The organism is Flavobacterium psychroterrae (genome assembly GCF_018380615.1).
GTDB lineage: Bacteria > Bacteroidota > Bacteroidia > Flavobacteriales > Flavobacteriaceae > Flavobacterium > Flavobacterium psychroterrae.
In genome coordinates, this window is record NZ_JAGYVZ010000002.1 from 57,672 (window position 1) to 173,014 (window position 115,343).

Annotated in this window: 100 protein-coding genes, 1 tRNA gene, 1 pseudogene and 1 riboswitch (2 of these 103 cut by a window edge); of the genes and pseudogenes, 51 read left to right on the forward strand and 51 right to left on the reverse strand. The window is 32.2% G+C overall.

From position 1 onward, the window contains the following. Positions 1–175, forward strand: partial view of an alpha-amylase family glycosyl hydrolase gene (locus KHA90_RS02085; protein ID WP_213294543.1) — the end only. Its footprint begins 2,702 nt before the window's first position; 175 of the gene's 2,877 nt are visible here — the last part of the coding sequence; its start codon lies beyond the left edge, outside the window; the stop codon is at positions 173–175. 93 nt (positions 176–268) lie between these two features. Here KHA90_RS02085 and KHA90_RS02090 read toward each other — a convergent pair whose 3' ends face one another. From KHA90_RS02090 to KHA90_RS02100, 3 genes are all read right to left on the reverse strand, one after another. Further along, the gene (locus KHA90_RS02090; RefSeq protein WP_213294546.1) at positions 269–496 is read right to left on the reverse strand and encodes a DUF6814 family protein; all 228 of its coding nucleotides are present in this window, start codon (positions 494–496) and stop codon (positions 269–271) included. 12 nt (positions 497–508) lie between these two features. Next, on the reverse strand, positions 509–2,005 hold the full coding sequence (locus KHA90_RS02095; protein WP_213295634.1) for an MFS transporter: 1,497 nt from the start codon (positions 2,003–2,005) through the stop codon (positions 509–511). A 661-nt stretch (positions 2,006–2,666) separates the two neighbouring features. Then, positions 2,667–2,742: transfer RNA gene (locus KHA90_RS02100), tRNA-Phe, on the reverse strand. 99 nt (positions 2,743–2,841) lie between these two features. Between KHA90_RS02100 and KHA90_RS02105 the strand changes: the two genes are divergently transcribed. The 7 genes from KHA90_RS02105 (at position 2,842) to KHA90_RS02135 (ending at position 9,757) form a co-directional block, all read left to right on the forward strand. Then, a complete protein-coding gene (locus KHA90_RS02105) occupies positions 2,842–3,576 on the forward strand; it encodes a type III pantothenate kinase (protein ID WP_213294549.1) in 735 nt (244 codons plus the stop codon). Further along, complete coding sequence (locus tag KHA90_RS02110) at positions 3,569–4,801, forward strand: hypothetical protein (RefSeq protein ID WP_213294552.1); 1,233 nt, start codon at positions 3,569–3,571, stop codon at positions 4,799–4,801. Before KHA90_RS02105 ends, KHA90_RS02110 begins: the two co-directional genes overlap by 8 nt. 52 nt (positions 4,802–4,853) lie before the next feature. Further along, positions 4,854–5,411 carry an LPS export ABC transporter periplasmic protein LptC gene (gene lptC / locus KHA90_RS02115; protein WP_213294555.1) on the forward strand — a complete coding sequence of 186 codons (558 nt, stop codon included), beginning with the start codon at positions 4,854–4,856 and terminating at the stop codon, positions 5,409–5,411. 2 nt (positions 5,412–5,413) lie between these two features. Next, entirely contained in the window at positions 5,414–5,608 is a 195-nt protein-coding gene (locus KHA90_RS02120) for a hypothetical protein (RefSeq protein ID WP_213294558.1), read from the forward strand. A gap of 2 nt (positions 5,609–5,610) precedes the next feature. Further along, a complete protein-coding gene (locus tag KHA90_RS02125) occupies positions 5,611–6,873 on the forward strand; it encodes a hemolysin family protein (protein ID WP_213294567.1) in 1,263 nt (420 codons plus the stop codon). 108 nt (positions 6,874–6,981) lie between these two features. Further along, complete coding sequence (locus KHA90_RS02130; protein ID WP_213294570.1) at positions 6,982–9,081, forward strand: peptidylprolyl isomerase; 2,100 nt, start codon at positions 6,982–6,984, stop codon at positions 9,079–9,081. Between the two features lie 265 nt (positions 9,082–9,346). Beyond that, complete coding sequence (locus KHA90_RS02135) at positions 9,347–9,757, forward strand: hypothetical protein (protein ID WP_213294573.1); 411 nt, start codon at positions 9,347–9,349, stop codon at positions 9,755–9,757. 66 nt (positions 9,758–9,823) lie between these two features. On the opposite strand, the gene KHA90_RS02140 is transcribed toward KHA90_RS02135, so the two are convergent. Continuing rightward, positions 9,824–10,747: a GYDIA family GHMP kinase gene (locus tag KHA90_RS02140; RefSeq protein WP_213294585.1), complete on the reverse strand. Its 924-nt coding sequence runs from the start codon at positions 10,745–10,747 to the stop codon at positions 9,824–9,826. Between the two features lie 95 nt (positions 10,748–10,842). After that, a complete protein-coding gene (locus KHA90_RS02145; protein WP_213294588.1) occupies positions 10,843–12,156 on the reverse strand; it encodes a hydroxymethylglutaryl-CoA reductase, degradative in 1,314 nt (437 codons plus the stop codon). Positions 12,157–12,339: 183 nt separating this feature from the next. Between KHA90_RS02145 and KHA90_RS02150 the strand changes: the two genes are divergently transcribed. The 7 genes from KHA90_RS02150 (at position 12,340) to KHA90_RS02180 (ending at position 20,329) form a co-directional block, all read left to right on the forward strand. Beyond that, positions 12,340–14,511 (forward strand): S9 family peptidase, encoded by a 2,172-nt coding sequence (locus tag KHA90_RS02150; protein ID WP_213294591.1) that lies wholly within the window; start codon positions 12,340–12,342, stop codon positions 14,509–14,511. A 36-nt stretch (positions 14,512–14,547) separates the two neighbouring features. Then, positions 14,548–16,224 (forward strand): peptide MFS transporter, encoded by a 1,677-nt coding sequence (locus tag KHA90_RS02155; RefSeq protein WP_213294594.1) that lies wholly within the window; start codon positions 14,548–14,550, stop codon positions 16,222–16,224. Between the two features lies 1 nt (position 16,225). Beyond that, positions 16,226–17,710: a peptide MFS transporter gene (locus tag KHA90_RS02160; protein WP_213295636.1), complete on the forward strand. Its 1,485-nt coding sequence runs from the start codon at positions 16,226–16,228 to the stop codon at positions 17,708–17,710. Positions 17,711–17,761: 51 nt separating this feature from the next. Then, positions 17,762–18,229, forward strand: a complete 468-nt coding sequence (locus KHA90_RS02165; RefSeq protein WP_213294607.1) for a thioredoxin family protein — start codon at positions 17,762–17,764, stop codon at positions 18,227–18,229. Positions 18,230–18,449: 220 nt separating this feature from the next. After that, a complete protein-coding gene (locus tag KHA90_RS02170) occupies positions 18,450–18,902 on the forward strand; it encodes a thioredoxin domain-containing protein (RefSeq protein ID WP_213294610.1) in 453 nt (150 codons plus the stop codon). A 270-nt stretch (positions 18,903–19,172) separates the two neighbouring features. Next, the gene (locus tag KHA90_RS02175) at positions 19,173–19,619 is read left to right on the forward strand and encodes a thioredoxin domain-containing protein (RefSeq protein WP_213294613.1); all 447 of its coding nucleotides are present in this window, start codon (positions 19,173–19,175) and stop codon (positions 19,617–19,619) included. A 260-nt stretch (positions 19,620–19,879) separates the two neighbouring features. Beyond that, entirely contained in the window at positions 19,880–20,329 is a 450-nt protein-coding gene (locus KHA90_RS02180) for a thioredoxin domain-containing protein (protein WP_213294616.1), read from the forward strand. Between the two features lie 15 nt (positions 20,330–20,344). On the opposite strand, the gene KHA90_RS02185 is transcribed toward KHA90_RS02180, so the two are convergent. From KHA90_RS02185 to surE, 5 genes are all read right to left on the reverse strand, one after another. Beyond that, positions 20,345–22,366 carry a ComEC/Rec2 family competence protein gene (locus KHA90_RS02185; protein ID WP_213294619.1) on the reverse strand — a complete coding sequence of 674 codons (2,022 nt, stop codon included), beginning with the start codon at positions 22,364–22,366 and terminating at the stop codon, positions 20,345–20,347. 56 nt (positions 22,367–22,422) lie between these two features. Next, on the reverse strand, positions 22,423–22,914 hold the full coding sequence (locus KHA90_RS02190) for a C40 family peptidase (protein ID WP_213294621.1): 492 nt from the start codon (positions 22,912–22,914) through the stop codon (positions 22,423–22,425). 11 nt (positions 22,915–22,925) lie between these two features. Next, a complete protein-coding gene (gene lpxB, locus KHA90_RS02195) occupies positions 22,926–24,044 on the reverse strand; it encodes a lipid-A-disaccharide synthase (protein WP_213294623.1) in 1,119 nt (372 codons plus the stop codon). A gap of 67 nt (positions 24,045–24,111) precedes the next feature. Continuing rightward, positions 24,112–24,384 (reverse strand): hypothetical protein, encoded by a 273-nt coding sequence (locus KHA90_RS02200; protein WP_213294625.1) that lies wholly within the window; start codon positions 24,382–24,384, stop codon positions 24,112–24,114. Beyond that, positions 24,377–25,156 carry a 5'/3'-nucleotidase SurE gene (gene surE, locus KHA90_RS02205; protein WP_213294626.1) on the reverse strand — a complete coding sequence of 260 codons (780 nt, stop codon included), beginning with the start codon at positions 25,154–25,156 and terminating at the stop codon, positions 24,377–24,379. The genes KHA90_RS02200 and surE overlap by 8 nt, the downstream gene beginning before the upstream one ends. 213 nt (positions 25,157–25,369) lie before the next feature. Here surE and KHA90_RS02210 point away from each other — a divergent pair, with 213 nt between their 5' ends. Beyond that, complete coding sequence (locus KHA90_RS02210; protein ID WP_213294629.1) at positions 25,370–27,556, forward strand: carboxy terminal-processing peptidase; 2,187 nt, start codon at positions 25,370–25,372, stop codon at positions 27,554–27,556. A 93-nt stretch (positions 27,557–27,649) separates the two neighbouring features. Beyond that, positions 27,650–28,432 (forward strand): DNA/RNA non-specific endonuclease, encoded by a 783-nt coding sequence (locus KHA90_RS02215; RefSeq protein ID WP_213294632.1) that lies wholly within the window; start codon positions 27,650–27,652, stop codon positions 28,430–28,432. A gap of 22 nt (positions 28,433–28,454) precedes the next feature. Here KHA90_RS02215 and KHA90_RS02220 read toward each other — a convergent pair whose 3' ends face one another. Continuing rightward, positions 28,455–29,981: an MFS transporter gene (locus KHA90_RS02220; RefSeq protein ID WP_213294635.1), complete on the reverse strand. Its 1,527-nt coding sequence runs from the start codon at positions 29,979–29,981 to the stop codon at positions 28,455–28,457. 84 nt (positions 29,982–30,065) lie between these two features. Between KHA90_RS02220 and KHA90_RS02225 the strand changes: the two genes are divergently transcribed. Beyond that, positions 30,066–30,905 carry an AraC family transcriptional regulator gene (locus KHA90_RS02225; RefSeq protein WP_213294638.1) on the forward strand — a complete coding sequence of 280 codons (840 nt, stop codon included), beginning with the start codon at positions 30,066–30,068 and terminating at the stop codon, positions 30,903–30,905. An 82-nt stretch (positions 30,906–30,987) separates the two neighbouring features. Here KHA90_RS02225 and rpe read toward each other — a convergent pair whose 3' ends face one another. The 11 genes from rpe to KHA90_RS02280 form a co-directional block, all read right to left on the reverse strand. Next, positions 30,988–31,650 carry a ribulose-phosphate 3-epimerase gene (gene rpe, locus KHA90_RS02230; RefSeq protein ID WP_213294640.1) on the reverse strand — a complete coding sequence of 221 codons (663 nt, stop codon included), beginning with the start codon at positions 31,648–31,650 and terminating at the stop codon, positions 30,988–30,990. 436 nt (positions 31,651–32,086) lie between these two features. Then, positions 32,087–32,950: a sigma-70 family RNA polymerase sigma factor gene (locus KHA90_RS02235; RefSeq protein WP_140508168.1), complete on the reverse strand. Its 864-nt coding sequence runs from the start codon at positions 32,948–32,950 to the stop codon at positions 32,087–32,089. 99 nt (positions 32,951–33,049) lie between these two features. Further along, positions 33,050–34,777: a hypothetical protein gene (locus KHA90_RS02240; protein WP_213294643.1), complete on the reverse strand. Its 1,728-nt coding sequence runs from the start codon at positions 34,775–34,777 to the stop codon at positions 33,050–33,052. Next, positions 34,765–35,997, reverse strand: a complete 1,233-nt coding sequence (locus tag KHA90_RS02245) for a DUF4249 domain-containing protein (protein WP_213294646.1) — start codon at positions 35,995–35,997, stop codon at positions 34,765–34,767. Before KHA90_RS02245 ends, KHA90_RS02240 begins: the two co-directional genes overlap by 13 nt. A gap of 5 nt (positions 35,998–36,002) precedes the next feature. After that, complete coding sequence (locus tag KHA90_RS02250) at positions 36,003–38,744, reverse strand: TonB-dependent receptor (RefSeq protein ID WP_213294649.1); 2,742 nt, start codon at positions 38,742–38,744, stop codon at positions 36,003–36,005. A gap of 20 nt (positions 38,745–38,764) precedes the next feature. Beyond that, on the reverse strand, positions 38,765–39,484 hold the full coding sequence (locus KHA90_RS02255; protein ID WP_213294651.1) for a hypothetical protein: 720 nt from the start codon (positions 39,482–39,484) through the stop codon (positions 38,765–38,767). A 204-nt stretch (positions 39,485–39,688) separates the two neighbouring features. Further along, on the reverse strand, positions 39,689–39,940 hold the full coding sequence (locus KHA90_RS02260) for a hypothetical protein (RefSeq protein WP_213294653.1): 252 nt from the start codon (positions 39,938–39,940) through the stop codon (positions 39,689–39,691). 197 nt (positions 39,941–40,137) lie between these two features. Beyond that, entirely contained in the window at positions 40,138–40,884 is a 747-nt protein-coding gene (locus tag KHA90_RS02265; protein WP_213294655.1) for a LytR/AlgR family response regulator transcription factor, read from the reverse strand. Continuing rightward, positions 40,877–42,613 (reverse strand): ATP-binding protein, encoded by a 1,737-nt coding sequence (locus tag KHA90_RS02270; protein ID WP_213294657.1) that lies wholly within the window; start codon positions 42,611–42,613, stop codon positions 40,877–40,879. The genes KHA90_RS02265 and KHA90_RS02270 overlap by 8 nt, the downstream gene beginning before the upstream one ends. Positions 42,614–42,758: 145 nt before the next feature. Continuing rightward, a complete protein-coding gene (locus KHA90_RS02275) occupies positions 42,759–43,184 on the reverse strand; it encodes a hypothetical protein (protein ID WP_213294659.1) in 426 nt (141 codons plus the stop codon). Positions 43,185–43,409: 225 nt separating this feature from the next. Beyond that, on the reverse strand, positions 43,410–44,372 hold the full coding sequence (locus KHA90_RS02280) for a helix-turn-helix domain-containing protein (protein ID WP_213294661.1): 963 nt from the start codon (positions 44,370–44,372) through the stop codon (positions 43,410–43,412). Positions 44,373–44,477: 105 nt separating this feature from the next. On the opposite strand from KHA90_RS02280, the gene KHA90_RS02285 reads away from it, so the two are divergent. Together KHA90_RS02285 and KHA90_RS02290 are read left to right on the forward strand one after the other, a co-directional pair. Continuing rightward, a complete protein-coding gene (locus KHA90_RS02285) occupies positions 44,478–45,224 on the forward strand; it encodes an LA_2272 family surface repeat-containing protein (protein ID WP_213294664.1) in 747 nt (248 codons plus the stop codon). Positions 45,225–45,228: 4 nt separating this feature from the next. Continuing rightward, positions 45,229–45,831: a CDP-alcohol phosphatidyltransferase family protein gene (locus KHA90_RS02290; RefSeq protein ID WP_213294673.1), complete on the forward strand. Its 603-nt coding sequence runs from the start codon at positions 45,229–45,231 to the stop codon at positions 45,829–45,831. A 122-nt stretch (positions 45,832–45,953) separates the two neighbouring features. Here the strand turns inward: KHA90_RS02290 and KHA90_RS02295 are convergent, their stop codons facing one another. The 3 genes from KHA90_RS02295 to KHA90_RS02305 form a co-directional block, all read right to left on the reverse strand. Next, positions 45,954–48,089, reverse strand: coding sequence for a polyribonucleotide nucleotidyltransferase (locus KHA90_RS02295; RefSeq protein ID WP_213294676.1), 2,136 nt, complete (start codon positions 48,087–48,089; stop codon positions 45,954–45,956). Between the two features lie 179 nt (positions 48,090–48,268). Then, positions 48,269–48,535, reverse strand: coding sequence for a 30S ribosomal protein S15 (gene rpsO, locus KHA90_RS02300; protein ID WP_041516556.1), 267 nt, complete (start codon positions 48,533–48,535; stop codon positions 48,269–48,271). Positions 48,536–48,700: 165 nt separating this feature from the next. Beyond that, positions 48,701–49,156 (reverse strand): GAF domain-containing protein, encoded by a 456-nt coding sequence (locus KHA90_RS02305; protein ID WP_213294679.1) that lies wholly within the window; start codon positions 49,154–49,156, stop codon positions 48,701–48,703. Between the two features lie 71 nt (positions 49,157–49,227). Between KHA90_RS02305 and xrtF the strand changes: the two genes are divergently transcribed. The 6 genes from xrtF (at position 49,228) to KHA90_RS02335 (ending at position 54,032) form a co-directional block, all read left to right on the forward strand. Beyond that, the gene (gene xrtF / locus KHA90_RS02310; protein WP_213294681.1) at positions 49,228–49,764 is read left to right on the forward strand and encodes an exosortase family protein XrtF; all 537 of its coding nucleotides are present in this window, start codon (positions 49,228–49,230) and stop codon (positions 49,762–49,764) included. Beyond that, positions 49,754–50,200 (forward strand): exosortase F system-associated membrane protein, encoded by a 447-nt coding sequence (locus KHA90_RS02315; protein ID WP_213294683.1) that lies wholly within the window; start codon positions 49,754–49,756, stop codon positions 50,198–50,200. Before xrtF ends, KHA90_RS02315 begins: the two co-directional genes overlap by 11 nt. 45 nt (positions 50,201–50,245) lie before the next feature. Then, a complete protein-coding gene (locus KHA90_RS02320; protein WP_213294685.1) occupies positions 50,246–50,644 on the forward strand; it encodes an HYC_CC_PP family protein in 399 nt (132 codons plus the stop codon). 115 nt (positions 50,645–50,759) lie between these two features. Further along, on the forward strand, positions 50,760–52,766 hold the full coding sequence (locus KHA90_RS02325; protein ID WP_213294696.1) for a TonB-dependent receptor plug domain-containing protein: 2,007 nt from the start codon (positions 50,760–50,762) through the stop codon (positions 52,764–52,766). Positions 52,767–52,831: 65 nt separating this feature from the next. Then, complete coding sequence (locus tag KHA90_RS02330) at positions 52,832–53,221, forward strand: heavy-metal-associated domain-containing protein (protein ID WP_244860232.1); 390 nt, start codon at positions 52,832–52,834, stop codon at positions 53,219–53,221. A 130-nt stretch (positions 53,222–53,351) separates the two neighbouring features. After that, positions 53,352–54,032 carry a DedA family protein gene (locus tag KHA90_RS02335; protein ID WP_213294698.1) on the forward strand — a complete coding sequence of 227 codons (681 nt, stop codon included), beginning with the start codon at positions 53,352–53,354 and terminating at the stop codon, positions 54,030–54,032. Between the two features lie 230 nt (positions 54,033–54,262). On the opposite strand, the gene rodA is transcribed toward KHA90_RS02335, so the two are convergent. From rodA to purH, 6 genes are all read right to left on the reverse strand, one after another. Beyond that, a complete protein-coding gene (gene rodA / locus KHA90_RS02340) occupies positions 54,263–55,498 on the reverse strand; it encodes a rod shape-determining protein RodA (RefSeq protein ID WP_213294701.1) in 1,236 nt (411 codons plus the stop codon). Positions 55,499–55,512: 14 nt separating this feature from the next. After that, a complete protein-coding gene (gene mrdA / locus KHA90_RS02345) occupies positions 55,513–57,462 on the reverse strand; it encodes a penicillin-binding protein 2 (RefSeq protein ID WP_213294704.1) in 1,950 nt (649 codons plus the stop codon). Further along, positions 57,459–57,965: a rod shape-determining protein MreD gene (locus tag KHA90_RS02350; protein WP_213294707.1), complete on the reverse strand. Its 507-nt coding sequence runs from the start codon at positions 57,963–57,965 to the stop codon at positions 57,459–57,461. Before KHA90_RS02350 ends, mrdA begins: the two co-directional genes overlap by 4 nt. After that, a complete protein-coding gene (gene mreC, locus KHA90_RS02355) occupies positions 57,958–58,782 on the reverse strand; it encodes a rod shape-determining protein MreC (protein WP_213294710.1) in 825 nt (274 codons plus the stop codon). The genes KHA90_RS02350 and mreC overlap by 8 nt, the downstream gene beginning before the upstream one ends. A 108-nt stretch (positions 58,783–58,890) precedes the next feature. Further along, the gene (locus KHA90_RS02360) at positions 58,891–59,919 is read right to left on the reverse strand and encodes a rod shape-determining protein (protein WP_007804822.1); all 1,029 of its coding nucleotides are present in this window, start codon (positions 59,917–59,919) and stop codon (positions 58,891–58,893) included. Between the two features lie 54 nt (positions 59,920–59,973). Then, the gene (gene purH, locus KHA90_RS02365; protein WP_213294713.1) at positions 59,974–61,500 is read right to left on the reverse strand and encodes a bifunctional phosphoribosylaminoimidazolecarboxamide formyltransferase/IMP cyclohydrolase; all 1,527 of its coding nucleotides are present in this window, start codon (positions 61,498–61,500) and stop codon (positions 59,974–59,976) included. A 165-nt stretch (positions 61,501–61,665) separates the two neighbouring features. Here purH and KHA90_RS02370 point away from each other — a divergent pair, with 165 nt between their 5' ends. Both KHA90_RS02370 and KHA90_RS02375 read left to right on the forward strand, forming a co-directional pair. Further along, a complete protein-coding gene (locus KHA90_RS02370; RefSeq protein ID WP_213294716.1) occupies positions 61,666–62,913 on the forward strand; it encodes an ABC transporter permease in 1,248 nt (415 codons plus the stop codon). A 93-nt stretch (positions 62,914–63,006) separates the two neighbouring features. Then, positions 63,007–64,053: an NAD(P)-dependent alcohol dehydrogenase gene (locus KHA90_RS02375; RefSeq protein ID WP_244860233.1), complete on the forward strand. Its 1,047-nt coding sequence runs from the start codon at positions 63,007–63,009 to the stop codon at positions 64,051–64,053. Between the two features lie 239 nt (positions 64,054–64,292). On the opposite strand, the pseudogene KHA90_RS02380 reads toward KHA90_RS02375, so the two are convergent. The 5 genes and pseudogenes from KHA90_RS02380 to tamL all read right to left on the reverse strand — a co-directional run bounded on the left by KHA90_RS02380 (position 64,293) and on the right by tamL (position 70,398). Continuing rightward, positions 64,293–64,685 (reverse strand): annotated as a pseudogene (locus KHA90_RS02380) (helix-turn-helix domain-containing protein). A gap of 373 nt (positions 64,686–65,058) precedes the next feature. Continuing rightward, positions 65,059–65,694, reverse strand: a complete 636-nt coding sequence (locus KHA90_RS02385; protein WP_213294718.1) for a hypothetical protein — start codon at positions 65,692–65,694, stop codon at positions 65,059–65,061. A gap of 84 nt (positions 65,695–65,778) precedes the next feature. Then, positions 65,779–66,633 carry an acetyl-CoA carboxylase, carboxyltransferase subunit beta gene (accD, locus tag KHA90_RS02390; RefSeq protein ID WP_213294720.1) on the reverse strand — a complete coding sequence of 285 codons (855 nt, stop codon included), beginning with the start codon at positions 66,631–66,633 and terminating at the stop codon, positions 65,779–65,781. An 83-nt stretch (positions 66,634–66,716) separates the two neighbouring features. Beyond that, positions 66,717–67,784, reverse strand: coding sequence for a class II fructose-bisphosphate aldolase (gene fbaA / locus KHA90_RS02395; protein ID WP_213294723.1), 1,068 nt, complete (start codon positions 67,782–67,784; stop codon positions 66,717–66,719). Between the two features lie 58 nt (positions 67,785–67,842). Beyond that, the gene (tamL, locus tag KHA90_RS02400; protein ID WP_213294725.1) at positions 67,843–70,398 is read right to left on the reverse strand and encodes a translocation and assembly module lipoprotein TamL; all 2,556 of its coding nucleotides are present in this window, start codon (positions 70,396–70,398) and stop codon (positions 67,843–67,845) included. A gap of 37 nt (positions 70,399–70,435) precedes the next feature. Between tamL and KHA90_RS02405 the strand changes: the two genes are divergently transcribed. Further along, positions 70,436–71,164 (forward strand): TrmH family RNA methyltransferase, encoded by a 729-nt coding sequence (locus tag KHA90_RS02405; protein ID WP_213294727.1) that lies wholly within the window; start codon positions 70,436–70,438, stop codon positions 71,162–71,164. A gap of 9 nt (positions 71,165–71,173) precedes the next feature. Here KHA90_RS02405 and porT read toward each other — a convergent pair whose 3' ends face one another. The 4 genes from porT to KHA90_RS02425 form a co-directional block, all read right to left on the reverse strand. After that, positions 71,174–71,884 carry a type IX secretion/gliding motility protein PorT/SprT gene (gene porT, locus KHA90_RS02410; protein ID WP_213294730.1) on the reverse strand — a complete coding sequence of 237 codons (711 nt, stop codon included), beginning with the start codon at positions 71,882–71,884 and terminating at the stop codon, positions 71,174–71,176. Position 71,885: 1 nt separating this feature from the next. Next, the gene (gene ubiE, locus KHA90_RS02415) at positions 71,886–72,617 is read right to left on the reverse strand and encodes a bifunctional demethylmenaquinone methyltransferase/2-methoxy-6-polyprenyl-1,4-benzoquinol methylase UbiE (protein ID WP_213294733.1); all 732 of its coding nucleotides are present in this window, start codon (positions 72,615–72,617) and stop codon (positions 71,886–71,888) included. A 576-nt stretch (positions 72,618–73,193) separates the two neighbouring features. Then, on the reverse strand, positions 73,194–73,676 hold the full coding sequence (locus tag KHA90_RS02420) for a dihydrofolate reductase (protein ID WP_213294735.1): 483 nt from the start codon (positions 73,674–73,676) through the stop codon (positions 73,194–73,196). 12 nt (positions 73,677–73,688) lie between these two features. After that, complete coding sequence (locus KHA90_RS02425; RefSeq protein WP_213294737.1) at positions 73,689–74,033, reverse strand: 2TM domain-containing protein; 345 nt, start codon at positions 74,031–74,033, stop codon at positions 73,689–73,691. Positions 74,034–74,271: 238 nt separating this feature from the next. Here KHA90_RS02425 and KHA90_RS02430 point away from each other — a divergent pair, with 238 nt between their 5' ends. After that, positions 74,272–74,568, forward strand: a complete 297-nt coding sequence (locus KHA90_RS02430) for an isoamylase early set domain-containing protein (RefSeq protein ID WP_213294748.1) — start codon at positions 74,272–74,274, stop codon at positions 74,566–74,568. A 108-nt stretch (positions 74,569–74,676) separates the two neighbouring features. On the opposite strand, the gene KHA90_RS02435 is transcribed toward KHA90_RS02430, so the two are convergent. From KHA90_RS02435 to KHA90_RS02450, 4 genes are all read right to left on the reverse strand, one after another. Then, entirely contained in the window at positions 74,677–75,528 is an 852-nt protein-coding gene (locus tag KHA90_RS02435) for a thymidylate synthase (protein WP_213294751.1), read from the reverse strand. A gap of 84 nt (positions 75,529–75,612) precedes the next feature. Beyond that, positions 75,613–76,236 carry a bifunctional nuclease family protein gene (locus KHA90_RS02440; protein WP_213294782.1) on the reverse strand — a complete coding sequence of 208 codons (624 nt, stop codon included), beginning with the start codon at positions 76,234–76,236 and terminating at the stop codon, positions 75,613–75,615. Positions 76,237–76,400: 164 nt separating this feature from the next. Next, on the reverse strand, positions 76,401–77,369 hold the full coding sequence (locus tag KHA90_RS02445; RefSeq protein WP_213294785.1) for an electron transfer flavoprotein subunit alpha/FixB family protein: 969 nt from the start codon (positions 77,367–77,369) through the stop codon (positions 76,401–76,403). Between the two features lie 74 nt (positions 77,370–77,443). After that, positions 77,444–78,190 carry an electron transfer flavoprotein subunit beta/FixA family protein gene (locus KHA90_RS02450; RefSeq protein ID WP_213294792.1) on the reverse strand — a complete coding sequence of 249 codons (747 nt, stop codon included), beginning with the start codon at positions 78,188–78,190 and terminating at the stop codon, positions 77,444–77,446. A 491-nt stretch (positions 78,191–78,681) separates the two neighbouring features. Between KHA90_RS02450 and KHA90_RS02455 the strand changes: the two genes are divergently transcribed. The 5 genes from KHA90_RS02455 (at position 78,682) to KHA90_RS02475 (ending at position 86,397) form a co-directional block, all read left to right on the forward strand. Further along, positions 78,682–79,659 (forward strand): pyruvate dehydrogenase complex E1 component subunit beta, encoded by a 978-nt coding sequence (locus KHA90_RS02455; RefSeq protein WP_213294796.1) that lies wholly within the window; start codon positions 78,682–78,684, stop codon positions 79,657–79,659. Between the two features lie 71 nt (positions 79,660–79,730). Further along, a complete protein-coding gene (locus KHA90_RS02460; protein ID WP_213294799.1) occupies positions 79,731–82,232 on the forward strand; it encodes a DUF5686 and carboxypeptidase-like regulatory domain-containing protein in 2,502 nt (833 codons plus the stop codon). 240 nt (positions 82,233–82,472) lie between these two features. After that, positions 82,473–83,072 carry a DNA-3-methyladenine glycosylase family protein gene (locus KHA90_RS02465; RefSeq protein ID WP_213294802.1) on the forward strand — a complete coding sequence of 200 codons (600 nt, stop codon included), beginning with the start codon at positions 82,473–82,475 and terminating at the stop codon, positions 83,070–83,072. A 110-nt stretch (positions 83,073–83,182) separates the two neighbouring features. Beyond that, positions 83,183–83,713, forward strand: a complete 531-nt coding sequence (locus tag KHA90_RS02470; protein ID WP_042566140.1) for an inorganic diphosphatase — start codon at positions 83,183–83,185, stop codon at positions 83,711–83,713. 113 nt (positions 83,714–83,826) lie between these two features. Further along, entirely contained in the window at positions 83,827–86,397 is a 2,571-nt protein-coding gene (locus KHA90_RS02475) for a sodium-translocating pyrophosphatase (RefSeq protein ID WP_213294805.1), read from the forward strand. Between the two features lie 97 nt (positions 86,398–86,494). On the opposite strand, the gene KHA90_RS02480 is transcribed toward KHA90_RS02475, so the two are convergent. The 4 genes from KHA90_RS02480 to KHA90_RS02495 form a co-directional block, all read right to left on the reverse strand. After that, positions 86,495–86,665 (reverse strand): hypothetical protein, encoded by a 171-nt coding sequence (locus KHA90_RS02480; RefSeq protein WP_213294806.1) that lies wholly within the window; start codon positions 86,663–86,665, stop codon positions 86,495–86,497. Between the two features lie 26 nt (positions 86,666–86,691). Further along, positions 86,692–86,991, reverse strand: coding sequence for a hypothetical protein (locus KHA90_RS02485; RefSeq protein WP_213294815.1), 300 nt, complete (start codon positions 86,989–86,991; stop codon positions 86,692–86,694). A gap of 80 nt (positions 86,992–87,071) precedes the next feature. Further along, positions 87,072–87,686: a deoxynucleoside kinase gene (locus KHA90_RS02490; RefSeq protein WP_213294823.1), complete on the reverse strand. Its 615-nt coding sequence runs from the start codon at positions 87,684–87,686 to the stop codon at positions 87,072–87,074. Beyond that, positions 87,686–88,498, reverse strand: coding sequence for a hypothetical protein (locus KHA90_RS02495; RefSeq protein ID WP_213294826.1), 813 nt, complete (start codon positions 88,496–88,498; stop codon positions 87,686–87,688). The genes KHA90_RS02490 and KHA90_RS02495 overlap by 1 nt, the downstream gene beginning before the upstream one ends. 222 nt (positions 88,499–88,720) lie before the next feature. Here KHA90_RS02495 and KHA90_RS02500 point away from each other — a divergent pair, with 222 nt between their 5' ends. From KHA90_RS02500 to KHA90_RS02510, 3 genes are all read left to right on the forward strand, one after another. Further along, the gene (locus KHA90_RS02500; RefSeq protein WP_213294829.1) at positions 88,721–89,626 is read left to right on the forward strand and encodes a GLPGLI family protein; all 906 of its coding nucleotides are present in this window, start codon (positions 88,721–88,723) and stop codon (positions 89,624–89,626) included. Between the two features lie 102 nt (positions 89,627–89,728). Further along, a complete protein-coding gene (locus tag KHA90_RS02505; RefSeq protein ID WP_213294833.1) occupies positions 89,729–92,416 on the forward strand; it encodes a carboxypeptidase-like regulatory domain-containing protein in 2,688 nt (895 codons plus the stop codon). Between the two features lie 194 nt (positions 92,417–92,610). Then, positions 92,611–94,836 (forward strand): hypothetical protein, encoded by a 2,226-nt coding sequence (locus tag KHA90_RS02510; RefSeq protein WP_213294836.1) that lies wholly within the window; start codon positions 92,611–92,613, stop codon positions 94,834–94,836. A 39-nt stretch (positions 94,837–94,875) separates the two neighbouring features. On the opposite strand, the gene KHA90_RS02515 is transcribed toward KHA90_RS02510, so the two are convergent. After that, a complete protein-coding gene (locus KHA90_RS02515) occupies positions 94,876–96,654 on the reverse strand; it encodes a DUF4153 domain-containing protein (protein ID WP_213294839.1) in 1,779 nt (592 codons plus the stop codon). A gap of 180 nt (positions 96,655–96,834) precedes the next feature. On the opposite strand from KHA90_RS02515, the gene KHA90_RS02520 reads away from it, so the two are divergent. Next, positions 96,835–98,301: a M28 family metallopeptidase gene (locus KHA90_RS02520; RefSeq protein ID WP_213294842.1), complete on the forward strand. Its 1,467-nt coding sequence runs from the start codon at positions 96,835–96,837 to the stop codon at positions 98,299–98,301. A gap of 296 nt (positions 98,302–98,597) precedes the next feature. Here KHA90_RS02520 and metK read toward each other — a convergent pair whose 3' ends face one another. Next, positions 98,598–99,848, reverse strand: a complete 1,251-nt coding sequence (gene metK, locus KHA90_RS02525; protein ID WP_213294846.1) for a methionine adenosyltransferase — start codon at positions 99,846–99,848, stop codon at positions 98,598–98,600. A gap of 529 nt (positions 99,849–100,377) precedes the next feature. Here metK and KHA90_RS02530 point away from each other — a divergent pair. From KHA90_RS02530 to KHA90_RS02585, 12 genes are all read left to right on the forward strand, one after another. Then, on the forward strand, positions 100,378–103,224 hold the full coding sequence (locus KHA90_RS02530) for a TonB-dependent receptor plug domain-containing protein (protein WP_213294849.1): 2,847 nt from the start codon (positions 100,378–100,380) through the stop codon (positions 103,222–103,224). 478 nt (positions 103,225–103,702) lie between these two features. Next, positions 103,703–103,891 carry a hypothetical protein gene (locus tag KHA90_RS02535; protein WP_213294852.1) on the forward strand — a complete coding sequence of 63 codons (189 nt, stop codon included), beginning with the start codon at positions 103,703–103,705 and terminating at the stop codon, positions 103,889–103,891. 108 nt (positions 103,892–103,999) lie between these two features. After that, positions 104,000–105,304, forward strand: coding sequence for an O-acetylhomoserine aminocarboxypropyltransferase/cysteine synthase family protein (locus KHA90_RS02540; RefSeq protein WP_213294856.1), 1,305 nt, complete (start codon positions 104,000–104,002; stop codon positions 105,302–105,304). 230 nt (positions 105,305–105,534) lie between these two features. Continuing rightward, entirely contained in the window at positions 105,535–106,623 is a 1,089-nt protein-coding gene (locus KHA90_RS02545) for a homoserine dehydrogenase family protein (RefSeq protein ID WP_213294859.1), read from the forward strand. Between the two features lie 612 nt (positions 106,624–107,235). Beyond that, positions 107,236–107,439 carry a hypothetical protein gene (locus tag KHA90_RS02550; RefSeq protein WP_213294862.1) on the forward strand — a complete coding sequence of 68 codons (204 nt, stop codon included), beginning with the start codon at positions 107,236–107,238 and terminating at the stop codon, positions 107,437–107,439. A 188-nt stretch (positions 107,440–107,627) separates the two neighbouring features. Then, positions 107,628–107,736, forward strand: a riboswitch (SAM riboswitch). A gap of 72 nt (positions 107,737–107,808) precedes the next feature. After that, positions 107,809–108,798, forward strand: a complete 990-nt coding sequence (locus KHA90_RS02555) for an alpha/beta fold hydrolase (protein WP_213294864.1) — start codon at positions 107,809–107,811, stop codon at positions 108,796–108,798. 1 nt (position 108,799) lies between these two features. Further along, positions 108,800–111,214 (forward strand): bifunctional aspartate kinase/homoserine dehydrogenase I, encoded by a 2,415-nt coding sequence (gene thrA / locus KHA90_RS02560; protein ID WP_213294866.1) that lies wholly within the window; start codon positions 108,800–108,802, stop codon positions 111,212–111,214. Between the two features lie 207 nt (positions 111,215–111,421). Continuing rightward, a complete protein-coding gene (locus KHA90_RS02565) occupies positions 111,422–112,117 on the forward strand; it encodes a hypothetical protein (RefSeq protein ID WP_213294868.1) in 696 nt (231 codons plus the stop codon). Positions 112,118–112,172: 55 nt separating this feature from the next. Continuing rightward, entirely contained in the window at positions 112,173–112,604 is a 432-nt protein-coding gene (locus KHA90_RS02570; RefSeq protein ID WP_213294874.1) for an OsmC family protein, read from the forward strand. Between the two features lie 157 nt (positions 112,605–112,761). Further along, positions 112,762–113,934 (forward strand): trans-sulfuration enzyme family protein, encoded by a 1,173-nt coding sequence (locus KHA90_RS02575; RefSeq protein WP_213294883.1) that lies wholly within the window; start codon positions 112,762–112,764, stop codon positions 113,932–113,934. 104 nt (positions 113,935–114,038) lie between these two features. Next, a complete protein-coding gene (locus tag KHA90_RS02580; RefSeq protein ID WP_213294885.1) occupies positions 114,039–114,566 on the forward strand; it encodes an alpha/beta hydrolase in 528 nt (175 codons plus the stop codon). Between the two features lie 206 nt (positions 114,567–114,772). Next, complete coding sequence (locus tag KHA90_RS02585; RefSeq protein ID WP_213294888.1) at positions 114,773–115,183, forward strand: RrF2 family transcriptional regulator; 411 nt, start codon at positions 114,773–114,775, stop codon at positions 115,181–115,183. A gap of 85 nt (positions 115,184–115,268) precedes the next feature. Here KHA90_RS02585 and KHA90_RS02590 read toward each other — a convergent pair whose 3' ends face one another. Further along, on the reverse strand, positions 115,269–115,343 hold the 3' portion of the coding sequence (locus tag KHA90_RS02590; RefSeq protein WP_213294891.1) for a sulfite exporter TauE/SafE family protein. 708 nt of this gene lie beyond the right edge of the window; 75 of the gene's 783 nt are visible here — the last part of the coding sequence; its start codon lies beyond the right edge, outside the window; it ends in the stop codon at positions 115,269–115,271.

Consider the following 115,343-nt stretch of genomic DNA (forward strand, 5'->3'; position numbering starts at 1 on the left):
AACCACTACTAAAGTTCAGATTTATAGTGTTTCAGGTCAATTGGTTAAAAGTTTTAATGCCAATAAAAATTCGGATTTTCAATTTGGCGTAAGCGAATTAAAAACAGGTTTATATGTAGTTAAAGCGAATGATGAAAAGGGTAAAGTTCAGGTTATGAAATTTATTAAGAAGTAATATTTCGGATAAAAAAACACCTGACAAAGGTAGAAGATTTGGTTTTGTTAGTAATGTAAAGGGGCTGTCTGTAATGGACAGCCCTTTTATTTGCTACAATTTTTCTTTGTTATATTCGCCGATAACAGCAAAATAGCCAAAAGTTCCCAATCCTAAAACGATTAACGGCGTAAGAATAAAAAGGATAATGATTCCAAAGACTAAATCATCCTGTTTGTCTGAAAGTAGTTTGGGCAAACCAAATTCAAATACACAAAAATAAGCCGCTGCAAGCGCAAGAATAATCCATAAAACACCTAAAATTTGTTTGACCGCATTCATAATTTATTAATATTAAAGGTGATTAGTTTTGTTTTTATTATCGATATAGATCATTCCAATTACAAAGCAAACCGAAGCTATAATAATAGGATACCAAAGTCCGTCGAGATAAAACTCAGGTTTTCCTGCTTCTTTAGAATGTGTTACAAAATAAGTTGAAATCGCAGGAAGTAAACCTCCAAAAATTCCATTTCCCACATGATAAGGAAGCGACATCGAAGTATACCTGATTTTTGTTGGAAACATTTCTACTAAAAATGCAGCAATTGGTCCATAAACCATCGTTACAAATAAAACCTGAATGAAAACCAATAAAATTAAAGTCCATTCGTCGTTTGAATTTATGGTAATAGAAATATTAGTTTGAGCCTCTTTTTTATTCGCAAAATGAGTCTTTTTTTCAATAAAAATAGTTCCGTCGCTATATTCCTTGTTTGTCGTGTAAATAGAATCTTTGTTGTTTGTGATCTCAATTGTTTCTTTTGTTGCCTGAGTAAGTTCGGTTTTATGGTGGACATCAGTTGTGTTGTACATCATTTTATAGATAGGTCGATAGAACAAAATAGCCAGCAACATTCCGCCCATCATAATATATTTTCGTCCTATTTTATCGCTTAGCCATCCAAAAACAATAAAAAACGGAGTGCCTAATAATAATGCAATTCCCAATAATCCGTCGACTTGCGATGAATCTATATTCATAACCGTTTTCATGAAGCTCATAGCGTAAAACTGTCCGGTATACCACACAACTCCTTGACCCATTGTAGCTCCAAATAAAGCAAGCAAAACGAATTTTAGATTATATCTGTTGCCAAAACTTTCCTTTAACGGATTTGTACTTGTTGTTCCTTCTTTTTTTGCTTTGGCAAATTCAGGAGATTCATCCATGTTTTTGCGAATCAGATAGGAAACTCCAACCATTACAATAGAAACCCAAAACGGAACACGCCAGCCCCATGTATCAAAATCTTCAGCCGAAAGGACATTTTTTGTTGCCAGAATAACCATTAGGGAAATAAATAATCCAACTGTGGCTGTAGTCTGAATCCACGAAGTCCAATATCCTTTTTGTCCTACGGGTGCATGTTCAGCAACATAAGTAGCTGCTCCACCATATTCTCCGCCAAGCGCAAGTCCTTGCAATAAACGCAGAATTAAAACTAATAATGGAGCAAAAAAGCCAATGGTTTCATAACTCGGAATACAACCAATTAAAAAAGTCGATCCTCCCATTAATAACAAAGTCGCCATAAAAGTATATTTCCTGCCAATGATATCGCCAAGTCTACCAAAGAATAATGCACCAAACGGACGCACTACAAATCCTGCTGCAAATGTGGCCAAAGTAGATAAAAATGCTGCGGTTGGATTGTCGCTGGGAAAGAATTTTGTGGAAATTACAACAGCTAAACTTCCAAAAATATAGAAATCATACCATTCAATCATAGTGCCCATTGAAGAAGCAGAAATTACTTTCCAAATGCCTTTTGTAGAATTTTTACCCATAAAATGCGATGTGTTATTAGTAATGAATAAAATCATTAAGTATCATTTTACGAATATATAAGATATTTTTTTATTTAGTTGATACTTTTTTAACAAAGATTGCTTAATTGTTGACTTAAGATTATTTACTAATACTAATCGCATTAAAACAGTGATGAAAGAAACGAAGTATGAATTTTTTTAACGCAAGTTTAAAGTAAAAAACATAAAATTCGTAATATTTTTTGCTCGCAAATATGCTAAGTCACAAAGGTTTTTTTTTATTAAGTTAAAATCTAAAAAGAAAATCTGCTCAATCTGCGAGCAAAAAAAAAAGTTAGAGTTTAAACTTTGCGCCTTAGCGTCTTTGCGCGATTTTAAATCGGAGCTTCTACTTTTAAAAAGTTTAATCCCTACGGGATATTTTTCTGGTAGATTTAATATTCTACTACCAATATTTAACTCCTAACGGAGTAACAAAAAAATATCTCGGATTACATATTGGTAGAAATCAATTAGAAGCGCAAATTTCGCAAAGTCATTTAATACAAAGCTTTGCTAACTTTGCCTTTTAATAAAATTAACAGTAAAAATATCTTAGCGCTCTTTGCGTTAAATTCTGCGGTAAGGGAATCTAAAAAAGTATTAAAAACAAAAAACCCGAATATTACTATTCGGGTTTTGGTGGTGCCTCCAGGGATCGAACCAGGGACACATGGATTTTCAGTCCATTGCTCTACCATCTGAGCTAAGGCACCGTGCTGATTGCGGGTGCAAATATAGAATCATTTTTCGTTTATCCAAAACATTTTTTAAAAAAAATCAATTCGTATCTTTGTGTTTTAAAAAAAGCAAACATGATTTTAACTGTCGATGTTGGTAATACCAGAATTAAAGCAGCTGTTTTTGAGGGGAATACTGTTCTGGAAAGTTTTGTTTTTAAGAAAAATGAGCTTCAGGAAAAAATAGAAAATATTTTAAAAAAATTTCAAAACTGCTCAGATTTGGTTGTTGCCTCGGTAGGAAATATCGAAAAACAATCTTTTTTAGCTTTCGAAAAACATTTGAATATTCATTTTTTAACGCACGAAGACATTTTTCCTTTTGTAAATAAATATGCAACCCCAAAAACTTTAGGAATTGACAGAATGGTTTTGGCTTCCGGAGCCACTTTAAAATTTCCGAAACAAAATAGGCTGGTTATTGATGCGGGAACTTGCATAACTTACGATTTCATCGACGAAAACGACAATTATTTGGGCGGAGCGATTTCTCCGGGTTTACGATTGCGTTATGAAGCTTTGCATAACTATACGGCTAAACTGCCTCTGCTGACTTTTGAAACACCAGAATTATATATAGGAAACTCCACAGCACAGGCGATTCATTCCGGAGTTGTGAATGGCTTCGTCTATGAGATTGACGGTTTTATCGATGAATATCGAGCAAACTTTTCAAATTTTATAATAATTTTAACGGGAGGAGATGCAGATTTTTTGGCTAAACGATTAAAAAATACCATATTTGCCAATTCAAATTTTCTTTTAGAGAGTTTGAACCAAACATTTCAATATAAAATCGACAATGATTAAAAAAATTATAGTAAGCGCATGTTTGCTTATCTCGTTCGTTTCATTTGCTCAACAGGGTACTGCTTCTCCTTATTCTTTCTTTGGGATTGGTGATGTCAGATTTAAAGGAACTCTTGAAAACAGGTCTATGGCAGGGGTTTCGGTAGAGCAGGATAGTATCCATTTGAATATTGAAAATCCGGCAAGTTATGCCAGTTTGGGGCAGACTACTTTTACAATTGGAGGAACTTTTGGGTCATCTACATTAAAAACTAATGAAGGATCTGCTAAAGCGCAAAGATCAACTTTTGATTATTTAGCGATAGGAATTCCAATGGGAAAATTCGGAGCATCATTTGGTTTGATTCCCGTAACTTCAGTTGGTTATAAAATTCAAAACGACAATACAGGAACAGACGGTGCTACAAGTACACAACTTCAGGGAAAAGGCGGAGTTAATAAAGTGTATTTTGGTTTAGGATATAAAATTAAAAAAAACTGGACTATTGGAGCTGATGCTCAATATAACTTTGGTAAAATCACAACAACAAGCGTAGAGTTAGTTACGGGGGTTCAAAATGCTACCGCAGAAACAAATGCATCTGAATTATCTGGTGTTGGTTTTAGTATTGGTACAATGTATCAGACTAAAATTGATAAAAAATTAACTTTGTTTACGAGTTTAAGTTATGCTTTTGCAACTAATTTAACTTCAGATAATACAAGAGTTATTGCAGTAGATGGTGATGCAGATCCTGTTGTAGGAGATCCTCATGAAGATAAATTAAAGTTACCTAATAAGGTTACATTTGGTGTGGGTATTGGTGAGCCAAGAAAATGGCTGGTAGGTACAACAGCTTCTTTTCAGGGGAACGGACAACTTGCAAATTATTACAACGCAGCAGATAATGTAAGTTATGAAAAGTATCAAAAATATGCAGTAGGTGGATATTTTATTCCTAATTATGCATCTTTTACAAGTTATTTAAGCAGAATTACATACAGAGCCGGACTTAAATATGAAAAACTTGGTTTGGTAGTTAATAATCAATCAATCAATGATATTGGAATGAATTTAGGGGCAGGAATTCCTCTTGGAAATGGTTCTTTTTCAAATGTAAACGTAGGTTTGGAATTTGGAAAAAGAGGAACGATGACTGCAGATTTAGTTCAGGAAAATTATTTCAATGTTAGTTTGAGTTTCTCTTTCAACGACAGATGGTTCGTGAAAAGTAAATTCAACTAAGCATACGTTTTTATGTTTTTCTAAGCTCATTACAATTTACTACATTTGGCAAATGAATTTACCAAAGAGATATATTATAAGCGTTGTCACAGTTATTGCTGTGACACTGTTTTCTGGATGCGAAAGTAATTTTAAGGATGTTCAAAAAATTAACTTCTCAGAGTTTGTTCCGGGAAGTGACGCAGATACCGTTAATATAAAATATACCGATTCCGGCCGCATAACAGGAGTTTTGAAAAGTCCGAAGATGCTGGATTATTCTAATCTGGATTTTCCTTTTACCGAATTTCCAAAAGGAATTGACGTTACTTTATATGATAAAAAACAAAAGCGTACTTTTATAGTGTCAAATTATGCTGTTTCATATAAACCAACCAGTATAATAGATTTACAGGGAAAGGTTAAAATAACGTCAGAAACAGGACAAATGCTGGAAACGGAGCAATTGTTTTTTGATCAGAAAAACGAATGGTTTTACACCGAAAGAAAGTTCAAGCTTACTGATGCAAAAGGCGTTTCTTACGGTCAGGGAATTGATTTTAGTAAAGATTTTAAAGTGATTAATTCGCAGCGTGTAAGCGGTGAAATTGAATCAGACGAAAAAATATAATTATGGGCATTTTAAAATATACACAATATCTTTATTTAATAATTGCAGCTGCTTTCATTTATGATGGAGTTACGAAGCTAAATTCACATACTGAAAATGCGTGGTTAAGCTTTATAATTGCAGGTGTGAGTGTTTTTATGTTTTTCTTCAGGAGAAAATATGCCAAGAAATTTGATGACCATTATAAAAAACAATAAAAATGGAGATTAGTATTATAATACTATGTTTAATACTATCAGCGTTTTTTTCAGGAATGGAAATAGCTTTTATTTCCTCGAATAAAATTTATCTTGAAATCGAAAAGAAACAGGATAATTTTTTATCTCAAATTTTAACCAAACTTACAGAGAATCCATCAAAATTTATTGCTGCAATGCTTATTGGTAACAATGTCGCATTAGTAGTGTATGGTTTTTATATGGGAGATTTGATTCTGGAATGCATTATTAAATTAGGCTTTCATTTCTCTAATTTAACAAGTTTATTGGTTCAGACGATTCTCTCGACTTTTATCGTTTTAATAACCGCAGAATTTTTTCCGAAAGTTTTTTTCCAGATTTATGCCAATTCATTAATTAAGATTTTTGCAATTCCGGCATATCTGTTTTACAGACTGTTTTATTATATCTCCACTTTTTTTATCTGGATTTCGGATTTTGTTTTAAGAAAATTTTTCAAAACCGAAGGCGATCAGGTACAATTGTATTTTAGTAAAATCGAACTCGGAAATTATATTACAGAACAAATGAATTCTGTTGAAGATGATGAAGAAGTAGATTCGGAAATTCAGATTTTCCAGAATGCACTAGAATTTTCAGGCGTAAAAGCGCGTGATATTATGACACCACGAACTGAAATAGTGGATATTGATTTATTTGACAGTATTACCGACTTAAAACAATTATTTGTAGAAACAGGATATTCTAAAATTGTAGTAAGTCAAAATTCGCTTGACGATATTGTGGGTTATGTACATTCATTTGATTTGTTTAAAAAGCCAAAAACAATAAAATCAGTTTTAATGACCGTTGAATTTGTGCCGCAAACCATTTTAATTAAAGATGCGCTAAATTTATTAATCAAAAAACGAAAAAACGTAGCAGTTGTTTTAGATGAATACGGAGGAACTTCCGGGATAATTACAATAGAAGATATAGTCGAAGAACTTTTTGGTGAAATTGAAGACGAACACGATTCAGAAGAAGAAGAGCTGATTGAAAAGGAGTTGGGCGAAGGTAAATATTTGTTTTCGACACGCTTAGATGTTGAATACCTGAATGAAACCTATAAACTGAATATTCCTGAAGAAGATTCTTACGGAACGTTAGGAGGTTTTATTGTTAATTCTACTAAAGAAATCCCCCAAAAAGGTGAGGAAATAGTGATTGACAGCTATCATTTTGTAATTGAAGAAGCAACAAATAAGAAAATTGAATTGGTTAAATTGACAATAAAAGAGTGATTTTTTAAATTAATAAAAAAAATTGTGTAAAATAAAACGCTAGTTGTATTGTTATTAACTAGATAATTGTATTTTCGCAAACTGAATATAAAATTAACGATAATAAAAATGGCAGTTTTAGCAAAAATTAGACAGCGTTCCGCTTTATTGATAGGAGTTATTGCACTTGCATTATTTGCATTTATAATACAAGATCTTTTCACTAGAGGAAGTTTCGGTCAAAGTTCAAAAGATGTGGGAAGCATCGATGGAAAAGATATTTCATTTGAAGACTTTAGAGTTAAAGTTAGTAATGTTGAAAAAAGCGGGCAAGGAATTACTTCCACTGAAGCTGCAAACAAAGTTTGGGACCAAGAGGTTTCAATCGCATTATTATCAGCTCAATTTGATAAATTAGGATTAAGAGTTGGTGAAAAACACTTACTTGAAGTTTTAAAATCAGATCCAAATATTGGTAAAAACCCAATGTTCCTTAACGCAGCAGGTGGTTTTGACGTTGTGAAATTTAAAGAATACTTCAAGACTAATCCTGAAGCAGCTCAATATCTTTCTGAAAAAGAAAAAGATGCTGAATTAAATGCAAAATTTCAAATCTACAGTACATTAGTAAAAGCAGGTCTTTATACTACAGCCAGTGAAGGAAAACTGAAATATGAAATGGAGGCTAACAAAGTAAACTTTGCTTATGCTGCTGCACCATATTCTTCTATTAAAGATAGCGACGTTAAAATTTCAGATTCTGACATTGTTGATTATATGAAGAAAAACGAGAAAAAATTCAAAGCGGATGCAACTCGTGAAATTCAATATGTTTTAGTTGAAGATAAAGCGTCAAAAGAAGACGAAGCTGAAATCAAAGCTAAAATCACAGGTTTACTTAACGGAAGAGTTGAGTATAATGCAAAAACAGGTAAAAATGATACTTTGCCAGGTTTTAGAAATGCAACTAACATTGCTGAATTCGTAAATTCAAATTCTGATGTTCCTTACGATTCAACTTATGTGGCTAAAAATTCTTTACCTGCAGTAGATGCTGATAAATTATTTAGTTTGCCAGCCGGTTCAATTTACGGACCATACGTTTTTGGAAGATATTGTGCTATTTCTAAATCTTTAGGATTTAAAGCTGGTGTTAACGCAAAAGCAAGTCATATCTTAATAGGTTACACAGGATCTCAAACTCCAAACCAAAAAGAAAAAAGAACAAAAGAAGAAGCTAAAGCTAAAGCAGAAGAAATTCTTGCTCAGGTGCAGGCAAATCCGGATAGTTTCATGATGTTGGCTTTTACAAGTTCTGATGATTCATCTGCACAACAAGGTGGTGATTTAGGATATTTTAGTCCAAATCAAATGGTAAAACCATTCAACGATTTTGTATTCAATAACGGAATTGGAAAAGTTGGTTTAGTTGAAACTCCTTTTGGATTTCACATTATCAAAATTACTGACAAGCAAGACGGAATTCGTTTAGCTACTATTGCTCAAAAAATTGAGCCTTCTGAAGCTACTTCTGATAAAGTATTTACATTGGCAACTAAATTTGAAATGGATGCTGCCGATAAAGATTTTAATGCTACTGCAAAAGCGTTAGGTTTAAAAGTATCTCCTCCTGTAACTGCAAAAGCTATGGATGAAGCGTTTGGTCCTTTAGGAAACCAACGTAACATTGTAAGATGGGCATATGATAAAGAAACTAATGTAGGAGATGTTAAACGTTTTGAGATTGCTAATATTGGTCACGTAATTGCTCAATACAAAAGCGAAAACAAATCAGGTTTAGTATCTGTAACATTAGCAAGACCTTATGTAGAGTCTATCTTGAAAAACAAGAAAAAAGCTGAAATGCTAAAAGCTAAATTAACAGGTTCTACAATCGAAGCTGTTGCTAAAAGCGCTGGTGTTGCAGTTCAACAAGCTGCTAATGTAACGTTAGACAATCCGGTTTTACCGGGTGGAGTTGGACAAGAGCCTAAAGTTGTTGGAAATGCATTTGCATTAGCTGCAAATAAAATTTCTGCTCCAATTGAAGGAAACACAGGAGTTTATGTTGTAAAAAATATTAGTACTGTAAAAGCGCCTGCTTTAACTAACCACGCTGAATATGTTGCTAAAGTAAAAGCTCAAAGCGCATCTGACGCAAGCAGAATTTTACCAGCTTTGAAAAACAATGCTAAAATTGAAGATAACAGATTACAATTTAACTACTAGTTTTAGTAATTAAAAATCTAAATATAAAAAACCCGAAACGTCTTAAGATGTTTCGGGTTTTTCTTTTTTACTAAAATTTTTATTGTTTTTGTAATAATAATCTACGTATTTTCTTTAATTATATAGGAATAATCGAAATACAAATAAAAAATTTGTGATATTCAAAATATTGCAGTTAATTTGTTAAAATTTTTTATTTTAACTTTAAATAAAATCACCAAAAGAGCTATGAGTGAATACTTTAATTATGGGGAATTAAATGTTTATGTTTAGTTTATTAAAGAAAAGACCGAGGGTATATTCTAAAATTGAAAATCATATTTTTGGAATAATTACGGAGCTTTTAAAACTCGGCAGTACTGACATCAATAGTGATGAATTGGGAGGTAAATATTATTTAAGTAACGAAGAACAGCATTTTAAAGTTACCATTATGAGTAACGATTATGTGATCAGGTTAACAAATACGCGCGATTCTGTAGCTGAAAAATACGATAAGCTTTTTGTTGAAGATGTTTTGAAAGCTGTAAAAGAGGAGAAACACCGCAGAATGGAAGTGGTATATGATTCTATTACAAATAGTATTGAAAAAATGGCAGAACGTTTGCACAATACACTTATAGAATCTAATGAGTTAGAAACGCAAAAAGTTCGAAGACTTGAAAAATCATCATAATAATAACAAAAAAAAGTAAACTGGAAAGTTTACTTTTTTTGTCTTAAGAAGTTTCAAATAAATAATTTATACCTGTAAGATCATTTCGTCATAAGAAAGAATAGTATTATATCCTTTTTCAGAAAAATATAATGTTGGATCTTCTTTTGAAATTACCATTACAAAATCTCCGCCCCAGGCACCAAGGCTTTTAATTGCGCCATTGAAATCCGGAAAAGAAGTTTCTTTAATCGTTCGTATTTCCAGAATGTTACTTAAATGCATTTCGTGTTTTTCTACAGCTACTGCAAATTCTTTTATAGTTTGCGCATTCAAAATGCTATCTGTGATTTTATTATTATTATCTAAAATGGTATTCTCCAGATTTTCATTTCTGTTATTATAATAGGCGTTTATTGCAGCTTTGCTGTTTTGTTTTTTATTTAAATAGACAAAATAAATGTTTTGTGTAAAATCAGGATGAAATTCAACAGTTTCAACTATTGGTAAATTCTGTTCTAAACAATATAAAATTGGTGTATTATTTTGTGCGCAGGCAATATCGTAGCCACTTCCTCCAAAACTATTTTTTAAGAGCGTAAAAGCATCAATATTGGTCCATTGAGCAATATTGTTCAGTAATGTAGAAGAGGTTCCTAATCCCCAGTTTTTTGGAAACGTAAGTTGTGTGCTTATTATATATCCTTCAGCATTATTAATGAAGTCAGGATTTAAAAGATATGCTTCATGTAAAATCTGAATTAAAGTGGTTTTTACCGTTTCGCTTTTTAAATCTGTATTATGTATTATTTCAGAAAATGAAATAGTGTCTCCGTACCAAAGATGTTCGTCAAAATCATAACTTTTCCATTGTATTTCCTGGTTTGAACCGTTTTCTACGATTAGATTTTGTCCAAATTTTGTGGGTAATGCAAAAGCTCTGGCGCCATCTAAAACTAAATATTCGCCTGTAATTAAGAGTTTTCCGTTACTGTAAAAGGTTGTTTTCATGCATATATGTTTCACATAAATCCCAATTTTTAAATTCCAAATCGCAGCATAATTGGAATTTGGAATTTAAAAATATTGGAATTTAATTAATCGTTTTATTTCCTCAAATTTTCAATAAACTCAACAACTGCACTATGTGAAACGGTATTTTTCTTAAAGTGAGATTTAATCAAACGGCGTTCTTCTTCGTTAGCTTCAAATTGGTTGATGATGTTGTTTAAATGCATTTTCATATGTCCTTCCTGAATTCCGGTTGTCGTTAGGGAACGTAACGCAGCAAAGTTTTGCGCCAAACCAGCAACGGCAACAATTTCCATTAATTCTTTTGCGGATGGTTTTTCAAGTATTTCAAAACATAATTTCACTAAAGGATGCAAAGAAGTTAATCCGCCAACGGTTCCTAAAGCTAGCGGAATTTCAAGCCAGAAAGTAAAAATTCCGTCTTCGATTTTTGCGTGAGATAAACTGGCATATTGACCATTTTTTGAAGCATAAGCATGAACTCCGGCTTCGACAGCTCTAAAATCATTTCCGGTTGCAAGAATCACGGCGTCAACACCATTCATAATTCCTTTGTTGTGTGTTACGGCTCTAAAAGGTTCAACTTCGGCAATTTGAACGGCTTGTATAAATCGCTCGGCAAATTCTTGAGGATTTTGAATGTTCTTTTCGGTTAAATCTTCAATTGGGCAGGAAACTTCGGCTCTAACAATGCAATTTGGTACATAATTAGATAAAATACTCATGACAACTTTTAGCGTTTCATCTTCTGAAAATAAATCAGAATTCTTAAATTCATCTTTTAGAGTTGTAGCAAACTGTTCCAGACAAGAGTTAATAAAGTTGGCGCCCATACTGTCTTTGGTTTCAAAAGTAGCATGAAGCTGAAAATAATTTTCAAGTAAACTTCTTTTATCTTTTAGTTTAATATCTAAAATTCCGCCGCCGCGTTGCTGCATGTTTTTAGTAATGCTTTGCGTGTCAGATAAAAATTTAGGTTTTATTTCGTCAAAGAAAGATTGTAGCTTTTCGGCATCTCCATTATAGGTAAAATGCACCTGTCCAATTTTTTGAGTGTCAATTACGGTTGCTTTAAAACCGCCTCTTGTTGACCAGTATTTTGCTGCTTTTGATGCTGCTGCAACTACTGAACTTTCCTCAATTGCCATTGGAATTGTTTTGTATCTTCCGTTGATTAAAAAATTAGGAGCAACTCCCAGTGGAATATAAAGATTTGTAATCGTGTTTTCGATGAATTCATCATGCAATTGTTGTAGCTTTTCGTCTGAATTCCAGTAATTTCTTATAATCGTAAGTGCTTCTTCAGGGTTTGAAAAATAGGTATTGGCGATCCAGTTTATTTTTTCTTTTTTGGATAATTTCGAAAATCCGGCAACGGCGTTGTTCATTCTCAGTATTTTAAATAATAAAGTTGCGGCAAAGATACCATTTTAAGAGTTTTGTTTATAATGTATTTGAAATTTGAAAAGTACGCAATCGTTATTTTTTTTAACATTTAACAGTTGAAATGTGTATTATGTTCATTTTTTTTACTAAAATTGGGGTCTTTTTTATATTTAAAATAATTCTCAATGAATACGAGTAAAATTACTGTAATATTTTTATTTTTAGTTGCTACGGTTTTTGGTCAACAAAAAATTACTGTTGAAGATATTTACAATGGAGCATTTCGTGCAAAAGGAATGGATGAGTTGCAATCATTAAAAAATACAGATCAATATACTGTTTTGAACGTGGATCAGGCGAGTAGAAGTATGCAGATTGATTTATATGATTTTGCTACTTTAAAAAAAGTGTCCAACTTAATTGATACTAAAAATCATAGAGAACTTGCTGAAGGAATTGACAGTTATACGTTTGATGCTTCAGAAAAAAAGATTCTGATTGCGTGTAATTCCAATAAAATCTTTCGTCACTCTTTTACTGCAGATTATTTCCTTTATGATATAACAACAAAATCATTGACTAAGCTTTTTGATTTTCAGGTTCAGGAGCCAACTTTTTCGCCTGACGGAACTAAAATTGCATATGCTAAAGAAAATAACTTATATGTTTATGATGTAGCGTCAAAAAAATCGACGGCTGTTACAACTGACGGAAAGAAAAACGCCATCATTAACGGTATTACGGATTGGGTTTATGAAGAAGAATTTGCTTTTGTACGGGCTTTTGACTGGAGCAAAGACAGTAAAAAACTAGCTTATATTCGTTTTGACGAAAGCGCTGTTCCTGAATTTTCAATGTCAATGTTTCATCAAGATTTATATCCAACAATTGAAACGTTTAAATATCCTAAAGCGGGAGAAAAAAATTCGGTAGTTTCATTGCATATATATGATGCGGCTGGAAATAGTACTAAAAAAGTTGATTTAGGAAATTACAACGACTTTTATATTGCAAGGTTACAATGGACAAACGATAACAATGTATTATCGGCTCAGGTTTTAAACCGCCATCAGGATAATCTTGATTTATTATTTGTTGACGGAAATACAGCCGTGGCAAAAGTGGTTTTGAATGAAAAAGATAAAGCTTACGTAGATGTTACAGATAATTTGACCTTCTTAAAAGACAATAGTTTTATCTGGACAAGTGAAAAAGACGGTTTTAATCATATTTATGTTTATGATAAAACAGGGAAACTTAAAAATCAGGTTACAAAAGGAAACTGGGAAGTAGTATCTTACTACGGTTTTGACGAAAAAAACAAAACTATTTTCTACCAATCTACAGAAAATGGTTCTATCAACAGAGATATTTACAGAATTGGTTTAGACGGAAAAAACAAAATGCGTTTAACTTCAAAAGTGGGAACAAGTACGGCAACTTTTAGTCCGAACTTCCAATTTTTCATCAATACTTTTTCTAGTAATTTACAACCTACGACTTATACTTTGAATGAGTCCAAAACAGGAAAAGAAATTCAGGTTATAGAAAACAATAAAGATCTTTCGGCAAAATTAACTTCATATAATTTGCCTGCCAAAGAGTTTTTTGTTTTAAAAACAGCCAAAGGAAACGAATTGAACGCATGGATTTTGAAGCCAAAAGATTTTGATCCCTCAAAAAAATATCCTGTTTTCATGTACCAATATTCTGGTCCGGGATCTCAACAAGTAAATAATGATTGGAACAACTCTGATGATTATTGGTTTTTATCTCTTACGCAACAAGGTTATATTGTAGCTTGTGTTGATGGTAGAGGAACTGGTTTTAAAGGTGCCGATTTTAAAAAAGTGACTCAAAAAGAATTAGGAAAATACGAAGTACAAGATCAGATTGATGCTGCAAAAGTAATTGGGGCTTATCCGTATGTTGATGCTTCAAGAATTGGAATCTTCGGGTGGAGTTATGGTGGTTTTATGGCTTCAAACTGTATTTTTCAAGGAAATGATGTTTTCAAAATGGCAATTGCAGTTGCTCCGGTAACGAACTGGCGTTTTTATGACAGTGTTTATACGGAAAGATACATGCAGACGCCTCAGGAAAATGCAAGCGGTTACGACCAAAATTCGCCAATAAATCATGTTGAAAAATTAAAGGGGAAGTTTTTATTGATTCACGGATCTGGTGATGACAACGTGCATGTACAAAACTCAATGCAGATGATGGAAGCGTTAATTCAGGCGAATAAACAATTTGATTCTCAGATATATCCGGATAAAAATCATGGCATTTTTGGTGGTGCAACGAGAATTCAGCTTTATAATAAAATGACTAACTTTATCAAAGAAAATTTATAATATAAAACTTTAAACCTTAAATAAATAATGAAGAATATGGGAGAAACTCAAGTAAAAACTGCGCATCCAAAAGGACTTTGGGTATTGTTTGGAACGGAGATGTGGGAGCGATTCAATTTTTATGGAATGCGAGCTTTATTAACTTTATTTCTTGTGAATTCATTATTGATGAAGGAAGAAGAAGCTTCTTTAATATATGGAGGTTTCCTTGGACTTTGTTACTTAACGCCAATGTTGGGAGGTTTTGTTGCCGATCGTTTTTTAGGGAACAGAAACTGTATTTTGTTAGGAGGATTATTGATGGCTATTGGGCAAATGTTATTGTTTACCAGTGGAAGTATATTTGAATCAAACTTAGATTTGGCAAAAATCATCATGTATTCCGCGTTAGGAGTTATTGTTTTTGGTAACGGATTTTTCAAGCCAAACATTTCGAGTATGGTTGGAAGTTTATATCCTAAACAAGAAAAAACAAAGTTAGACAGTGCTTTTACTATTTTCTATATGGGAATTAATATCGGAGCTTTCTTAGGTCAGTCTATTTGTCCTTTGTTAGGTGATGTAAAAGATGCTGGCGGAATTAGAGATATCCATGCTTTTAGATGGGGATTCATGGCGGCTTCTGTTGCGATGCTTTTAGGAACAATTCTTTTTTACTTTTTGAAAAATAAATATGTGGTTACTCCGGAAGGAAGACCATTAGGAGGTTTGCCATCTAAAAATGTAGCTTCTGATTTTGAAGAAGGAGAAGCTCAAAAAGCTAATTTTTCTAGTAAATCTTTAGTTATTGCAGGAATTGCATTTGTTGCTTTAGGATTCATTTTTCATTATGGTGTAGGTCAGAATTTAATTTACACACTAATTTATTCTAGTGGAATTTCTTTGGCAGGATTAATTATTTCAGATACTTCTTTGACTAAAATTGAAAGAGACAGAATTATTGTAATTTATATTGTTTCGTTTTTTATTATTTTCTTTTGGGCGGCTTTTGAACAAGCAGGTTCATCATTAACTTTTATTGCAGACAATCAAACAGATAGAAACTTCTTTGGCTGGTTAATGCCGCCATCTATGGTTCAGATTTTTAACGGACTATTTGTGGTTTTATTAGCGGTGCCTTTCAGTATACTTTGGGATACATTAAGAGCAAAAGATAAAGAGCCTATTTCACCAGTAAAATTAGCTGTTGGTTTAGTTGTAATTTCAATAAGTTTCTTCATGATTGCTACTCAGGTTTCATACATTGGAACTTCAGGATTACTATTGGTTAAATGGCTTATTTTATTGTATTTCTTAAATACATGTGCTGAGTTGTGTTTGTCTCCAATTGGTTTATCATTGGTAGGGAAATTATCTCCAAAACGTTTTGCATCTTTATTATACGGAGTATTCTTTTTGTCAAATGCATCTGGTTATGCTTTAGGTGGAACTTTAGGTTCTATTTTACCTGCAACAGGAGATAAATTTGCTAAGGCTAAAGAATTAGGAATCGATCTTCAGGCAGTTTTAGATAATAAAGTTGTGCCAACTGCTGAACAATTATCACTTTTAGAAAAACATCAAATTAGCGCTCATAATCACTTTTTTGCAGGATTTGAAATCCATAACTTATATGAGTTTTTCATGGTATTTGTAGTTCTTACAGGCATTGCTGCAATAGTATTGTTTGCTTTGACTCCATTCTTGAAAAAAATGATGCATGGTGTTAGATAAAATGGAACACAAAATTACCTTAGAAGAAATTCAAAATTTTAAAGGCAATTATCCAAAACAATTGTGGTATTTGTTTTTTGTTGAAATGTGGGAACGTTTCTGTTTTTACGGAATGCGTGGTGTGCTTACATTTTTTATGGTTGATCAGCTTTTTTTAAAAGATGAACATGCCAATTTACAATACGGAGCTATTCAGGCTTTTGTGTATGCTTTTACCTTTATTGGAGGTATTTTTGCCGATAAAGTTTTAGGATTTAAAAAGTCATTATTTTTTGGAGGAATCGTTATGATTCTCGGGAATTTATTGATCGCTTTTTCTCCGCAAACTATGTTTTATTATGGTATTGCATTTTCAATTATTGGAACGGGTTTTTTTAAGCCAAATGTTTCGTCAATGGTTGGAGAGTTATATCATGAAGACGACGGCAGAAGAGATGCAGGTTATGGAATGTTCTATGCCGGAATAAATGTTGGAGGTCTTTTAGGAGGTGCTTTATGCATTTATTTAGGAAAATATTATTCATGGCAATTGTGCTTTTTATCTGCTGCTGTAGTAATGTTTTTAGGTTTAGTGACGTTTTTGTTTACTAAAAAGTATTTAGGTCCTATTGGAGATTCTCCATTATTGAATCTGGAACCAGGTAAACGAAGAATTCGTGAAATTGCCGTATATGCTTTGTCAATATTAAGCTTGCCATTTATTTTTATAATGGTAAAAAATACAGATTACACAGATTATTTCATGTACACAATTGGAATAGTTGCTGTTGGGTATTTCACTTATGAATTGATTAAGTTAGGAGATGTAAAATTACAGAAGAAGCTTTTTGCAGCATTTTTGTTTGTATTCTTTTATCTTTTATTCAACGCAATTTATGAGCAGAGTGGAGGATCGTTATCGCTTTTTGCAAAAGACAATCTAAATGATAAATTATTATTTTTCTCCATTGATCCAAACATTGTAAATAATAGTTCGAATACTTTTTTTGTAGTTGTTTTAAGTCCGCTGATTGGTTTGTTGTGGATTTGGATGGGGAAAAGAAGAATAGAGCCTAATACATTAATAAAATTCGGAATTGGATTTTTGTTTTTAGGAGCTTCATTTTATATCTTCTATTTGACTAAATTCTTTGCAAATTCAAAAGGTATTGCATCTTTGAATGTATTTACATTTGCTTATTTAATAACTACAATTGGGGAACTTTGTTTAGGACCAATAGGCATGTCAATTATCACTAAATTATCTCCAAAAAGATTATTTGGTATGATGATGGGATTATGGTTTCTGGCTAGTGCTTTTGGACAATTATTTGCAGGAAAGTTAGGTGCCGAAATATCAAGATCAAATACTGGTCCTGATTTGGTTTCTAAGCTACAATCCTATACTGAAGGATATTATCAATTAGCCATTTATTCTATTGTTGCCGGAGTTATTTTAATAGCTATTTCGCCAATTATTAGAAAATTAATGCAAGAAGTAAAATAGATGACATTTATCAATTCTTTTTTTGTTTAAATTTGTCGAAAATAAAATAAAATGAAAAAAATATTTTTAATAACATTGTTTTTAATTGGAGCCTTTGTAACACAAGCGCAGGAATTAAAATGGTACACTGACGTGAGAGAAGCAATTACCGTTAGTAATAAAGAGCAAAAACCGATGTTGATGTTTTTTACCGGAAGTGATTGGTGCGGATGGTGTATTCGTTTGCAAAATGAGGTTTTGAAAACGCCGGAATTTAAAAAATGGGCTACAGATAATGTTGTTTTAGTAGAGCTTGATTATCCTAGAAGAACGCCTCAGACTCCTGAAATAAAAAATCAGAATAATGAGTTGCAGCAAGCATTCGGGATTCAGGGATTTCCAACTGTTTATTTTACCAGCGCTGAATCTATAGATGGAAAAGTAAATTTTAAAGGACTTGGTCAAACTGGTTATGTTGCAGGCGGACCATCTGCTTGGTTGACAGTTGCAGAAGGCATTGTTCATCCTAAAAAATCTTAAAAAAAAAATTATAATATTTTCAAAAACTCCTTGCGGTTGCGTAAGGAGTTTTTTTTTGTTTAGTAAGAAAAGTTCTTTGATTTGTTTTGTCTGTTTTAAGGGTTTCGTATTTTATTATGGTTAAAAAAACATATAATGTATTTTTTATATTAATAAAAATTGGAAAATTAAAATAATATGTTAATTTAGTCGTGCTATACTAACCATAACCAATCGTACTATGACTAAAAAATTACTTATCCTACTATTTTTTTTAGGTTCATATTTCCTGCATTCGCAAAACTTAGTTTGGAGAACAAACATGACAGATGCTATTGCAATAAGTAACGAACAAAGAAAACCAATGTTGATTTTATTTACTGCTTCAGGCGTATCGGACAATCTTCAAAATGAGATTTTTAAAACACCGGATTTTGCCGTTTGGTCGCGTGACAACGTAGTTCTTGTGAAACTTGATTTATCTGATTCTTCTGCTGATCAAAGTGATAAGGAGCAGAATATAAGACTGAAGAATGCATTTGGTGTTGAAGACTTGCCCGAAGTGTGTTTTGCAAGTGCTTCTGTTCGAAAAAATAAAACAACATTTAGTGCTTTAGGAAAAATCGCCTATAAGCCAGGAGGAGCTAAAGCATGGATCGCAGAATCTAATTTGATTTTGCATCCTAGTGAATAATTAAGTTTAAATTAAGTTTCTTAGTTTAATTTGTAGATCCCTTTTCGCCTTTGTGTGAAAAGGGATATTTTTGTAGTAATATTTGTCATGTCGAATAGTGGTTTTTGTTATTTTAGGAGATATATTTTTATGATTTTATTAAAAAACTAAGGCTTTATTAATGAATTTTCGTTTTTATTGATTTTTTATCAATTTTTGTTCCAATATCGTTTGTTTCGTAACTATATTATACTAATTTAGTCGCGTAAACCTACTTAAAACCAATTTAATATGACCCGAAAATTACTTATCCTATTCTTCTTTTTAGGTTCATTTTTTCTACATTCACAAAATTTAGTTTGGAAGACCGATATGAATGACGCAATAATTGCAAGTGATGCTCAAAAAAGACCTTTGTTAATTTTTTTTACAGCAAGTGGTATTTCACAAAAAATTCCGAATGAAGTTTTTGCAACTCCGGATTTTGCTGTTTGGTCACGTGATAATGTTATTTTAGTTAAACTTGATTTAGCTGATACTAATATGTCTGAAACTGCAAAAGATCAAAATGTAAAGCTAAAAAATGCTTTAGGTATTGATGAATTACCTCAGGTATGTCTTTTATTAGCTTCTGTTAAAAAAGGTAAAACTACTTTTAATAACTTAGGCGTAGTTCCTTTTAAACAAGGCGGAGCCAAAGTTTGGATTTCTGATGCAAATTTGATTTTGAATCCATAAATAGTAAAATCGAATGACTAATTTATCCCTTACCTCTTACCAGTGATAAGGGATTTTTTTTGTGGTATATTTTTAGCTGTTAATCAGTACTTTATTATTTAAAAGGCGTTTTTTCTTTATTTCGTTAAAAAAGATATAGATTTATTGGTTAAAAGATATTTATGATGTAGAATAATCATTTAATAGTTTTATTGTGTTTGTTTTATGGTGTATTTGTGTTAAATTGGTTGAATAAATACAATCTAAAACCAAAAGCTAACATGACACCAAAACTACTTATTTTACTGTTTTTTTTAGGTTCATTTTTTCTGCAAGCGCAAAATTTAGTTTGGAAGACGAATATGAATGATGCTATTAAAATGTGCGATGATGAACGAAAACCTTTATTGATTTTTTTTACTGCTTCCGGGACTTCACAGAAAATCCAGAGTGAAATTTTTGCAACACCCGATTTTATGGACTGGTCAAGCGAAAACATCATTTTGCTAAAACTTGATTTGTCTGATCCTTCAATATCCAGTGAAGAGAAAGAGCAGAATGTCAAATTGAAAGAAGCTTTAGGAATTGATGAATTGCCACAAGTTTGTCTTGCTACAGCTTCTATCAGACGAAATAAACCTACCATAAATAAACTTGGCCTGTTAGAATATAAAATGGGAGGTGCAAAAAAATGGATCTCTGAAGCAAAAATAATATTGCGCGGAGAGTAATAAAATTAATTTCCCCTAGTTTAATTTGTAATATCCTTTTTCACTTGTTGCGTGAAAAGGGATATTTTTTTTAAGGCAGGAGATTTTCCAGATTTTTAAAACTGCATATGAATTTGAAGCATCGGCAATTATTATTTGAGGATGTAAATCTTTTAAAATACGGTCCAGATTCACTTTAGGAGATTGAGTAAGAATTAGAATATCCGGTTGAAATTTGTTTGCATAAATTCCTGTGCTGTCAATTACTGCTATTTTTTTTCCGTTAAAAAATAACACGTTTTTAATTTTTTGAGTTGATTTTAGTTTGCTGAAATTTCCAACCAGATAGGAATTTAAAATAGTGTTCTTTGAAATAGTATCAGATGTAAAAATTGTGATTTCCTTTCCTTTTCGTTCAGATATTAAAGTGTTTCTTTTCGTATTATAAACAATTAGTTCATGTTTGTTTTCTACTTCTTTTTTTGTGTATATAAACGAAATTTGTAAAAGGATTACAGAGATTAGGAAAAAGAGTAATTTGTTGTAATCCCGTTTTTTATTCCAAATAATTGCTGAAATAATAAACAAATAGAAAGTGAGAAGATAATAAGAATTAAAGCTGATATCTCGTATTACAAACCATTCAAACGAAGCTACAATATGAATTGTTTTATTCAATAGATAAATGCTTTTTTCGAAAATTTGAATTATTAAAATAGGGGGAGAACTAAAAACGGCAAATATCATTACTATAATTCCGGCAATCATTATAAAAGATAATAACGGAATAATCACAATATTGGTGACAAAGAATAATCCGGGAAACTGATGAAAATAATACAAACACAATGGGAGCGTACCTATTTGCGCTGCGAATGAAACGGTTAATGCATTCCAGATTGTGGTCAGGATTTTATATTTTGGAACCCAGATTGTTTTTAGTAAAGGCTGTAACCAGACAATAAAAAACAACGCCAGATAACTCAATTGAAACCCAACATCAAATAGAAAATAAGGTTCAAAAAGCAATATCAAAAGAATGGAAACTAATAATGTATGATATATACTGCCGCTTCTGCGCAAATGATTTCCAATTGCCAAAAATGAAAACATTACTACAGATCGCAAAACAGATGGAGATAAACCTGAAATTACTGCAAAAAAGGTTAACGAAATCAGGATAGAAAGTAGTTTTATAAATGATCCTTTTCTGGTATTAGGAATTGGTTTTAAAATAAAATTTATAAATATCATAATAAAGCCAACGTGCAATCCGGAAACAGAAAGGATATGCGTCGCTCCTGAATACTGATAATCCTGAATAATTTCGGTTGAAATATCTTGTTGCTGACCTAAAATAAGTGCCAATGCAACATTCATTTCTTCTTTATTAAAATTTGATTTCTCAAGATTGTGGACTATTCTTGAATGCAGTCGTCCGGAATAATACCAAATGTCTTTTTTTGCTTTTTTATTAATGCTAATTTCAGCTTTGTTGCTGTAAATTTGTGCGAAAATTTGCTTGTCGGCCAGGTATTTACTGTAATTAAATTGGTTGGGATTCTTATTAATACTATTGCGTTGAAGAGTAGTTTTAACCTTTATTATATCGCCAATTACAGGATTTCTGGCGCTGTCCTTTTGGATGTTGAAAATTATTTTTCCCGAATACTCTTTGCCGTCAATATTATTTATTAAGGCTGTAAATCTATCGTTATAAGTATTGCTTTTAAGTTTTTCACGTAAAGTAAATGTTATGGTTTGCGGAGTTTCAAATGCTTTTGTGCAATGAATATAATTTGATTTTTGAAGAGAGTCTGTGTGAAATAATAAAGTTAAAACGCCTATGAAAAAAGAAACGAAATAAGTGCTTATTCCAAAGAACGAATTAAATTTTTTATTGACTTTATTTAAAAAATAAGAAAGTGCAAAAACAGGTAAACCCACAATAAATATTGATAAAGCGACATTAATTGTTGGCTGACCATAATAACAGAATAAAACACCAATAAGAAACCAAATTGTAATTTTGGCTAAAGGAAAATCTAATACTTTCATGGTTTAAAAGTATTAAATTTTTTGTAAGAAAAATTATATATTTTAATTAATTCGGTTTAGTCAATAATTCTATTGATTTGAACGAATGAATTTTGATAATATGGTTCTTTTGTAGAAGAGATTATAACTCCTTTTGAAGTGGAAGAATGAACAAATTTAATTTCATTTGAATTTACCTCTGTAATAAGTCCAACGTGATTGATTGATTTGCTTTTATTGGTTTTAAAGAAGATTAAATCGCCTTTTTCAGCATCGCTGAATTTAATTATTTTGCCAACTTTTGCTTGTTCATAAGAAGGTCTTGGCAGTTGGATGTTTTCTGATGCAAATGTAGTAAATACCAATCCTGAACAATCAAAACCATTTTTTGTTGTCCCACCAGCTTTATAAGGTGCGCCAATATTATCCGTGGCTTTTTCAATCAGATTTTTAACTACAGATCTGTTTTCTTTTTTCGACTCTTTTTTGCTAACAACGGTTGCACTTGAAGTCGATTTACAAGAAACGAAAGTGATTGCTAAAAGCAGTAAGGTGAATATTTTTTTCAAATCAAAACTATTTAAACTTGTTTTAAATCGGCAACAACAAGTTTTGCTGTTTTTTTGCTTGCGCCAACTCCGCCTAATTTTTGCTCCAGAATGTCGTAATTCTTAAGTAGTTTTTCGCGATAATCAGGTTCTAATAATTTTTGCAATTCTTCTTTAATACGTTTGGTGTTACATTCACTCTGAATTAATTCGGTTACAACTTCCTGATCCATAATTAAATTGACAAGCGAAATGTATTTTAAAGTAATAATGCGTTTTGCAATTTGGTAAGAAATCGAACTTCCCTTATAACAAACTACTTCAGGAACTTTAAAAAGGGCAGTTTCCAGAGTTGCTGTTCCGGAAGTTACCAAAGCTGCCGTTGAAGAACGCAATAAATCATACGTTTTATTCGAAATAAATTTGATGTTTTTATTGCTGATAAATTGCTGGTAAAATTCATAATCCTGACTTGGGGCTCCGGCAATTACAAATTCATACTCTTGAAAATCATCTACTACGCTCAACATTACGCTCAACATTTTAGTGATTTCCTGTTTTCTGCTTCCGGGTAAAACCGCAATAATAGGTTTGTCGCCTAATTGATTTTCTTTTCTAAATATAGTTTCATCAAAAGCAGGCTGATTCTGAATAGCATCAATTAAAGGATGTCCAACAAAATCTACCGGATAATGATGTTTGTCTTCATAAAAACTTTTTTCAAAAGGCAAAATCACAAACATCTTATCGACATCTTCCTTAATTGCTTTAATTCGGTTTTCTTTCCATGCCCAGATTTGAGGAGAAATATAATAATGGGTTTTGTAATTTAAAGCTTTTGCCCATTTTGCAATACGCATATTAAACCCGGGATAATCGATAAAAATCAAAACATCAGGCTTAAATTCTAAAATATCTTTTTTGCAGATTTTGATGTTGCTTAAAATGGTTTTTAAATTAAAAATCACTTCTATAAAACCCATAAAAGCCAATTCGCGATAGTGTTTTACTAAAGTTCCTCCGGCTTTTTGCATTAAATCACCTCCCCAAAATCTAATATCAGCCTGAGGATCTTCCTCATAAATAGCTTTCATTAAATTTGAACCGTGTAAATCTCCGGAGGCTTCACCTGCGATTATGTAATATTTCATATGAATTATATTGAAAGTGTGTTTCGATTTTAAACACAACAATTTTTTTGCTTAGCAAAGATAAGATTTAAATAAATAAAGTTGAAATTGCCAGAACAATCACTGCCAAAATGATCCCTCTTGCCTTCATCTCTTCATTTCTTTTTAATAAAAGCCAAAAAACAGCCAGGTCTAGAACGGTACCTATAGTAATTACTTTTCCCATATATCCTTGTTGTTTTATCGTTTGAATTCCTGTTGAAATATCAAATCTTGTAAAAAAAGTAACGAAAAGATAACTCCCAAGTAAAGCAGTAAAAATCCCGATTATAAATCCAATAAGTAGGTCTTTTTTATTCATTTAAATTCCATGTATTAAGTTGTTGCATAGAATGATGCGCTGTTAAATCAAATTGCACAGGAACTACTGAGATATAGCCATTTTCTAAAGCCCACTCATCCGTATCTTCGCCCTGATCTTCGTTTGTGAATTTTCCGGTAAGCCAGTAATAATCTTTGCCATATGGAGTTTGTCGTTTGTCGAATTTCTGCGCGTAATAGGCTTTCGCCTGACGACAAATTTTTATTCCCTTGATTTCCTTTTCTTTTAATTTTGGAAAATTTACGTTTAAAACTACGCCTGGAGGTAATTTATTTTTCAGCGTTTCTAAGGTGATTCTTTTCACGAATGATTTTATTTGTTCAAAATCAGCATTCCAGTCAAAATCTAATAAGGAGAAACCAATCGCCTGGATTCCTTCTATTCCAGCTTCGACAGCAGCACTCATTGTGCCGGAATAAATTACATTTATAGAGGAGTTTGAACCGTGATTGATTCCGGAAACGCATAAATCCGGTTTTCGTTTTAAGATTTCATTTACCGCTAATTTCACACAATCAACAGGAGTTCCGGAGCAGCTGTATTCAGTAATTACATCTTCATCTTTTGAAATTTTATCAAGAAATAAAGTGTTGTTTATTGTAATAGCATGTCCCATGGCGCTTTGAGGTTTATCCGGAGCTACAACAATTACATCTCCAATTGTTTCCATAACGCTGATTAAAGCTCTGATTCCCGGCGCAAGAATTCCGTCATCATTGGTGACTAATATTAAAGGTTTTTCATTTTTCATTGCTGGGGATTTTATTCTGATTTGTCAAAATTAAAGCTTGTAAAAGCAAATGTAATAACAGATTTTGGTAGAATACTAACAAATAGATAAAAATTATAAACTAAATTCAAGAAGACTTTTAGGCGTCAAACATTTTTATATCTTTAACAAAAAATTATAGCGAACTTGGCAAGTCGACATTAATTTTACCGTTAACTTAGATTAAAAAATTTGATGAATGCTATTATTAAGTTTATGAAAAGAAATTATAAAATACTTATAGCCGTATTATGCTTGTCTTTAACCTTATTTGCTTTTAAAATTAATGCAGATAAGAGTGCTGATCCGGATCCGAATAGAGATAAAACGCTTTTAGAATTGCTTGCATTTGTTATTGAAAAAGGACATTATAGTCCGGCGGAAATAAACGATGAATTCTCAAAAGGAATTTTTAAAGATTATATTGATGCATTAGATCCTTCAAAAAGATTCTTTTTGCAGTCTGATATTGATGAATTTAAACAATATGAGCTGCAATTAGACGATCAGTTTTTGAATAAAGATTTGACATTTTTCAACCTTACTTATACAAGGTTGATGAAACGTATGGAAGAAAGTAAAAAACGTTATAAAACTATTTTAGCGCAGCCTTTCAACTATGATGTTGATGAAACATTTAATGCAGATTATGACAAATTGCCGTATGCAAAAAATGCAACAGAAATCAACGAAAGATGGAGAAAACAAATCAAATTATCTACACTTTCTTCGCTTGTAACCAAGCAAAAATTAGAAGAAGATAAAAAGAAAACAGATCCCGCTTATAAAGTAAAATCTTTTGAAACTTTAGAGAAAGAAACTCGTGATAGTTCGCTAAAATCTTTAGATGATAATTTTAGTTTGATTAAAGATCTGAATAAAGAAGATTGGTTTTCTGTATATGTAAACTCAATCATGACTCGTTTTGATCCGCATACAAGTTATTTTGCTCCGGAAGAAAAGGATCGTTTTGATGTTAATATCAGTGGAAAACTTGAAGGTATTGGAGCGAGATTAACTAAGAAAAATGATTTCACTCAAATAGATGAATTGATTTCCGGCGGACCGGCATGGAAAGGAAAACAATTGGAAGCTGGAGATTTAATTTTGAAAGTAGCACAAGGAAACGAAGAGCCAGTAGATGTTGTAGGAATGCGTTTAGACGATGTTGTGAAAAAAATTAAAGGTCACAAAGGAACTGAAGTAAAACTTACGGTTAAAAAAGTAGACGGTACAATTAAGGTAATTTCTATTATCAGAGATGTTGTTGAAATCGAAGAAACATATGCTAAGTCTAGTATTGTAGAAAGAAACGGATTGAAATACGGAGTAATTTACTTGCCTAAATTTTATATCGATTTTGAAAACAAAGATGGTCGCGATGCCGGAAAAGATATTGCTCTTGAAGTTGAAAGACTGAAAAAAGAAGATATCAATGGTATTGTCCTTGACGTTCGTGATGATGGAGGTGGATCTTTATCTACAGTAGTTGATATTGCAGGGTTATTTATTGAAGAAGGACCAATTGTTCAGGTAAAATCAGCAGGGAAAAAGAAAGAAGTTTTATACGATAAAGATAAAAAAATCGAGTGGGACGGTCCATTAGTAATTATGGTAAACAGTTTCTCCGCTTCGGCATCAGAGATTTTGGCTGCTGCAATTCAGGATTACAAACGTGGAGTTATCATTGGTAGTAAACAAACTTATGGTAAAGGAACGGTTCAAAATGTGCTGGATTTAAATCAATTTGTTCGTAATGCAAATTATGGTGATTTAGGTGCTTTGAAAATTACCGGACAAAAATTTTACAGAATCAATGGAGGTTCAACTCAGTTAGAAGGAGTTCATAGTGATGTGGTTATGCCGGATCGTTACGCTTACTTAAAAATGGGAGAACGTGATATTGACAATGCAATGCCTTGGGATAAAATTGATCCGGCAGATTACAGCACATGGAAATCTAATGAAAACTTCACTAAAGCAATTGAAAAAAGTAAAGGTAGAATTGCTGAAAATGCTCAATTCAAATTAATTGAAGACAATGCAAAATGGATTGATGTTAAAAACAAAGAGAATACTTATAGCTTAAATATTAATAGTTTCAAAGCTACTCAGGAACAAGTTGAAAATGAGGGTAAAAAATACAAACCAATTTCAGATTACAAAAATAACCTGGTTTTTAAATCTTTACCATACGAAGAACTTGAAATGAAAAGTGATGCGACTTTAAAAGAGAAAAGAGATGTTTGGCATCAGGCATTATCAAAAGATGTTTATGTTGAAGAAGCATTGAATGTTTTAGATGATTTACAATCTAAAAGTGGTGTTGTAAAAGGATCAGTTTCTCCTAAAATGAAAAAAGATAAATTAGTAAAATCTTAATTTTTATAGAATTAATTTGTTATTGAAATGCTCCAAAAAGTTCCCCTTTTTGGAGCATTTTTTTTGTAGTTTAGCGAATATAAATTATAAAAGATGAAGAATTTTATTGCGTTAATTGTTATAGGTTTTTTGTTGATTTCCTGTAAAAAAGAAAATAGCGGAAAAAATGAAATAATCGAAACTCAAAACGAAGCTTTTGTTTCAAATCAAAGTAGTAGTGATTCATTATATAATTACACTTATTTGCCTACATCCACAACGAAACAAATCGTAAAACATAAATATTATACACTTTCATATAATGAAAAATTTGAGCAGGCCGAATGGGTTGCTTATGAATTGAAGAAAGAGTATTTAAAAAATGCTAATTACAAACGCCCTTATTTTATTGAAGATCCAAAAGTCACAACCGGTTCTGCAGATTGGAGAAATTATAAAAAATCAGGATATGATAAAGGACATTTATGTCCTGCCGGAGATATGGAGTTTGATCAAGATGCTTATAATGATACATTTTACACCTCAAATATTTCGCCTCAAAATCATGATTTTAATAGCGGAATATGGAATAGATTAGAACAAAAAACGCGCTATTGGGCAAGTAAATACAATGACATTTATATTGTAACTGGCGGAATTTTGAAAGATTCGGACAAAAAAATAGGGACAGAAAAAGTGGCTGTCCCTAACTATTTTTATAAAATCATTTTGGCTAAAACGGGTAAAGGACATAAAGCAATTGCTTTTTTAGTACCAAACAATGATAGCGATAAATCACTTTATGATTTTGTAGTTTCAATTGAAACCTTAGAAAAAATGACCGGAATTGATTTTTTCCCGAATTTAAAAGGCTTGAAAAGTGATAAGGATTTTTAAGTTCATCTGACAAGTTTAAAAACTACTTTGTTTTTTTCGTGTTGAAGGTTATAAAGCTCAATAAAGCTAAGATCCAGACACCAATACCTCCGTAAAAAATTACTATTTCAAACCCGTGAGCAAGTGCGTTATGTACAATCATTCCTGAAGAATCTAATGTGGCTAGTTTAGGGAACTCCTGATTTAATGATGAAAAATTTCCTGCGGCTATTTTTTCTGCCATCGCATGTAATGTTATTTTATTTATTGTTCCGGAAAAAGAAGTATTTAAATAGGATGAAATGCCTTTTACAAGAATAAAACCCATTAAGGCAATATTAATAGACAAAGTGATGAGCCTTGCGCTCATGTCTATTCCAGAAGCCATACCGGAGCGACTTGGAGAGACTGAACCTGTGGTCGTATTAGTTACCGGCGTATTAGTTAAACCTAATCCTATTCCTGCTAATAAAGAACCGGGAAGCATCGTTAGCCAACTTGGATCTTTGGCGATAATCCCGTATCTCATGCCTATAAAACCAATTCCTATTATAAACAATCCTGCCGGAATTATAATTCCTGAACGATATTTATCTGAAAGTTGTTCTGCAAAAGGTGGAATGATCAAAGTGGGAAGTGTATATGCGAGTAAAGAAAGTCCTACTGCAACAACATCATATCCTAAACAACTTTGAAAATAAATAGGAAAATAAATTATAAAGGGCCAAAAGCTAAAATTCATTCCAATTGATCCAAAAATAGCACCTGAAAAATTACGAATTTTAAATACCGAAAAGTCAAACATGGGATATGAAGTTGTTTTTTCGATCCATAAAAACAGCATAAAACTTATTAATGTAATCGTTATACTGCTTAAAGCTATTGGACTCAAAAAACCTAGATTAGGTCCCTGGGTGATAAAATAAGTGAGTCCAAAAACAGCGAGACATAAAGTAATCATTCCCCAAATATCGATTTTTTTAGCATTAGGATCTTTCGACTCTTCGACATAGCCATAAACTAAAATTACGGCAATCAAAGCTAGCGGAACATGAATTAGAAATACCCATTTCCACGATAATATTGCTATGATTGATCCGCCTATAATGGGACCAAATCCCAAGCCAACACCAAGAATAACCCCCCAAATGCTAAAAGCGTTGCTGCGTTCTTTTCCTTCTTGAAATTGATGTGATAAAGTGGCAACTTGACAAATTAGCATTGCACCACCACTTATTCCTTGAAAGAAGCGACTCACAATCAGTAAAGCAACATTATTTGACAAACCACAAACTAAAGATGAGACGCCAAATAGAATTAAAGTTATAATCAGAATTCGTTTTCTCCCATATCGATCAGCCAGAGTTCCTGCTGCCATTAAAACAGTAGTGCAGCCTATTGTATAAATATTCATGATCCATTGCATATCGTTAAGATTTGCGTTTAATACTTTTTCCAGTGTTGGGAGTATAACAGGAACACTTGAAATTTCTAGAGAGAACATTAATGTTGCCAGACATATAGCGATTAAAACGATGTTATTTTTGCTGGAATAAAATTTTTGTTTCATTTTTTATTATATTTTTTAGCAAAAATAAACTGAATAATACTCATTTTTCGGTACAATTAAATGATAAAAAAGTACTTTTGTGATATGAGAAAAGAAAACATGCATCAATCAGTAGAGGTACTTTATAAAAAGGTAGACGAATGCCCAATTGTAAATTCACAGTTGAGTTTTTTTCAGATGGTGTATGTTCTTTCGGGAAATGGATTTCTCCATATTAATGGAAATGCAATTAATTATCAAACAGGAAATCTAATGTTACTGACTCCAAATGATTACCATACTTTTGATATTGTAAACACAACAGAGTTTTTGCTGGTTAAGATTAATAGTGAATATGTAAAGGAATACAAATCAAAAAGTATTGATCACATAGGGTGCTTGTTACATTATGCGACGCATTTATCAGGATGTATTTTGAAACGAAAGGCAGATGAATTCCTGGTAAAATCAATAGCAGAATCCTTGATACATTCTATAGATAATACTGATATTTATGATGAAGATTTAACTACTCATTATGTAAATGCCCTTATTGTAATTGCTGCAAGAAATATTGCCAAAATAAAGCCATCAGGTGTTAAGGAAAGTGCAGATAAAAGAATCCTTGAAATCATTAATTATATACAGGCAAATATTTTTGTTCCTCAAAAATTGAAAGCTGCGGTTATAGCAGAGAAGTTTGATATTTCTGATACTTATTTAGGAAGTTATTTTAAAACTCATTGTGGAGAAACTATTCAGTCTTTTATCGCAAATTATAAAATTCGGTTGATAGAACATCGCTTGAGTTTTAGTGATATGAGAATTAATGAGATTGTAGCTGAATTTGGTTTTTCTGACGAAAGTCATCTCAATAAGTTTTTTAAGAAACATAGAAATATTAGTCTGACAGCATATAGAAAGTCGAAAATTTTACTGAATTAATTTTAAATATAATTAGTGCAGATTAATTATAAAAAAAGCCGAAGATTTCTCTTCGGCTTTTGTATTTATTTGAGTTTGCGACTTAAAAAGCTGTCAAAGCTTTTAATTCCGCAATAGTCTGAGTTGGGTTTTCGGCTTTAAAAACAAAGCTTCCTGCAACTAAAACATCTGCTCCGGCTTCTACTAATTGCTTTGCATTTTTACTGGTTACGCCACCGTCAATTTCAATAATTGTTGAAGCATTTTTACGAGTAATTAAAGCTTTTAACTTCTTTACTTTATCATAAGTATTTTCTATAAATGATTGTCCTCCAAAACCTGGATTTACACTCATGATACAAACCAAGTCAATATCATTTATAACATCTTCTAACAAATCAATATTAGTATGGGGATTGATGGCAACTCCAGCTTTCATTCCTTCGGCTTTTATTGCCTGAAGTGTTCTGTGAAGATGAGTACAAGCTTCATAATGAACGCTTAAAATATTTGCGCCTAAATCTGCAAAAGTTTTAATGTATCGATCCGGATCAACAATCATTAAATGCACATCAATTGTTTTCTTGGCATGTCTTGAAATCGCTTCTAAAACGGGCATTCCAAATGATATATTCGGCACAAAAACGCCATCCATAATATCAATATGAAACCAATCAGCCTGACTGTTATTGATCATTTCGATATCACGCTGTAAATTCGCAAAATCAGCTGCAAGAACAGAAGGTGCAATAAGTGTATTCTTCATTGTGTTGTAGTTGTGTGTTGTTATTTTGTTTGCAAAGGTAATTTTTTTAACCGCAAAGTTCGCAAGCATTTTTAGCAAATTTCTACGTCATCAGATTTAACCGCAGAACCTGCAAAGATTTATGCAGAGTTCACAAAGGATTTAGAGATAATTTTTAACAAAATTTAAAGCTCACAAAGCTTTGCGGACTTTATCTTTTTACCATCTTCAAAAGAAAAAAAGCTTTGTGCTCTTTGCGTTAAAAATAACGATTCAATAAAAAATAAAAAACTCCGGTAATCAGCCGGAGTTTCAATCATCAATCAAAAAACGAACAGTCAATCAAACTGTTGTTTACTATAAAATTCCAAATATTGTAGTTTTCGAATAAAATTCCAAATCCCAATATAAAAGTTGGAATTTGGAATTTAAAATATTGGAATTTATTTTTTAAATATTATCCTAAATACGTTTTAAGAATTTTACTTCTTGAAGTATGTTTTAATCTACGGATTGCTTTTTCTTTAATCTGACGAACACGCTCACGAGTTAGGTCGAAAGTTTCTCCAATTTCTTCTAAAGTCATTGGATGTTGATCTCCAAGGCCAAAATACAAACGAACAACATCTGCTTCTCTTGGAGTCAATGTTTCTAATGAACGCTCAATTTCGGTACGTAATGATTCGTGAATTAACTCTCTGTCTGGGTTTGGAGATTCTCCAGAACGTAAAACGTCATAAAGGTTAGAATCTTCTCCTTCAACAAGTGGAGCATCCATAGATAAATGACGACCAGAGTTTTTCATGGACTCTTTTACATCATTTACAGTCATATCAAGTTCTTTTGCAATTTCTTCAGCAGAAGGTGGACGCTCGTTAGATTGCTCTAATAAAGCATACATTTTGTTGATTTTATTGATAGAACCAATTTTGTTTAATGGTAAACGAACAATACGTGATTGTTCAGCCAAAGCCTGAAGAATCGATTGACGAATCCACCATACAGCGTAAGAAATGAATTTGAAACCACGAGTTTCATCAAAACGTTGAGCCGCTTTAATTAAACCTAAGTTTCCTTCATTAATTAAATCCGGAAGAGTTAATCCTTGATTTTGATATTGTTTAGCAACCGATACAACGAAACGTAGGTTGGCTTTTGTTAATTTTTCTAAAGCTTTTTGATCACCAGCCTTTATTCTTTGTGCTAATTCTACCTCTTCATCAGCGGTAATTAGGTCAACTTTTCCAATTTCTTGTAGGTATTTGTCTAACGATGCAGTTTCACGATTTGTTACCTGCTTGGTGATTTTAAGTTGTCTCATGTTTTTTGTCTCCTCAATTTTTAAGTGTACAAGTAGTTATACGTAAAGAGATGTGAAAAGGTTACAATTTTTTAGAAAAAAGTTTTATTTTATTAAAATTTAATTCAGGTTTGAGTCTTTTATATCTATAATCTCTTTAATAAAAACTGCTTTTCCATTAGCCGAAAACCCTTCTAAGATTATTTCGTATTTACCTGAAACATCTGATGCGTAGAATTTTAAGTCAGATTCCGGATTGTTTAAATCAACTTTTGGCAACCATAATAACTGATGTCTGTAATCAGGAATTCTTTCGTTTTTATTATTTGCATAATCAGGCTGAAAATATTCTTTTTTTGACTGAGGTTTTAAAAGTTCAGGTCTTAAAATAAAATTTCCTTTAAGTTTAGTCTCATAATCTCCGTTTTTCGTAGTAAAAGCAACTATGCCATTAAAAGATTTTGCGCCATAATAGTAAATTCCTTTTACAACATTAATTTTATGAATGTTTTTAGGACTATAAGCAAAAAGTTCCTTTAGATCTTCAATAATTAATCCATCAACTACAATTAGAGCAGGTAATTCAGATTCATAATTGGGATCGTAATCGTAAACGTGTATCGAATAATTATTTTTGTTTTTGGCAAAAACAACCCCCTTTACAACCTCCGTAATAGTTTCTTCCATAGTTGGGAATCTTGTAAAAAGGTCTAATTTAAATTCCGTCGACAATTTATTATAAAACGGAACTGTATCGGTAGAAGCCAGTATGCTATCTTTTTTGATACTGTAATAAGCATTTTCTATTTGGCTTGAAATTAATCTTTCAGATATATTTTGCTTAAATTCTGAATTGAATTGAAGGCTTGGAAATGTCAAATTTGAGAAATCAATATTTTTTGTTTTGTCAATTTCAATAGAATAATCCTGTTTGTTGTCCTCAATAATCTGAACAACTATATTTGATCCTGAATTTGATTTTTCTAAATTGAAAATAAATTTACCCTCAGCATCTGTTTTAGTTAATTTTAAAATATTATTTTTTCCAACAATAGAAAGTGCAATTTTTTTATTTTTTACTTCTGCGCTGGTAGCGGATATTTTTCCCGAAATTATTTCACCACGTAATTCTGGTAAACTAAATTCTGTATTATTTATATCGGTTGTAGAATTTCTATTTGTCTTAAGGTCGTTAAAATTAGTTTTCTTCTGAGATAAAAAACCATCTGCTTTTCTTACCGAAACACTATAATTACCTTGCTTGAATTCTTCAGAAGTTGTAGTGATTTTAAAGTGGATTAAATCTCTATTTGAGTATGTTTTGCTTTTTAAATCAAAAGAAATATTTTCATTGGTTATATTTTCTGATGGGTTTGATTCCTTTTGAGAAATGATATTAGTTGATTTTTCTTTATATGGATTTACAATATAAATGTCCAGATCAAAATATTCGACAGCTTTTTTGTTCAGCATCCAGTTTGTGTATCCAATTAATTTATAGTTTCCGGTTTCTAAAGTAGTCGGAATAAAATAATCACTATTAGCAGTGCCGTTTTCAAGAAATAATTTATGAACAAAAACGGTTTTTTTATTACTGTCAACAAGTTGCAGATAAGCAATTTTACTATATTTTGACGCGATATTTGTTGATTTTTCAATGCAGAAAATCTTGTACAATAAAGTTTCTCCCGTTAAAAATGAATTAGCATTTGTACTGATATAAATTGACTCATTTAGTTTTTTGTCTATTTCATCCAGTTCACTTGCAGTATTGTTTTTTTGAGCAAACGAAATTTGCTGAAAACTAACTATAAAAGCTATAAGTACTATATGTATTAATCTATCCAAAATGATGGTTTTATATTTGATGAAAATGAAGTGCAATCTCCGCATTCTACCGGATAAAGGATATATGATGTGGGAAATTCTGTTGGAAAATAAACTTTAATACCGCTTTGTAAAAGATTTAATATCTGATCGCCTTGACAATCAGGGTTTGTTTTGCTGAAACAATATGTAAAGATATAATCGCTACTTTCGCTTTCAGGAATTGGTGCGGGACAATCATATTGATATTTAGGAGAAGGTTGTCCAGGAAGTAAATCAGTGAAATTGAAAAATAATCTTTTTTCAGAATAAGAAGATACGCCAAAGTAACCAATTACTTTTTCTCCCGGATTATCAACGGGTTGTATGTTTCCGTAAAAGAAACCGGGCTGTGTCTGAGATAATAGACTTCCTGAATTTGATATTTCTTTTAAAGTATTGTAAAAGGTATTAGCAGCAAGACTTTGAACATATTGTTTTACTAATATGCTGTATCTGTTTCTAATTATTGGGTCTTTACTTGAACGGAACCTAACAGGGAAATTGACTACTTTATCTTCAGACATATCATTTGTACTGGTCAAAAGTAATTCGTTAGATTTTTGACTTAAATAACAAACCCGGGCTTCTTGTGTTCTGGGTACAAAAGTAACTTTTCCTTTTGGGAATGAACCTGGCGCAAATAATTCAACGACAGCTTTTTCATTAAGCCATTTAGGAGCGACTACCTTATATGTTTCTTCATACTCATATCGATAGTATTTAGATTTATTAGTAGGATCTGTGCTATTTACGGTAATTTCGACACCAAGCTGACCATCTTTAGTAATTGCTGTAGCATTTAAACTCTCAATTTCAGTTTGCTGCGGCAATGTTTCTGTACTTGAAATGTATGATCTTCCATCTTTTGTAAGTACATGCAATTGATAGTGCCTGTCTGGATTTGCCTGAAAAGTATTAACAGATTTATAAGATTCGTCACTTTGGTCAAATTCATATTTATTGCCTAAATCATCCGTTATGTAAACAACAGCTTCGGTTTCAAATTTTGATTTATTTTCCTCCAGTTTATACGATCTTGAAATTTTTACTTCCTGATTTTTAATTTCATTCGTTATCGTTGCTTCTATTACAATAACATCTTCATATCCATTTGTTTGATAGGAGTAAGGAGTTGTACAGCCCAATACCGATACAAGAATTATTGTTATCAGAAATCTAATTAAAAAGATTTTTTTCATAACGATTAAAATTTAAAATTATAAGTAATAGTTGGTATTGGTACTGCAAAAATAGAAGTCTGATAAGCTTTTACCTGACCGTCTTTTGTCACAAAAAAGATAGAATAAGGATTGTTTCGTCCTAATACATTATAAACCGATATATTCCAGAAACTATGCGCTAACTTTTTTATTTTGTGATTTCCTTCAATATTTAATCCAATATCCAGTCTGTAATAATCAGGTATTCTAAATTTATTTCGATCACTATAAAGCGTGTATTCTGCGCCATTATAAGAGTATTTGCCTATAGGATAAGTAATTGGTCTTCCGGTTTGATAAACAAAATTAGAAGAAAAACTATAACGATGAGTGAATTTATAGTTCATTACAATACTCAAATCATGAGGTTTGTCAAAATTAGTTGGGAAATAGGCTCCGTTATTTACTTTTTCATCATTAAACTGACTGTCTAATTTGATAAATGTTCTTGAATATGTGTATCCAATCCAGCCATTAAGCCTTCCCATTGATTTTTTTAATAAAAATTCAATTCCATAAGCTTTTCCATCACCCTGAAGTATTTCTGTCTCTAAATTTTCATTTAAAAGGATGTTTGCCCCAACCTTGTAATCAAGAATATTTTTAGATGTTTTGTAGTAACCTTCAAGACTTAGTTCCAGATCATTGTATTCCAGTTTTTTGAAAATACCTAACGAATACTGTAAGCCGCTTTCCGGCTTCACATTTATATCAGATAATTTCCAGGTATCAGTTGGAGATTGCGTCGTGTTATTTGTGAGTAAATGAATATATTGATAATTTTTATCAAAGCCTGCTTTTACAAATAAACTTTCATCAAAAATATAACGTAAAGCTATTCTGGGTTCAAAACCTCCGGACGAATTTATAACTTCATTATTTGTGTATACTTTTTCTTCAGTAACCGTTGATGGAGTTTTAGGCACACCATCTTCATAGATTTTTTGAGTCGAAGGTCCAAGTGCTAAATAGTATGAATATCGGGCACCAATATCTAACAATAATTTTTCTGAAATTTTGAATTTATCCGAAAAAAACACAGCAGATTCTAATCCTTTTTCATCCTCAATTTTGACGGGAGTAATTAATGAAGAATCTCCGTTTGGAGATAATTCTCCCGGATTAACTTTGTATAATTTACTTGCGATTCCGTAAGTGAATCTGTGTTTACTGTTAAATTCACTATTGAATTTTAAACTTGCCTGAGTTTCATTTATCTTATATTTTAAAAGAAAGGATTCAGGATTAGCAGATTCATAATCAATGCTGAATTTATATTCACTGTTTGTGACATTCAATTCGCTGTTGTTTTTTTCGTTAAACGAATGCTTCCATTTTAATGAAACAAGACTATTGCTGTATCTGTACAAAGAATCCGGAGTTATAGTGTACTTGTCTTTGCTATAATATCCTGTGGCTTCAACTGAATTGTTCTTGTTTATTTTATGATTGTATTTGGCGAATAAATCATAAAAAGAAGCTTGGCTATTTTTCAGGTTTTCATCATCTAGTGATTTTAAAATCCAATCAGAATAAGTTGCTCTTCCGCCAACTAATAAGCTTGCTTTTCCTTTCACCACAGGAATCGAAGCCGTAAGATTACTTGTTACGGGACCAATACCTCCTTCGCCTGAAAATTTCTCCGTGTTTCCGTTTTTAGAAGTGATATCAAAAACAGAGGATAATCTACCGCCAAATTCTGATGGGATTCCGCCTTTGTAAATGTCAACTTTGTTTATGGTGTAAGGATTAAGTGAAGAGAAAAATCCAAAGAGATGCGCAGGATTATATATCGTTCCATTATCCAGTAACATTAAGTTTTGATCTTCTTTTCCTCCTCTTACATTAAATCCTGATGAACCTTCTCCGGCAGTTTTTATTCCCGGAATAGTTAAGGCAATTTTTAAAACATCTCTTTCTCCAAGAACTAGCGGAATATTTTTTATGCCTTCGGCTTCAATTGTAGTAACGCCGGTTATTGCAGTTCTAATGTTTTGGCTGTTTTTTCCTTTTACCAAAACTTCATTTAATTGATTTATTTTTTCAATTATCGAAAAATCTAAAGTACCGTTACTGTAGATCATTATTTTTCGGGAAGTATTGTTGTACAACAGCGATTCAATTTCAATCGTCGCCAGTCCTACAGGAAGTTTTACACTATAAAATCCTTCTTTGTTTGTGATAGTTATGATTGCAGTGTTTTTGACTTTTACAGTTATATCTGCCAAAGATTTTTCGTCTTTAAGATCTGTTATATGACCGGAAAGTGTGTAAAATTCAGTTTCAGAATCTATAGTTTCCTTGCCAATTAGTGCAATTGGATCTGCTTTTTCTGTCTTGTTTTTTTTAACCGAATCGTATTGTTGAAAAAAGATTGGAATATTATTGTCTTTCGATTTGTTATTTTGGAACTTATCGTAAATAATACTATTCTTCGTTAAGATAATTTTGTTTTTATTGATATAAAAATTAAGCTCGGTATCTGCAAAAACTTTGCTTAAAATTTCCTCTATAGTTTTGTTTGTATAGTCGCCGTATACTAAAACATTCTTGTCAAACCAATTATCCTGAAAATAAAACCTGTAGTTAGTAGAGGCTTCTATTTTTTTTAAAACATCGATCCTGTTTATATTACTGTAACTAACAGTAATGTTGCTTTTTTGATCTTGTGAATAGAGGAATTGATTAAAACCGAAAAATAATAAAAAGATGATAAATATTCTCATTGTAATAATTTCTACTGATTTTAATTATTGATATATTTTAATAGATTCTTGGTAAATAGTGCGAGATTTTCACTCTTTAAGTCTCTATGCAAAAGGTAGAAATCGTTTATTTTTCTTTTATTATTGGGGAATAATGCCAGGATTTCTTTTTTATTATTAACAGAGGAATATTTGTTGTCTTTTAGTAAAACGAATTCATATTTGGGAATAAATTCAACTAAATCAATTTCATCTTTATTGATTTTTTTCTTCTCTTTATAATATTTAACAAAGACCGTTATATCGTTTCCTATTAAAACTTCTTCATAATATCCTTTTTTGAAATTAGGAATATTTAGGGTTTCCAGTTTAATGAATTTTTCATTTCCTATTTTAAAATAGTTCACATTCTCTTTAATGATATTAATTTTTGTCGTGTTTGATTCTCCATAAGGTTTTAGAACAATTTCATCATTATAAGTATCATAATTTAACAATAGGTCAAAATAATCCTGCCCATTATAATTAATACTTCCTTTTTTAAAGTTTTCAGAAATGTAATAGCGATTATTATTGTTAACTGTTTTGTCAAAATTTAGATGTGCAGGTCCATTTTCAAAATCTAATGATTCTACACCAAGATTTTTATCAAACCAATTGTACACAGAGATTTCATTGCTGCTTTGAGAGTAAGCAGTGTAAAAATTTAAGAATATTCCAATTAGAACAAAGTAAAGAGGCTTTTTTTGAATTTTTTTCAAAGGATTGGTTTATTTGAATGTTTTTGGTTAAAGCATTTCAAAAATATCAAAAAAATGTTAATAAGCGGGTTAATATTATCAATAAGTGTTATTTTTTTGTTTTTAGTGGGTTTCAAACTGATAAATTTTGAATTAAATAAAAAAACACCCCGCTTAAAAAAGATAAAGCTGAAGTGTTTTTATTGAAAAAGGGCAAACTTTATTTTATTCGGATGAATCGTCATATACATCAAGCATATCATCGAATATTTTTTTGAGAGATTTTATGTAAAGAGGAAATGCAATAATTAATAAGAAGTATTCTTTTCGTAGAATAGTTACGTCGTCTAAAATTTCATATAAACTCGGAATAATTAATGCTAAAGAAACAACAATTCCAACCCAGGGATTATTTTTTATTTTTTTTAGAATAGATAAAATTTTCATTTCTGGTTGTTTAATTAGTGCGATTCTCATTTATGTATATTTAGATTTTTGGGGTTTCTGAGTATAAAAGTAATTTTGATTTATTAATTTGAAATTAAAAATGTCACGAAAGCCATTTTACTTGTCATGAAATAGTTAAGACTTTATGAAGTGATAAATATCGTGTAAACAAAAAATCCTCTCAGAATACTGAAAGGATTTGTATGATTGAATTTTCGATTTAATTTTTATGACAGAATGTTCATTTTTTTTAGAAAATCTTTATAAGTGTCGCTTAAGTTAATTTTATGATCTCCTTTTAAGATAATAAGATTATCTGCCAGAATAATTTCTTCAATTTTATCAGTATTCACAATCGTATTTCGATGTGTTTTGACAAATTTATTTTTATCCAATAAATTACTGATTTTGGTCAGAGAGATTTGAATGACAAATTTTTCTTTTTCGGTAATGATATTGCAATAACGTTCTTCGACTTCAATATATAGGATTTCGTTTAAAGCTACTTTCTTTAATGAGTTTTTTTTCTTTATAAATAAATAATCGTTGCTAATCACGGTGTCTTGTTCCTCGCTCATAAAAACATTTGTTTGCGCATAGAATTTTTCGACAGCCATTTCGATAGCATACAAAATTTCAAGTTCGTTAAAAGGTTTCATTAAAAAGCTAAAAGGCTTTGTGAGTTTAGCCCTTTCAAAAATTTGGCGATCTTGTGAACTCGTCAAAAAAACAAATGGTTTAGATGAATTTGGAATAATATTGATAGTTTCTGCAAAAGTAATTCCGTCTGGTTTTCCGTCCAGAAAAACATCAATAATAATAATTTCGACTGTACTTTCATAAAAAAGTTTTAGTGCGTCTGCGAAGTTTGTAGCAACTCCTGTAACAGTATAATTATTTTCAGTCAGGACTTTGATAAGTGCATCACTTTGTTCGGGAGTGTCTTCTATAATTAAAACGTTAATATTATCCATTGGTTCTTGTTTTTGGAAAAGTTAATATCATTTTAGTTCCCTTATTTAGTTCACTTTCTATAGCTATTGTTCCGCTATTTTTTTTGATCATTTGTTTGCACAATTGCATACCTAAACCCGTTCCTATAATTTCAGAGTTATTTTTTTTGGCTAATATTTCTCCCTCTTGCAGTAGTTCTTTAATAGTATTTTCATTCATTCCAATTCCGTTATCATGAATAATAAGTTCACAAAAATCAGGATCAGTTTCCTGGGTATAGAAATTTACGGTTCCATTTTCATCAGAAAATTTAATAGCATTATCCAATAAATTCCGAAGAATAATTTTTAAGGAATCCAGATCAACGAAGATGAAAATATTTTTAGAAACCGAATTTTCAAAAGTAATAGCTTTATCGAGAATTAAAGGCTTGTAATTGTATTCAATTTGCTGTATTACAGAATATAAATGTACTGATTCTTTATGAAAGTACAATTGTTTGGTTTGAAGCATCGCCCAATGCAGTAAATTATCTAACAAACTGTAGGCGCCATTTGCAATAGTACTGTTTTGAATAATAAGCTGATTTAATTCATCATAATTTTTAGTTTCCAGCGTAGCAGATAATTTTGCATTACTCGTTTTTAAGGCATTTACAGATGATCTTAAATCATGACTTACAATCGAGAATAATTGATCTTTAGTGGCGTTAAGTTCATCAAGTTTGTTTTTTTGTAATACGATAATTTTAGTGTTCTTTACTTTTTGACCGTAGAGATAAACCCCTCCAGTTAAAATTAATAATAAACCTATGGCTGCAAAAAAGAAACCATTGCGTTGTGTGTTTTTAAGTTTGTTCTCAACTTCGAGTACTTTGATTTGTTTTTGCTTTTGCGCTACAGCAAATTTTTTCTCATAATCAGCAACTGCCCATATTTTATTTTGATTGTTTAAAGAATCTTTCCAATCTTCTGCTTCTTTTCTGTAAGCAAGAGCTTTTTTGTAATTACTTCTATTTTCTTCTACAACAGCCATGTTGAAGGCTGCAGTTTGTTTTAAGTCAAAATCTTTTATGTTTTTTGATAAGGTGTATGCTTTTTTAAAATAGTAGATAGCCTGTTTGTCTTTATATTGTTCGTAATAGAGGCCTGCAATATTGATATTAGATCGAATTACACTTTTCGTAATCTGTTTCGGATTTAAAAGAGCATCTTTTTTAAAATAAAATTCCGCCTTAGAAAATTGATTCAAATGTAAGTAGCAGATCCCTATATTTGTATATAAGCCGGCTATTTCACTTTCGTCTTTATGATTTAAGATTTCGGTTTCAGCCTTCAAAAAATAAAGAATTGCTTTTTTAAATTTTTTTTCAAAATGAAACAAATGTCCAATGTTATAATCTACAAGATAATAATATTGGAATGATTTGTTTATTAAGTCAAATTCAATGAGTGCTTCTGTGTAAAGGCTTTTCTTTTTTAATGAAAAGCCTCTAAAATAATGACAGTATTCTTTTATTTCTAAATCAGAATTAGAGTTTAATTGCTTCATGGAATATACTAATGTAGAGTCCCATTCTTCTTTTAAGAAAAAATATTGTGCTTTTTTAAAATTAATTTCACTTTTATAGGATTGTGCTTTTTTTTGAATAGCAATACTAAAATAATCTGAACCTTTTTCTTGTTGTGAGAGAGCTATTGAAGGTAAAAAAACAAATAATAAAAGAAAGTTATGTATTTTTTGAATCATTATTGGCTTTTTGTAATTACTAAAGCTAATTGTATAAATGATTTATGAATTGTAGACTTAATAATCATTAAATATTTATCACAAAACGATAATCATAAATAAAAAAAGTATAATCTATAAATCTAGCACAGCATTTAATTTAGGATTAATCTGCAGAACTTGTTTTTGTTCCTCTAGACAATTTCGGATCTTCTCCATCTCCACCGCCTAAAACAGGAATTGTATATTGTAAGTAAGAGATGACTTCTTTGATGTTTCCAACGGTATCAGAGGTATAATCTGTTTCTATGTAATAAACATCATAAGTGTCCGGAGAAACCTTGTCCCATACATAGTCAAAATAGATTGTGAAAGTACCATCTTTTTCTGTTGCTGTCTCCACTGTCGGTTTTTCTGATTCTACAGCATTAATGTATAATGTAGCACAGATTTTTAAGATTTGTACTCCTTCTTTAGTATAATAAAAGTTTGCCGAAGCTAAGGGAGGAATGGGGAAAGTTAGATTCTGTACGTCTTTAAATCTAAAATCTTCGCAGTTAATTTTTTTTGTTTGAACAACTTTCAATGTCATAATAGGGTTTTTAGGGTTAATACGTTATTTTTGGTGGGATAAAGTTATTTTTTTTCTTTGAATAAAGGGTAAAATTGATGTATTTTTTTAGTTTAATTCCCGTTAAAAAATATAGAAGTAAATCTTCTTGTAATTTTATTACTATTCTTGCTTTAGGAAAGAAATGAAAGCTCCGATTCAAATAAATGAATTCTGGTTTTTTAACGAGTGACTCTAGTCCTTTTTTTAGAAAAATAAATCAACTTGAGAATTTATTTTTTCTACATAATAATCTATTTTCCTAATTGCTCTATTAAAAAATAGATTTTGTTCTTTAATACCGGATTGTCCTAAAGGCTTGGAATTGATGATTTGTTGTTTGAAAAATTGATGTACATTTTTACAGCTCTCTTCATTATCAGTAATAAAATAGCCTAAAAGGGTGTAGGGTACAAACATTGTTAATTTTTCATTTGTTTCTATTAGCATATTATTATTTAGTAATATTAGTTCATTATAATAGATAGAAAACTTATTATTAGAATTGTTGCACTTTTCCTTAATCAAATTGATAATTCTCTTCAAGTCTATACATAGTGCATTTGCATTTTTCAGATTAAGTAAACCGGCTTCATAAAAATATAAAATTTGCTGTAAACTGCTGTTTATTGTAGTGTCGTTCCATATTTCATTTACAATAGTGTTTTGGTAAACAGTTTTAAGTTTTAGCATATATTCTGAAAAAGAATCTTCGATCACAAAATTCTCAAATGAAACTTTATTCTGATTTGTATTTAAAAGATTTAACCATACAAAAGCTTTAAATTTTGATAAAATAGTTCCGTCCATAAAATAAAATAGCGGAATATCCTTTGCAGAATAGAAAAGTGTAGCTGTGGAACTCTTCGTTAATATTTCAATTTGTTCTGCTGATGTTTTGAAATATTGACGCATATCTTTTAATGTTTCTATCTCAATTGTTTTCTCAACAATAACTTTTTCTTTTTTTGAAAATAAATTATCGAGAGAAATGTTGAAATGATCAGCCACTTTTACGGTTTCATCTATTGAAAATTTACTTTTTCCGGATATTCGTCTGTGTGATGCATCATAACTGATTTCTAAAATAGTTGCAATTTCATCTATTAAAGAAACTGAAGTTGAAATTTTACTTCTAATTGCTTTTAAAAATATTTCCTGATATTTCATAATTTTTGCGATAATCACAAATGTACAAAATGAAATTATTGATTTATGCAAACCCATATGTGATAATTGCAATAAGTTTGCCTTGATAATTTTAAATATTTAATAATGAAAACATCATTTTTGGCATTCTTCTTCTTTGTTTTTGGGTCAATACATGCTCAGGATACAATCAAAATTCAGCCTATAGATTCTGTTGAGAAACATTCACAAATTTTTAGTCTTTCTCCTATTTCTAAAAAAGTAGATATGATAAACGGACTAGTTCTTGGAGTGGGACATGTAGAAAATAAACATGTGAGTTCACAAACCATAAACGGTATAAATGTAGAAGCAAATCCAGCGCCGGCAGCTGGTGCTTTAATGACTTTTATGGCGTTGATGTATTTGCCTGAAATTATTAAAACTAACAGAAAACCCGATAGTATTAAAAAACTTGAAGAGCATTATAAGATTAAAAAGATGAATTATAAGCCGCTTTTAAAATTAAATGGTTTGAATGTTAGTTCTGGATGTTTTTTTACTACCACAAGTATGAACGGAATAAATGTTTCGACAGCAAATAAGTTCGTAGATTTTAATGGTGTTTCAATCACTGTTTTGGGAACAATTGCAGACAATCAAAACGGGATTGCAATTGGGATTTATAATGCTAATAACGATTTGGCAGGTTCTACGATTGGGCTTTACAATCAATCGTATCGTTTAAGAGGATTGCATATTGGTATTTTTAACAAAACCAGAATGAATAAGGGATTGCAGATAGGAATGCTTAATAAATCAAACTCTAAGGGTTTTCAATTAGGGTTTTGGAATATAAACAACAAAAGGGCAATGCCTTTTTTAAATTGGTAGGATTATGAAAAAAGTTCCTTTTTTACTTATTGCTATTCGATTACTATTAGGTTTTGTAATGATTTTAATAGCAAATAGTGATTTTATCTATGTTAGATTAATTTTAGTGTTATTAATGATATTAGGATTATTGACTGACATTTTTGATGGTATTATCGCTCGGAAAGTTGGTGTGTCATCAGAAAAATTGCGTCGAATGGATAGTCAGGTCGATTTAATTTTTTGGCTTTGCGTTGGGTGGTGCGCCTGGTTATTAAATCCCGAAATAATTCTGGATCATAAATATGCTATTATTTCAATTTTTGTAATGGAAGGTTTAACATATGTTTTTAGTATTCTGAAATTCGGAAAAGAAACATGTACTCACGCTCTTTTATCTAAATTATGGGGTATAACATTATTGGCAGCATTTGTTTCTATGATTGGTTTTGGTCATGCTGGAATTCCTTTTTTTCTTGCTGTATTTTTTGGAATCACAGGACATATTGATGTTTATCTAATAATTTATTTCTTGCCGATATGGACACATGATGTTCCTAGCTCATATCATGCATATTTAATTCGAACCGGGAAAACAATTAAGAAACATAAATGGTTTAATGGTTAATTGTTTTTAATAATGAGATTAATCAACAGAATGATTTTAGGATAGACAAAAAACGAAAAACCCCAATTCAACTAATGAATTGGGGTTTTCTATGAATAAACCTTTAGTAAACTAAGATCTGATTACTCTTTTTTCTCCTCACGTGGAGGTCTTGGAAGAAGTGCTTTTCTTGACACTTTTTCTTTTCTTGTTTTAGGATCAAGTCCTAAATATTTAACCTGGAATACATCTCCCATGTTTACAACGTCAGTAACATTTTCAGTACGTTCCCAGGCAAGCTCAGATACGTGAAGCAATACTTCATTTCCTGGTGCAGCACTATATTCAACTACAGCTCCAAAATCAAGCATTTTAATTACTTTAACTTCATAAGCTTCTCCCATTTGAGGTTTGAAAGTGATAGATTGGATTTTTGCCAATACTGCTTCAATTCCAGCAGGATCTGTACCTAAGATTTCGATTACACCTTCTTCGTTTACTTCGTTGATTACGATAGTTGTACCTGTAGCTTTTTGTAATTCCTGAATTACTTTTCCACCAGGTCCAATTAATGCTCCAATAAAGTTTCCAGGAATAGTTCTGGTGATGATTTTTGGAGAATGCGCTTTCACATCTGCATTTGGTTTTGCAAGAGTTTCAAGTAATTTTCCTAAAATATGTAAACGTCCATCACGAGCCTGAGCCAAAGCTTGCTCCATGATTTCGTATTTCAATCCGTCAATTTTGATATCCATTTGACAAGCGGTAATACCTACTGAAGTTCCGGTTACCTTGAAATCCATATCTCCTAAATGATCTTCATCACCTAAAATATCAGATAAAACTGCAAAACGATCACCATCAGTAATCAATCCCATTGCAATTCCGGAAACTGGACGAATCATTTGAATACCAGCATCCATTAACGCTAATGTACCAGCACAAACTGTAGCCATAGAAGATGAACCGTTTGATTCCAATACTTCAGAAACAACTCTGATAGTGTATGGATTTTCAGCAGGAATCATGTTTTTCAATGCTCTTTGTGCTAAGTTTCCGTGACCAACTTCTCTTCTTGAAGTTCCTCTTAACGGACGAGCTTCTCCTGTTGAAAATGGTGGGAAGTTATAATGTAAATAGAATTTTTCTTCTCCTTGTTCAGATGGTGAATCAATTTGGTTTGCTTCTCTAGATGTTCCTAAAGTTGCAGTTGCCAAAGCTTGAGTTTCTCCACGTGTAAACAAAGCAGAACCGTGTACAGATGGTAAATAATCTACTTCACACCAGATAGGTCTGATTTCTGTAGTTTTTCTTCCGTCAAGACGAGTTCCTAAATCTAAAGTTACATTACGAACAGCTTCTTTATTGGTTTTGTAGAAGTATTTAGCAACTAAATCTCCGTTTTCTGCCAATTCTTCGTCTGTAAATAATGCTTTTACTTCTTCTTTTACAGCATCAAATGCAGCAGAACGTTCGTGTTTAGCCGAACCAACTTTAGCAATGTTGTAAATTTTATCATAAGCTGCTGCTTTTACTTTTGCGTAAATAGCATCGTCAGTTTTTTCAGTTTCATAAGTACGAACTTCTTTTTTTCCAAAAGCAGCTGCCAATCTTTCTTGGGCAGCAATTTGTACTTTAATATGTTCGTGAGCAAATTTAATTGCTTCTAACATTTCAGCTTCTGAGATTTCTTTCATTTCTCCTTCTACCATTGCGATAGAATCAGTTGAAGCTCCAATCATCATATCAATATCTGATAATTCTAATTGTGCGCGGGATGGATTGATGATAAATTTACCGTCAATTCTTCCAACTCTTGCTTCAGAAATTAAAGTTTCAAAAGGAATGTCAGACAAAGCAAGTGCTGCCGAAGCTGCTAATCCTGCTAATGCATCTGGCATAACTTCTTCGTCATGAGACATTAACTGAATCATAACCTGAACTTCTGCGTGATAATCACTTGGGAAAAGCGGACGTAAAACACGGTCAACTAATCTCATTGTTAATACTTCGCTGTCGCTTGGGCGAGCTTCTCTTTTAAAGAAACCACCTGGAAAACGACCTGCTGCTGCAAATTTTTCGCGGTAATCTACCGTTAACGGTAAAAAGTCAATACCTGGACTTGCTTTTCTTGATGATACAACTGTTCCTAAAATAACAGTTTTACCAATTCTTACTACTACAGAACCATCAGCTTGTTTGGCTAAACGTCCTGTCTCGATTGTGATGCTTCTGCCATCACCTAAATCGATACTTTCTACAAATAATTGTGGAATCATAAATTTTTTCCTTATGGGTTATACAATGGGTTTTAGTTGTGTTGTAGTTGTTGTGTGTAGTTGTTGTTTATTCTAAAACCCAATGAAAAACCAAACTTTTTTTCTTTTTAAAAATGCTTGTAATATATATAATCTGTAAAAACAAAAAGAGGCACTCTCGCACCTCTTTTCTATATTGATTATTTTCTGATATTCAATACTTTGATAATCTCACGATATCTGTTGATCTCTTTCTTTTTCAAGTAATCTAACAACGATCTTCTTTTACCTACTAATAGTACTAGTGAACGCTCTGTGTTATAATCATGACGATTTTTTTTCAAGTGCTCAGTTAAGTGACTAATTCTGTAAGTAAACAATGCGATTTGAGCTTCTGCTTTTCCAGTGTTTGTTGCTTCACCGTGTTGTGCAAAAATCTCTTCTTTTTTCTCTTTAGTTAAATACATTCCAATATTATTTAATGATTTTTATGTATGTCATACATCTTTTGTAAGACGGTGCAAAAATAATACTTTTTTTCCGAAAAAATAAATTTAAAGATTGAAAAATTTGAAGATTTAGCAATTAAGGTCTGAAAATCTTTTTATATGAATCTTTAAAAGTCGATTTTTTTAGAATAATTTGGCAACTTCCTCATTTACAAATTCTAAAAATCTTTCGTCAGCTTCAGTAAAAGGGTCAATTACGTGGCTGTCAATATCAATTTGACCAATATTTTGTCCGTTAACAAATAGAGGAACCACGATTTCAGACTTTACCGTAAAGCTGCAAGCTATATAATTGTCTTGTGCGGCAACATCCGGCACTACAAAATTTGCATTGCTTTCAGCTACTTGTCCGCAAATTCCTTTTCCAAAAGGGATTACAGTATGATCCGTTTCTGCTCCAACATAAGGACCTAAATGTAAAGTTTTAGCCTCGTGATTAGCGAAATAAAATCCAACCCAGTTGTAATATTCTACATTTTCATTTAAAAGTTGGCAGATTGCTAATAATTTTTCGTCTCTAAGAGTATCGCTATCAGCTACAATAGCACTTATTTTTGGTTGTAATTCCTGAAATGTCATGATGTGAAAATTTTATACAAAAGTATTTAAAGCAAATCTCAAAAAATACATAAATTTGAAAAAAATTTCCATTGAAAAAATACCTTACACAATTTAAACCCTTCCTTATATTTATAAGCACTTTTTTTGCTGCATATATTTTGCTTACAATAGCTTATAAGTTTTATCTGGATTCTTTTAAAACAACTGATGTAGACGGAATAACGTATGTCGTGGGTAAAAATGTATATCAATTAATGAATTTGTTTAATTGTGATATCAAAATCAACGAAAGTATTTCTAATGCCTGGTTAGAAGTTTGGTACAATAAAAAATATGTTATTAGAATTGTTGAAGGTTGTAATGCTGTGAGTATTTTTATTTTGTTTTTTTCTTTTATACTTGCTTTTTCAGGAAAACTCAAAACTACAGTACTTTATATCCTGTTTGGCATTATGTTTATTTACGTACTTAATGTGATCCGAATTGCTTTACTTGCAGTTTTGTTGTTTTATTTCCCGGAACAAAAACATATATTGCACGGTGTCCTTTTTCCGTTGATTATTTATGGAGCAGTTTTTATTTTATGGGTGATTTGGATAAATAAATTTTCTAAATATGCTACATAAACTGTTTGCACATAAATTCAAAATCCTTATTGTGCTACTTATTATAGTGAGTTTTGGACTTATTAGAGCTTTAGAGAATAAAATATTTTATGATCCGTTTTTAATTTATTTTGAATCAGATTTTAAAAACTCCCCTTTTCCCGAGGTGGATTCTCTTAAACTTTTTTTTGGGCTTCTGGTTCGGTTTATTTTAAATACCATTTTATCATTGCTGTTAATTTCTACTTTGTTTCAGGATCTTGAAATCTTAAAATTTAGTACATTAATATATGGATTCTTTTTAGTGATACTTTTAGGGATGTTTTTTATCGTTCTCAATTATTTTCCTGACGGAAATTGGCTTCTTTTTTACGTTCGAAGGTTTATTATTCAGCCCATATTTGTCTTGTTATTTATTCCTGCATTTTATTATCAGCAGCAGAATCTTAAAAAATAACAAATAATTAAATCTTTTTTCAAGTCTTTTAGGTAGTTTTGTATCATGAATTTAAAAAAGTGCACGGGATTATTTTTAGCGTTCCTATTGTTGGTTTCCAACATTGGGTTTGCTTTTGATGTGCATTATTGCGGAGGTAAAATTGCTTCTGTTTCATTAAATACTTCGGTTGCTGCATCTCCTGAAAAGAAATGTTGTGGCGCATCTGAAAAAAAAGCCTCTTGTTGTAAAGACAAAGTGGTTCATTTTGAGAAAAAATCTGACAATGCAACCATTAAGTTTTTCTTTTTTCAATTTGCTTTTCCAGCTGTAATTCAAGAATTTAAACCAATTGCTTTTTTATCAATTCCAAATTTCAAAAGCAATCAAATTACTTCGTATTATTCTGATGCGAATGCACCACCATTGTTTAAATTATATAGTCAGTATATTTTTTATTCCTGATTTTAATGTTTAGAATCAAGCCACTTATAGGCTTGCATTATGCTGTTTGCCAATTTCTCAGTTTTTGAGAATTTATCTTAAAACAGCTTTTCTATTAAACATTAAAATCTTTTTTATGCAAAAACATATTCTGCTTTTGGGTATGATTTTACTTTCTGTCTCTGCTTTTTCGCAAGAAGATTTAGAGGAAGTAAAAATCACCAAAAAGCAAAAAGGACTTAAAAAATCCTATACGCTTACCGCCAATACTACAATGATTACAAGCAAAGAGTTGCTAAAAGCTGCTTGCTGTAATCTGGCTGAAAGTTTCGAAACAAATCCATCAATAGATGTCAATTTTTCTGATGCTTTGACTGGAACCAAACAAATCAAAATGCTTGGTTTAACAAGTCCGTATTTAATGATTACCGAAGAAAATATTCCTTCGGTTCGTGGAGCTTCTCAGGCTTACGGATTATCATTTACGCCTGGAACATGGATAGAAAGTGTCCAGATTACTAAAGGCGCCGGAAGTGTTATTAATGGTTACGAGAGTATTTCGGGACAAATTAATACAGAACTTTTGAAGCCTTTGAGTGATATTCCATTCTTTTTAAACGTATATGGTTCAACCGATGCTCGTTTTGAGGTAAATACACACTTCAATAAAAAATTATCTGATAAATGGGCAACAAGTTTATTCGTTCATGGAAATGCCCGTGTCGCAAAAAATGACATGAACGATGATGGTTTTCTGGATAATCCTTTAGGGAAGCAAATCAATGTTTTGAATCGTTATCAATATTATAATCCTGAAAGTGGCATAGTTAGTTTTATCAATTTCAGGTATATGAATGATAAAAAACAAACCGGAGAAGTTGATTTTGATAAAGACAGAGATCGTGGAACAACAAATTTTTGGGGCTCAGAAATCAATACAGAACGTTTTGATCTTTCTACAAAAATAGGTTATGTTTTTAAAGATATGCCTTATCAAAGTATTGGTTTTCAGAATGCTTTTAATAGTCATAATCAAAATTCGTATTTTGGTCTGAATTTATATGATATTAAGCAAAATAGTTTTTATTCGAATTTGATCTTTAATTCGATTATCAACAACACGATGCACAAATTCTCGACAGGTTTGAATTTTACATACGACCAGTATCAGGAGTTTGTAAACGTAAATGACTATAGCAGAATTGATAATTCAGTAGGAGCATTTTTTGAATATACGTATGATAATGCCGATAATTTTAGTCTGATTTTAGGCGGGAGAGTTGACAATCATAATCGTTTAGGCTTTTTTGCAACACCTCGTTTACACATGAGATATAATCCGTGGAAAGATGGAGTGATTCGTTTTTCCGCAGGAAGAGGAAAACGTTCAGCTAATATTTTTGCAGAGAACCAACAATTGTTTGCTAGTTCAAGAACGTTCTCGATTTTAGATACAAATGGAAAAATTTATGGATTAAATCCTGAAATTGCATGGAACTATGGCGTAAGTTTTTCTCAGAAATTTAAAATTTTCAATAAAAATGCCGAAGCCGGATTTGATTTCTATCGCACCGATTTTCAGAATCAAGCGGTCGTTGATTTAATGCAAAGTCCACAGCAGGTTTCTTTTTATAATTTAAGAGGAAATTCGTTTGCAAATAGTTTACAGGTTGAATTTAATTATGAGCTTGCCCATAATTTCAATTTAAGAACAGCTTATAAGTATTATGATATCCAAACAGATTATTTAACCGGAACATTTCAACGTCCGTTACAATCCAAACATCGTTTTTTAGGGAATCTGGAATACGAAACAAATCTGAATGATGGTAAACAATGGAAATTTGATTACACCTTTAATTGGTCTGGAAAACAGCAATTGCCTTACACGGCATCAAATCCTGTTGAAGATCAGTTTCCGGATTTTTCACCTTCATACGCAGTTATGAATGTTCAGGTTACAAGAGTTATTTCGCCGGTTTTAGAAGTGTATGTGGGCGGAGAAAACATTGGTAATTATAAACAGGAAAAAGCAATTCTGGGTTCCGAAGATCCTTTTGGACCTAATTTTGATGCATCAATTGCGTACGCTCCAATTTTTGGACAAATGTATTATGCAGGTTTACGATTTAAAATAAAATAAGAGTTCAATGACAATAATAATGTCAATCTCAAAAATCAATTTCAATAACAATAAATAATAATAAAATGAAATCAGCGATTCACGAATACAAAAAAAGCAATACAAAAAGCATGAGTAAAAATATACTTTTAATTGCAATGATCACTTTTTTAGGATTTTCAGCTCAGGCTCAAACTAAAAAAAATAAGAATTTAAAATACACTACAGAAGTAAACGGTAATTGCGAGCAATGCAAAAAGCGTATTGAAAAAGCAGCTTTTAGTGTTCCCGGAGTAAAAACGGCGACTTGGGATATTAGTTCACATCAATTAGCGGTGATTTTAAATGAAGAAAAATCATCTCCAACAGATTTAAACAATGCGATTGCTAAAGTAGGTCATGATACTAAGGAAGTTAAAGCAACAGAAACTGATTATGATAATTTACATTCTTGCTGTAAGTATGTAAGAGAATAATAATGTTGAGAGCCCAAGTGTAAAACTTGGGCTTTTCAATAGTTAATTTATCTTTAAAATATAGCATTTTATTGGTGTTGAAGCAAATTATTGTTAATTTCACGAACTTATAAATATAACCAACGCATTTATGAATAATTTTGATTGGACTCAATTAATTAACCCCGAATTTTATATAACATTAAGTATCGGTGGTTTTCAAATTGGTTTATTTATTGTTTTGTTTATAGTATTTGCTGAAACAGGACTTTTTGCAGGTTTTTTTCTTCCGGGAGATAGTTTGCTTTTTTTGGCAGGGATCTACAGTCGTGACTTAATGCTGAATGTTGTTGATATTCCATCTGATTTTTTGAACGTTTTTTTACTTTCAACTTTAGTTGCAATAATGGGCGTTTTAGGGAATATGACAGGATATTGGTTTGGAGCTAAAAGCGGTTATTATTTATTTAAAAAAGAAGATACTTTTTGGTTCAAGAAAAAGTACTTATTACAATCAAAAGATTTCTTTGAAAAGTACGGTGGGAAAGCTATTATTTATGCCCGTTTCCTTCCAATATTCAGAACATTTGCGCCAATTATTGCAGGGATAGTTTCTATGGATAAAAAGAAGTTCATGTTCTATAATGTTTTAAGTTCATTTTTATGGTCTTTTATCTTGATTTTTGCGGGTCATTATTTGTACGGCGTATTTTTAAAACAAGGAATTAATCTAAAACACCATATTGAATATATCATTATTATAATCGTTATTATTTCTACATTCCCTGTATTGATAAAACTTTTAAAAAAGAGACCAAGCGAAAAGATTTAGTTAAAAATATGTCATAAAAAAAGTCCGAAGTTTTAAACTTCGGACTTTTTTTATGCTTGATTACGATTGCTAAATCATTTATAAGATTGTTCCAGACTATGATAAAGTGGTTTAGTCAAATGATTTAAAAGCTCTACAAACTAAAATGAAAGTCTTACTATAGTTTTCTCTTAACGATGACCTATCATCAAATTGGAATTTGGAATTTTTATATTGGAATTTCTTAAAGATTACCACTCATTTACTTTATTTGCATCCATCTTTAAGAAGATAAATAACAAAATAGTGAATCCCCAAAGTCCGGAACCTCCGTATGAAAAGAAGGGTAGGGGAACTCCAATTGTTGGAAAAATTCCGATAACCATTGCAATATTTACGAAAAAGTGAGTAAATAAAATTCCAGCAACGCAATAACCATAAACCCTGCTGAATTTTGTTTTTTGTCTTTCTGCTAAATAAATAACCCTTAGAAATAACCCTACAAACAGAATAATAACCACTAAAGAACCAGCAAAACCCCATTCTTCACCAACCGTGGTAAAGATGTAATCTGTGTGCTGCTCAGGTACAAAACCTCCTTTGGTTTGCGTTCCTTCAAGGAAACCCTTTCCTATCCAGCCTCCTGAACCAATAGCGATTTCAGATTGATTTGTATTATATCCAATACCTTTCATATCGACCGTCTTTCCTAGTAATATATTAAAACGATCACGGTGATGCTGTTTAAAGATATTATCAAAAACATAATCTACGGATAGTACAAAAGCAGATATTATAGCGAGTAAAATACCACTTAACAGAATGTTTCGATCAACGGCTCTTCCTTTAAAATGTATGATTATTAAAACTCCTAAAGCAATTAAAATAACTGCGTATGGTTCTAAAACGAGTGTTAATACAAATAATAAAATAGTAATAAAACCAGTCCAGACATACCATGAAGGTAATCCCTCTCTATATAAAACAACAATAAAAATACTATATATCAAGGCGCTTCCCGGATCGGGTTGTGGTAAAATCAGTAAAACAGGTAAAAAAACAATTGCCAATGCCTGAACTTGCCTGTTTACATCTTTCAGGTTTATTTGAGTGTCACTTAAATATTTTGCCAATGCTAATGATGTTGCAGCTTTTGCAAACTCAGAAGGCTGTATAGTGAAACTTCCTATTGCGTACCAGCATCTTTGACCGGCAATGGTTTTTCCAAAAAGAAATAAACCGGCTAATGATAATAAAGAAACTCCAAAAATGATACTGGCATATTTTTCATAAAACTTTCCATCAACAAAAAGCACGACGAAAATCAAAGGAATTGTACATCCAATGAAAATTAGTTGCTTTTGATAAGTTCCTTCTGTTGATAATAGTGATGAGGAATAGATATTTAGCCACCCTAATATCACTAACGAAATGTAGATAAAAACGCTTATCCAGTCAATGTTATTTTTTACACTTTGATTTTTCATTTGAAATAATCTTATTAGTTTTCTTTAGTGGTGTCTACAGGAATATTTTTAATTTCTGCTTTTGGTTTAACGATTTTAGCTTTCATTACAGAATCTTTTGGAGTAGATTCAATTGCACTGGCTTCAGTCATTCCTCCTAATTTTGCATATTCGCTTGCTAAACTCTTGTTCAGTACTCGAATTTCTAAATCATTTCTTGTGATTTTCTTTCTCAGATATTTTTCAATCATCAAACTTGCGATCGGACCGGCAACTGTAGCTCCAAAACCTCCGTTTTCAATCATAATTGCGATAGCAATTTTAGGATTGTCTTTTGGCGCAAAAGCAACAAAAATAGAGTGATCTTTAAGTTTTGTTCTAACTCCGTCAATTTTAGCGTAGTTTTCAGCTGTTCCTGTTTTTCCACAAATATCAATCCCTTCTACGCGAAGGGCATGTGCAGTTCCCATATTGTAAACATCAAATAAACCGCTAATAACCGGTGGAAAATATTTCTTGTCAATTGTAGTTTCGTGCTTTGTAGTAAATTTAGCATCTATTTTTTTTCCTTCAATCTTTTTAATGATATGAGGCGTATAATAATAACCTTGATTGGCAACTGTAGCCATCATATTTGCTAACTGAATAGGTGTCATTAAAACTTCACCCTGACCAATAGCATTCGATACAATAGTTGTGCTTCTCCAGCCTCCGTTAGGATAGATTTTTTTATAGGTTTTAGATGTTGGGACATTTCCTTTTTTACCGATTGGCAAATCATATCCCATAAACTGACCAAGTCCAAAACTTTTTACGTGATCACTCCAGACATCAACTGCTTTACCCGGATTGTTATATTTGTTGATAGTCAACATATACGCCTGTGCAAAGTACGTGTTACAAGAATTATAAATTCCGTTATGTAATTGATGAGGACCAAAACCGTGACATTTCATAAAACGACCTCGACCGTAGCTAAATCCGTGGTGACACATGAAAGTAGTTTGCTCGTTAATTACACCTTCTTGTAGTGCAACTAAACCAGTTAAGATTTTAAATGGCGAACCAGGAGGATATTCGGCTAAAAGTCCTCTGTCGTATAATGGCTTTGCTATTGAATCGTGATATAAAAGGGTATAGTTTTTAGATCTTTGTCTTCCAACTAAAATTCCGGGATCATAAGATGGCGCAGTAACTAATGCCAATATCTCACCGGTTTTAGGTTCGATGGCAACAATTCCTCCTCTTTTATTGATCATTAATTCCTCACCATACTTTTGAAGTTCAGCATCAATCGTTAGATTAATGTCTTCTCCGGCAACGGCGATAGTATCGTATTTACCCTCTTTATAAGAGCCAATTTCTCTGTTATATTTGTCTTTTTGAATGTATTTTACACCTTTTATACCGCGTAAAATTTCTTCATAACTTTGCTCAACTCCTTGCTGACCTATTAAATCTCCGCTATTATAGTATGGGTTTTTAGCAATTAGTCCTTCGGTTACCTGAGTAATGAAACCAAAAATGTTAGCGCCATAATCTACTTCATAATCACGAAGTGAACGTTTTTGGAAATAAAAACCCTCATATTTTCTAATTTTTTCCTGGAAAGCGGCAAATTCATTTTTGTTTAACTGAGATAAAAATACAGAAGGTAATCGCGGACTATAAACTTTAGCTTTTGCGATTCTTTTATCGTAGTCTTCTTTTGTGATGTTTAGTAAAGTACAGAATTCATTAATATTCAGGTTTTCCTTGATTTCTCTGGGAATAACCATGATATCATAGGAAGCCTGATTAGCTACTAGTAATTTACCATTTCTATCATAAATATAACCTCTTTCCGGATAGTCATACTGTTTCTTTATTGCGTTATTTTCTGATTTTAGTTTAAAAGAATCATCTACAATTTGCAAATAGAATACCCTCATCACCAGCAAAGATGCTGCGATAATAATTAAAGAGGGCAGCAGAACTTTTCTCATCGTTTATTGGGCTTAATAAGGTAAATTATTATAATTGAGGTAATTATTGTAAAAATAGAGCTAAATAATGTTCGGAGTAAAATATCCCAAATAAATTTAAACTGGAAAGCTTCGAGTACAAATAATACAATATGATGTAATACGACAGATACTAAAATAAATGAAAACCTTTCAGGAGTCAAAGACTCGTTTAATTTAATCGTTTGATATTCATAACTCAATCCAAATGAGAATTTAAATATATATGGCCTGTAATAAGCCAGAATCACACATGCTGTTGCGTGAATTCCACCGGAATTACAAAACATATCCATTGTAAGTCCAAGTAAAAAGCTGGAGATAATTAAACCCGCTCTGTTACTGTTTACCGGATACAAAATAATGTATAGGATGTATGGAAAGGGACTTATGTACCCTAAAAAATTCATATTATTGAAAATAACAATCTGAATTGTTAGTAACATAATAAATCGAAAAATATTGACTAACAAAGCGCTATTCATTTTTCCCTTTTTTTTCTAAATTAATAAGCTCGTCTCTATCCTTACTCTTAATAATGTATACATGTCCAAGATTTGTCATATCGTTAAATAGTTTAACGTTTATAACATAATAGCTTGTATTTTTTTTGATATAAATTTTATCAACAGTACCAATATTAATTCCTTCAGGAAAAATTACAGATTGACCACCGGTAACAATTGTATCTCCTTTTCTAATTGAAGCTAATCTTGGAACATCTTCTAATTGTACAAATCCTGTACTTTTTCCGTCCCAGGTTAAAGATCCAAAATGATTGGATTTTTTTAATTTGGCATTAATGTGTGATTTCATATTCAAAATGCTTATCACTGTTGAATATCTTGGTGAAGTATTATCAATTACCCCAATAATACCTAAGCTATTTATAACACCCATATCTTGTTTAATGCCATCATTAGCGCCGGAATTTAATGTAATGTAATTTTCGTGAGTGCTGTACGAGTTATGAATTACTTTTGAAACAATAATATCAGCAGGTTTTACTCCTTTAATGCTGTCTGGTAAAGGTGCTTTTGTGGTATCTTCTTTATTAAATAAAAGGCTTTTTAATCTTGCGTTTTCAAGTACCAGTTCGTCATTTTCGGTTCTTAAATTCAAATATTCATTTACGTGATTAATTTTTTCATAAACACCGCCGCTTAAAAAATTAGCGGAACTGATTACTCTGCTTTTATGAAAGGAATGAGATTGAATTGTGAGTGCCAACGAAATACCTAAAAGCAGCAAAAACAGCAATCTATTACTGTTTCTTATAATAAAATTAAAAATTTGCTGCATTTCTTGTTCGGTTATTTTGTTTCAGGATATGCTATTAAGTTTCAAATTTTATAAAAGTCAAATTCGATCAATTTGACTTTTATAAAAATATATTTGATTGTGTGAATCTTATTTAATTAAGATGCTTTTGAATTTTGCAATGTTTTTAAGTGCCATTCCGGTTCCACGAACTACAGCTCTTAACGGATCTTCGGCAATATAAACAGGTAAATCTGTTTTTTGCGAAATACGTTTGTCAAGACCTCTTAACATAGATCCACCACCAGCTAAATAAATACCAGTGTTGTAGATATCCGCAGCTAATTCAGGAGGAGTTTGAGATAATGTTTCCATTACAGCATCTTCAATACGTTGAATAGATTTGTCTAATGCTTTTGCAATTTCACGGTAAGAAACGTCAACTTGTTTTGGTTTACCCGTAAGTAAATCTCTACCCTGAACAGACATATCTTCCGGAGGACCATCTAAATCTTCGATAGCGGCTCCAATTTGAATTTTTATTTTTTCAGCTGTACTTTCTCCCACAAAAAGATTGTGTTGTGTACGCATGTAATAAACAATATCGTTTGTAAAAACGTCACCTGCAATTTTTACAGATTTGTCACATACAATTCCGCCTAAAGCGATAACTGCGATTTCAGTAGTACCACCACCAATATCAACAATCATGTTTCCTTTTGGCTGCATAATATCGATACCAATACCAATTGCTGCTGCCATTGGCTCATGAATTAAGTAAACTTCTTTTCCGTTTACTCTTTCACAAGATTCTTTTACAGCTCGCATCTCCACTTCAGTAATACCAGACGGAATACATACTACCATGCGTAAAGCTGGAGTAAACATTCTTTTCTTCAAAGCCGGTATACTTTTGATGAACATGTTGATCATCTTTTCCGAAGCATCGAAATCAGCAATAACACCATCCTTCAAAGGCCTTATGGTTTTGATATTTTCATGCGTCTTACCTTGCATCATATTGGCTTCCTTACCAACAGCAATGATTTTGCCTGATATTCGATCACGTGCAACGATTGACGGACTATCAATAACAACTTTATCATTATGTATGATTAAAGTGTTTGCGGTACCAAGGTCTATCGCAATATCCTCGGTCATGAAATCAAAAAATCCCATAAGTTTTTTAGGGGTTTAAAATGTTATAAATTATTTTCAACAAAGTTAAACAAATTAATGTTTAAAATGACGTGTTCCTGTAAATACCATTGCAAGATTATTTTCGTTGCAATAATTTATGCTTAATTCGTCTTTTATTGAACCTCCAGGCTGAATTACTGCTGTAATTCCTGCATTTTTAGCTAATTCTACACAATCCGGAAAAGGGAAGAATGCATCACTCGCCATTGAAGCGCCGGTTAAATCAAATCCAAAAGCTTTAGCTTTATCTACGGCTTGTACCAAAGCATCAACTCTTGATGTCTGACCTGTACCTGAAGAAATTAATGTTCCGTTTTTAGCAAAAACAATCGTATTTGATTTTGTGTTTTTGCAAATTTTAGATGCAAATATCAAATCCTCTATTTCCTGGGCAGTAGGCTCAGTAATTGTAACGGTTTTTAAATGCTCTTTAGTATCTGTAATATTATTTCTGTCCTGAATTAACAAACCGTTAAGACATGTTCTCACTTGTCTCGAAGGTAATTCAACTTCATTTTGAACTAATATAATTCTGTTTTTCTTTTCTTGTAAAACTGCAATTGCATCATCATCATAACTTGGAGCAATTACTACTTCGCAAAATAGTTTATTGATTTCCTGTGCAGTAGCTAAATCAATTTTAGTATTTGCAATCAAAACCCCGCCAAAAGCAGATGTTGGATCACAAGCAAGCGCCGCTAAATAAGCTTCGCTGATTGTTTTTCTTGAAGCTAAACCGCAAGCATTATTATGTTTTAAAATTGCAAAAGTTGGCCCGTCAGTTTTGAACTCATTGATTAAGTTTACTGCCGCATCAACATCTAAAAGGTTGTTGTATGACAATTCTTTTCCGTGAACTTTTTTGAAAATAGCATCAAAATCTCCAAAAAAGAAACCTTTTTGATGAGGATTTTCTCCGTATCTTAAAATCTGACCGCCTTCGATACTTTCTTTGTAGATCGTTTCGTCAGTGTTGAAATAATTAAAAATAGCACCATCATAATGAGATGAAACGTGGAAAGCTTTTGTAGCAAGCAATCTTCTGTTTTCAAGAGTCGTTGCTCCGTTTTGCTCTGTAATCAAATCAAGAAGCAAGCTGTATTCGTTTACAGAAGCCACAATTACAGTATCTTTGAAATTTTTTGCACCGGCACGAATTAATGAAATTCCGCCAATATCAATTTTTTCAATAATATCCTGTTCACTAGCGCCTGAAGCAACCGTTTTTTCAAAAGGGTATAAATCAACAATAACCAAATCAATCTGAGGGATATCAAATTCTTTCATTTGTTGAACATCACCTTCGTTATCCTGACGGTTTAAGATTCCGCCAAAAATTTTCGGGTGTAACGTTTTTACTCTTCCACCAAGAATTTCAGGAAATGAAGTAATATCTTCAACCGGAACTACTGGAATTCCAAGGTTTTTTATAAAATCTTCTGTTCCTCCAGTCGAATAAAGTGTTACGTTTTGTTCATGTAATTTTCTAACGATTGGCTCTAGTCCATCTTTCGAAAAAACAGATATTAATGCAGATTGTATTGTTTTAGTTGTACTCATTGTGTAGTTATGATTTTCAGACTGCAAAAGTAGTTTTTTTAAATATTATTTTAAAGAAAATTAATGTAACATTATGCTAAATAAATCTACTTATGAGTAACTTAACTTTTATTAGGTTTTTGATTTTAATTTATTGAATTTTACTTTAATGAAAAATACACATATATGCTGGTTTATCTAAGGTTATTAAAAGAAAGTTTTCGCTTTGCAATAAACGCTTTGCGAAATAATAAATTACGTACCTTATTGTCCCTGTTAGGGGTTACGATTGGAATTTTCTCAATTATTGCGGTTTTGGCGGCAGTAGATTCTTTAGACAGAAAGATTTCAAAAGACTTGAGCAGCTTAGATAAAAACACGATTTATTTAATGAAATATTGTTTCGGGCCTTCTGAAATTCCACAATGGAAAAGAGAGCAATTCCCCAATGTGAAATATGATGAATATATCAGTTTAAAAAACTCACTAAATAATACCGATCAGGTCGCGTATCAGCTTTTTGTAAATCATGAAACTTTAAAATACGATTCAAAAACAGTTAGTGATGTCAATATAGTTCCTTCGTCAAGCGAAATGGTCGATATTGAAGGATTGAGTTTTGATAAAGGAAGATTTTACAATGAATCTGAATCAAATTCAGGAAGCGCCGTAATTGTTTTGGGATATGATATTGCCGAAGGACTTTTTGGAACAAGCGATCCCATCGGGAAAAATATTCGTTTATACGGACAACGTTTTACCGTAATTGGTGTAATTAAAAAACAAGGCGCAGGATTTTTTGGCGATAGTAATGATACATCAGTTTATTTACCAACGAATTTTTTACGCAGAATGTACGGCGACAGCGATTCTATGACTCCGGTAATTGTTTTAAAACCTGTAAAAGGAGTAGATATGGCCGCTTATAAAGCCGAAGTTGCTCAAAAACTTAGAGCAATTCGCGGAATGAAAGCAGGAGAATCTGATAATTTCTTTATTAATGTACTTTCCGGTTTTACTGATTTTGTCGATGGAATTCTGGGAAGTTTAAGATTTGGCGGAATATTTATAAGTTTCTTTTCCTTTTTAGTTGGAGGTTTTGGAGTTGCCAATATTATGTTTGTTTCTGTAAAAGAACGTACTAATTTAATAGGTATTCAAAAATCCTTAGGCGCAAAAAATAAATTTATATTGTTTCAGTTTTTGTTTGAAGCCGTTATCCTTTGTTTAATCGGTGGAATTATTGGTTTAATAATTGTTTTTCTAATGTCTGTTTTATTAACCAATTTATTAGATTTTGAATTTGTTTTAAGCTTCTGGAATGTGGTTATTGGCGCCGGATTATCAATTTTGGTTGGAGTAATTTCTGGAATCTTACCCGCGATTTCTGCAGCAAAATTAGATCCGGTTGAAGCGATTAGAACCGGAATGTAAATCTAAAAGTTAAATTCATTTTTTAGAACTTCAAAGGTTGCTTTATTGTTCAATATTGTTGTAATTTTAATAGCTAAATTAAAAAATAATAATATGATACCAGTAAAAGCGTATGCAGCCTATGATGCCGAAAATCCTTTAAAACCTTATACGTTTGAAAGAAAGGAAGTTGGTGCTCATCAGGTTCAAATAGATATTTTATACAGTGGAGTTTGTCACTCAGATATTCATACCGCAAAAGGTGATTGGGGACCTGTAAATTACCCTTTAGTTCCCGGACATGAAATTGTAGGTAGAATTGTTGCTGTTGGGAGCGAAGTATCTAAATTTAAAGTTGGAGAACTAGTAGGAGTTGGTTGTTTTGTTGATTCATGCAGAGTTTGTCCAAGTTGTCAATCTGGAGAAGAGCAGTTTTGCGATGAAGGAATGACAGGAACTTACAACAGCGTTGAAAGAGGAACTGATATCCCAACTCGCGGAGGATATTCTACCAGTATAATCGTCGACGAAAGTTACACACTTCATGTTTCTGAAAAATTAGATATAAAAGGAGTTGCTCCATTATTATGCGCCGGAATTACTACTTATTCACCTTTAAAATATTTAAAAGTTGGTAAAGGTCATAAAGTTGGAGTTTTGGGACTTGGAGGGTTAGGACATATGGCAGTTAAATTTGCGGTTGCGTTTGGTGCCGAAGTTACCGTGTTGAGTCATTCTCCATCAAAAGAAGCAGATGCTAAAAGATTAGGAGCGCATCATTTTGCATTGACTTCAAATCCTGAAACAATGGAATCTTTAGCAAATAGTTTCGACTTTATCCTGAATACTGTTTCTGCAAAACACGATCATAATGCTTACCTGAATTTGCTAACAAAAAACGGAACCATGATTGTGGTTGGAGCTCCGCCGGCACCGGCTGAAATTCCTGTTTTTACTTTAATCATGAAACGTAGAAGTATTATAGGAAGTTTAATTGGCGGAATCAAAGAGACTCAGGAAATGTTAGATTACTGTGCAGAACACAATATTACATCTGATGTTGAAATAATCGATATGTCGTACATTAACGAAGCATACGAGCGTATGAATAAAAGTGATGTAAAATACCGTTTTGTGATTGATATGGCTTCTTTGAAATAGGTTCAAAGTTGCAGAGGTTTTCTAGTATTGGGGTTACAACTTTGTCATTTTGAGATTTGATAAATAAAGTTCCGGAAGGAACGATTTATATTGTAGGGATAGATTTTAATCCATTCTTCACAATCCAATCGCAATAATATCGCAATCCGTATCGAAATGACAAAAAATACGCATATAAAAAAATCCTGAGAAAATATTTCTCAGGATTTTTTTTGCAATCAATATATTTTTTCAGAATCTTATTTTTCTCTTAATAATTTTTCTAAATATTCAACTTTTTCTTTTTCTGTTTGAATCATACGCTCATAAAGTTCAATTACTTTATCCAATGGATTGAATGAACAATTAACTGGATTATTTATTCCATTAGCAGTGCTATTGTCATAAAAGCTATTAAAATAATTAATCATATTTTCTTCGGTAAAGTTTTTAATTGCTTCAACACTTGCTCCAAGAGCTTTTGCAACTTCAGAAAGTTTTTCATCATCAATAGTTTCGCTGTTTTCTATTGCAGATACAGTTTGTTAAGATAGTCCTAAAGCTTGTGCCAATGCTTCTTGCTTCATGTCTTTCAGTTCACGAATACGGCTAATTTTTCGCCCTATATGATTTGGTTTTGTTGCTGTGCTCATAATTCAAAGATATTTATATTCCTTTAAAAAAAATAGGTTTTGGTAAAAAACAAGTAAAATTACGTTTGATACATTTTTGGACATTTTGCTTTGAGCAAAACTAATATTTATGCGAATCAAGAAATGTGCCTTTAGGTACTCAATATTGGTAGAAAATATGGATTTAGATCCGTTAGCGTGCCGTAGGTACGCAACAAAATAACAACTATTGCGTACCTACGGCACGCTAAATAAATCCCAATTTATGTTTTCTACCAATATTGAGTGCCTAACGGCACGAATTGCAGACTTTCAATCCGTAATCAAATATACAATTTTTCTTATAATTTATTAATTTGGATACGTCTAAATATTAAAACCGGAAATATATTTTTTAGATCTTTTTATTGACTTTGATAAAAGGTTTTACAAATTTAACTTGTTCAGGAAATGTAATTCTATTATTATCCCATTTTATATCTGCTGAAGAATAGAATTCGTTACTTCTTTTGTATTTCAAAACGGTATCTTCTTCTTGGGTTGTTCTTCTTACAACACAGAAATCTCTATGTCTAATAAAATAGTTTAAAGATTTACGTAAATCAAAAAACATCTTCGATTTTAAAGTGTCAGATTCTGATGCAATAAAAGTAGCATTCCGAAAGTCATCCTTATAATTTAATTTTATGAAATCATAGAGATTTTTATTTGAAATTTCGATTAAATCTTTAGGTTGTAAATTTGCAAAATAGGGAATTGTATCTGCAGTTTCAGTTCCGCATATAAAGCCTATTCCTTTATTTTGAAAATAGTATGCTGTAGAATCGGAATTGATAATAAATGTATTTGTTCCATAAACTAACCATCCTGGAATAGGAGGATTTGGACGAATAGTGTCTTTGCCACTAATTTTTCCTTTATTTTCCTTAGAAATTATATAGGGAATATTTTTCTCAACAATCTTAGCCTCTTTCTTAGTACAATTAAAAAGAAGTAAACCAATCATAAAGGCAATAAAAGTTCTTTTCATAAACTAAGATTTAAAATTAAATATATAAAAAAAATCCCATTTGCCTTAACAAATGGGATTTTTTATGTTTTAGAAGTTTGAAAACTATCTAATTGTATTGTTTTGAATTAAATCGATATATAAGTTAATCTTATCTTTCAATTCTTTTCTAGGCGTGATAAAGTCAAGGAAACCGTGCTCTAGAAGAAACTCAGCGGTTTGAAAACCTTCCGGTAAATCTTTTCCTGTAGTGTCACGAACAACACGAGGACCAGCAAAACCAATCAAAGCTCCAGGCTCAGAGATGTTGATATCTCCTAACATGGCATATGATGCAGTTGTTCCTCCAGTTGTAGGATCTGTACATAATGATATGTAAGGTAATCCTGCTTCGGCAAGTTGTGCAAGTTTTACAGATGTTTTAGCCAATTGCATTAACGAATAAGCTGCTTCCATCATACGGGCACCACCTGATTTCGAAATCATTACAAATGGTAATTTGTTTTTAATCGCGTGATTAATACCTCTTGCAATTTTTTCTCCAACAACAGCTCCCATAGATCCACCAATAAAGGCAAAATCCATACAACAAATAACAAGTTCTTTTCCTTTAGATTTTCCCACTCCGGTACGCACAGCGTCTTTAAGGTGAGTTTTCTCCATTACATCTTTCAATCTTTCTGCATATTTTTTTGTATCCACAAAATGCAAAGGATCTTTTGATGTCATGTTTTTATCTAGTTCAACAAATTCGTTATTGTCGAATAAAATTTCAAAATAGGTTGCGCTTCCAATTCTAACGTGAAAATCATCTTCCGGACTAACAAATAAGTTTCTGGCTAATTCGTCAGCGTCAATAATTTTTCCAGTAGGAGATTTGTACCACAATCCTTTCGGAACGTCCATCTTATCTTCTGTAGCGGTCGTAATCCCTTTTTCCTGTCTTTTAAACCAAGCCATTTTTTTAGATTTTAGATTTTAGATTGTAGATTTTAGATTTTAGACCCCAAGGAATCTAAAATCTAAAATCTGAAATCTAAAATTTATAGTGTGTTTACGTTATTCAAGTCTGCAAAAGCTTGTTCAAGTCTTGTGTTGAATGTCACTTCACTTTCACGTACCCATTTTCTTGGGTCATAATATTTTTTGTTAGGAACTTCAGAACCTTCAGGGTTACCAATTTGTGTTTTTAAATAGTCAATATTTTTAACCATATAATCACGAATTCCTTCTGTATATGCAAATTGTAAATCGGTATCAATATTCATTTTGATAACTCCGTAGCTAATTCCTTCTCTGATTTCTTCAAGTGTAGAACCTGAACCTCCGTGAAAAACGAAATCTACTGGGTTAGGACCAGTTTTGAATTTGTTTTGAACGAAATCCTGAGAATTTTTTAAGATTTTTGGAGTCAATTTTACGTTTCCTGGTTTGTAAACACCGTGAACATTTCCAAAAGCTGCTGCGATTGTAAATCTAGGGCTTATTTTAGATAATTCTTCATAAGCATAAGCAACTTCTTCTGGTTGAGTATATAATTTTGAGCTATCAACATCAGAGTTGTCAACACCATCTTCTTCACCACCTGTAATACCAAGTTCGATTTCTAATGTCATTCCCATTTTGCTCATTCTAGCCAAGTATTCTTTACAGATCTCGATGTTTTCTTCGATTGGCTCCTCAGACAAATCGATCATGTGAGAACTGAATAATGGTTTTCCTGTTTCTGCAAAATGTTTTTCAGATGCATCTAATAAACCATCAATCCAAGGTAATAATTTTTTTGCACAGTGGTCAGTATGTAAAATTACAGTTGCACCGTAAGCTTCTGCTAAAGTATGGATGTGTAATGCTCCCGCAATTCCACCAGCGATTGCTGATTTTTCACCTGCATTAGATAATCCTTTTCCAGCGTTGAATTGAGCTCCTCCGTTAGAAAATTGAATGATAACCGGTGCATTTAGTTTTGCTGCAGTTTCAAGTACTCCGTTGATTGTGCTTGAACCAGTAACATTTACTGCTGGTAAAGCAAAACCTTTTTCTTTCGCATAATTAAAAATCTCCTGTACTTGATCTCCTGTAGCTACTCCCGGTTTGATATTGTGTGCCATTGTAATTTTTTTTAGTTGTTTTTAGTTTTTAGGTTGCAAAAATAAGAATTAATTAGCATTAGAAAGGATAATTTATTCCAAAATTTAAAACAGAGTGCCCAAAATTGTATTCTTTGAACCATCGATCACCCTTCTCATGTGCTGGATTATAAGTCTTAAACCCTAAATCTAACCGAATAACAAAGAAGCTTAAATCGTAACGTAAACCGAATCCTGAACCTAAAGCAATTTCAGCTAAATCGTTTAAGTTGTTGAATTTTGCCTTATCATCAATCACATTATCCATCACATTCCAGATATTTCCGGCGTCAGCAAAGATTGCTCCTTTGACATCGCCAAAAATTTTAAATCGAAATTCGGCACTCATTGCAATCTTCATATTTGCCTCGTTAAAATCATTTACAGCGTTCGTGCTTCCCGGACCTAAAGCATAGGGTTGCCATGCACGGTTATCATTTGAACCTCCTGAATAATAACTTCGTGAAAACGGAATATAATTTGAATTTCCAAACGGAATCGCTATACCAAAAAAGCTTCTTACGGCCAATACCTGCTCTTTTCCAAAATCCCAGTGTTTAATATAATCAAATTCGGTTTTTATATATTCTGAATACTCTAAGTTGAATATATCATAGTTTCCATTAGAATTTTTAGGAAGATTTCCTATGCTTGAAATAGCTGAAAGTAAAGTACCTGCAGATTCAATTTTAGTCTTAAACTGATAAAAAGTATTATCGGCAAGATCTTTTTTCGTGGTTTTTGTAAAAGTGTAACTTGTTGCTAAAATAAAGTCATTTTCAGTCAAACGAACCCTTCTTTCTTCAATGCTTTCTACATCTTTATATTCGGCTCTGTCAGGTGTTAATGCAGTTTGTCCGTTCAATACTTCTTTAGTGAAATCTGTAGTACCCTTTGTAATAATTAAATTGCCATCAGCATCAAGATTAGTAGCATCCGTATTATAAGTTTCTGCAATATTATTTAATTCATTATAGGATGAAGTGTAAACCCTAAAATAATTACCCGGATTTAAATTACGTACAAATTGAGCATTCAGCAATTCAAGTTTCGCTGTATTGTTTCGTTTAGGCGACCAGTTGTAAGCAATTCCTCCCGTAAAGTTTTCTTTATCTAAACCAATGTTCCTTTGTTTAGAGAAACCTCCTGCAATACTTGTAGAAGGAATCATCCTTTTTGGGATAATTTTTTCAGTTCCAAAAGGCAATAAAATTCTCGGAAAATTCAGTTTTAAATCAACTCCATATTCAGATACGTTGAAAAAATTATTATTAGGATTCGCCATATCTTTCGACGATCCAATGTTTAAACGAGTCGAAATCTCAAGAGTTTCAGCCCTGTTAAACACATTTCGGATAGTTTCAGAAATACTCGCACCAATTCCAAAATCCTGAATATTAGAGTGTGTCACATCAAAAGAAGCTCCAAAACTATATTTTTTTCTTGGTGTAAGATAAACGTTAGCAATTAATGATTGTGCTGTTGAGTCGCGTTTATCGACTTCATATTGAATAGACGGATAATTAAAGATCTTTAAATTGTTTAAGTATCTTGAGGAAAGCGTTGTTCTGGTGTCCGAAAATGTACTTCCTTTATTAATAAAAATAGCATCGGTAATGGCGCGAGGCTTATATTTCAGTTTTTTATAACTGTATAAGTTAAAATTGTTGTAAGTTGTACTGTCGTTTACTTTAGTTTTTGAATTTGCAGGAGAATAATCCGTATAAATGTTAACGTCACTAATTTTATACAATTTAAAAGGTTCTGTTCTGCTTGAATCTCTTTCCTGAATATTATTATTGTTGACAATCAAAGTTACATCGGCTTTGTTTTTTTTACCAATTGTGTCAATATCAAAAGTAACATAAGTAGGCTGGAAAAAATAAGCACCGTGGTTTCTGAAATAAGTAGTAAGACGGTTTTTCTCCTCTTCAAAATCAGCTGTTTTATATTGTTTGCCGGATTTTAAAAACGAAGGTTCATTATTGTTTTTGTACAACGAATCAAGAGCAGGAGTCTTGATATTGGTTTTTATAGTGTCTAGAGTGTATGCCGGACCAGTAGTGATAAGATAATTTATTTTAGCTTTTTTTGTGGCAACACTATCAATACTATAATCTGTTGCAACATTAAAATAACCATTATTAAAATAATAGAATTTTAAACGTAAGAGAGATTTTTTTGTTTTTGCAGTATCAATAATTACAGGAGGTTCCCCGGTATTTTTTAAAAATTCGTTAAGGCCTTTGTTTAAAAAAGATTGCCCAAGTCTGTCTACTTGTTTTGCTGATAATAATTTAGACTGACGTTCATAGAGTCCGGGATGATTTTTAAATTTAGCCTGATAAGTAGAGTCAGGATTTAAGTTGGCTAAATTGTATAAATTTAAGCGTAAACGATATCCCAGCAATGTTCCATTAGGTTTTTGGTACATTTGGTTAGAGGCAATTTCATCACTGGTTGCCTTGCCATTTACAAGAATAGTGTTTTTTACAAGAAGGTTTTTTCCATCGGGAACTCTTTTTACAGCATTACAACCGCAAATAAATGTTGCTATTAGAATAAATGCTGTTATTTTTGTGGAATTCTTTTTCAAGTGTTCTTAAATATTTAATTCAAAAGTACATTATTTTATGGTTAGTAAAAACCAAATAAAACTTATCTCAGGTTTACATCAAAAAAAGCAACGTTTTGCAAATCAATTATTTTTTGCCGAAGGAGTAAAAGTAATTCAAGAATTGTTATTATCCAATTTTGAATTAGAGCATTTATACACGACTCAAAATGATTTTGAAGAAGTTCAATCTTCAAAACGTACCATGATTTATGAGCAGGACCTTAAAAAAATAAGTGCATTATCAACTCCAAATTCATGTTTGGCTGTTTTTAAAATCCCAACCGAAAATAAAATAATAAATTCGGGTTTGATCTTGGCTTTAGACGACATTCGTGATCCCGGAAATTTAGGGACGATTTTGCGTCTTTGTGACTGGTTTGGTATCAAGCAAATTATTTGTTCAAAAGAAACCGTCGATATTTATAATCCAAAAGTAGTTCAGGCAACAATGGGTTCTATTGCGAGAGTAAATGTGAATTATGTTGATTTGAAAACATTTATTGCAGAAACGAATCTTCCTGTTTTTGGAACTTTTATGGATGGCGAGAATATTTATCAATCAAATTTGCCTCAAGCCGGAATCATTATTATGGGTAATGAAGCCAACGGGATTTCAGAAGAGATTGAAAAAACGGTTACCAGCCGACTTACAATTCCAAGGTTTGGAGAGCTTCAAAAAACCGAAAGTTTAAATGTAGCTACCGCAACTGCAATTATTCTTAGTGAATTTAAACGAAATAGTTAAGAATTTGTTTTAATGAAAAGTGAAATTAATTAAAATCGCTCTTGATTTCATAGAGTCGATATTGTCTGTCCATGGGCTGGGTCCATTTGCAGGATTATCACGAATTAATTCATCAGTTATACCAAACATACCTCTAATAGAAGGAGAGAAAATAAAGTATTCAGAAAAAATATCAATTCCAAAACCAAGTTCATAAGCCGCAGTCCATTGTTTTACCCTGAATTTGCCTTCAAAATTATCGTCTTTTGATTTCGCATTACTGGATAAATTTAATGTAGTAGACATTCCGCCAACTAAATACGGACGAATGTTTCCGGTACGTAAAGCTGAGAATTTTAATAAAAGAGGGAAATGGATATAGGTACTGTTTACTTCTCTGAAATAATCTTTTTCTAAAGGTAAATTCGGATAATATAAATCACGTTTTGTATAGTATAAACCTGGCTCAAAACGTAAATTAATATATTCCTGCAATCTTAAATCGGCTACAACACCAACGTTAAAACCCGTAGTTTTTTTTACTTGAATATCCGGACCAGGATTTTTATAGTCAAATTTAAAATCGAAACTATTAAATCCTAAGTAATACCCAAAATACAGGCGTTGTTTTTGCCAGTTTTCAAGATTTATAATGGGATCTTTACTAAACATGCTTTTAGCAAATTGAGAATATCCTTGTGTCGTTAAGACTAATAAAAGTAAGACTACAGTTTTTTTCATACTATTTTTTAGATGCAGAATAAATGGTTGCAACCCCAAAAGTTTGAGGCATAGCTACAACATCTATAAACCCAATTTTTCTCAAAATATTGTTCAGAGCTTCTCCATATGGAAAAACAGCAGCAGATTCAGACAAATAACCGTAAGCAGAATTGTCTTTAGAAAACAATTTGCCAATGATTGGGAGTATGTTTTTGCTGTAAAATTTATATCCTTGTTTATAAGGTGTTTTTTCAGGAACAGAAGTTTCTAAGATAACAAAAACACCATTTGGTTTTAAAACTCTCAAAATTTCAGCAAAGCCTTTCTCCAGATTTTCGAAATTTCTAACGCCAAAACCAACTGTAATAGCATCAAAATAATTGTCCTCAAAAGGTATTTTTTCAGAATCACCTAAAACCATATCAATTACATTGGATAGTTTTTTGTCTTCAATTTTCTTTTTTCCAACTTCCAGCATTCCGGCAGAAATATCCAGACCAATTATTTTTTCAGCATTCGTTTGTGTCATCAAGATGGCTAAATCGCCGGTTCCTGTTGCAATGTCAAGAATGATTTTTGGTTTTTTATCAGAAACTATTTTTAATACTTTTTTTCGCCATTTAATATCAATTCCAAATGAAATTACACGGTTTAAATTGTCGTAGTTCCCAGAGATGTTATCAAACATTTGGGCAACTTGCTCTTTTTTACCTAAAGAAGAGTCTTTATATGGGGTTATTTTTTCAGACATTTTTTTTATTTACGCAAATATAATACAATCTGACTTAACTGTAATTGAGTTTTTTCATTTGTAAAATCAAATATTTGAGATCAAAGTTTGTAATAGGCTTTTAATATTTGATTTTTGGCTATCACTAAAACAGGGTATTTTTAAAAAATCCCTAAAACACGGTATTGTGCACCGCCGATTTTATAACCAACTTTGCTTCAGTTAAAAGATAAAATTTTAATGATTGATGGCTAATAAATGACTCGAATCAGATGAATGCTTTTTTTGCACTGGTAATTCATTTGTTCTTGTAAGTAGTTTTGAAAGTATTGTTCTTGGGGTCAATACTCTTTTAAAGTGCGAAGTACGTTCTTAGGATTAAATTTGTTTTTGGAAATTTTAATTTTCTTGCCTTTAATATCTTAGTGGTATTTGTTATTAAAGGCGCTTTTGAGACTTGTTCTCAATACTATTAAATGTTATTTATTATTGCAGATGTTTTTAGCATTTGTAATTTTTTTACCAAAACTATTACTCGAATGAGTCAGATCTAAATCAATCGTTTTTAAAAAACATCCTTCACAAGAGGATGTTTTTTTATTTTTTAATGTATGTTTCGTAAGTATAATCATAAAGATGCTTCTCATCTTTATAATTCTCTTCACTTTCTACCAGTTGCCATTCGTCATTATTGATTTCAGGAAAAAAAGCGTCAGCTTCAAAAGTATGATGAACTTTCGTAATTTCTATAATATCAGTATAAGGTAAAGCCAGATTATAAATTTCACCTCCACCTATAATATAGGAGTCCTCATTTTCCGGACATGCGGCAATTGCTTTTTCAATGCTGTCTACAACAATGCAACCTTCATGATTATAGTCTTTTTGACGTGTTATAACAACGTGAACTCTATTGGGTAGTGGTTTTGGGAAGCTTTCAAAAGTTTTTCTTCCCATAATAATATGATGATTCGTAGTAAGCGATTTGAATCGTTTAAAATCATTAGGCAAATGCCATACTAATTCATTGTCTTTTCCAAGTGCGTTATTTTCGGCAACAGCCGCTATCATTATAATCATGGTATTATAAAACTAAATTTTATTTTCAGTATCCTCATTTATTCGGGATTCTAACTGAGTAATTCTTTTTTGCTGCAAACCCACAAGACGGTCAATTTGTTCTCTTTCCCATTTTTTATTCATGAATCGATCTGTGATGTAAACCTTTATAAAGTGCAGAATAAAAATAAAAAACCATATTGTAATGCCCCAAATACACCAGTTTTGATCTGTAGTGTCACCAAAGCCAAAAAATCTGTTAGCAATGAATAAAAACAAACTTCCTAGCAGGAAAAGTACAAAATGAAAATATAGAATTTTTTTTTGTCTAAGTCTTCTTCTGGCGTATTCGTATTGTTCGTGCACTTCTTTTTCCATAAGATATTAATGAGGTCATAAAGTTAAAATTTATTTTGTAACTACCCTATTTAGATTGTAGAATATTTCTGCTAAAATGAGCTGTTAGTTTGAAATTCAAAATTTTATAAGGAATTAATTATTAATAAAGCGAAAAAAATATTCAGTTTTTGATATTATCACAAATCGATTCAGGAGATATCGGAAGTTCATGTGAATTTGTTTAATTTTATTGTATAAATCTAAAAACTAAATAGTTATGTCTTTAAAGAAGCAATTTGTTAAAACGAAGCCAGTTTGTAAAGTTACATTTTCAATAAATGCTAAAGATGCAAGTTCTGCAGCAGTTGTAGGTGATTTTAATAACTGGAATGTTGAAGAAGGAACTTTGAGTAAGTTAAAAAACGGAACTTTTAAAGCAACTTATGATTTAGTTAAAGATGCAATTTACGAGTTTAAATACGTAATTGACGGTAGTTATGTTAACGATCCTGAAGCAGATTCATATAAATGGAATGATTATGCAGGAAGTGAAAACAGCGTTTTAGTAGTATAATTTAGACACGAATTTCACAAATTTTCACAAATCTAAACGGATAGCTTAGTTTGCGTAATTAATTCACGAAAGAATTAGTGGCAATTTGTGAAATTCGTGTTTATTTTTTTATACAGCAACACTTCCTTTTATACCAGCGTGCGGCTCGTAATCTAAAAGTGTAAAATCATTATAATCAAAATCAAAAATGTTTTTAATCTCAGGATTTAAAATCATTTTTGGCAATGGCTTAGGATCGCGGGTTAACTGTAATTCTAATTGTTCAAAATGATTATTGTAGATATGCGCATCTCCAAAAGTGTGAATAAATTCACCATATTCTAAATCGCATACCTGAGCAATCATCATTGTTAACAATGCGTAAGAAGCAATATTAAAAGGAACTCCCAAAAATATATCAGCACTTCGTTGATACAATTGACAAGAAAGTTTTCCTTTAGTTTCGCCTTTTTCAAGATCAGGACTTGATACATAAAACTGAAAAAATGCGTGGCAAGGAGGTAAAGCAGCTTTATTATTGGCTACGTTTTCTTCAAATGATTTTTTAGTATCCGGTAAAACCGAAGGATTCCATGCTGAAACCAACATTCTGCGGCTGTTTGGGTTCGTTTTAAGTTCAGTAATCAATTCAGAAATCTGATCAATTTCTTCACTATTCCAATTGCGCCATTGATGTCCGTAAACTGGTCCTAAATCGCCATTAGAATCTGCCCATGCATCCCAGATTTTCACTCCGTTTTCCTGAAGATATTTTATATTAGTATCGCCTTTTAAAAACCAAAGCAATTCGTAAATAATAGATTTTAGGTGTAACTTTTTGGTTGTCACCATTGGGAAACCTTCACTTAAATCAAAACGCATTTGGTAACCAAAAACACTTTTAGTTCCTATTCCTGTTCTGTCTCCTTTTTGACAACCGTTTTCTAAAACGTGTTGTACTAAATCTAAGTATTGTTTCATTGTTAGTTTATTCGTTTAATTGTTTAATCGTGAATTTGTTTAATCGATTTAACGAATAAAAGGTTTAACGATTAACCATTAAATTTATCTTTTAGAGATTTCGTCTCTGATTTTTGCTGCTTTTTCATAATCTTCCTGAGAAACTGCCTGATCTAAAAGCTCATTTAGTTCCTGCAAACTATGTTTGGCATAAACATCTCCGGATTGATTACTTTCTTCTTCGTGACCAAAAGTTTCCGGGTTAGAAAGTACATCATCAATTTCCTGAGACCCCTGATCAGTTTCTACAGTATTTGATTTTAGATAAATACCAGCTTTGTCTAAAATATTTTTATAAGTAAAAATCGGAGCGTTGAAACGTAATGCCAATGCGATCGCATCAGAAGTTCGCGCATCAATAATTTCTTCGATTTTATCTCTTTCACAGATTAAACTGGAATAAAAAACACCATCAACCAATTTGTGGATAATCACTTGTTTAACGACAATATCAAATCTTTCAGCGAAGTTTTTAAATAAATCGTGCGTTAATGGGCGAGGAGGTTTAATTTCTTTTTCTAATGCAATAGCGATTGATTGGGCCTCAAAAGCGCCAATTACTATTGGTAATTTTCTTTCGCCATCAACTTCGTTCAAAATTAAGGCATAAGCGCCATTTTGAGTTTGACTGTATGAAATTCCTTTTATGGATAATTTTACTAGACTCATATATGTGGGTAAAAAGGGCAATTATTGCCTCATTTTAATACTTTTTTTGATTGAAAAATAAAGGTGCAATTTTAATCAAAAAATATGGAACAAAAAAGCCACCTAAAACAAAGATACGATTATCTTGTTTTTAGGCAGCTATATTTTTATAGAGAATTTTTAAATTAAGAATGTTGGGCTTTAAAAGCTTTTAATTTCTCTGTTAATTCTGGAATAATTGTAAAAGCATCTCCAACAATACCATAATCTGCAACTTTAAAGAAAGGTGCTTCAGGATCGCTATTGATTACCACTTTTACTTTTGATGAGTTGATACCCGCAATATGTTGAATCGCACCTGAAATCCCGATAGCAATATATAAGTTAGTCGCAACAGGTTTTCCTGTTTGTCCAACGTGTTCGCTGTGAGGTCTCCATCCTAAATCTGATACTGGTTTAGAGCATGCAGTTGCAGCGCCTAAGACAGTAGCTAAATCTTCAACTAATCCCCAGTTTTCAGGACCTTTTAATCCGCGTCCGCCAGAAACTACGATATCAGCATCAGCAATGGATACTTTTCCGCTTACTTTTTCTACAGATTCTACTTTTACTCCAAAGTCATTATCACCAATTGATGGATTAAAATCTTCTTCAGTTGCAGATCCTGCACTTTCAAAAATTCCGTAAGAGTTTTTAGCTAAACCAAGAACTTTTACATCTGTACTGATTTCTGTGATATTGAAAGCTTTGTTTGAAAAAGCATTTCTTTTTACCTGAAAAGGTGAAGTGCTAACCGGTAATCCAACAACATTTGAAGCGAAACCAGCATTCAAAGATACCGCAACTAATGATGAAAGATAAATACTGTCTGTAGTTGAAGAAAGTAAAACAACTTTTGTCCCTTCTTTTTCAGCAGCCTGTTTGATAACATCGGCGTAAGCCTTAGCTGTAAAACCTGCTAATTTATCATTTGTTACTTTTAATACTTTATCAACTCCGTATTTAGATAATTCGCTTACATCACTTGTGTTTATAGTTAAAGCGGTTACGGTTGTTCCTAAAGATTCTGCTACTTTTTTAGCGTAAGAAGCTAATTCAAAAGCAACTTTTTTAAATTTTCCTTCTGCAGATTCTGCATATATTAATATTGACATAATTTTTTTGTTTAAAAGTTTAAAGTTTCAGGTTTCAGGTTTGTAAACTGAAATCTGCGACTGAAAACTGATTACTAGATTACTTTCGCTTCGTTGTGTAATAAATTGATTAACTCATCTAAATTATCAGGAGAAATTAATTTAACTGCTGATTTAGGAGCTGGTTTTTCAAATTTCACTGCTTTTGTATTTACAGGAGCGTCAACTGGTTCAAGAATAGTAAGTGCTTTTGTTCTTGCAGTCATAATTCCTCTCATATTAGGGATACGAAGATCTTTTTCTTCAACAAGACCTTTTTGTCCACCAATAATTAAAGGTAAAGTAGTGCTTACAGTTTCTTTTCCACCATCAATTTCACGAACCGCTTTTACGTTGTTTCCGTCAACTGTAACACTTGTACAAGAGTTTAAGAAGTTAGAACCTAAAATTCCTGCAATCATTCCAGGAACCATTCCACCGTTATAATCTAAAGATTCTTTTCCTGCAATTACTAAATCGTAACCACCATTTTTAATTACTTCAGCCAATTGTTTTGCAACAAAAAAACCATCAGTTGGAGTAGCGTTCACACGAATTGCTTCGTTTGCGCCAATTGCCAATGCTTTACGCAAAGTAGGTTCAGTATCCGGGCCTCCAACATTTACTACAGTTACAGTAGCGCCTTGTTGCTCCTGAAACCAGATAGCACGTGTTAAACCAAACTCGTCATTAGGATTAATTACATATTGAACACCGTTGGTATCGAATTCTGAGTCACCATTGGAGAAGTTGATTTTTGAAGTAGTATCAGGCACGTGGCTGATGCAAACTAATATTTTCATAAGTATATATTTTATAGTTCTAAAAATTCATTGTCACAAATTTAGAATATTATTTGGAATAATTATACTATGCACGCATAATATTTTTAAAAACTATTACGATTTCGAAGATTGTGAAATTTGGAGCCGCTATTACCGTAATCAGGAAGAGATAAATTATGCATTTCTATTGATTATTAGCAATTTCGCAAAGTCCCAAGTTCAAACAACTGTTAAACTTAGCTTATTTTATACTGCTTTTTGAATTGCTGCGTTTTTAGAGAACAATTCTATAAGAACGATATTAAACAAAAAGGACAGATATTGTTTAAAAGTGCTTTATGAGCGAAATAACTGTAATTATATCGATTTCGTAAATATCATAATAATTTTTAAAAAGTTAAAAGCGCAAGAGCAGAAGAAGATCGTGTGATTTTAAATTCAATTTATGCTTTTAAGTTATTTAAAATAATTATTTTTGCTCTTCAGAAAATTCAACATACAATATAAATATGAGAACAATACAATTTAGAGAGGCCATTTGCGAAGCGATGAGCGAAGAAATGCGTCACGATGAATCCATATATTTAATGGGCGAAGAAGTTGCAGAATACAACGGAGCATACAAAGCTTCAAAAGGAATGCTTGCTGAGTTTGGCGAAAAAAGAGTAATCGATACTCCAATTGCTGAGCTTGGTTTTACAGGAATTGCAGTAGGATCAGCTATGAACGGTTGTCGTCCTATTGTGGAGTATATGACTTTCAACTTCTGTTTAGTAGGTATTGATCAAATTATAAATAATGCTGCTAAAATGCGTCAAATGACAGGAGGACAATTTAATGTGCCTATCGTTTTTCGTGGACCAACTGCTTCTGCAGGTCAATTAGGAGCTACTCACTCACAAGCTTTAGAAAACTGGTTTGCTAATACTCCGGGTCTTAAAGTTATTGTGCCTTCAACTCCTTATGATGCAAAAGGACTTTTAAAATCTGCAATTCGCGATAATGATCCTGTAATTTTTATGGAATCTGAGCAAATGTATGGTGATAAAGGTGAAGTGCCAGACGGAGAATATACAATTCCACTTGGAGTTGCTGATATTAAACGTGAAGGAACAGATGTAACAATTGTTTCTTTCGGAAAAATTATAAAAGAAGCTTTTATCGCTGCTGATGAATTAGCTAAAGAAGGAATTTCATGTGAGATTATCGACTTAAGAACAGTTCGTCCTATGGATAAAGACGCGATCTTAAAATCTGTTAAAAAAACAAACCGTTTAGTAATTTTAGAAGAAGCCTGGCCATTTGCAAGTATTTCATCTGAAATCACATATATCGTTCAGGAACAAGCATTCGATTTTCTTGATGCGCCTATTCAACGTATTACAACTGCAGATACTCCTGCACCTTATTCTCCAGTATTGTTAAAAGACTGGTTGCCAAATGCAGGTGATGTAGTAAAAGCAGTTAAAAAAGTGTTATACAAATAATACACATTTAAAATACTCACAAAACTTCATCATTCATAGTTAATTGATGAAGTTTTTTTTTTGCCCAGACAATGAAAAGAATAATTTTACTCAGCCTATTTTTTGTATTTGCGCTTGCAAATATTGCTACTGCACAAACGAAAGTGAGTGGAATTGTTTTGGACAAATCGAATCAGCCTGTTCCGTTTGCCAATGTTGTTTTTAAAGGATCAAACACAGGAATAGTTTCTAATGAAGACGGACGTTTTTACTTAGAATCCCCAACTACGTATACTGCTTTACTAATTACATCAGCAGGATTTTCAGACAAGGAAGTTCCGTTAGAAAAAGCGGTGAATTATGATTTCAAAATAGTTTTAAGCGAAGCTGAAGCACTTAATGAAGTTGTAATTTTTACCGGAAAAACTTCAAAAAAGAATAATCCGGCATTAGATATATTGAGAAAAATTTGGGAACGAAAACGTAAAAACGGGTTGTACCAATTCAATCAATATCAAATGCAGAAGTACGAGAAAGTAGAGTTCGATATGAACACGATTGACAGTGCTTTTATGAAAAATAAACTCTTCAAAGGAATGGAGTTTGTGTTTCAACACGTTGATACATCTGATATTACAGGTAAAACTTATTTGCCAATTTTTATCAACGAATCATTATATGATGTTTACGGAGATAATAAATTAAAGAAAACAAAAGAAAATATTACCGGAAGCAAAACTTCTGGATTTAATGGAAATCAACAGATTTTATCTTTTGTAAAAGATCTTTATTCAGATTATAATATTTACGACAATCACCTTAAATTTTTTGACAAGAGTTTTACAAGCCCGCTTTCAAGAACCGGAATTGACGTTTATAACTATGTCCTGAAAGATAGTGCTTACATTGATAAAAAATGGTGTTATAATATTGTTTTTTATCCAAGACGTAAAAACGAATTGACTTTTAAAGGAGATTTTTGGGTAAATGATACCACTTTTGCGATCAAGAAAATTAATATGGCAGTTACTAAAAGTGCTAATATTAACTGGGTAAAAGATATTTACATCGAACAAGAATTTGAAGTAGAAAACGACTCCGTTTTTCTATTGACCCGCGATTATATGATGTCTGATTTTGCTTTGAATAAAAAAGAAAAATCAAAAGGAGTTTACGGTAAAAGAACCACCTTATATAAAGGACATAAATTCAATATTCAAAAACCCGAAAGTTTTTATAAACAGGAAGTCAATTACATAGACAACGCCGTTTATGACCGACCAGATGAATTCTGGGAAGAAAACCGTTTTGAAAAACTGAATAAAGATGAACAAGGTATTTATAAAATGCTTGACACTTTGCAAACTGTCAAGCGATTTAAGCAGCTTTATAGCTTAGTTTCTATTTTAGGAAGTGGTTACGTCGAATTTAAAAACTTTGATTTCGGACCAATATTCTCCACATTTGGTTACAATGAAGTCGAAGGTTTACGAATCCGTGCAGGAGGAAGAACCTATTTTGGACCAAATGACCCATGGCGTATTCAGGCATATACCGCGTATGGTTTTGACGATAATAAATTTAAATATGGAGTTTCCGGAAAATGGATGGTCGATAAAAAAAATCGGGTTATTATTTCAGGAGGAAACAGGCGCGATATTGAACAAATTGGAGCCAGTTTAACCACGACAAACGATATTTTAGGACGAAGTTTTGCTTCTTCGGCATTATTTACAACAGGAAGTAACGGAAAATTAACCAACATTAATTTAACTAACGTTTCGGTTGAAATGGAACCTATAAAGAACTTTGTTGTTCAGGCTGGTGTTTCGTACCGAACGCTAGAATCGGCTTCGCCAACTTTTAGTTTAGATTATTATACCACTTTGCCAACTGCAGCAAATCCTGCGGGAGTTATTGCAAGTGCAGTAAAACAATCAGAAGCGAATATTCAGTTTGAATATATGCCAAACCGTAAAACAATTGGTTTTGGAGTAGAAAGAGATTTAGTAGACAGTCCGTTTAGTCACTTTTTTGTCAATTTTAGTTATGGACTTAAAGGAGTTTTAGATAGCGATTTTGCCTACGAAAAAATACAGCTATTCTATAAACAACCTATTATAATTGGACCATTAGGAAGATCAAATATAATTCTTGAAACCGGAAAAACCTTTGGTACAATTCCGTTAGGATTAATGAGCGTAATTCCGGGAAACCAAACTTATTTCACCATTGAAAATACGTTTAGTAACTTGAATTTCTACGAATTTATTACAGATCAGTACACCACTTTGCAATGGAATCATGATTTTGGCGGACGATTATTCTCCAGAATTCCATTTATGAGAAAATTAAACTGGAGAGAATTTGTAGGAGTAAAAGGAGTTTATGGAACTATCTCAAACGCAAATAGAGCCATAAACGCATCAGATCAACCGTATAATGCGCCAGAAAATGTGTACTGGGAATACAACGCCGGAATCGGGAATATCTTTAAGGTATTTCGTATTGATTTCTCCTGGAGAGGAAGCTATTTAGATACACCAGACGCTAATAAATTTGCAGTAAAAGGATCTTTTGGATTTTATTTTTAAAATACAAGACTAAAAATAATCTCGCAAAGACGCCAAGTCGCAAAGTTTAATTTCTTGCTGCTTGGCGTTTTTGCTTGACATAAGACCCTAATCTTGTATATCGGTCGTTCACGAAACCCGACAGGTTTTTTAAAACCTGTCGGGTTTACTAAGCGTAAAGACTGCGTAAAAAACTTTGCGTCTCTGCGTCTTTGCGAGATTCTTTTTTATTTAATTTTGAAATAGACCTAAAATCACGTCATGCAAGAAGCAATCGATTTTCTATCCACTAAAAATTCCATATTTCAGGAAATCATCGAGAAATATGGATTACCGCAAATTCCAAAACGTCCACAGGGTTTTGAAACTTTAGTATTGCTGATACTCGAACAACAAGTTTCTATAGATTCGGCGAAAGCCACATTTTTAAAAATAAAATCATATACAAACTGTAATCCTGAAACAATGTCAGTTTTATCAGATGAAGAGTTTCGTGCTTTGGGAGTGAGCCGGCAAAAAACAAAATATATTAAGATTTTGGCAGAAGCCGTTTTAAACAAAGAGTTAGATATTGAAAGTTTTGCCACAAAATCAGCAAAACAAGTCAGGGAAGAACTCATCAAATTAAAAGGAATAGGAAATTGGACGATCGATATTTACTTAATGTTTTGTCTTCAGGAACCGGATTTGATTCCGTTAGGTGATATTGCAGTAATAAATACCATCAAAGAATTGCTCAATATTCACGACAAACAAGAAATGGAAATCCATGCAGTACAATGGAGTCCGTACCGATCTTATGCAACATATTTGCTGTGGCATTATTACTTAAACAAGAGAAACAGGAAAATTACCTATTAACTGTCTGTTATTTAAAAGAAAAGTAGATAGATTAATGTAGTTTTTTATTGTAAAAAAGGATTCTTTAGTTACTTTTGCAATCGAAATTATAGAAATAATAAAAAACGAAAATGACCGCAGACAAACTAACAACTTTCGATGTATTAATCGAAATACCAAGAGGAAGCAGAAATAAATACGAGTACGATTTTGAAATTAAAAGAATGCGTTTTGACAGAATGTTATTCTCTTCAATGATGTACCCTGCAGATTACGGATTTATTCCGGAAACTTTAGCACTTGACGGAGATCCTCTTGATGTATTGGTTTTAGTAAACGAACCAACTTTTCCAGGATGTGTTATGGAAGTAAAACCAATTGGTGTTTTTCACATGGCAGATGATAAAGGACCAGATGAGAAAATTATCTGTGTACCAGTTTCAGATCCAATCTGGAATTCATTAAATGATCTTTCAGATATGAATCCTCACTTAGTAAAAGAAATCGAGCATTTCTTTCAGGTTTACAAAGATCTTGAAAACAAAAAAGTAGATGTTGAAGGTTGGGGAGACGTAAACGAAGCTTTTGCAATTATTGCTGAGTGTACAAAACGTTTTAACGATATTGAAAACAAACCAGAGGGATTATTTAGTATTAAATAATTTTAACCCTGTTCTATTATAAAAAAAGCAATATTCCGTCAGGAGTATTGCTTTTTTGTTTAAATTCGTTTTAGTTAGTTTATTGAATATTAACCAATAACCATTAAAATATTATGAACGAATTTATGATTTACTTGCCAATTGTCATGGCAATTATAGGATTGCTTTTCATGGGAATAAAAAGGACTTGGGTTTTAAAACAAGATGCTGGCGATGGCAAAATGAAAGAGATTTCAGATTACATTTATGAAGGTGCTTTAGCCTTTTTAAAAGCCGAATATCGATTACTTACCTTTTTTGTAATTGGTGCAAGTTTAGTTTTAGCCGGAATTTCTTTTATTGTTCCTACTACACATATATTAATAGTGGTGGCTTTTATTTTCGGAGCATTTTTCTCGGCTTTAGCTGGAAATATGGGAATGAAAATAGCCACTAAAACAAACGTTAGAACTACGCAGGCAGCACGTACAAGTTTGCCGCAAGCCTTAAAAGTTTCTTTTGGCGGCGGAACCGTAATGGGTTTAGGTGTTGCAGGTTTGGCGGTTTTAGGACTAACAGGATTTTTTATTATTTTTTTCCAGATATTCATGCATGGCGTTTGGACTTCATCTGAAGACATGACCAAAGTTTTAGAAACTTTGGCAGGGTTTTCTCTTGGAGCAGAATCAATTGCTTTATTTGCCAGAGTTGGTGGCGGAATCTACACAAAAGCAGCCGATGTTGGTGCTGATTTAGTAGGTAAAATTGAAGCAGGAATTCCAGAAGATGATCCGCGTAATCCCGCAACAATTGCAGATAACGTAGGAGATAATGTTGGAGATGTTGCAGGAATGGGAGCCGATTTATTTGGCTCATATGTTGCAACAGTTTTGGCAGCAATGGTCTTAGGAAATTACGTAATCAAAGATATGGGCGGAAACATTCAGGATGTTTTTGGCGGAATTGGTCCAATTTTATTACCAATGGCAATTGCCGGTTTCGGAATCTTATTTTCGATTATTGGAACGACATTGGTGAAAATATCCGATGATAATGCCAAAGAAGCACAAGTACAAAAAGCATTAAATATAGGAAACTGGGTTTCGATTGTGTTAACTGCAATTGCCTGTTTCTTTTTAGTACGATATATGTTGCCGGAAACGATGCAAATGAGCTTTTTTGGAGAAGGTTCTAAAGATATTTCCTCAATGCGTGTTTTCTATGCCACTATAGTTGGTTTAGTAGTTGGTGGAGCTATTTCATCAGTCACAGAATATTATACAGGATTAGGTACAAAACCAGTTATGGCAATTGTACAAAAATCATCTACAGGAGCAGGTACAAATGTTATTGCAGGTTTGGCAACAGGAATGATTTCTACTTTTCCAACCGTAATTTTGTTTGCAGCTGCAATCTGGATTTCATACGCATTAGCAGGGTTTTACGGAGTGGCGCTGGCAGCTTCTGCAATGATGGCAACAACGGCAATGCAATTAGCAATTGATGCTTTTGGACCAATCTCTGACAACGCCGGAGGAATTGCCGAAATGAGCGAATTACCAAAAGAAGTGCGTACCAGAACAGATATTTTAGATTCAGTTGGAAATACAACAGCTGCTACCGGAAAAGGTTTTGCAATTGCATCTGCAGCATTAACTTCATTAGCATTATTTGCAGCTTATGTAACTTTTACAGGAATCGACGGGATTAATATTTTCAAAGCACCGGTTTTAGCGATGTTATTTGTGGGTGGAATGATTCCGGTAGTATTCTCGGCTTTAGCCATGAATTCTGTTGGAAAAGCGGCGATGGATATGGTTTACGAAGTGCGTCGTCAGTTTAAGGAAATTCCCGGAATTATGGAAGGAACCGGAAAACCTGAATACGGAAAATGTGTTGAAATCTCCACAAAAGCCGCTTTACGCGAAATGATGTTGCCTGGAATTCTAACAATAGGCTTTCCAATTGCGATTGTACTTTTAGGTAAATTAGTTTATGGAAGCAACAATCAATTAATTGCCGAAATGTTAGGCGGATATATGGCAGGAGTTACCGTTTCAGGAGTACTTTGGGCAGTTTTCCAAAACAACGCCGGAGGTGCTTGGGACAATGCAAAAAAATCTTTTGAAGCCGGAGTTCTAATCAACGGAGAAATGACATATAAAGGCTCTGATGCACATAAAGCAGCGGTAACCGGAGATACAGTTGGAGATCCGTTTAAAGATACTTCCGGACCATCGATGAACATTTTAATTAAATTAACTTGTTTGATTGGTTTAGTAATTGCGCCTATTTTAGGCGAAGGTCATTCTTCTCAAGCAAATATTCCGCATTGTGGATTGCCTCCTAAAGAGATGAAGTGTTGCATGAAGAATGAAATGCATGCCGGAGGTGTTTCTAAATGTGGAGATTTATCCGGAATGACAAAAGATGAATGCATCACGATGTGCAAAGAAAAAGGTTGTACTGCCGAAGAAACTGCAAAATGTTTAGCACATTATGATACAAAAGGAAAATATACAAACCAAAGAACAGATTGTTTTGATACAAGTAAATACGATAAAAACCGTGTTGAGGTAAATTTATCTACTACAAACGGCGTAACAGTAGGAACCGTAACTAAAACCGAAAACGGAAAAACAACTACAGAAGTTTATGAAGGAACAGAAGCTGAAGTAAAAGCAAAAATCGAAGCAGCGAAGTGATTTAACGATCCATTTATCCTAACAGGTTTTCAAAATCTGTTAGGAAAAGTCAAACAGTAATAAAAAATGCCTCTAAAATTTTAGAGGCATTTTTTTATTACTTTAATTCGGGCATTGGATAATGTATTTCTTCATATTTCTCTATGAGTGTCACTAAAGCATCTAATTCTTTAGCCTCGTTTGTATTTGGTTTAGCCTCAAAAAGAATATTTACTCTTGATAAAGCTAAATCGTAATCCTGCTCTGTTTTAATTGATATAATTTCCATTTCTATAATTTTAAATTGTAATATCTCTATCCCTTCATTGCTCCCATTGCGCTGCGCATTCCCATACCGTATAATAAAATACCTGCAAAGAAAAGAGCAAGTAAAAGTGCAATAATTAAATTAATCAATCCTATAATCCATGTTTTTTTTATTTTTGTTTTTCTGCTTAAATAAAAAACATAACATTGAATGAGAAAATAAACAAACAATGGTATCCAAAAACACATTTCAAATGCCCGATTGTCAGTTATAAAAATGGCTAGAGATACAGCAATAATACAAGATACAAGGCTGATTACAAATATTCTGGTTTTAGTTATAGACATAATAATAGAGTTTAAAATAAAAAATCCCGACAGAATCAGGATTTTGAGTTATATGGTTTTTATGAATTAAGAATTTGTTTCTAAAACAATCCATTTAATTCCGCATCAATTCTATTAATTATATTTCCTAAATCTTCCGGATTATCTACAAAATTAATGTTATCAACATCAATAATTAATAATTTTCCTTTACTGTAAGTCTGAACCCAGGCTTCGTATCTTTCGTTCAAACGGCTTAAATAATCGATAGAAATAGAGTTTTCATATTCTCGTCCGCGTTTGTGAATTTGCCCGACAAGATTAGGAATAGAACTTCTTAAATAAATCAATAAATCAGGAGCTTTAACCAATGATTCCATTAATTCAAAAAGAGAAGTATAATTTTCGAAATCACGGCTCGTCATTAATCCCATTGAATATAAGTTGGGAGCAAAAATATAAGCATCTTCATAAATCGTTCGATCCTGAATAATTTTCTTACCGCTTTCACGAATCTGCAATACCTGACGGAAACGGCTGTTCAGGAAATAAATCTGCAAATTAAACGACCAACGTTCCATTTGATGGTAAAAATCATCTAAATACGGATTGTCAACGACATCTTCATAATGAGGTTCCCATTTAAAATGTTTGGCTAATAATTTAGTCAGAGTTGTTTTTCCAGCTCCTATATTTCCTGCTATTGCTATGTGCATTACGGTGTTACGATTTTATAATTTGTTATTTCTTTAGCTGTAAAAATAGATAAAATTTGGTCTTTGTAGCAGAATTTATCAAACGATTTTTCTAAAATTTCAATTTGAGAAAATGCATTTGAATTTGTACTTGTAATGTCTTTAAAATACAACAAATTAGCTTTGCTGAAAAGATATTGATGGTTGTTAATTATCTCGATGGAATCAAAATCAGAAACCTTTCCTAAAGAAGTTGTTTTTCCGAAAATATCACAGGAAAACCAGTTGTTTTTTTTATCAATCCAATAAAAAGTATTAAAATCAGTCTGGTAATATTTTATGGTTTCTATTAATGGAGTTGAAACCGTTTTGTACTCGTTTTTGAGATAATCAAAAAGGCTAATTTGCTGGTTTAATGCATTGTAAATCCAAAGTTGGTTTTGTGTTGACATTCCGATTGCTGAAACTACAATTGGCGTATTATTTAAGGAAAAATTAATTTCAGTGATTTTATTCAGTTGATTGTCTAATAAAACTACGGTATTAAAATCTTCGTAAAACAAAACTATTTTAAGCGGATTTTGCAAATCGACTTTAGTAATGTTTCCTAATGAGACATTTTTATATTCAAAAATCTCTTTTCCTTTAATTTTACTAAAGACATTGTTTTTTATCTGATAACAAAATCCAAAAGAATCATAACCTAAAAATTCATCAGCATCAATTGTAAAATGAGAAACTGAAGGCACTGTTCTTTGACTTTGTGAAAATACAGCCGAAAAAGAACAGCAAATAAATAAAAGATATAAAAAAAAAGATGCCGTTTTACTCATTAGAATTGTGTTTCTGAAGAGCCAAATTACAAAAAACTAAAGTAGTAATCGCGAAATGCCGGAGAATTAGTCGTTAATCTATTTATATCCTAATAGTCTAAGTAATAGTCGATTTTGTCTATATCTTATAGGTATTGATATATTTAACTTTCGGGATTTTAAAATAAACAATACATTTGAGTATAAGTTTTATTGAATTAACTCAATTTTAAAGAAAACGCGATGAAAAAAATAATCTATTATATATCCTTAATGCTTGTATTTACTCAAATGCAGGCACAAAAGGACTTTCAGGGAATGGCTGTTTACGAAACAAAAACCCAAGCACCAAAATTTGAAGGCATGAAAGGAAATCGGGATATTACGCCGGAAATGCAGAAAAATATCGAAGAGCGAATGAAAAAAATGCTCGAAAAAACGTTTATCCTGAATTTTGATAAATCGGCTTCAATATATAAAGAAGAAGAAAAACTGGAAACTCCCGGACAACAAGGCGGGGGAATGCGTGTTATGATGAACTCCTTTATGGGCGGTGGCGGAACTTTTTATAAGGATGTAAAAACCAAATCCTATACAGTTGACAAGGAATTTATGGGAAAAGAATTTCTTGTGATAGATTCTTTGCCGAAGTTAAACTGGAAAATGGAATCTGAAACCAAACAAATTGGCGGTTATACATGTTATAAAGCAACGGCGGTAAAAGAAGCCAGTAAAACTGATTTCAGAAACTTCAGACCTAAAAATAATGACAATAAAAAACCTGAAGAGAAAAAAGAAGATGTAAAGAAAACTTCGGGAGAAACGAAAACCAACTTCGAGGATAATTTTGAAATGCCAAAAGAAGTAACAATTACAGCTTGGTATTCGCCGGAGATTCCAGTAAATCAGGGGCCTGAAAATTATTGGGGATTACCGGGTTTAATTTTAGAAGTAAATGACGGAAGAACAACCATTTTATGTTCAAAAATTGTTTTGAATGCAAAAGAAAAAGTTGAGATAAAACCATCTAAAAAAGGAAAAGTAATTTCTCAAAAAGATTATGATGACACTGTAATTAAAAAAATGGAAGAATTTAGAGAAATGAATCGTGGTCGTGCAGGTGGACCGCCACCAATGATGGGAAGATAAGAATTCATAAAATTCCAATTTTCAATTTTCAATTTTCAAATTCCAAATTCCAATTGCTTCGCCTGTTGTTATTGCTCGGGTTTAAATTCCAATCTTTTTAAAATGAACAAAATACTTTGTTTCGTAGCCTTTTTATTGACTTCTGTTTCCTTTTCTCAAAGTGTTCGTTTTGATGGTTTTATTCAGGACGAACAAAAAAATCCGTTGGAAATGGCCAATATTATGGCGGTTAACAATTCCACAAAAGCAATGGATTCATACGGAATCACGAATGATAAAGGGAAATTTCAGTTAACTTTAAAACCTAATACTTCTTACTCTATCAAAGTAAGTTATCTGGGCATGAAATCGAAAGAAATTTTGGTTGCTACACAAACTTCAAATATCGTTCAGAACATTGTTATGGATGATACCGGAATTGAACTTGAAGGCGTTGAGATTGTTCGTGAAATGCCTGTTTCTATAAAAGGTGATACTATTGTATATAATGCCGATTCGTTTAAATCCGGAACAGAAAAAAAACTGGAAGATATCCTGAAAAAATTACCAGGCGTTGAGGTGAATGCCGATGGAGAAATTGAAGTTGAAGGAAAAAAAGTGAGTAAATTAATGGTCGAAGGCAAAGATTTTTTTGACGGAGATACGAAACTCGGCGTTAAAAATATTCCAGCTGATGCAATTGATAAAATTCAGGTTTTAAGAAATTACAATGAAGTTGGCGCATTAAAAGGTTTAGAAAACGATCAGGATAATGTGGCGATGAATATTAAGCTGAAAGATGGTAAAAAGAACTTTTGGTTTGGAGATGTAACCGCCGGCACCGGAGTTGGAGAACTTGACAGCCGTTATATTATTAATCCGAAATTGTTTTATTACAGTCCAAGATACAGTATTAATTTAATTACCAATTTTAATAATATTGGCGAATTACCCTTAACGGCTCAGGATTATTTTAAGTTCACGGGAGGATTTAAAAATATGATGAAAAAAGGCGGAAGTAATTTTAATGTTTCATCAAATGATTTAGGGATTTCGATTTTAAGAAACAATCGCGCCAAGGAAATTGAAACGAAATTTGGAGCGACAAATTTTGCTTATTCGGTTACCAAAAAATGGAATATTAGTGGCTTCGGGATATTATCGACTTCAAAAACAGATTTGGAAACAAAATCTCAAACTACGATTTTAGATTCCGGAGATCAACAAAAACGTGATGAAGAAACGCATCAAAAAAATAACCTGGGACTTTTTAAATTGAGTTCGACTTATAAACCAAATGACAAATTTCAATTTGATTACGACATCTTAACAAAACTGTCCAAACAAAATGAAGATACAGAATTGCTGCGTGAATCGGTTGTGAGTAATGTTTCGAATTTAGAAACAATTTTGACCAATAAAAAACAAGATCCAACATCCATAAATCAAAACCTGAGTTTGTATTATACACAAAGCGACAAGAATATTTTTGCTTTTGAAATGCAGCATTTGTATCAGGATGAAAACCCATTTTATAACGCAAATTTACGTACTCAGCCTTTTAGTTTGGCGGGTTATACTTCAGGACAAGAAAGAAATGACCTGAATCAGGATCGATTTGTGAAAACGAATAAGTTAGATGCAAAACTGGATTACTATTATATGGTAACGCCAAAAAGCAATATCAATATTACGTTAGGAAATACATATTCATATCAGGATTTTAATTCTCATATTTTTCAAATGTTAGATAACGGAGATAAAAATGACCTGAATAGTGCCGAAAATAATAACAACGTCAATTATAATTTTAATGATGTGTTTTTAGGGTTTCATTACAAAATCTTATCGGGTAAATTTACCTTAACTCCGGGTGTCAGCGTGCATTCGTACACAATGAAAAACACACAATTAGCAACAGATTATTCGCAGAATTTCGCGAAAGTATTACCTGATTTTTTTGCTTTATATCAAATCAAAAAAGCTGAAACGCTGACTTATAATTTTTCATTGTCAAATGATTTTACAGATATTAATCAATTGGCTTCAGGTTATGTTTTATCAGATTACAGTAGTTTGTTTCGCGGAAATCGTTTGCTTGAAAATGCAACATCGCAAGTACATTCGCTCAGTTATTTTAAATATAATATGTTCAATTTTGAGAACATTTTTGCCAATGCAACGTATACTAAAAAAGTTGACGCAATTAAAACCAAAGCCGATTTTGAAGGAATTAACCAATCTTCGACGCCTTATAATTCAAATCTGGCAGATGAAACTTTTACCGGAATGGGCAATTACGGACGTTCTTTTTTAAAAAATTATAAAGCTTCGGTTAATGCCACTTTCAATTGGTCAAAATTCAACAATATCCAAAATGAAGTATTGGCAACCACAGAAAGTTTTAGTCAAAGTTATACGGTAAAAGCTTCAACAAATTATAAAGGATTGCCTAATATTGAGTTTGGTTATAATGCTTTGATTAACAAATATAGCGGTTCAACGTATTATACAGATAAACCTTTTGCAAGATTAGATTACTATTTTCTGGACAGCTTTGCGTTTGTTTTAGAATATGAGTTTTACCATTATTACAATGGCAACAAAACGGTCAATAACGAATATGATTTTTTAAGCGCCAGTTTAATTTATCAAAAAAAAGACAGCAAATGGGAATACAAAATAGCGGCTACCAACTTACTAAATACCAAATATCTTAATGATGACAGTTTCTCGCAGTTTTCTACAAGAGTTTCTCAGTATACCGTGCAGCCACGTTACATCATGTTTTCGATGAAATATAATTTATAGTGACCCGTTTTGGTGTAATTATTTTAAACAGATAGTCCCGATAGCTATCGGGACTATCTGTTTAATTGAACTTTTATTAGTTACATCCAACGGTTATAGTATATATTAAGTATCTATTTCGAATTTTAAGAGACTTGGTTTTGATAATAATCGAATATCTTTACGTTTAATATTAACAAGCCAAAATTTATATTATGCGCAATTATATAGGGAGTTTCTTAGCATTCTTTTGTTTAATATCCGTTTCTTTTTCTCAAACAAAAACTATTGAAAAAGGATCTTATTTGTCTACAAACAAAGGTCAAAAAATTAAATTGAATTTATTGGAGGATAATAAATACGAGCTGGTTTTTTATTCAGGTAATTATGAAGTAAAAGGTGATTCATTATTATTTACTCCAAGTGCAAAATCAGAAAATGGTTTTGAACTTGCCTTTAAAAATGATAAAAAAGCCAAAAAAATAAAAATAAAATTCTCAGATGCTGTTTACTACTATTCTTTTTATGTAGGTACGCAAAAGGGTTCAGGCAATGTTCAATATCAACGATTGTCTGATATTAAGGATAAAGTAAACCCTCAGGGTGATAAAACCGATGTGGATTTTGAAATTGAAAAAGCAGATTTTTTGTATCTGGTTTATGAGCAATATGGAGGAGATGATAGTAAAGTTTCAAAATTTGCTTTACCAAAAGATGTTTCAGAAGTTACAATCAAATATAATTTAGACGCTATAGGTGATTTGAATATTTCAGGTTTTTATAACCCAAAAACAAATGAGCTGATGATTTCTGAGCAATCAGGAAAAAGTCCGTTGGTTTTTCGTAATGCAAAAGATGTTCAGCCCGAAAAAACATCCCAAATAACTCCTTTAGAAAATAAAACAATTCCTAACTGGACTTATCCGGGCAAAGAACCTTTGGTAAATGATGATTTTGGTACTGCCGTTGATTCTACCGTTGTTGAAACTGATCCTCTTCCTGCAACATATGATTTTAAATTAAAAATCGAGAACAATTTAAAAAGTGCTCTTTCATCAAACAAATCAGCTAAAAATAAATTTTTAGTAGTTGCAGTTGATAGCAAAAATACTTCGGCGAAAGCTGATTTTAATACTTTTATTAAAGATCAGGAAACGCAAATAGGATATACAATGTACGATTCGTATCATCCGGAATATGACATGTACAATTTTTATTTGGCTACAGCCGATGATAAAAAATGGTTGAAAACAAATAAAATTCCAGATCCAAGTGTGGTTATTTTAAATAATAATGGAGATGTTTTAGCGGTTGCAAAATCTAATTTGACAGAGAAACAATATCAGTTTAATTATTATGACGGACTTTATAAAAAATTACAAAGAACAGAAGGATTCTCTGCTTTTAATAAAACGGTAAAAAACAAAAAATCTACAGATGCTGATTTAATTCAGGCTTTTAATAAAGTTGCGGTTCTTGAAACAACTTACGAATATGAAACAGAATCAAATGATGAAAATCCAACTGAATTTAAGTTTGTAAATACTACTCTGGATAAAAAAGAAGTGAATCAAATCTGGAAAAATCTAATTACAGCACATCAAAAAGATACAAAACCCAATATGTATCTGGTTGAAACTATTTTGAAAGAAATTAAAAATCAGGGATTTTCTAAACAGTTTTTTAAAGATGATAAAGTTTTAAACGATACTGATTTTCTTTCGATAGATTATTTGATTAAACATTATGACGCTATAGATGCAGAACGCGCAGCATTTAATGCAAAAGAAGGCGAAACGCATTTAATAGGAAGTTTGAATACTGAAATTGCGGGAGCTTTACAGCAAAATAAATATGTATCTGAAAATGATATTGCAGCAGATAAAAATGAAGCCAAAACAATTTCGGTTTATAAAAAGTTAATTGCTGGTGGAAAAGGAAACTTTGAGGCTTATCAAAATTACTTCACATTTCTGGAAGAAGCACAAGATAAAGACGGTTCTAATACTAATTATTTAAAAGAATTCAGCACTTATTTTAATGCTAATCTGGCAACAGATAAAGGAAGCGTGATCGAAAAATTAGACGATATGTTTACGTCATTAGATCCAAGTTCTGATTATTCGTATAACGGATGGAACTCCTTTAAGGAATACCATTCTAATTTGGCTAATTCGGCAGCGTGGACAGTCGTTTCAAAACCCGGAAATACCAGTTTTATAAAATCTGCAATTACATGGTCAGAATATAGTTTACTGGTAGCAAAAAACAATCCATACTATTTAGATACGCTGGCGCAATTATATTATAAAGACGGGCAAAAGCAAAAAGCAATTGAAACACAAACTCTCGCCGTTAAATATTTAACCGCTGATGTAGAAGAGGAAACAGCAATTGAAATAAAAGAAACGTTAAGCAAAATGCAAAATGGAACATATTAAAATGAGAAAGCCTTTGAAAATAATTCAAAGGCTTTTTTTCTAGTTTTTGATTTTTACCAGAACTTTTATATTGTAATTGTTTAATACTTTTTTGTTTTTTACAATTTTACCATTTGTATTAAGATAAGAAATCACTATTTTATATTTAGGAGTTTCTACATTCTGAATTATTTTTTTATTTACGTTCGAGTTTCGGTCAAACTCAGGATTTTTATTCACAAAATCGGTAATTGGCAGCGGAATAATCTCTTGGTTAATTTGTAGCGTAAAACCAGAATCAACAACTGTAGATTTTAGCGAATAACTTTTATTTTCAATTGTTAAGCAATCTTTACATTCAAAATTTTTCTCGTATGAAGAAAGATTAAACGACATATCATATCCGTGAATGTTTTCTATAACGTTTTGGTCGTTTTCATAATAATAGTAATAAAATTCGTTTTTGTTTTTATCTTCTCTGTCATATGAAGCTCTGTATTCATAACCCAAGGCTTCCATTATTTTATAATCGCCGGGATCTTTGTCTTTTTTAAGAAGTGCGTCTAGTTTGTTTTTCGCATATGGAATCATAACTTCTACACCATAATTATTTTCTAAAAAAGAAACAATACTACTTAAATCCTGCTCTTCTTTAAAAGAAAGTTTTTTATGATGTGTATTTTGCATAAAAGTTTCAAAACGGGATAACTGGCTGATTTTTGAAATAGAATTAGCACTTTGCGGACCAACAATTGAAAACAATCCTGCCAAACACATACTTATTGGAATAAACTTGATTTTTGGCTGTTTTTGGATTAAAAAATAAGCCACAACAATACACAACCAAATCGATAATAGTAAAACATAATAACGTTCATTCGTAAATCCATAAAGATTGATTCTGTACAAAATTGCCCAAAACAGCAATCCCAATAACGGAATCAAAAGAAAATAAAACCAGCGACTGAATGTTCGCATCCATAAATTATTAGTTTCAGTCGCAATAGGATGAACTAATAAAAAAGATAAAATGCCGAAAATGGCAAATACCAAAACAAGGTAAGAAACCCAGCCAACAGGCAAAGAAAGTGTTACCAGGATTTTAGCTTCATAACATATTAAAATCACCAAATACAGACTTATAAGCGGCAATAAAACATATTGAGTGAAGTTTTTAAGACCTTTTGGATAATTTAAAACTAAAGGATCTTCGCTATTATTAGTTTCAGGAACTCCGTTTAAAAAGAAAATAGTATTAAAGATTCCTGCAATCACAAAAAAGACATGGAAATAAATATGATTGTAAAATTCAACCTTGAATAATTTATCAATCGCTAATATTGCCAATGCCAAACCGGAATAAAGTACAACGCTATATAATCCCGCAGTTAAAATCCTGAGAAAAAGTTGTTTGTTGAATTCCCAAAATTCATCCTGATTATACTTTCTGGGTATAAAACCGGCAAACGAAACTAATAAATGCAATGCAATATTAAGAACAAAAAATTGTTGTATTTCGAGATCGGTGACGTTTTTGTGAAAATTAAAAACAAAAAGAATAATAAGGCTTCCAAGTGCTAAACTCGTTAGCAAACGCAAAAGATTGCTCTTTTTTGAAGCTAAGAAATACAAACTCACAGAAAGAAATAAAACCAAACATAAAGAACAACTCATTAAAGCTTTCTCGTAAAGTTCTTTATTCGGGTCGTTATATTCTTTTTCATTAAGAATAATGGCTATAATAGTTCCTAAAACCGTGGTTATGGTTTCTAACGGAAATCTTAAAACTGTTTTTAGTGTTGCGTTTAGAACGTTTTGTAACGAAGGAAGTCGGCTCATTTTTTAATCAGTTATATTGTACTAAGAAAGGTAAATTGTGAGAGATAACCAAATAAAAGTAATAATGATAAAAAAATGTTGGAATCATTTTATTGAATTTACATTTCAGTACTATTTCAATTACAAACAGGCGATTTTTTCTCTATAAATTAGTAAGTTTGGGTTACTAAATTAAAACGTATGAAAAATAAAATGATCCTCGTTTTACTTGCTTGTGGAGGAGTAGTTTTCTCGCAGGCAATTAAAAAACCGCTAGTTTCAGCAATTACAGATAAAGACCTTAAGACAGATATGTACCAGATGGCTGGAGATCATTTTAATGGTCGTGAAGCAGGAACTTTAGACGAGTTAAAGGTATCGATGTGGCTGGCAAATAAAGCCAAAGAAGCAGGAATGGCTCCGGCAGGTGATGATGGAACTTACTTTCAGTTTTTTGATATGTACAGGCATCAGGTAACTTCAAACACAAAATTTAAAATTGGACAAAAAGAATTTAAATTGTGGAAAGATGTTCTGGTAGCAGAAACAACAAATATAAAAGTTGATGCATCTTTAATTTATTTAGGAGCTGCAACAAAAGAAGAAATTGAAAAAGCAGATATCAAAGGAAAAGCAGTTGTTATTTTAGCTTCAAAACAAGGAATTGCAGATGATATTTCGCTGTTTGACAGACGTTATCCTGGTCTTGTCAGAAACAAATATTATGATCTTGTAGTTAAAAAAGGAGCCACGGCATTAATTATGGTAGCTGATGCATTAGCAGAAGAAAGCTGGTCGCAGGTTGAACCACAAATGACAAGAGGTGTTTACGGAATTGAAGGTTTGAGAGATAAAATTGGAGCAACAATGCCGGTTTTTTGGGTGCATAATGATCAATTAGAGTATTTAAAAACGACTAAAGATCTTTTATCTACCGAAGTTATTTCTGAAACATATAAATATCCATCAGTAAACATTGTGGGTACAATTGCAGGAACTGATCCTAAATTAAAAGATGAATATGTTCTTTTTAGCGGACATCAGGATCACGATGGTGTAAGACAAAAATACGGAAAAGACTCTATTTATAACGGAGCTGATGATAATGCAAGTACTTGTGTGGCAATGTTAGCTATTGCAAGAGCATATAAAAAACAACCTGGAAAAAGAACTGCTTTATTTGTATTTCACGGTTCAGAAGAGCGTGGATTGTTAGGTTCAAGATGGTATGCATCGCACTCAACAGTTCCCGAAAAAAATATTATTGCAGTACTAAACGGAGATATGATTGGTAGAAATAATGTAAACCAGGCAGCGCTTTTAGGTTCTAGTTCTCCTCATGAAAACTCATCTGATTTAGTGGCTATTGCCAAAAGAGCAAATGACGAAGGTCCTAAATTTGACTTGGATAAACTTTGGGACAGACCGGAACATCCTGAGTATTTTTACTTCCGTTCAGATCATTTACCGTATGCAAAAAGAGGAATTCCATCAGTTTTCTATACTAGTGTTTTGCACAGTCAATATCACACGCCAATGGATGAATCTGAAAACATTGACTTCGTAAAATTGCACAAAATGACAGAATGGATGTACCGCACAGGTTGGATTTTATCTAACGATGCAACGCGTCCTAAAACATTACCAAATGTACAATTAGAGCGATAAGGGATTTTACCGATTTTATATTGGGATTGAAATTTAGACGCGGATGAAACCGATTTACTTCGTAAGACACGGATAAAAACTGATTTTATATTTGAAAAATCCGTTTTTATCCGCGTTTTCGCGATAGCGAATCGGTTTCATCTGCGTTGAAATAACAAACAGATTTAAATAGTACAAAATCATAAAATTCACTAAAAAAAAAGGCTGTTCAAAATAAATAGACAGCCTTTTTTTTATGTTTAAGAGTAACTAGTTGTCAAAAAATCTAACAATCTAAGTAGTCTAATAATCTAAATTTACAATCCAAATTCAGCTTTTACTTTGTCAACAAAATCAAGTTTTTCCCATGTAAACAACTCAACAGTAACAGTTTTTACATGTCCGCCTGGAGCCGAAAAAGTTTTAGTTACAACTTCTGGAGTACGTCCCATGTGTCCGTAAGCAGCAGTTTCACTATAAATAGGATTTCTTAATTTCAAACGTTGCTCGATAAAGTAAGGACGCATATCAAAAATAGCTTCTACTTTTTTAGCGATTTCACCGTTAGTTAAGTTTACTTTTGCAGTTCCGTAAGTATCAATGAAAATACCCATTGGTTCAGCAACTCCAATTGCGTAAGAAACCTGAACTAAAATCTCATCAGCAACACCAGCAGCAACTAAGTTTTTAGCGATATGACGTGTAGCATAAGCAGCACTTCTATCCACTTTACTTGGATCTTTTCCAGAGAATGCACCACCACCGTGAGCACCTTTTCCACCGTAAGTATCAACAATAATTTTTCTTCCTGTTAAACCAGTATCTCCGTGAGGTCCTCCAATAACGAATTTTCCTGTTGGGTTAATATGGTAGTTGATTTTATCATTGAATAAATGCGCGTGAGTTGGATTTTTAGCAATAATTCTTGGAATCAAAATATCAATAATATCCTTTTTGATTTTAGCAAGCATTGTAGCTTCTTCATCAAAATCATCATGTTGAGTTGAGATTACAATCGCATCAATACGAGTTGGTTTATTATCATCACTGTACTCTAAAGTTACCTGCGATTTTGCATCAGGACGTAAATAAGTGATTTCACTGTTTTCACGTCTTAAAATTGCTAATTCCTGTAATAATTTATGAGATAAATCAAGTGCCAATGGCATGTAGTTTTCAGTTTCGTTAGTTGCGTAACCAAACATCATTCCCTGATCTCCTGCACCTTGCTCTTCTGGCTTAGCTCTGTCAACCCCTTGATTAATATCTGCTGATTGCTCATGAATTGCAGAAAGAATCCCACAAGAATTTGCCTCAAACATATACTCGCTTTTTGTATATCCAATTTTACGGATTACATCGCGCGCAATTTGCTGCACATCAAGATAGGTATTCGATTTTACTTCACCAGCTAAAATTACCTGACCTGTAGTAACAAGAGTTTCACAAGCTACTTTTGAGTCAGCATCAAATGCCAAAAAGTTATCAATTAATGCATCCGAAATTTGATCTGCAACTTTGTCTGGATGCCCTTCACTAACAGATTCTGACGTAAATAAATAAGCCATAATAATTTATTAAATTAAAATTAAGTGAGGAAAAAAATTGCTTAAAAAGGGCTAAAGGAGAATATCTGCTTTAGCATTTTTTACTACCGAAATTAAATTCTTCAGTATTCATAACGAACCATTTCATTATGAAGAGGTTGCAATCAGTTCAAATTTTTCCTCTGTATTCGGGTGCAAAGGTATAAAACCATTTTGATTTGCAAATTAAAGTTCTCTTTTTTTTAATTTTATATGCAGAAATTTAACATAACATACTATTTCGATAGGGTAATAGAAATTATTTCTGTTTTTGTTTGGTCGATTAAAAAATTGTTTGCAAATTTGCCCCATCAAAATAAAAGAAAAGATGAAATTAACTGTTTGCAATATGTCTTGTATAATGCCGGAGCCTTCCGCAGAGACACTATTGTAGTTTTTTTTCAAAAATATATATAGAGCCTCTGCCAACCGCAGAGGCTTTTTTATTTGCAAAAAGCTCAAAATCAAATCACTTTTCAAACCAAAATAATAATCAATCAGAAAAAAAGCAATGAAAAAAAATGTATTACTAGCATTAGGTCTTTTGACAATTTCGGGCGTTTATGCTCAGGAAAATAAAAAAGAGCAAGACAGCTTAAAAAATAACGAATTATCAGAAGTTACTATAGTAGGATCCAGAAGTAAAAACCGTGTAAAAACCGATGTTCCAGTTCCTGTAGATGTTTTTAATATCTCTGAAATTACAAAAGGTTCTCCGCAAACAAGCGTTACTCAGATTTTAAATTATGTTGCGCCATCCTTTACAAGTAATGCAACTTCAACCGCAGATGCTACAGATCACGTTGATCCGGCACAATTAAGAGGTTTAGGACCAGATCAGGTTTTGATATTGGTAAACGGAAAACGAAGACATTCAAGTGCATTAGTTAATATTAACGGATCACCGGGAAGAGGATCTGTAGGAACAGATTTAAATGCGATTCCGTCATTTGCCATCGAAAGAATCGAAGTTTTACGTGACGGTGCAGCAGCGCAATACGGTTCTGATGCAATTGCAGGAGTTATTAATATTGTATTGAAAAAGAATGCCAATTTTATTTCAGGAGGAATTCAGTACGGAACCAATTTATCTTCAGGATCAAATAATTTCAAAGGCGGAGCCGATGGACAAACTTTACAAGTAGATCTTAATTACGGAACATCATTAGGTAAAGCAGGAAGTTTCCTGAATGTTACCGGAAGCGCCGTAACGAGACAAGCAACAAGCCGTGCAGGAATTAGAAACAATGGTGTTTTTAATGCTTACAATGCTGTCGAAAACAGAGCTGCTCAAAATGGCGTTGCAATTAATTCATTGTTTAGCAATATTAATAACACACCAAATTCAGCACAAATTATAAGTTCATTACAGCAATATGCGCCACAGGTGAGTTATTTTACACCGGCACAACAAACTGCAATTTCATCGGCGACAACACTTGCTCAAATGCAAACGGCTTTAAATTTTGATGTAACCAATAATGAAATCGCATATAGAGGACAAGAGAGAAGCGATTATAATATGAGTGTTGGTCAGTCAGAACTGGCATCAGGACAATTGTATTATAATACAAAATATCCTTTGACCGAAACTACTTCTTTGTACTCTTTTGGAGGAGTTTCCTATAGAAATGGAAAATCGTATGCTTTTAACAGATTGCCAAACGGGTCCGGAACTTTCACGCAAGTATATGAAAACGGATTCCTGCCGGAAATTCAATCTGATATTTTAGATGCTTCATCTGCGGTAGGAGTTACAACAGAATTATTTGGTTTTGATACTGATCTTAGTACAAATCTGGGGACAAACTCTTTTCAATATGATGTAAATAATACGATAAATGCGACTTTAGGAACCAATTCTCCTTCAAGTTTTGATGCTGGTAAAGTTTCGTTTTTGCAAAGTACAACTAATTTAGATTTAAGTAAAATGCTGGATGTTTTAGAAGGATTAAATCTTGCTTTTGGTGGAGAATTCAGATATGAAAATTATCAGATAAAACAAGGAGAAGAAGCTTCGTACGGATTATATGACACAAATGGAAATGTAGTTCCGGGATTATTGCCAAGTACTTCTCCATTAATTGTTACTGATTTTTTCGGAAATAAACGTGGTGCAGGAGCACAAGGTTTTTCAGGATTTCAACCAACAGATGCTAAAGAAAAAGACAGAAAAAGTGGCGCTGCTTATGTTGATTTAGAATTAAATGCGACTAAAAACTGGCTTTTAAACGGAGCTGTTCGTTATGAGAATTATTCAGATTTCGGGAGCACCTTAATTTTTAAACTGGCATCTCTTGTAAAAATAAATGATAATATCAATTGGAGAATTTCGGGACAAACAGGTTTTAGAGCACCATCATTACAGCAAAAATATTTTGAAGCAAGTTCGACTCAGTTCATCAACGGATCTCCTTATCAGGTAGGTTATTTTACGAATGATTCGCAAGCGGCAAAAAGTATTGGAGTTGAAAATTTAAAACCTGAAAAATCAAAAAGTATCAGTACAGGATTTACATTCAAAATTCCTGAAGCAAATATCACCATTGCAACTGATGCTTATTTTACAAGAATCGACGATAGAGTAGTTTTAACCGGACAATATTCAAGACCAACAGATGCGCAAATAAGCGGAGCAACATCGCCGGCACAAGGAGAAGCGTTGACATTATTTCAACAGGCATTTGATTTAAAAGGAGTAGAGAGAGCTTCGTTCTGGACTAACGGAATCAACTCTGAAACAAAAGGAATTGATGTAGTAATATCTCAAAAATACGATGTTATTCAGGATTTCACTATAAGAAACGATTTTGCTTTAAGTTACAATACAACTAAAAGAGTGGGGGATTTAAATGTTCCGCAATCTATTATTGATGCGGGTGGAGATGCTTACAAATATTCATTTTTCCCTGAGTCAAGCCGAATTTATTTAGAAGAAGCGATTCCGAAATTGAAAGCGAATTTAACGACGACTTTCAATATTAAAAAACTGGATATTTATTTAAGAAACAGTTATTTCGGAGAAGTTACAGATCCGGGAGCAACAGATGTAAATTTAGACGGATCATCATCAGTTTACGAACATCCTGTATATAGCGCAAAATTGGTTACTGATTTATCTTTTGGATATCAAATCAACGAAAAGTTCAGACTAACAGTTGGGTTTAATAATATAGGAGATGTTTATCCGGACAGAAATAATCCTTCAACGCCGGCATTTACAAATACAACGCCAACGTTGTCCCCTGCACCAAGCGTAGATTTAACAAATGCGAATCAGTTTGCGTATTCAAGAGCGGTTTCACAATTTGGATTAAACGGAAGATTTGGCTTTGCCAGATTAAGTTTCAAATTTTAAAAATATAAAAATTGCCCACAGATTAAAACGGATTGAACGGATTTGCACAGATTTTTAATCACTAACCCTTTATAATCTGTGGCAATTTTTTAAGTAGATAGTGAAAAATAAAAAAATCCGTGTTAACCAGTTCAAACCCGTAAATCCGTGGGCAAAAAAATAAAAACACTTGTGTTTACAAGCAATAAAAACTTTTTAATGTTAAATGTCAGTTTTTGATTTGGTAGATCTAAAAATAGTTTCTATATTTACTCTATCAAATTAGTCGAGTTTAAAAAAGAGAATTAATTTAAATAAAATGAAAATGAAAACAATAGCGAATAATATGAGTATATGTTGTGAGATGATGCAAATGTGCATCCCAAATCGCTGTTGCCAAAAGTGAAAGAGTAAATCTTTGTTATAGTTAGAACTATAAGCCCTTTTGGTAGCCATCCGAAAGGGCTTTTTTTATTTCCAAACTTTTAAAATTCAAATTATGAAAACATTAAATTCAATTGCAATAGAGTATTTATTGAGAAATGATTCTCAAAAAAATAGTAATACATCAGACGAGATATCAAGAGAAGTTAATAGAATAAATGCAGAGCAAAATATAAAAAGTCAAAAATCATTACTTTTTCAAATGTATGATCTTGAAGAAGAAGCAGAAGATTTCTTTGCATAAATCATTAATTACAATTTCAAAAATCAATTACAATAACAGTATCAATTGCAATTTTAAATTTCAATTACACAATATAAAGTATTAACAATATTTAAAAAACTAAGAATCATGAGCACACAAAAATTTGCAACAAACGCACTACACGCAGGACACGATGTTACTAAAAACGCAGGAACAAGAGCAGTGCCTATTTACCAGACATCATCATATGTATTTAACGATTCAGATCATGCTGCCAATTTATTTGGTCTTGCCGAAGCCGGATTCATCTACACAAGATTAAACAATCCAACAAATGACGTTTTAGAACAGCGTCTTGCCACGCTTGAAGGCGGAATTGGAGCAGTTGTCACCGCATCTGGAGCATCTGCAATTTCGACTACTTTCCTGACTTTGCTAAAAGCGGGCGATCATATTGTAGCTTCAAATAGTTTATACGGAGGAACTTATAATTTACTAAATGTAACTTTACCTCGTTTAGGAATTACAACCACTTTTGTAGATCCGTCTCAACCGGAAAATTTCACAAAAGCCGCCAAAGAAAATACAAGAGCCTTTTTTGTAGAATCTTTGGGAAATCCAAAATTAGATGTATTAGACTTAAAAGGAATTTCGGCGGAAGCCAAAAACTTTAAAGTACCTTTTATTGTTGACAATACGGTTGCTACTCCTTATTTATTGAATCCAATTCAATACGGAGCAGATATCGTAATTCACTCTTTAACCAAATATATTTCAGGAAACGGAACTTCTTTAGGAGGCGTTATCATTGATGCAGGAAATTTTGACTGGTCAAACGGAAAATTCCCTGAATTTACAGAACCTTCTGCAGGATATCACGGATTGGTATATCATGAAGCTTTAGGAAATGCTGCTTTTATAGCAAAAGCAAGAATCGAAGGGTTGCGTGATTTTGGTGCAGCTTTAAGTCCGTTTAATGCTTTTCAAATCATTCAGGGATTAGAAACCTTACCAATTAGAATCCAGAAACACAGCGAAAATGCTTTGGCTTTAGCTTCTTGGTTAGAAAAACAAGATGAGGTTGTGTGGGTAAATTATCCTGGATTAAAAACCAATAAATATTATGATTTAGCGCAGCAATATTTACCAAAGGGGCAAAGCGGAGTAGTGACTTTTGGACTAAAAGGTGGTTTTGATGCTGCTAAAAAAGTGGTTGACCAAACAAAACTATTCTCTCTTTTGGCGAACATTGGTGATACAAAATCGTTAATCATTCACCCGGCAAGTACAACCCACCAACAATTATCTGATACAGATCAATTAGAAACAGGCGTTTCAAAAGATTTAGTCCGACTTTCTGTGGGGATTGAAGATATCGAAGATTTAATAGCTGATTTGCAAGCCGCTTTCGCAAGCGTTACCCAATCGCAATATAGCGTTAATAAAAATTAGGTTTTTTTGTTTTTTGTTTGAAAAATTGCCTTTAGCAGCGTGAGTTCTGCTAGAGGTGATTTTTTATAAAAACACAGCATATATTTTTTACCATATAAGTAAAGTTCATTTCAGTAGAGGCGCACAGTTTAGTAGAGACGCACAGTAGTGCATCTAATATAAACGTTCATAACATTAAATGAACTTATATTACTTATATGGTTTAATCACCCCCAATAAAATTAAAAATTATGTCAAAGCTTAAAATAAATATCATCCTTTTTGGAATTGGAAATATCGGAAGTACTTTGATCAATCAAATTATCGAAAGTCAGGAATTTTTTCTCGAAAGTAGAAACGTCGATTTTCATTTTCCGATTATTACAAATTCAACAGTAGCTTTTTTCGAGAAAGAAGGCGTAGGATATGCCTGGGAAACCAATTTTCTGGAATTGGCTGTTCCGTTTAAAGTGAAGGATATTATTGAATTTGCCAAAGAAAACGAATTTGAGAACCTCATTGCGGTTGATGCAACGGCAAGTGACGAACTGATTCATCATTATAATACGTTGATTGAAAACGGATTTAATATTGTAGCGGTCAATAAAAAAGCCAATACATTACCAATCGATTTGTATAAAGAAATCAGGTCGAATCTAAAAAAATACGACAAAGAGTTTTTATATGAAACATCAGTAGATACGGGATTTCCAGTATTGCAAACCTTAAGAGATTTGTATTATTCGGGCGAAAAAATCACGAAAATACGAGGTGTTTTTTCAGATAATCTGAGTTATGTCTTTAATCGATTTGCCAATGAAGAAGCTACTTTTTCTTCTCTTTTAAAAGATGCAAGTTTACTTGGATTAATGCGTTCGACTTTCAAAGAAGATTTATCAGGAAATGACACAGCAAGAAAATTGCTGATTCTGACGCGAGAAATCGGGAAGGATTTTGATCTTTCGGATATAAAAATCAATTCATTAATAAAACAAGAACATTTAGAGCAAAACGGCATTCTTAATAAAGAAGCAATTGACAAATACTTTAAAATTGCCAAAATTACTCAGAAAGATAATCATGTATTGCGATATGTTGGGGAATTTGATGTAGAGAAAAGCACCTTAGAAGTCAAATTAGTTTCAGAACCCATTACATCAGCAATTGGACAATTAAAAGGTTCGGATACTATTTTTGAAATCTATACACAATCTTATGCAGATGTTCCAATTGCGATTCAAAGTGCTTCGGCATGTAAACAAGCCATTTCAAGAGGGATAATAACTGACATTTTGAAAGTAGCTGAAAAAATTAAAAATAAAGAAGCAGTTTGGTTGTAAGTGGTTTGAAATAGTAGTCAGTTGTTCTTTGATATAATGAAACAGAAAAGTTCGTTGTGTAATTTTTTGTAGGTTTTAACGCTCAATTGTTTAATTGTTAATTTTGTAAGATGTTTTTTAACGTTTAAAATGTGTTTTTTAACGATTTTTATGATTAATGTGTTGAACATCACTTGCATAATTGAAAATATATTCGCACATTTGTAATACCTCAAACTGCAAAAACAAAAAACTTAACTTTTTAACATTAGTTATGTTAGCTGAAACAAAAGTTGATACAGCTTTATTTCTTTTTTGATTTTTGAAAGAAGGATAGATTTAAATATTTCGACAGTTTCGAGAAGCTTATTAAAATAAAACAAATGCAAGAATTTTTTAAAATAGCAAGTAAATCACAGATGAATAAATCCCTACAGATGAACAAGATGTTTAACGTCGCACGTATTTGTGTACGCGTCTGTTGATACTAAAAGTATATATAAGTTTTTAAAAACTTAAACCCTTTTGGTATTCACGTCCAAAAGGGTTTTTTTATTCCATTTGGTTGCCATAACAAAAAATTAAACAAACAATAAAGATTATAAAACACAAACTAACATAAACTTAAATATCATGAGCAAATTAAACTACATAACAAAAACTTTTTCTACATTGAAAAACTTAAGAACCAAAAGAAACAATCCGCCACCGCCAACAAATGAATTGGTACATCCAAGATTTGGTATCACCGAGGCAGATAAAACAGCAGAAAAAAAAGAGCCAAACTCATTATTGTTTTTGATGTATTCAAAAGAAAATGAAACACTTTTTATCTAAATCAAAAAGTATCATAAAATAGGGGAATACCTGCTTAATTTTACTGGGCTAATTGTTCGGTAATTTTTTGCGTACAAGAGTTTGTGTTTGAATTATCTTTAAGGAAATGAGGAATCAGTTTCGATAAAATTTGTTTGTTTAAGAAATTAGTAGTTAATTTGCACCTTTAAGTTCAAAAACGTATTGAAATGTTATAAAGAAAGGACGAGGGATTAGACCCGATGAATCCTTAGCAACCCTTCGTTAAATCGAAGAAGGTGCTGCATTCTACCACGCCCAAACGTGGAAAGATAACAACAAGAATTTTTCTAGTTTCACTCTAGTATTTTCTTTCTAATATTTCCACATACAAATCAATAATAAAAAGATTTGAAATTGGAAAATATACCAAGTCCCATTATAATTCATGATTTCATCACAGAAAGTGGTGCATCATATCATTCATTACCGTTAAGTTTTACCATTTCTGGTTTGCCATTATTTAGTGCGCCTATCGTTTTGGTCAATCACGCATTAACCGGAAATTCTTTGGTTACAGGCGAAAATGGCTGGTGGAATGATTTAATTGGCGACGAAAAAACAATCGATACCCACAGATACACCATATTGGCATTTGACGTTCCAGGAAACGGAAATGATTCGTTTATAATCCAAAATTATCAGGACTTTACAACCAGAGATATTGCCCGCATTTTTATAAAAGGACTTGAAGCCTTAAGAATCGAGCAGGTTTATGCTATTATTGGCGGTTCTGTTGGCGGGGGAATCGCTTGGGAAATTCTTGCATTAGAACCCAACATCACTCAAAACCTGATTCCAATTGCAACAGACTGGAAATCGACTGACTGGATGATCGCTAATTGTTATTTACAAGAGCAAATCCTCAACAATTCTTCAAGACCGGTTGAAGATGCCAGAATCCATGCCATGTTGTGTTACCGCTCTCCTGAATCATTCAAAGAAAAATTTCAACGCACGATCAATAACCAACTTTTGATTTTTAATATAGAAAGCTGGCTGGCGCATCACGGCGAAAAATTACAAATGAGATACCAATTGGCATCATATAAACTGATGAACCAATTACTGAAAACCATAGATATTACCAGAAATAGTGACGATTTCGAGACTTTAATGTCCAGAACAAATGCAGCGATTCATATTATAGGAATCAACTCTGATTTGTTTTTTACACCAAAAGAAAATCGGGAAACTTTTAATGAATTAAAAAAGTTCAAAGAAAATGTCTTTTACAGCGAAATAGATTCCGTTCACGGACATGACGCTTTTTTAATCGAGTACAAACAATTAGATCATTTACTTGCCGATATTTTTAAGGCAGAAACAATAGAAAAATAAAATGAAAATATTAAAATTTGGTGGTAAATCGTTATCAAACGGAGAAGGGCTTAACAAAGTAGTTTCAATCATTTCTGATAAAGTAAATCAAGGAGAACAAATTGCAGTTGTAGTTTCCGCTCGCGGAAAAGCAACAGATGAATTAGATTATATTTTGAAACTTGCCGCTAAAAACGGTAATTACAAACCATTATTTGAGAATTTCAAAACCTATCAAATTTCAGATTATCCTCAGGTAGATTTGTCTGAAGAATTTAATATTTTAGAGAAACTTTTTGAAGGAGTTAGTTTAATTGGTGACTATAGCAATAAAATTAAAGATCAGATTTTGTCTAAAGGCGAATTGCTTTCGGCTAAATTATTAACCGCAATTTTAAAAGAAAAAGGAATTCCTGCGAATTTTGTTGATTCAAGAGAATTGATAAAAACCGATTCAAAATTTGGAGATGCGCAGCCTTTAGAACAACTTTCTAAGAAAAACGTTGTCAATTATTTTAAACAGCATAACGGTTCAACGGTTAATATTGTAACCGGTTTTATTGGCTCAAACAATAATAACGATACTACAACTTTAGGCAGAAACGGCAGTAATTATACAGCATCACTAATTGCTAATTATTTAAATGCCGAAGAACTTCAAAACTTTACACACGTTGACGGAATCTACACGGCAAATCCGGATTTAGTTGCCGATGCCAAAAAAATCGAATTCCTTTCGTTTAACGAAGCGAATGAATTGGCGAATTTTGGAGCAACAATTTTGCATGCCAAAACGATAATTCCTCTATTAGAAAAAAACATTCCGTTACGTATTTTAAATACATTCAATCATGAAAATCGCGGAACTTTAATCACTTCAGATTCGGCGAAAGAAGGAATTAAGACACTTTCGGTTTTAGAGAATTTATCATTGGTAAATCTTGAAGGTCGCGGATTACTTGGAAAAGCTGGCGTTGATGCCCGAATTTTCAAGGTAATGGGCGATCATAATATAAGTGTAAGTATCATTTCGCAAGGTTCGTCAGAAAGAGGAATCGGGTTGGTTGTTGCTACAGATAAAGCTACAACGGCAATGATTGAATTAGAAAAAGAATTCGAAAATGATTTTTATTCTAAAGATGTAAATCAAATTACGGTAACTGATAATGTTTCGGTTATTTCGATTATCGGTCAGGATTTAAGCACTTTTCATAAACCATATACCGCTTTAATCAAAAATAAAATTGTTCCAATTTTGTTTAACAACACTGTTACGGGTAAAAACGTGAGTTTGGTGGTTAAAAAATCAGAACTTAATAAAGCGTTAAACGTAATTCACGGAGAGATTTTTGGAGTTTCCAAGAAAATCAACATCGCTATTTTTGGTCACGGATTAGTGGGCGGAACTTTAATCAACCAGATTTTAGAATCGACTGCAGCAATCGAAAAACGTAAAGACATTAAACTGAATGTTTTTGCTATTGCGAACTCTAAGAAATTACTTTTAAACAAAAATGGCGTAAGTCAAAACTGGAGAAATGACATTCAGCAAGACGGACTTGAATATACGATCAATGATGTAATTGCTTATGCAAACCAACATCATCTTGAAAACTTAATTGCAATTGATAATACGGCAAGTGCCACTTTCGTAGAAAATTACATTTCGTTGATCGAAAGCAGTTTTGACTTGATTTCCTCTAATAAAGTTGCTAATACATTGAGTTACGGTTTTTATAAAGAACTGAGAAAGTCCTTAGCAGATAATCAAAAGAATTATTTGTATGAAACCAATGTTGGTGCAGGTTTACCATTAATTGATACTATAAAATTATTACACCTTTCTGGGGAAAATATCACCAAAATAAAAGGAGTTTTCTCCGGAACATTAAGTTATTTATTCAATAATTTTTCTGCAAAAGACGTTCCGTTTAGCGAAATTCTGAAAGAAGCAATCGATAATGGATACACAGAACCGGACCCGCGTGAGGATTTATGCGGAAATGATGTGGGAAGAAAATTATTGATTTTGGCAAGAGAATTAGATTTGCAAAATGAGTTTGAAGAAATCTCCATTCAGAATTTAATTCCGGAACATTTACGCGAAGGCAATGTGTCAGATTTCTTAACTAAGCTAAAAAAATTCGACCCAATTTACGAGAAAATAAAAGCAGATCAAAAGCCAAATCACGTATTAAGATATATTGGTGAATTGTCTGGAGATTTACAAAATGATAAAGGAATTCTGGAAGTAAAATTAGTTTCGGTTCCTTCTGACACAGCCTTAGGCGGATTAAAAGGTTCAGATTCTTTCTTCGAAATTTACACAGAATCTTACGGAGATCGTCCAATCGTAATTCAGGGAGCCGGTGCAGGTTCTGCTGTAACAGCGAGAGGTGTATTTGGTGATATTTTGAGATTATCAGATAAAGGGTAAAAAAAGATTTTAGATTTTAGAGTGCAGATTTTAGATTTTTCTAAATCGACACCAGTTTGTCATTTCGTCGTAAGGAGAAATCACACTAGAAACTCGACAAAGATTAACACTTTACTTTACGGATTTCGAGTGCGATTTCTCGTTCCTCGAAATGACAAGATGGTGAGATTTACAAAACAATAAAAAAAACAGAAACAAATAAATAACATGAAGAAAATTATTGTCCTTTTTTGTCTAATTTCTATGAGTATGCAGGCTAAATATTATAAAGCAAAACTGACCTTAGAAAATGGAGAGGTTAAAAATGGATTTGCTGAACTAGTTGAAATAAATGATTCAAAAGTAAAATTCAGACTTGATGAAAAAGGCGATACTGAAAAAATTTTAAGTACAGAAATTAAAAAAATAGAATATACAGACAAAGATGAAACTTCATTTATAGCCGAAAGATTATTTATTCACACAGATAAAGGCGAAAAAGGGATCAAGCAAGGCACAAAAAAGTACTGGTTATATATTGCTTATTCAAACGGAATAAAATTAGCAGTTGATGCTGTCCGCTCTACTATGCGCTACAACGCAATTAATGGAACAACAACGGGCTCCAGTGGTGGAACAATACTTTACATGGGGAAAGAAAAGGAAGATGGCGTCTTTTTTATTTTTTATCTATCTGATATGATGTCAATTAATGTTGGAATGGATAAAGTTGTTAGAAGTCACGCTGCACTTTTATTTAAAGATTGTCCTAAATTTTTAGAAGCTGTAAATGCAGAAAATTTTAAGAAACCTACCTTGTTAAACAAACTTGTAGAATTATATGAAAAAAATGACTGCAACAAACCTGTAGTGACGGCAAAAGCAGAAACTAAGAAAAAAAGTACTCCAAAAAAGAAAAAATAGAATCTGGTTAATCTGTTATGGAATTCGTTTCATAGCATACAATAAAACAAAAAACATGAAAGTAACCTTAAACAGAGTAAACGACGCGTTTCATTTTAAACTCAAAAATGAACGTGGTCATGTAGTTGATGTTGATAGCAGAGCCGAATTTGGCGGAAGCGATTTAGGTGCAAGTCCGATGGAATTAGTATTGATGGGAGTTGCAGGATGCAGCGCAATCGATATGATTTCGATTTTAAAAAAACAACGCCAGGAAATCACCTCATTTAACGCTGAGGTTGAAGGAGAACGCGTACAAATTGGCGAAGCAAAACCTTTTAAAGAAATCAATGTTGTTTTTTATTTAGAAGGAGATATCAACCCTGAAAAGGCACATCGTGCTGCACAACTTTCATTCGAGAAATATTGTTCAGTAGCCAAAACGGTAGAACCAACAGCGACAATAAAATATAAAGTTGTCCTGAATAATAAAGAATTAGAAAATTAGTCAATTTGATAATTTGATAATTTTCAATTTTACTTATTGTATCACGACCACTTGCATTAATTTCTTAGTGAATGTCTGAGTTTCTTTTGCGGGTGTTGTGAAATTAAAAAAAGAGAATTAGTGCCAATTGGTGCAATTCGTGTTAAAACAAAAAAAAATGAACGAACAAGAACTTGGTTTTGAAACTCAAGCCATAAGAACACAATTAGAAAGATCTCAGTATTTAGAGCACTCGGTGCCACTATACTTATCGTCAAGCTTTGTATTTGAAGATGCCGAAGATATGAGAGCTTCATTTACAGAAGAAAAAGAAAGAAATATTTACAGTCGTTTCAGTAATCCAAACACGACTGAATTTGTAGATAAAATTTGCAAAATGGAAGGTGCAGAAGCTGGTTATGCTTTTGCAACCGGAATGGCAGCAGTTTATTCCACATTTGCAGCTTTATTAAATGCAGGAGATCACATCGTTTCTGCAAGCAGCGTTTTTGGTTCAACTCATGCGTTGTTTGTGACTTATTTTCCAAAATGGAATATTGAAACTTCATATTTTGAAATCAACAAACCGGAAACGATTGAAGCTTTAATTAAACCAAATACTAAAATTTTATACGCAGAGTCACCAACAAATCCTGGTGTTGATGTAATTGATTTACAATTGTTGGGAGATATTGCAAAAAAGCACAATTTGATTTTAATTATTGACAACTGTTTTGCCACGCCATACATTCAGCAACCCATAAAATTTGGAGCACATTTAGTAGTACATTCTGCTACGAAATTAATTGACGGACAAGGACGTGTTTTAGGCGGAGTTACCGTTGGAAGTGAAGATTTAATCAGACAAATTTATTTGTTTTCAAGAAATACAGGTCCGGCTTTATCTCCGTTTAATGCCTGGATTTTATCAAAAAGCTTAGAAACTTTAGTAGTTCGTGTTGAAAAACACTGCGAAAATGCCTTAAAAGTGGCCGAATTTTTAGAAGCACATCCAAATGTGAATAGTGTGAAATATCCATTTCTGAAATCACATCCACAATATGAAATCGCTAAAAAGCAAATGCTTTTAGGTGGTAACATAATTGCATTTGAAATTAAAGGCGGAATCGAAGCAGGAAGAAAATTTTTAGACAAAATAAAATTGTGCTCATTATCAGCTAATATTGGGGACACAAGATCAATTGTAACTCATCCGGCTTCAACAACACACAGTAAATTATCTGAAGAAGATCAATTAGCAGTTGGTATTACGCAAGGTTTAGTACGTGTTTCTGTAGGTTTAGAAACCGTAAAAGATGTAATTGCTGATTTAGAGCAAGCGCTTGCTTAAATTATTTTAATGATCTATTTGTCAGGCTGAGGCGAAGTCGAAGCTTACGTTCCAATTGGTGCGTCTTCGACTTCGCTCAGAATGACAATCATTGTTAATTTTATATGGAACCAAGACTACTTATTTTATCAGATTTATTTGGAGGAACTCCAGATTGGTTAAAAAGCTATACAGATTTATTAAAATCTAAATTTGAAATTCAATATTATGATGTTCTTGAACTGGCAAATATTGATTCTGATAATTTTATCGAAAGTGATATTCATAATCAATTTCTTAACGGAGGAATTGATAAAGCTGTTGAAAATTTACTTCATCTTGAAACTGAGGAAGCAACTGTTTTAGGATTTAGCATTGGAGGAACCATTGCTTGGAAAGCGTCTTTAAAAGGCCTGCATATTGCAAATCTATTTACAGTTTCGTCAACAAGATTGCGATATGAATTTGAAGTTCCAAATAGCGTTATAAAATTATATTTTGGAGAAAAAGATCCTAATAAACCAAACTCAAAATGGTTTTTGAATTTAAATCTAGAAAGTGAAATCCTTATAAATCAAGATCATCAATTGTATATGATTGAAAATAATGTATTGCTCATTTGTGATGATATTTTTAAAACTTTGCATCAATAACAATTTTTGATTGTAAATTTTATCCATTGAAAATCTATTATTTTTTAAACTATACTAAATTAGTAGAACTTAGTTTTTCATTCTGTTATTATTCTCGTTCAAAAAGCTTATTTTTGTTGCAGAAAAATATTCAGTTGTTATTTTAGCTTCTCCTGAAAGCGAGTTTCGGGACTAAAATTAACAATCTAAATCTAAAATAGATATAAGTGCTTTCAAAGAAAACAAAATACGGAATTAAAGCTTTAACATATTTGGCAAGAAGAGAAAATAATGAGCCTGTACAAATTGCCGAGATTGCCAGAAGCGAACACATTTCGATAAAATTTTTAGAAAGTATTTTGCTTTTACTTAGGAATTCCGGTTTCCTTGGTGCTAAAAAAGGAAAAGGCGGTGGTTATTATCTGATAAAAGATCCCAAAGATATCAGTATGGCAAAAGTATATCGCATTCTTGAAGGTCCAATTGCGTTACTTCCTTGTGCAAGTCATAATTTTTATGAAAGATGCGACGATTGCGATGATGAAACTACTTGTGCAGCAAGACGTTTAATGATGGAAGTTCGTGATAATACGCTTAAGATATTAGAAAGTAACTCTTTGGCAGATATCGCTTTTTAAAGAAAATTTTGAACCATATAAGGTAATATAAGCGTTGCTTTAAACGCTTTTTATTAAATGAACTTATATCTATATGGTGGAGAAATTAAAAAATCAATTTATATCCGGCAATAAAAAGCATTATTGCTATAGCATTTCTAAGAAATAAATCAGGAACTTT

Coding starts and splice junctions, on each gene's coding strand:
- lpxB (WP_213294623.1), bottom strand. CDS start 24,044: ATGAAATATTACATAATCGCAGGTGAAGCCTCCGGAGATTTACACGGT.
- mrdA (WP_213294704.1), bottom strand. CDS start 57,462: ATGAGAAAAGTTCTGCTGCCCTCTTTAATTATTATCGCAGCATCTTTG.
- KHA90_RS02165 (WP_213294607.1), top strand. CDS start 17,762: ATGAAAAAAATATTTTTAATAACATTGTTTTTAATTGGAGCCTTTGTA.
- KHA90_RS02200 (WP_213294625.1), bottom strand. CDS start 24,384: ATGAATAAAAAAGACCTACTTATTGGATTTATAATCGGGATTTTTACT.
- KHA90_RS02220 (WP_213294635.1), bottom strand. CDS start 29,981: ATGAAACAAAAATTTTATTCCAGCAAAAATAACATCGTTTTAATCGCT.
- KHA90_RS02125 (WP_213294567.1), top strand. CDS start 5,611: ATGGAGATTAGTATTATAATACTATGTTTAATACTATCAGCGTTTTTT.
- KHA90_RS02175 (WP_213294613.1), top strand. CDS start 19,173: ATGACCCGAAAATTACTTATCCTATTCTTCTTTTTAGGTTCATTTTTT.
- KHA90_RS02455 (WP_213294796.1), top strand. CDS start 78,682: ATGAGAACAATACAATTTAGAGAGGCCATTTGCGAAGCGATGAGCGAA.
- KHA90_RS02110 (WP_213294552.1), top strand. CDS start 3,569: ATGATTAAAAAAATTATAGTAAGCGCATGTTTGCTTATCTCGTTCGTT.
- KHA90_RS02440 (WP_213294782.1), bottom strand. CDS start 76,236: ATGAGTCTAGTAAAATTATCCATAAAAGGAATTTCATACAGTCAAACT.
- KHA90_RS02170 (WP_213294610.1), top strand. CDS start 18,450: ATGACTAAAAAATTACTTATCCTACTATTTTTTTTAGGTTCATATTTC.
- KHA90_RS02565 (WP_213294868.1), top strand. CDS start 111,422: ATGAAGAAAATTATTGTCCTTTTTTGTCTAATTTCTATGAGTATGCAG.
- KHA90_RS02430 (WP_213294748.1), top strand. CDS start 74,272: ATGTCTTTAAAGAAGCAATTTGTTAAAACGAAGCCAGTTTGTAAAGTT.
- KHA90_RS02330 (WP_244860232.1), top strand. CDS start 52,832: ATGAAATCAGCGATTCACGAATACAAAAAAAGCAATACAAAAAGCATG.
- KHA90_RS02280 (WP_213294661.1), bottom strand. CDS start 44,372: ATGAAATATCAGGAAATATTTTTAAAAGCAATTAGAAGTAAAATTTCA.
- KHA90_RS02315 (WP_213294683.1), top strand. CDS start 49,754: ATGCTACATAAACTGTTTGCACATAAATTCAAAATCCTTATTGTGCTA.
- KHA90_RS02470 (WP_042566140.1), top strand. CDS start 83,183: ATGACCGCAGACAAACTAACAACTTTCGATGTATTAATCGAAATACCA.
- KHA90_RS02270 (WP_213294657.1), bottom strand. CDS start 42,613: ATGATTCAAAAAATACATAACTTTCTTTTATTATTTGTTTTTTTACCT.
- KHA90_RS02480 (WP_213294806.1), bottom strand. CDS start 86,665: ATGGAAATTATATCAATTAAAACAGAGCAGGATTACGATTTAGCTTTA.
- KHA90_RS02500 (WP_213294829.1), top strand. CDS start 88,721: ATGAAAAAAATAATCTATTATATATCCTTAATGCTTGTATTTACTCAA.
- KHA90_RS02160 (WP_213295636.1), top strand. CDS start 16,226: ATGGAACACAAAATTACCTTAGAAGAAATTCAAAATTTTAAAGGCAAT.
- KHA90_RS02540 (WP_213294856.1), top strand. CDS start 104,000: ATGAGCACACAAAAATTTGCAACAAACGCACTACACGCAGGACACGAT.
- KHA90_RS02250 (WP_213294649.1), bottom strand. CDS start 38,744: ATGAGAATATTTATCATCTTTTTATTATTTTTCGGTTTTAATCAATTC.
- KHA90_RS02295 (WP_213294676.1), bottom strand. CDS start 48,089: ATGATTCCACAATTATTTGTAGAAAGTATCGATTTAGGTGATGGCAGA.
- KHA90_RS02120 (WP_213294558.1), top strand. CDS start 5,414: ATGGGCATTTTAAAATATACACAATATCTTTATTTAATAATTGCAGCT.
- KHA90_RS02510 (WP_213294836.1), top strand. CDS start 92,611: ATGCGCAATTATATAGGGAGTTTCTTAGCATTCTTTTGTTTAATATCC.
- KHA90_RS02520 (WP_213294842.1), top strand. CDS start 96,835: ATGAAAAATAAAATGATCCTCGTTTTACTTGCTTGTGGAGGAGTAGTT.
- accD (WP_213294720.1), bottom strand. CDS start 66,633: ATGGCTTGGTTTAAAAGACAGGAAAAAGGGATTACGACCGCTACAGAA.
- fbaA (WP_213294723.1), bottom strand. CDS start 67,784: ATGGCACACAATATCAAACCGGGAGTAGCTACAGGAGATCAAGTACAG.
- metK (WP_213294846.1), bottom strand. CDS start 99,848: ATGGCTTATTTATTTACGTCAGAATCTGTTAGTGAAGGGCATCCAGAC.
- KHA90_RS02130 (WP_213294570.1), top strand. CDS start 6,982: ATGGCAGTTTTAGCAAAAATTAGACAGCGTTCCGCTTTATTGATAGGA.
- KHA90_RS02135 (WP_213294573.1), top strand. CDS start 9,347: ATGTTTAGTTTATTAAAGAAAAGACCGAGGGTATATTCTAAAATTGAA.
- KHA90_RS02095 (WP_213295634.1), bottom strand. CDS start 2,005: ATGGGTAAAAATTCTACAAAAGGCATTTGGAAAGTAATTTCTGCTTCT.
- surE (WP_213294626.1), bottom strand. CDS start 25,156: ATGAAAAATGAAAAACCTTTAATATTAGTCACCAATGATGACGGAATT.
- KHA90_RS02545 (WP_213294859.1), top strand. CDS start 105,535: ATGTCAAAGCTTAAAATAAATATCATCCTTTTTGGAATTGGAAATATC.
- KHA90_RS02495 (WP_213294826.1), bottom strand. CDS start 88,498: ATGAGTAAAACGGCATCTTTTTTTTTATATCTTTTATTTATTTGCTGT.
- KHA90_RS02155 (WP_213294594.1), top strand. CDS start 14,548: ATGGGAGAAACTCAAGTAAAAACTGCGCATCCAAAAGGACTTTGGGTA.
- KHA90_RS02460 (WP_213294799.1), top strand. CDS start 79,731: ATGAAAAGAATAATTTTACTCAGCCTATTTTTTGTATTTGCGCTTGCA.
- rodA (WP_213294701.1), bottom strand. CDS start 55,498: ATGAAAAATCAAAGTGTAAAAAATAACATTGACTGGATAAGCGTTTTT.
- KHA90_RS02305 (WP_213294679.1), bottom strand. CDS start 49,156: ATGACATTTCAGGAATTACAACCAAAAATAAGTGCTATTGTAGCTGAT.
- KHA90_RS02515 (WP_213294839.1), bottom strand. CDS start 96,654: ATGAGCCGACTTCCTTCGTTACAAAACGTTCTAAACGCAACACTAAAA.
- KHA90_RS02260 (WP_213294653.1), bottom strand. CDS start 39,940: ATGAGAATCGCACTAATTAAACAACCAGAAATGAAAATTTTATCTATT.
- rpe (WP_213294640.1), bottom strand. CDS start 31,650: ATGAAGAATACACTTATTGCACCTTCTGTTCTTGCAGCTGATTTTGCG.
- KHA90_RS02225 (WP_213294638.1), top strand. CDS start 30,066: ATGAGAAAAGAAAACATGCATCAATCAGTAGAGGTACTTTATAAAAAG.
- KHA90_RS02150 (WP_213294591.1), top strand. CDS start 12,340: ATGAATACGAGTAAAATTACTGTAATATTTTTATTTTTAGTTGCTACG.
- thrA (WP_213294866.1), top strand. CDS start 108,800: ATGAAAATATTAAAATTTGGTGGTAAATCGTTATCAAACGGAGAAGGG.
- KHA90_RS02530 (WP_213294849.1), top strand. CDS start 100,378: ATGAAAAAAAATGTATTACTAGCATTAGGTCTTTTGACAATTTCGGGC.
- KHA90_RS02405 (WP_213294727.1), top strand. CDS start 70,436: ATGGTTAGTAAAAACCAAATAAAACTTATCTCAGGTTTACATCAAAAA.
- KHA90_RS02550 (WP_213294862.1), top strand. CDS start 107,236: ATGAGCAAATTAAACTACATAACAAAAACTTTTTCTACATTGAAAAAC.
- KHA90_RS02245 (WP_213294646.1), bottom strand. CDS start 35,997: ATGAAAAAAATCTTTTTAATTAGATTTCTGATAACAATAATTCTTGTA.
- KHA90_RS02265 (WP_213294655.1), bottom strand. CDS start 40,884: ATGGATAATATTAACGTTTTAATTATAGAAGACACTCCCGAACAAAGT.
- KHA90_RS02535 (WP_213294852.1), top strand. CDS start 103,703: ATGAAAACATTAAATTCAATTGCAATAGAGTATTTATTGAGAAATGAT.
- KHA90_RS02335 (WP_213294698.1), top strand. CDS start 53,352: ATGAATAATTTTGATTGGACTCAATTAATTAACCCCGAATTTTATATA.
- KHA90_RS02575 (WP_213294883.1), top strand. CDS start 112,762: ATGAACGAACAAGAACTTGGTTTTGAAACTCAAGCCATAAGAACACAA.
- KHA90_RS02350 (WP_213294707.1), bottom strand. CDS start 57,965: ATGAATAGCGCTTTGTTAGTCAATATTTTTCGATTTATTATGTTACTA.
- KHA90_RS02445 (WP_213294785.1), bottom strand. CDS start 77,369: ATGTCAATATTAATATATGCAGAATCTGCAGAAGGAAAATTTAAAAAA.
- KHA90_RS02485 (WP_213294815.1), bottom strand. CDS start 86,991: ATGTCTATAACTAAAACCAGAATATTTGTAATCAGCCTTGTATCTTGT.
- KHA90_RS02375 (WP_244860233.1), top strand. CDS start 63,007: ATGATACCAGTAAAAGCGTATGCAGCCTATGATGCCGAAAATCCTTTA.
- KHA90_RS02275 (WP_213294659.1), bottom strand. CDS start 43,184: ATGACATTGAAAGTTGTTCAAACAAAAAAAATTAACTGCGAAGATTTT.
- KHA90_RS02145 (WP_213294588.1), bottom strand. CDS start 12,156: ATGAACAACGCCGTTGCCGGATTTTCGAAATTATCCAAAAAAGAAAAA.
- KHA90_RS02370 (WP_213294716.1), top strand. CDS start 61,666: ATGCTGGTTTATCTAAGGTTATTAAAAGAAAGTTTTCGCTTTGCAATA.
- KHA90_RS02385 (WP_213294718.1), bottom strand. CDS start 65,694: ATGAAAAGAACTTTTATTGCCTTTATGATTGGTTTACTTCTTTTTAAT.
- KHA90_RS02360 (WP_007804822.1), bottom strand. CDS start 59,919: ATGGGATTTTTTGATTTCATGACCGAGGATATTGCGATAGACCTTGGT.
- KHA90_RS02140 (WP_213294585.1), bottom strand. CDS start 10,747: ATGAAAACAACCTTTTACAGTAACGGAAAACTCTTAATTACAGGCGAA.
- KHA90_RS02235 (WP_140508168.1), bottom strand. CDS start 32,950: ATGAGACAACTTAAAATCACCAAGCAGGTAACAAATCGTGAAACTGCA.
- KHA90_RS02435 (WP_213294751.1), bottom strand. CDS start 75,528: ATGAAACAATACTTAGATTTAGTACAACACGTTTTAGAAAACGGTTGT.
- lptC (WP_213294555.1), top strand. CDS start 4,854: ATGAATTTACCAAAGAGATATATTATAAGCGTTGTCACAGTTATTGCT.
- KHA90_RS02185 (WP_213294619.1), bottom strand. CDS start 22,366: ATGAAAGTATTAGATTTTCCTTTAGCCAAAATTACAATTTGGTTTCTT.
- purH (WP_213294713.1), bottom strand. CDS start 61,500: ATGAGTACAACTAAAACAATACAATCTGCATTAATATCTGTTTTTTCG.
- KHA90_RS02570 (WP_213294874.1), top strand. CDS start 112,173: ATGAAAGTAACCTTAAACAGAGTAAACGACGCGTTTCATTTTAAACTC.
- KHA90_RS02490 (WP_213294823.1), bottom strand. CDS start 87,686: ATGCACATAGCAATAGCAGGAAATATAGGAGCTGGAAAAACAACTCTG.
- KHA90_RS02420 (WP_213294735.1), bottom strand. CDS start 73,676: ATGATTATAATGATAGCGGCTGTTGCCGAAAATAACGCACTTGGAAAA.
- KHA90_RS02090 (WP_213294546.1), bottom strand. CDS start 496: ATGAATGCGGTCAAACAAATTTTAGGTGTTTTATGGATTATTCTTGCG.
- KHA90_RS02285 (WP_213294664.1), top strand. CDS start 44,478: ATGAAAACATCATTTTTGGCATTCTTCTTCTTTGTTTTTGGGTCAATA.
- porT (WP_213294730.1), bottom strand. CDS start 71,884: ATGAAAAAAACTGTAGTCTTACTTTTATTAGTCTTAACGACACAAGGA.
- KHA90_RS02215 (WP_213294632.1), top strand. CDS start 27,650: ATGAAGAATTTTATTGCGTTAATTGTTATAGGTTTTTTGTTGATTTCC.
- KHA90_RS02290 (WP_213294673.1), top strand. CDS start 45,229: ATGAAAAAAGTTCCTTTTTTACTTATTGCTATTCGATTACTATTAGGT.
- KHA90_RS02465 (WP_213294802.1), top strand. CDS start 82,473: ATGCAAGAAGCAATCGATTTTCTATCCACTAAAAATTCCATATTTCAG.
- KHA90_RS02210 (WP_213294629.1), top strand. CDS start 25,370: ATGAATGCTATTATTAAGTTTATGAAAAGAAATTATAAAATACTTATA.
- KHA90_RS02475 (WP_213294805.1), top strand. CDS start 83,827: ATGAACGAATTTATGATTTACTTGCCAATTGTCATGGCAATTATAGGA.
- rpsO (WP_041516556.1), bottom strand. CDS start 48,535: ATGTATTTAACTAAAGAGAAAAAAGAAGAGATTTTTGCACAACACGGT.
- KHA90_RS02450 (WP_213294792.1), bottom strand. CDS start 78,190: ATGAAAATATTAGTTTGCATCAGCCACGTGCCTGATACTACTTCAAAA.
- KHA90_RS02105 (WP_213294549.1), top strand. CDS start 2,842: ATGATTTTAACTGTCGATGTTGGTAATACCAGAATTAAAGCAGCTGTT.
- KHA90_RS02505 (WP_213294833.1), top strand. CDS start 89,729: ATGAACAAAATACTTTGTTTCGTAGCCTTTTTATTGACTTCTGTTTCC.
- KHA90_RS02320 (WP_213294685.1), top strand. CDS start 50,246: ATGAATTTAAAAAAGTGCACGGGATTATTTTTAGCGTTCCTATTGTTG.
- KHA90_RS02425 (WP_213294737.1), bottom strand. CDS start 74,033: ATGGAAAAAGAAGTGCACGAACAATACGAATACGCCAGAAGAAGACTT.
- KHA90_RS02325 (WP_213294696.1), top strand. CDS start 50,760: ATGCAAAAACATATTCTGCTTTTGGGTATGATTTTACTTTCTGTCTCT.
- ubiE (WP_213294733.1), bottom strand. CDS start 72,617: ATGTCTGAAAAAATAACCCCATATAAAGACTCTTCTTTAGGTAAAAAA.
- KHA90_RS02580 (WP_213294885.1), top strand. CDS start 114,039: ATGGAACCAAGACTACTTATTTTATCAGATTTATTTGGAGGAACTCCA.
- mreC (WP_213294710.1), bottom strand. CDS start 58,782: ATGCAGCAAATTTTTAATTTTATTATAAGAAACAGTAATAGATTGCTG.
- KHA90_RS02180 (WP_213294616.1), top strand. CDS start 19,880: ATGACACCAAAACTACTTATTTTACTGTTTTTTTTAGGTTCATTTTTT.